60 protein-coding genes (2 of these 60 cut by a window edge) are annotated in these 115,343 nt (G+C 69.1%); 35 read left to right on the top strand and 25 right to left on the bottom strand.

Translation table 11 applies throughout. The features are described from left to right. The 7 genes from LGM56_RS13880 to LGM56_RS13850 all read left to right on the top strand — a co-directional run. A protein-coding gene (locus tag LGM56_RS13880) for an ABC transporter permease (RefSeq protein ID WP_089498942.1) crosses the window boundary here: on the top strand, window positions 1-463 show its 3' portion. It extends 272 nt beyond the left edge of the window; the window shows 463 of its 735 coding nt (coding positions 273-735); its start codon lies beyond the left edge, outside the window; the stop codon is at window positions 461-463. Then, complete coding sequence (locus tag LGM56_RS13875) at window positions 460-1,227, top strand: ABC transporter permease (RefSeq protein WP_226205180.1); 768 nt, start codon at window positions 460-462, stop codon at window positions 1,225-1,227. Before LGM56_RS13880 ends, LGM56_RS13875 begins: the two co-directional genes overlap by 4 nt. Window positions 1,228-1,253: 26 nt before the next feature. Beyond that, window positions 1,254-2,636: an LLM class flavin-dependent oxidoreductase gene (locus LGM56_RS13870; protein WP_226205177.1), complete on the top strand. Its 1,383-nt coding sequence runs from the start codon at window positions 1,254-1,256 to the stop codon at window positions 2,634-2,636. A 101-nt stretch (window positions 2,637-2,737) separates the two neighbouring features. Then, a complete protein-coding gene (locus LGM56_RS13865; protein ID WP_226205174.1) occupies window positions 2,738-4,309 on the top strand; it encodes a sugar ABC transporter ATP-binding protein in 1,572 nt (523 codons plus the stop codon). Continuing rightward, window positions 4,306-5,364, top strand: coding sequence for an ABC transporter permease (locus LGM56_RS13860; RefSeq protein ID WP_226205172.1), 1,059 nt, complete (start codon window positions 4,306-4,308; stop codon window positions 5,362-5,364). The genes LGM56_RS13865 and LGM56_RS13860 overlap by 4 nt, the downstream gene beginning before the upstream one ends. A gap of 167 nt (window positions 5,365-5,531) precedes the next feature. Further along, window positions 5,532-6,602, top strand: coding sequence for a substrate-binding domain-containing protein (locus LGM56_RS13855; protein WP_226205169.1), 1,071 nt, complete (start codon window positions 5,532-5,534; stop codon window positions 6,600-6,602). A gap of 447 nt (window positions 6,603-7,049) precedes the next feature. Next, window positions 7,050-7,931, top strand: a complete 882-nt coding sequence (locus LGM56_RS13850; protein WP_226205167.1) for a hypothetical protein — start codon at window positions 7,050-7,052, stop codon at window positions 7,929-7,931. Between the two features lie 355 nt (window positions 7,932-8,286). Here the strand turns inward: LGM56_RS13850 and LGM56_RS13845 are convergent, their stop codons facing one another. Beyond that, entirely contained in the window at window positions 8,287-9,267 is a 981-nt protein-coding gene (locus tag LGM56_RS13845; RefSeq protein ID WP_226205165.1) for a helix-turn-helix domain-containing GNAT family N-acetyltransferase, read from the bottom strand. A gap of 269 nt (window positions 9,268-9,536) precedes the next feature. Between LGM56_RS13845 and LGM56_RS13840 the strand changes: the two genes are divergently transcribed. After that, window positions 9,537-9,911, top strand: coding sequence for a S26 family signal peptidase (locus LGM56_RS13840; RefSeq protein WP_226205164.1), 375 nt, complete (start codon window positions 9,537-9,539; stop codon window positions 9,909-9,911). 44 nt (window positions 9,912-9,955) lie between these two features. Here LGM56_RS13840 and LGM56_RS13835 read toward each other — a convergent pair whose 3' ends face one another. After that, the gene (locus tag LGM56_RS13835) at window positions 9,956-12,391 is read right to left on the bottom strand and encodes a PEP-utilizing enzyme (RefSeq protein ID WP_226205163.1); all 2,436 of its coding nucleotides are present in this window, start codon (window positions 12,389-12,391) and stop codon (window positions 9,956-9,958) included. Window positions 12,392-12,749: 358 nt separating this feature from the next. Here LGM56_RS13835 and LGM56_RS13830 point away from each other — a divergent pair, with 358 nt between their 5' ends. Next, the gene (locus LGM56_RS13830) at window positions 12,750-13,148 is read left to right on the top strand and encodes a surface-adhesin E family protein (RefSeq protein ID WP_226205162.1); all 399 of its coding nucleotides are present in this window, start codon (window positions 12,750-12,752) and stop codon (window positions 13,146-13,148) included. Between the two features lie 162 nt (window positions 13,149-13,310). Here the strand turns inward: LGM56_RS13830 and LGM56_RS13825 are convergent, their stop codons facing one another. The 5 genes from LGM56_RS13825 to LGM56_RS13805 all read right to left on the bottom strand — a co-directional run bounded on the left by LGM56_RS13825 (window position 13,311) and on the right by LGM56_RS13805 (window position 18,479). Then, entirely contained in the window at window positions 13,311-14,486 is a 1,176-nt protein-coding gene (locus LGM56_RS13825) for an ABC transporter ATP-binding protein (protein ID WP_226205161.1), read from the bottom strand. Next, entirely contained in the window at window positions 14,483-15,136 is a 654-nt protein-coding gene (locus LGM56_RS13820) for an ABC transporter permease (RefSeq protein WP_226205160.1), read from the bottom strand. The genes LGM56_RS13825 and LGM56_RS13820 overlap by 4 nt, the downstream gene beginning before the upstream one ends. 10 nt (window positions 15,137-15,146) lie before the next feature. After that, window positions 15,147-16,058, bottom strand: coding sequence for a glycine betaine ABC transporter substrate-binding protein (locus LGM56_RS13815; protein ID WP_226205159.1), 912 nt, complete (start codon window positions 16,056-16,058; stop codon window positions 15,147-15,149). Then, window positions 16,055-16,771 (bottom strand): ABC transporter permease, encoded by a 717-nt coding sequence (locus tag LGM56_RS13810; protein WP_089498929.1) that lies wholly within the window; start codon window positions 16,769-16,771, stop codon window positions 16,055-16,057. Before LGM56_RS13810 ends, LGM56_RS13815 begins: the two co-directional genes overlap by 4 nt. Before the next feature lie 613 nt (window positions 16,772-17,384). Then, window positions 17,385-18,479 (bottom strand): AraC family transcriptional regulator, encoded by a 1,095-nt coding sequence (locus LGM56_RS13805; RefSeq protein ID WP_226205158.1) that lies wholly within the window; start codon window positions 18,477-18,479, stop codon window positions 17,385-17,387. A 251-nt stretch (window positions 18,480-18,730) separates the two neighbouring features. Here LGM56_RS13805 and LGM56_RS13800 point away from each other — a divergent pair, with 251 nt between their 5' ends. The 5 genes from LGM56_RS13800 (at window position 18,731) to LGM56_RS13780 (ending at window position 26,010) form a co-directional block, all read left to right on the top strand. Next, entirely contained in the window at window positions 18,731-20,122 is a 1,392-nt protein-coding gene (locus LGM56_RS13800; protein ID WP_226205156.1) for an APC family permease, read from the top strand. A 57-nt stretch (window positions 20,123-20,179) separates the two neighbouring features. Further along, on the top strand, window positions 20,180-21,577 hold the full coding sequence (locus LGM56_RS13795; protein WP_226205154.1) for an aspartate aminotransferase family protein: 1,398 nt from the start codon (window positions 20,180-20,182) through the stop codon (window positions 21,575-21,577). Window positions 21,578-21,607: 30 nt separating this feature from the next. Beyond that, entirely contained in the window at window positions 21,608-23,032 is a 1,425-nt protein-coding gene (locus LGM56_RS13790) for an aldehyde dehydrogenase family protein (RefSeq protein WP_226205152.1), read from the top strand. 156 nt (window positions 23,033-23,188) lie between these two features. After that, window positions 23,189-24,694, top strand: coding sequence for a M81 family metallopeptidase (locus LGM56_RS13785; protein WP_226205150.1), 1,506 nt, complete (start codon window positions 23,189-23,191; stop codon window positions 24,692-24,694). A gap of 128 nt (window positions 24,695-24,822) precedes the next feature. Then, window positions 24,823-26,010 carry a YncE family protein gene (locus tag LGM56_RS13780; RefSeq protein ID WP_226205148.1) on the top strand — a complete coding sequence of 396 codons (1,188 nt, stop codon included), beginning with the start codon at window positions 24,823-24,825 and terminating at the stop codon, window positions 26,008-26,010. Between the two features lie 73 nt (window positions 26,011-26,083). Here the strand turns inward: LGM56_RS13780 and LGM56_RS13775 are convergent, their stop codons facing one another. Further along, window positions 26,084-26,479: a hypothetical protein gene (locus LGM56_RS13775; RefSeq protein ID WP_144023186.1), complete on the bottom strand. Its 396-nt coding sequence runs from the start codon at window positions 26,477-26,479 to the stop codon at window positions 26,084-26,086. Between LGM56_RS13775 and LGM56_RS13770 the strand changes: the two genes are divergently transcribed. Both LGM56_RS13770 and LGM56_RS13765 read left to right on the top strand, forming a co-directional pair. Further along, window positions 26,467-29,151, top strand: coding sequence for a glycoside hydrolase domain-containing protein (locus tag LGM56_RS13770; RefSeq protein ID WP_226205146.1), 2,685 nt, complete (start codon window positions 26,467-26,469; stop codon window positions 29,149-29,151). The two genes, LGM56_RS13775 and LGM56_RS13770, sit on opposite strands and share 13 nt — an antisense overlap. Window positions 29,152-29,224: 73 nt before the next feature. Beyond that, window positions 29,225-32,113 (top strand): glycoside hydrolase family 2 protein, encoded by a 2,889-nt coding sequence (locus LGM56_RS13765; RefSeq protein WP_226205143.1) that lies wholly within the window; start codon window positions 29,225-29,227, stop codon window positions 32,111-32,113. A 129-nt stretch (window positions 32,114-32,242) separates the two neighbouring features. Here LGM56_RS13765 and LGM56_RS36760 read toward each other — a convergent pair whose 3' ends face one another. Continuing rightward, a complete protein-coding gene (locus LGM56_RS36760) occupies window positions 32,243-32,377 on the bottom strand; it encodes a hypothetical protein (RefSeq protein ID WP_006767081.1) in 135 nt (44 codons plus the stop codon). Between the two features lie 398 nt (window positions 32,378-32,775). Here LGM56_RS36760 and LGM56_RS13760 point away from each other — a divergent pair, with 398 nt between their 5' ends. Beyond that, complete coding sequence (locus LGM56_RS13760) at window positions 32,776-33,240, top strand: hypothetical protein (protein ID WP_226205141.1); 465 nt, start codon at window positions 32,776-32,778, stop codon at window positions 33,238-33,240. Between the two features lie 70 nt (window positions 33,241-33,310). Beyond that, entirely contained in the window at window positions 33,311-34,123 is an 813-nt protein-coding gene (locus LGM56_RS13755) for an alpha/beta fold hydrolase (protein ID WP_226205139.1), read from the top strand. A gap of 75 nt (window positions 34,124-34,198) precedes the next feature. On the opposite strand, the gene LGM56_RS13750 is transcribed toward LGM56_RS13755, so the two are convergent. From LGM56_RS13750 to LGM56_RS13740, 3 genes are read right to left on the bottom strand one after another with little or no spacing between them, the layout of a single operon-like run. Continuing rightward, on the bottom strand, window positions 34,199-36,187 hold the full coding sequence (locus tag LGM56_RS13750; protein ID WP_226205137.1) for a DUF4034 domain-containing protein: 1,989 nt from the start codon (window positions 36,185-36,187) through the stop codon (window positions 34,199-34,201). Window positions 36,188-36,201: 14 nt separating this feature from the next. Next, window positions 36,202-36,984, bottom strand: a complete 783-nt coding sequence (locus LGM56_RS13745; protein WP_089498912.1) for a DUF1266 domain-containing protein — start codon at window positions 36,982-36,984, stop codon at window positions 36,202-36,204. After that, window positions 36,978-38,270, bottom strand: coding sequence for a hypothetical protein (locus LGM56_RS13740; RefSeq protein ID WP_089498911.1), 1,293 nt, complete (start codon window positions 38,268-38,270; stop codon window positions 36,978-36,980). The genes LGM56_RS13745 and LGM56_RS13740 overlap by 7 nt, the downstream gene beginning before the upstream one ends. A gap of 141 nt (window positions 38,271-38,411) precedes the next feature. On the opposite strand from LGM56_RS13740, the gene LGM56_RS13735 reads away from it, so the two are divergent. Then, the gene (locus LGM56_RS13735) at window positions 38,412-38,729 is read left to right on the top strand and encodes a hypothetical protein (RefSeq protein ID WP_226205135.1); all 318 of its coding nucleotides are present in this window, start codon (window positions 38,412-38,414) and stop codon (window positions 38,727-38,729) included. Window positions 38,730-38,882: 153 nt separating this feature from the next. Next, complete coding sequence (gene ampC, locus LGM56_RS13730) at window positions 38,883-40,052, top strand: class C beta-lactamase (protein ID WP_226205133.1); 1,170 nt, start codon at window positions 38,883-38,885, stop codon at window positions 40,050-40,052. Window positions 40,053-40,079: 27 nt separating this feature from the next. Here the strand turns inward: ampC and LGM56_RS13725 are convergent, their stop codons facing one another. Next, window positions 40,080-40,451, bottom strand: coding sequence for a cupin domain-containing protein (locus LGM56_RS13725; RefSeq protein ID WP_413226773.1), 372 nt, complete (start codon window positions 40,449-40,451; stop codon window positions 40,080-40,082). 186 nt (window positions 40,452-40,637) lie between these two features. Between LGM56_RS13725 and LGM56_RS13720 the strand changes: the two genes are divergently transcribed. Next, the gene (locus LGM56_RS13720) at window positions 40,638-41,300 is read left to right on the top strand and encodes an ankyrin repeat domain-containing protein (protein WP_226205129.1); all 663 of its coding nucleotides are present in this window, start codon (window positions 40,638-40,640) and stop codon (window positions 41,298-41,300) included. 25 nt (window positions 41,301-41,325) lie between these two features. On the opposite strand, the gene shc is transcribed toward LGM56_RS13720, so the two are convergent. Beyond that, window positions 41,326-43,380 carry a squalene--hopene cyclase gene (shc, locus tag LGM56_RS13715; RefSeq protein WP_226205126.1) on the bottom strand — a complete coding sequence of 685 codons (2,055 nt, stop codon included), beginning with the start codon at window positions 43,378-43,380 and terminating at the stop codon, window positions 41,326-41,328. 52 nt (window positions 43,381-43,432) lie between these two features. Between shc and LGM56_RS13710 the strand changes: the two genes are divergently transcribed. Then, window positions 43,433-44,134: a TetR/AcrR family transcriptional regulator gene (locus LGM56_RS13710; RefSeq protein WP_089498906.1), complete on the top strand. Its 702-nt coding sequence runs from the start codon at window positions 43,433-43,435 to the stop codon at window positions 44,132-44,134. Window positions 44,135-44,210: 76 nt separating this feature from the next. On the opposite strand, the gene LGM56_RS13705 is transcribed toward LGM56_RS13710, so the two are convergent. Continuing rightward, on the bottom strand, window positions 44,211-45,011 hold the full coding sequence (locus tag LGM56_RS13705) for a thioesterase II family protein (RefSeq protein WP_226205124.1): 801 nt from the start codon (window positions 45,009-45,011) through the stop codon (window positions 44,211-44,213). 330 nt (window positions 45,012-45,341) lie between these two features. Between LGM56_RS13705 and LGM56_RS13700 the strand changes: the two genes are divergently transcribed. The 11 genes from LGM56_RS13700 (at window position 45,342) to LGM56_RS13650 (ending at window position 72,602) form a co-directional block, all read left to right on the top strand. Further along, a complete protein-coding gene (locus LGM56_RS13700) occupies window positions 45,342-45,551 on the top strand; it encodes an MbtH family protein (protein ID WP_089476361.1) in 210 nt (69 codons plus the stop codon). Window positions 45,552-45,680: 129 nt separating this feature from the next. After that, the gene (locus LGM56_RS13695; RefSeq protein WP_089498904.1) at window positions 45,681-47,108 is read left to right on the top strand and encodes an MBL fold metallo-hydrolase; all 1,428 of its coding nucleotides are present in this window, start codon (window positions 45,681-45,683) and stop codon (window positions 47,106-47,108) included. Window positions 47,109-47,136: 28 nt separating this feature from the next. Further along, window positions 47,137-48,027 carry a cupin-like domain-containing protein gene (locus LGM56_RS13690; protein ID WP_089476359.1) on the top strand — a complete coding sequence of 297 codons (891 nt, stop codon included), beginning with the start codon at window positions 47,137-47,139 and terminating at the stop codon, window positions 48,025-48,027. 70 nt (window positions 48,028-48,097) lie between these two features. Continuing rightward, complete coding sequence (locus LGM56_RS13685; RefSeq protein ID WP_226205122.1) at window positions 48,098-49,507, top strand: hypothetical protein; 1,410 nt, start codon at window positions 48,098-48,100, stop codon at window positions 49,505-49,507. A 79-nt stretch (window positions 49,508-49,586) separates the two neighbouring features. Then, window positions 49,587-52,859 (top strand): non-ribosomal peptide synthetase, encoded by a 3,273-nt coding sequence (locus LGM56_RS13680; RefSeq protein ID WP_226205120.1) that lies wholly within the window; start codon window positions 49,587-49,589, stop codon window positions 52,857-52,859. After that, window positions 52,859-66,874 (top strand): non-ribosomal peptide synthetase/type I polyketide synthase, encoded by a 14,016-nt coding sequence (locus LGM56_RS13675; RefSeq protein ID WP_226205118.1) that lies wholly within the window; start codon window positions 52,859-52,861, stop codon window positions 66,872-66,874. The genes LGM56_RS13680 and LGM56_RS13675 overlap by 1 nt, the downstream gene beginning before the upstream one ends. A gap of 1 nt (window position 66,875) precedes the next feature. Next, window positions 66,876-68,471: an MBL fold metallo-hydrolase gene (locus LGM56_RS13670; protein WP_226205116.1), complete on the top strand. Its 1,596-nt coding sequence runs from the start codon at window positions 66,876-66,878 to the stop codon at window positions 68,469-68,471. 79 nt (window positions 68,472-68,550) lie between these two features. Continuing rightward, entirely contained in the window at window positions 68,551-69,996 is a 1,446-nt protein-coding gene (locus LGM56_RS13665; protein ID WP_226205114.1) for a serine hydrolase domain-containing protein, read from the top strand. A gap of 7 nt (window positions 69,997-70,003) precedes the next feature. Continuing rightward, a complete protein-coding gene (locus LGM56_RS13660) occupies window positions 70,004-70,447 on the top strand; it encodes a GNAT family N-acetyltransferase (protein WP_226205112.1) in 444 nt (147 codons plus the stop codon). Next, complete coding sequence (locus LGM56_RS13655; protein WP_226205110.1) at window positions 70,444-71,691, top strand: MFS transporter; 1,248 nt, start codon at window positions 70,444-70,446, stop codon at window positions 71,689-71,691. Before LGM56_RS13660 ends, LGM56_RS13655 begins: the two co-directional genes overlap by 4 nt. Window positions 71,692-71,783: 92 nt before the next feature. Beyond that, window positions 71,784-72,602 carry an aspartyl/asparaginyl beta-hydroxylase domain-containing protein gene (locus tag LGM56_RS13650; protein ID WP_226205108.1) on the top strand — a complete coding sequence of 273 codons (819 nt, stop codon included), beginning with the start codon at window positions 71,784-71,786 and terminating at the stop codon, window positions 72,600-72,602. 349 nt (window positions 72,603-72,951) lie between these two features. Here the strand turns inward: LGM56_RS13650 and LGM56_RS13645 are convergent, their stop codons facing one another. Then, window positions 72,952-74,700, bottom strand: coding sequence for a cholesterol oxidase substrate-binding domain-containing protein (locus LGM56_RS13645; protein WP_226205106.1), 1,749 nt, complete (start codon window positions 74,698-74,700; stop codon window positions 72,952-72,954). A 1,164-nt stretch (window positions 74,701-75,864) separates the two neighbouring features. Between LGM56_RS13645 and LGM56_RS36755 the strand changes: the two genes are divergently transcribed. Together LGM56_RS36755 and LGM56_RS13640 are read left to right on the top strand one after the other, a co-directional pair. Beyond that, a complete protein-coding gene (locus LGM56_RS36755) occupies window positions 75,865-75,996 on the top strand; it encodes a hypothetical protein (protein WP_256990202.1) in 132 nt (43 codons plus the stop codon). Window positions 75,997-76,103: 107 nt separating this feature from the next. Continuing rightward, a complete protein-coding gene (locus LGM56_RS13640) occupies window positions 76,104-76,925 on the top strand; it encodes a helix-turn-helix domain-containing protein (protein ID WP_226205104.1) in 822 nt (273 codons plus the stop codon). A 326-nt stretch (window positions 76,926-77,251) separates the two neighbouring features. On the opposite strand, the gene LGM56_RS13635 is transcribed toward LGM56_RS13640, so the two are convergent. The 9 genes from LGM56_RS13635 to LGM56_RS13595 form a co-directional block, all read right to left on the bottom strand. Continuing rightward, window positions 77,252-78,346, bottom strand: a complete 1,095-nt coding sequence (locus LGM56_RS13635; RefSeq protein ID WP_226205102.1) for a helix-turn-helix transcriptional regulator — start codon at window positions 78,344-78,346, stop codon at window positions 77,252-77,254. Further along, window positions 78,343-80,046 (bottom strand): cyclic peptide export ABC transporter, encoded by a 1,704-nt coding sequence (locus LGM56_RS13630; protein ID WP_226205100.1) that lies wholly within the window; start codon window positions 80,044-80,046, stop codon window positions 78,343-78,345. The genes LGM56_RS13635 and LGM56_RS13630 overlap by 4 nt, the downstream gene beginning before the upstream one ends. A 16-nt stretch (window positions 80,047-80,062) precedes the next feature. Further along, window positions 80,063-80,545: a hypothetical protein gene (locus LGM56_RS13625; protein ID WP_226205098.1), complete on the bottom strand. Its 483-nt coding sequence runs from the start codon at window positions 80,543-80,545 to the stop codon at window positions 80,063-80,065. Between the two features lie 54 nt (window positions 80,546-80,599). After that, window positions 80,600-81,262 carry a glycosyltransferase family 25 protein gene (locus LGM56_RS13620; RefSeq protein ID WP_226205096.1) on the bottom strand — a complete coding sequence of 221 codons (663 nt, stop codon included), beginning with the start codon at window positions 81,260-81,262 and terminating at the stop codon, window positions 80,600-80,602. Continuing rightward, a complete protein-coding gene (locus tag LGM56_RS13615) occupies window positions 81,259-90,768 on the bottom strand; it encodes an amino acid adenylation domain-containing protein (protein ID WP_226205093.1) in 9,510 nt (3,169 codons plus the stop codon). The genes LGM56_RS13620 and LGM56_RS13615 overlap by 4 nt, the downstream gene beginning before the upstream one ends. Window positions 90,769-90,855: 87 nt before the next feature. After that, window positions 90,856-99,945, bottom strand: coding sequence for a non-ribosomal peptide synthetase (locus LGM56_RS13610; protein WP_226205091.1), 9,090 nt, complete (start codon window positions 99,943-99,945; stop codon window positions 90,856-90,858). Then, window positions 99,942-103,862 (bottom strand): non-ribosomal peptide synthetase, encoded by a 3,921-nt coding sequence (locus tag LGM56_RS13605; protein ID WP_226205088.1) that lies wholly within the window; start codon window positions 103,860-103,862, stop codon window positions 99,942-99,944. The genes LGM56_RS13610 and LGM56_RS13605 overlap by 4 nt, the downstream gene beginning before the upstream one ends. Then, window positions 103,850-105,466, bottom strand: a complete 1,617-nt coding sequence (locus tag LGM56_RS13600; RefSeq protein WP_226205086.1) for an MBL fold metallo-hydrolase — start codon at window positions 105,464-105,466, stop codon at window positions 103,850-103,852. Before LGM56_RS13600 ends, LGM56_RS13605 begins: the two co-directional genes overlap by 13 nt. A gap of 10 nt (window positions 105,467-105,476) precedes the next feature. Further along, window positions 105,477-115,343: the 3' portion of a non-ribosomal peptide synthetase/type I polyketide synthase gene (locus LGM56_RS13595; RefSeq protein ID WP_226205084.1), read on the bottom strand. The gene runs 3,561 nt beyond the window's last position; the window shows 9,867 of its 13,428 coding nt (coding positions 3,562-13,428); the start codon falls outside the window, past its right edge; the stop codon is at window positions 105,477-105,479.

Below are 115,343 nucleotides of genomic sequence, written 5' to 3'. Positions count from 1 at the left end.
CGCGTTGCACGGCAGCGGCCTGGTGCCCGACGGCTTCGCATTCGATCCGTTCATCGTGGCCGCGTTGTCGCTCGGCTTCATCCAGGGCGCCTATCTGACCGACATCTTCCGCGCGGCGCTCGTCAACGTGCCGGTCGGGCAGATCGAGGCCGCGCACGCGTACGGAATGAGCCCGTGGCAAACGTTGACCCGCATCCGGCTTCCGGTTGCGGCGCGGCTCGCGCTGCCGGGCGTCGGCAACGTGTGGCTGAACGCGACCAAGGATGCGTCGTTCATCAGCGTGCTCGGGTCTTTCACGGATCTGCTGAAGGCGAGCCAGCTCGCCGCCGGTGCGACGCGGCATTACGTTTTCTTTTACCTGGTCACGGCCGCGCTGTTCCTGTTGTTGAGCGTCGCGTCGACGGGCCTTTTCGCGATGCTCGAACGTTACGTGAATCGTGGTACGAGGCGCGCCTGCGCATGAGTTTTTCGCTGACGTTCCTGCTCGACACGGTGATGCCGAAGCTGCTCGCCGCGGTGCCGACGACCCTGGCGTTGCTGCTGTTGTCGGGTATCGCCAGCGTGGCGATCGGCATTCCGCTCGCGCTGGCGGCGGGTTCGCGTCACGCACCCTGCCGCTGGCCCGCGCGCGGCTGGATCATGCTGGTTCGCGGTACACCGCTGCTGGTGCAGCTTTATCTGCTGTATTACGGCTTCGGCCAGATCGTCCCGCGCGAATGGATGCGCGACAGCTGGGCGTCGCCGCTGTTGCGCGACGCGTTCTGGTATGCGGTCGTCGCGTTGAGCGTGAACGAGGGCGCCTATGTCGCGACGATCCTGCGCGGCGCGATTGCCGGGGTGCCGGCCGGCGAGATCGAGGCCGGCTTGGCATACGGAATGACGCGGGCGGGTGTACTGCGCCGGATCGTCGGTCCGCGTGCGTGGCGACTCGCGCTGCCGGCGCTCACCGGCGAAGCGATCCTGCTGCTGAAGTCGACCGTTCTCGCGTCGACCGTCACGGTGTTCGACGTGATGGGGACGGCCAATACGCTTCGTTTTGAAACCTTGCGCGTTTATGAGCCGCTCGCGGGCGCGGCGATCGTCTATGTCGTGCTGGTCGCGCTGCTGACGATTCCCGCCGCCCGTCTCGAGAAACACCTCAACCGCTACCTGACGCGCGAGCCCGACGATCGCCCGCCCGCACGGCGCCGCCGCGCATCGTCCGGCGCGTGGGCGGCACCCAACTGATGCCTGCTTTTGCACTGAACACGACGATGTCCGATCCTCGCCCCTTGCTGTTTTCCCTTTACGAACAGGCCAGCGTCGGCTGCGGCGGTGCGCCGAGCCTGTGGACCCATCCCGCCGACGAACGGCTGCGCGCGAACACGCTCGCGTTCTGGTCGAACCTCGCGCGTACGGCCGAACAGGCCGATCTCGACATGCTGTTCTTCGCGGACGTGCTCGGCCTGTATGACGTCCATGGCGGGTCGGCCGACGCGGCGGTCCAGTGGGCGGTCGAGGCGCCCGCGAACGATCCGATGATGCTGATTCCGGCGCTCGTCGCGCAGACCGAGCGGATCGCGTTCGGGGTGACCGCGAGCACGACGTATGAACATCCATTCGCGCTCGCGCGGCGCTTCAGCACGCTCGACCACCTGAGCAACGGCCGGATCGGCTGGAACATCGTGACGTCCTATCTGACGAGCGCGGCGCGCAACTTCGGGCTCGACCGGATGATCGGCCACGACGAACGCTACGCACGTGCGGAGGAGTTTCTCGACGTGGCCTACAAGCTGTGGGAAGGGAGCTGGGCGGACGACGCGGTCGTCGCCGACAAGCGCGAGCCGCGCTACGCGCGCGGCGACCGTGTGCGGCCGATCGCGCACGAAGGCGCGCATTATCGCGTGCGTGGCCCGCACGTCTGTGCGCCGTCGCCGCAGCGCTCGCCGGTGCTGATCCAGGCCGGCTGGTCCGGGCGCGGGCGTGAGTTCGCGGCGAAGCACGCTGAGGTGGTGTTCGTCGCGAAGTCGAATCCGCACGAGATTCGCACCGGCCTCGATGAAATCCGGCGGCTGGCGGTCGGAAACGGCCGGGCAGCGGAGGATGTGAAGGCGCTCACGGTGCTGCGGATCGTGACGGCGCGTTCGTCGGCCGACGCGAAGGAGAAGTACCACGCGCTGCAGCAGCACTATCACCTGCAGGCTCAACTCGTCAGCTATGCGGGCGATACCGGCATCGACATCGATCGCTATGCGGACGACGAGCCGTTGACGACGCAAACGGAAGGGCTCACGTCCTACGTGGTGCGGCCGGACGGCAGCGGCAAGCCGCTCACTGCCGGCGACGTGCGGCGCAAGTTCGCGAATGTCACGCGCGGCACCGACCTGATCCTCGTCGGCTCGCCCGACGAAGTCGCCGACCAGCTCGCCGAGCATGCGCGGCAATCGACGACGAGCGGCTACATGCTCAATCCGCTCATCAGCCCGGGTACGCTCGACGATTTCGCCGAACTGATCGTGCCGGAACTGAAAAAGCGCGGTCTTTACCGAGCGACGCCGGCGAGCGGCACCTTCCGTTCACGGCTGAGCGGAAGGGACCGCCTGCCCGACACCGCCTATGGCGCTTCGTTCCGGTTTCCGGTGCCGGAAGCGGGCTGACGAGCCGATCAATACCGGACGACCCTCAGTGGAGTTGCGTGACATGACCCACGACGACCTGTTTCTCCTGCAACCGCATCGCGCCGTCCGGAATCTTCGGTATGAATAGCGCGACGAACGAGACGATGGACGTGACGCGCGACGATCGGCCCCATCGATCGACGTTACCGCCTGTCCTGAGCGCCACGGGCGTCGCGAAGCGCTTCGACGCGACCGTCGCGCTGGCGGCGCTCGACCTGTCGATCGGCGCCGGCGAAGTCGTCGCGTTGATGGGCGCGAACGGCGCGGGCAAGTCGACCTTCGTCAAGATCCTGAGCGGCGCGCTGCAAGCGGACGGCGGCACGCTGACGCTGCGCGGCGAACCCTATCGGCCGGCGTCGCCGCACGCGGCCAAGCGACTCGGCGTCGCGACCGTGCACCAGTCGGTGGCCGACGCCGTCGTGCCGACGCTGTCGATCGCCGACAACCTGCTGCTCGACCGGCTGTGCGACCCGGCCTCGCCGTGGCGTGCGCCGCCGGCCGCACGGCGCGCGGCGGCGCGATCGCTCGCCGCGCGGGTCGGGCTCGACGTCGACCTGGCCGCACCGCTCGCCTCGCTGTCGCTGGCCGACCAGCAGCGCGTGACCCTGGCGCGTGCGCTGGCCGGGCAGCCATCATTGCTGATTCTCGACGAGCCGACCGCCAGCCTGTCGGCGGCGGAGGCCGAGCGGCTGTTCGTGCTGGTGGACGCGTTGCGCCGCGACGGCGTCGCCATCCTGCTGGTGTCGCATCGGCTCGGCGATTTGCGCCGCATCGCCGATCGCGCGGCGATCGTCCGCGACGGGCGGATCGTCGCCGACCTGGCCGCGCCGATCGATTTCGACGCCGCGGTGGAAACGATGATCGGCCGGCCGTTGCCGCGTACGCGTGCACCGGTGCCGGAGCGTGCCGGGCTGGCCGGAGCCGGGGTAGGCTCAGGCTCAGGCCCAGGTTTCAGCGTGCGGCAGATGCGGCTGACGCCGACCAGTACTCCGTTCGATCTCGATGTGCAGCGCGGCGAGATCGTCGCGATCGCGGGCCCCGTCGGCGGCGGCAAGTCGCGCTTCGCGCGGACGATCTTCGGCGCGGTGCGGGCGGCGGCCGGCGAGATGACGCTCGACGGCCGGACATGGCGGCCACGTTCGCCGGCCGACGCGATTCGCGCCGGCGTATTCCTGGCCGGCGAGGACCGCTGGCGTACGTCGTTGTTTCCCGACAGCGTTCCGTTCGCGTCGATCGCGGGCACGATCGGCTTTCCGTTCCTGTCGCGCTGGTTCGCGAGCGGCGCGGTGCGCCGGGCGCGCGAACGCACGGCGGCCGCGACGGCGATCGCGCGGTTCGGCATTCGCTGCGACGGGCCCGACGATCGCGTCGCGCACCTGTCCGGCGGCAACCAGCAGAAGGTCGTGCTCGCGCGCTGGCACGCCGAGCCGGCGCGGCTGTTGCTGCTCGACGAGCCGTTCCAGGGCATCGATGCAGGCGCGCGCGCCGATATCGTCGATACGCTGCGGCGTCATGCGCATGAGCGCACGACGATCGTGTTCGTCAGCGATCTCGAGGAAGCGGCCGAGATCGCCGATCGTATCGTGCGGTTCGATCGCGCGACGCTCGATTGCCCGCCTCCCCCTTCTTCCATCGTGCGTGCCTGCTCATGAAACCCGTGACTTCTTCCGCTGTCCGCCATGCCGCATCCGTCGAACGGTCGTCGCGCCCCGGGCCGGCGCGCATCCGCGATGTGCTTGAACGGACGGGCATCCTGCTCGTGCTGGGCGTCCTCGTGGTCGTGTTCGCGCTCAGGGAGCCCGCGTTCCTGAACGTCGACAATCTGTTCAGCATCCTGCAGGCGGTGTCGATCGTCGCGTTGCTCGGCATCGGCGTGACGGTCACGCTCGCGGCCGGCGGCTTCGACCTGTCGGTCGGCAGCGTGGCCGCGACCGCGCAAATGGTCGCGAGCTACGTGCTGGTGGTCTGGCACGGCAGCGCATGGGCGGCCGTGCTCGCCTGCGTCGTGCTTGGCGTGGCCGCCGGCTTGTTCAACGGCTTGCTGATCACGCGGCTGCGCGTACCCGACCAGCTCGCGACGCTCGGCACGCTGTTCCTGCTGGCCGGCCTGCAGTTGATCCCGACCGGCGGCCGTTCGCTCGCGACCGGCTCCGTGCTGCCCGACGGCACGGACGCGACGGGCGTGTTCCCCGATGCGTTTCTTGCGCTCGGCCGGTTGCGCGTGTTCGACGTCGTACCGTTGCCGGTGCTGCTGCTCGCGGCGGTGACGGTGCTGGCCTGCATCACGATGGAAGCGACGCGCTGGGGCCGCGTGATCTATGCGATCGGCGGCAACGAAACGGCCGCGCGGCTGGCCGGCGCGCCGGCCGCGCGCTACCGCGTCGCCGCGTATGTCGTGTCGGGCGCGATCGCGTCGCTGGGCGGCGTGCTGATCGCCGCGCGGGTCGGCCGCGGCGACGTGAGCGCGGGCCACTCGCTGCTGCTCGATGCGGTGGCGGCGGCGCTGATCGGTTACGCGGTGTGGGGCGCGAAGCGGCCCAACGTATTCGGCACGGTCGTCGGGGCGGTGTTCGTCGGCGTGCTGCTCAACGGGCTCACGATGCTGAACGCACCCTACTACATGCAGGATTTCATCAAGGGCGTCCTGCTCGTGCTGGCCCTTGCATTTACGTTCGGCATCGGCCGCCGTACCGATGCCCGGGCGTGACGCGTGAGCTCGACGAGACTCAGCTCGGGCACCCACGGTCCGGAGAATCTTCAAGCAGGACGGTTTGTTATCCAAAGTAATATCCATTGCCGAATCGGTCGGTTTGAATTCGCGTGGCGCGCTGATAGATTGAGCCGATATCGTCCTTGTTTGGAGACAGACACGCCATGCGCTCGTTGCTTCGCCGAAAGTCGCGTATCGAACTGAAACTCGGTGCACTCGTGCTGGGCACCGCGCTCGTGTTCGGTGTGCCCAAGGCCCACGCCGGTCCGCTCAAGGGGGCGCCTGCGCCGTTCGACAAGGGCGGCGTGAAGATCGCGCTCGTCAACTACCTGTCGACCGGCGATTTCTTCCAGGCCTACGAAGCCGGCGCGCAGAAGCAGGCACGGGCGCTCGGCGTCGACCTGCGCATCTACGAAGGCCGGCAGGACGCAGCCGAGCAGCGCGAGCAGATTCAGCAGGCGATCAGCATCGGCGTGTCCGCGATCATCGTCAATCACGGTTTGCCGGAATCGCTGAAGGACGTCGTTCAGCGCGCGCTGGACAAAGGCATCAAGGTTGTCGCGTTCGACGTCGATCTCGCCAATCCGAAGGTGCCGCAGATCGAGCAGAACGATCGCGACCTGGCGAACCTGCTGCTGGATCAGGCGGTGAAGGACAACGGCGACGCGTTCGCGGCCGGGTACGTGTACGTGGCCGGATTCGCGCCGCTCGACCGGCGCGATGCCGCGTGGCGCGATTTCAAGCATGCGCACCCGAAGGTGCGGGAAAAGGCGCGCTGGGGCACCGTCGACAATCCGATCGCGCAATCGGTCGCGAACCAGGCGGCGGCCGTGTATCGCGCGAATCCCGACATTCGCGTCGTGTTCGCGCCGTACGACGAGTTCGCGCGCGGCGCGAAGCTCGCGGCGGACGAGGCCCGGCTCTCGTCGAAAATCCGCATCTACAGCGCGGACGTGTCGACGGCCGACATCGAGGCCATCCGCGCGCCGAACAGCGCGTGGGTCGCGACGGCCGCGACCAATCCGGCGGTCGTCGGCGCGGTGTCGGTGCGGGCCGCCGCGCTGCTGGTCGCAGGGCAGGACCCGGGCGCGCGCATCGCAGTGAAGCCGACGCTGATCACGCGTGACGATCTCGTGAAGAACGACATTCATACCGTGGCCGAACTCGCCGCGAAGTTTCCGGCGTTCCGCGCGAGCGGCGCGGCGACCGCCGCATGGATTCCGGCGGTCGACTGAGCGCCTCGGCGCGTAGCGCGCGACGATCACATTCTCGAGACGCGGACGCTGAAGTTGACCGCGCACGCGCCCGGTCGCGGCGGCGTGCGCGAGATCCGGCTACCTGGTGAGGTCGAGTGCCAACTTTCTGCGACATCTGCGGACGATTGCGGAACTGCTGTGCCTGTCGTGGCTGGCAACGGACGAACGGACATTTTTGTATATCCAGATGATGACGGGAAAATCGCGCAAGCAGGGCTGCTTGTGCCGGCCATGACGTACGCGAAGTGATGGGACTATTCGACGGTTTGCCGCCCGGATCGCCATGAACGATCATCGGAAGGCCAGTCGAAAGACCGGGATGACAAGGTTTGTAAAGTCGGACAGAATGCGTCGGCCTGTCGTGCGTTGGTGAAAGTCGTTCCGAAAAAGACAACCATCCGATCATCCCGACTGGGGGCCCGCGTTATGTCCCATCCCGTGTTTCTCGAGAGCCCGCCGTGGCCGCGCATGCCTGAAGGGCGCCAAGGCGAATTGAACGCCTATTTCGCGGCGGGCGGCCCGTCGCTCGAAGCGAATGCGTTCATTCCGCTGTTCTGGCGCGTGCTGTTCGGGCCCGACGACGTGCGCTTCGCGTATCGCATCGACGATTTCGACCCGGAAGACCAGGCTGACGAGCTCGACGAATATCTGGAAGGTGCGACGCCCGAGGAGCGCGACGCGCGCTATCCGTATCTGGTCACGACGAAGGCGAGCGCGCTGGCGCGCGCAGCCGCGCGCCGGGGCAACCTCGTCGATCTGCTCGGCGAGCGCTACCGTTCGATCTACGATGCATTCGTCGACTACGTCGCCACCGCGTTCGGTGAATTCGTGCTGATTCGCACGAGCGGATTGCCGGACGTGAGTGATACCACGGACGCATTTGCAACCGAACTTGCGCAGGTCGCGTTGCTGGAGCGGCAGAAGGATCCCGATGCCGGCCTGGCCCGCGAGATCCAGGAACTGCGCCGCGCGCCGGATGCCGACGCCGTCTGGCGAGTGACGGGATCGGGCGACGCGCATGCCGATACGCACCCGTGGCCGAGCCGTGCGCTGGTCGAAGCGTTTCCCGCTTGCGCGCCGCGCGCGCGGCGGGCGGCACCGATCCCGCGCGATCCGTCCGGCAAGCCACGCTATCGATCGAGAAACCGGCTGGACAATGTGCTCGAATGGGGCGCGGCCTGCCTCTTTGCCGCCGCATTCATCGGGACGTGGGTCACGACCAAGTCGATCTGGCTCGCGATCGGCGTGACCGCCGTCGTTACCGCGATACTCGTCTGGGGCATCGTGCGCGTGCAGCGCATCAAGTGATGCGCCGGCCGCGTGCCGTGTGGTCGCTCGCGTCCAGTTATCCTGCACGTTCGTCTTTTACATCGAGAGTGAGGCGTTCATCCGGTTGCGACGACGTGGTCTGCCGCAAATCCCGATGTAATCCCGGCAGGTCGTCCTGATTGCAACCGATCGGCTCGTACGATTTTAATGAGCACATTTTCATTTTTTAGCGTATGCGTCGCCCTGGCCTTGGCCGTCGCGTGGTCGATCGTGTTTCTGACAAGCATGCTCAGGAAGAAAGCAGTCGCCTGGGGTGACGTCAAGACGTGGATCAGGAACGTCTTCGATTCGCTCGTCGGGATGGGGTAGCGCGACGGAGCCGTCCCGTCGCCCCTCAATCGCCCGATGGCCCCGGCCGGCTGAAGCGCTGCTCGACCACCTCGGTTCCCCAATGCGTGCCCGCGGATTCGTCGGTCAGCGTGAAGCCGAACGACTCGTACAGATGGCGCGCCGAGTCCAGCCCCTTGAACGTCCACAGGTAAGTTTCGCGAAACCGCTGCGCGTCGACGAAGCGCATGGCTTCCGTCATGAGCCGGCGGCCGATGCCCGACCCGCGCAGCGCGTCGTTCACGATGAACCAGCGCAGATGCGCGATGCCGGTTGCCGGATCGCCGTCGATCGCGAGCGACGCGAGTGTCCGCCCGTCTTCCTGGCATAGCCAAAGCGCCTTGCCGTCGGCCGGTAGCGCACCGGCGAACTCGGCCAGCTCGGTCGCCACGCGTTTTTCGAAAAAGGCACCGAAGCCCCAGTGTTCCGAATAAAAGCGGGCGTGAAGGCTCGTTATATCGCCGATGCAGCCCGGTTGGTAACCTTCTCGGATCGCTGGCGCATCGAGCGCGGCGGCGGGCGCTTTCGCGGCGTTGTCCTGTGCGAGCGCATCGGCATACAGCGCGAGCGAGCGCAGCAGCGCCTGCTGGTCGGCGGGCACCATGCGGCGCAACGCATTCGATACCTGGTCCGTCGCGAACGTGTCGATTCTCTTCTGGAGCTTTTTCCCTTCGGCGGTCAGGTACAGCTCGATCGCGCGCGCATCGTCGCTCGACACGCGCCGCTCGACGACCCCGGCCGCCTCGAGCCGCGCGAGTTGCCGGCTCGTGTTCGATTTGTCCAGCCGCAGGATGTTGCCGAGATCGCGGGCGTTGATGCCGGGCGCCATCCCGATCTCGAGGATCGCGTGGACGGCCGACGGCGCCCAGTCGCTGTCGGCCAGCGTCGCGCGCATGAAGCCGAGCTCGCGAACCAGTTTGCGGGAGAAGTCGCGCAGCTCGAGGATCGTGGCTTCGCGAGGCTTGGCGGGCGCGTCGATGAGGTCCATGGGTGGCCTGGAAAGGTTGCGGATCGCAATCAATAATAGTTGCGGGTCGCAACTTGATCAAGGCGGATTTTCATGGGGACGGGTCGCACTGCGGGAGGTGTTTCCGGGGGGGCCGGTGTCGGAGCGAACCGGGGCGGCGACGAGTGGTACTGACGCGGATGGCGGCGTGCCGCGAACCGGACGCATACTGGGTGCATCCGGCCTGCCTGCCATGCGCGCACGGGCGTCGGCTGGCCATCGATCCGCGGCGGCGGACAACGGAGCTCACCATGAACCCTCTGAAGCCGATGACGATTGCATTGCTTGCCGGATGCGGCATCAGCGCGGGCGTGGCCCACGCGGCCGGCAGCATGGATGCGCCGCCGTGCAGCGCGGCGCATGCGGCGGACCCGGGCGGTGTCGCCGCGATGCCGGGCACGTCGGTACGCAGCTTTTCGACCGCCGGCTGCTCGGGCGCCGTGCTGCAGGGCGAGCGGGCCACCGCGACGGTCAACGGCGACCGGGTCGAGCTGCGGGACGGCACCGTCTATGTGAACGGCCGTTCGTACGGCGCCGTCGCGCCCGCGCAGACGGTCGAATACGAAGCCGCGCACGACCGGCGCACGCTGAAGGTCGACGGAGTCGTCCGCACGCCGGTGCGCTGACCCGCACGCAGGTCAGGCTCGGGCGTACGGCAACCGCATCCTGTTTATTCGACCAGCGTCAGCCGGCCGTCGCTGAGCCGCACCTCGCGCCCGATCCACGCCGCATCGACGCGCGGCAGCACGGCCGACGGCTTGCGCAGTTCGCGCAGCAGTGTCGCGCCGTGCGACAGCCGGCCCCCCATGCGCGCGATCACGGCGCGCGCGGCCTGGTACTGCGCGTGCCGGCCCGGATCGAGCGTGTCTTCCAGCAGGATGTCGTGGCCGAGCACGCCTTGCGTGTGACCCGGATAGATCATGAAGCCGGCCGCCTCGTCGGTGCCTTCGCCGCCGTCCTGCCAGAAGCTGCCGTTGCGTTCGCGGCGCTCGGGATGCGGCGCGAACCACGTGCCGCGATCGGCGGCCGGCATCGCATGATGCAGCCGGAAGAACACGCGCATCAGATTGTCGCGATACCACTCGCGCACCTGCAGATACCAGCCGCGCATGCCGGGCGCGCCGAGCGTGTGGAGCACGCGAACCGGCAGCGGCCAGTCGGGAAACGCCTGCAGCGGGAGGTCGGTAGGCATGGGCCGCGTGGTGCCCGGATCGGTTTCCCACGGCAGGCGATGCGGGCTGTCGTCGAGCTGGCCGTATGCGGTCGGCGGACGGCCCCACAGTGCGCCGCCGCTGCTGGCCAGCGATGACGCGATGCACAGGTTGCCCTGCACGACGAACACGTAGAAGCGCGTGAACCAGTCGGCCAGTTGCTGGCCGTCGGCGTGCTGCTCGACGAGCGTCGCGAGTTCCTGGTCGAAGCGCTGCAAGCCGCGTTCGAGCGTCGGCAGATGTCCGCGCGCGACGCGCAGCATGCGCCAGAACACCGGCAGCGAACCCAGCAGCCGCAGCGGGCGCCAGCGCAGCGGCGGTGTCGCGCCGCCGATCTCGCCGCTGTAGTTGCCGGCCGACACGCCCCAGTCGGCGAGGCGGGCGAGGAACAGGTCGTTGTTGATGTACGACGCGCCGCCATAGAGCGCGGTGAATGGTTCGTTGTCCTGGAGTACGCGGGCATCCCAGCGCGCCATGATCGCCGGGATGCTGCCGGCCGCGCGTCGTTGCGCGTACTCGACCAGCCGGCTCGGCTGCGGCGGCAGGATCTCGGCGATGTTCGCGGCGGTCAGGTGGCGATGCCAGCCGTAGCTGCTGATCGGACGGTACTGCAGCAGCCACAGCTGCCGGCCGTCCCACGCCCATTCGACGTCGCCCGGCACGTAGTGGAACGCGTGCAGCACGCGTTGCAGGAAGGTCCACAGCTGCGGCGCGCTCAGGCCGTGCGCGGTGGGGAACGTACCGCGCTGCCAGGGCTCGCCGAGCCGCGACAGGATCGCGCGTTGCGGGCTGGCCTGCCCGTCGGCGAGCGTTTCGAGGTGGCCTTCCACCCATTCGACTTCGACCGCCAGATGCCGCACGAACGCGATGCCCGACAGCACGGGCGTGATGAAGCGCTGCACGACCGCTTCCTCGAGGCCGCCATCGAGCAACTCGGCCACGCGCGCGGCCGCCTGCGCGGCCGGTACGCGCAGGAACGTCGTATGCAGGCCGGCGTTGGCCACATCGGCCTGGTCTTCACCGTGGCTCGACGAGCGGACCGCCCACTCGGCATCGGGCTGGCTCGCGAGAAAGCCGGGCAGGCGCGGATCGTCGGCGCGGGTCAGCGACAGCGCGGGCGGCACGGGCAGGCCAGCCATCGTGGCCAGCGCCAGGCGCCCGCCCTTGGTATGCGCGACGAAGCCGGCATCGCCCGCTTCGAGCCAGTGCACGAATGCCGCCGGCGCGTCGATCCACGGATAGTGTCCCCAGCCGGCCTGCAGCGTGACGGTGAGGTCGGCGCGCGCGAGGATCGCCGACCATGCGGCGGCCTGGCGCACGCCGAGCACGTTGTCCTGGTCGCCCCACACGAGTTCGATGCGATCGGCGACCCACTCGAGCAGCGGCAGCGCGGTATCGGCACGCACGAGATCCCAGTGCGGCAGGAACGCACGGCAGCGCGCATAGCCGGCGCCCATGCGGCGGTACTGTGCGCGTGTCCACGTCAGGTTCGAGAACTTGCGGGCGAACAGCGTCGGGTAGTGCGCGAGCAACCAGTGGATGGTCTTGCGCAGCGGCTTCGGCGCCATCAGTTTCGGCAGGCGCCGTTCCCACAGAAATGCGCCAACGGGCGCGAGCAGCACGCTGCGGCTGAAGTGGCCGGGGCGTCGCTGCAACGCGTGCAGCACCAGCAGCGCGTTCACGCCGACCGCCATGATCGCGTGGCCCGGCTCGGTCATGTCGAGCAGCGCTTGCGCATAGGCGGCGAGATCCTCGCAGGGCGGCGCGGGGTTGTCGCCGAAGCCCGGCAGTTCCAGCGGCACAGGGTGGTAATGCCGGAAGTGGGGCAGCGCATCGTCCCACCAGTCGGCCGCGCTGCCGTTACCGGCGAGGAGGTACAGGATCGGTTTGCTCATGGAGGCTTCGTCGGCGGGCGATCGTCGCAAGGGCGCGCGGTCGGGGCGGCGCCGTTTACGGATGCCACGGGTCGTGTCCGTGTTGTCTTGTTCGCGTTGCGCCGGTGCGAGTGGAATGGAAGGGCGGCCCGCTCGGCTTGATGTTCGATTATTGCGGGCATTCTACGCGAGTCGAATTCATGCAATTCGCGATGTATTCGGCGCTCGGATTTTTCTATACGCGCTCGATAGGTGTGACCGGATGGCGATTGGGCGAAATGATTTGAAGTCGGTGAATGATCCGGTTCGAATCGCGCACGTCACGCAACCGGAGAAAGTAGAATCAGGCCGCCGGAATTCACCGAGCCGGATTCGAGGAATGAAAATGAAAAGACGCTGGATTGCAGGTGCATCCCTTGCGCTCGTCGCAAGCGGGGCATGGGCCGAGAGCTGGATCACGCTTGGCCCCGGCCCGGCTATCGCGCTCTATGTGGATCCCGCTTCCGTCGAGCGTCATCCGCTCAATTCGTGGGTGACGGTCAAGATCGTTTATGCCGCGCCGCGCCGTTACTCGGCGCCGTTTCCGGTGAAGCGCGTCGTTTCCGATTGGTCGTTCGACTGCGAGAACAAGACCTGGGCGATGGGCAAGACCAGCATGGCCGGAGCGCAGCCGGGCGAGGTCTACATATCTCGCGAAAATTCGGATGATTACCGGTATGTCGAGCGCGACTCCATTCAGACGCTGGTCATGGATTACGTCTGCGGGAAACACGGATGATGGAAATGGCGTCCGCTCGCCGGTGCCGGTTTGACGGTTTTCAGTTGAAGGCGGGTCAGGCGGCGTTCGATCGCCGGGCCTGACCGCACGCTTTTTTCCCTCGCGCACGGTATCGATTCGCTTGCCCGTGCCGATGCGACGCCGCACCGGCACGGAGACGAATCAGTGCGTGGCGCTTGCCGCGACCGCATCGGCCGGGCTGCCGGGCGGCTGGCCCGTCTGCCGGCGCGAGCGGCCCGAGCTGAGGTACGCGGCGATCGAGTCCTGCGTGATCTCGCCGAGCCACGCGCCGTCGGGGTCGAGCACCGGCATCCACGACGCGCTGTACTGGTACATCTTCGACAGCACGATGCGCAGGTTGTCGTCCGCCGCGACACCGGCCGGGAAGGGCGTCACGCGCTCGCCGCACACGCCGCCGCCGGTGCGCGCCGCGCGGCGCGTCACGTAGCCGAGCGCGCGGCCCGCGTCGTCGAGCACGGTCAGGTAGCGGCAGTCGGTTTCGTCCATCACGGCGAGCGCGTGTGCGAGCGGCGTATCGATCCGGGCCGTTTCGGGCTGCGTGGCGGCGTCGCCGGCCTTCACGAGCAGCAGGCGCTTGAGCGTGCTGTCCTGGCCCACGAACTGCGCGACGAATTCGTCGCGCGGCCGGGCGAGCAGCGTGTCGGGGTGATCGTATTGCACGAGCTGGCCGCGCCGGAACACGGCGATGCGATCGCCCAGCTTGATCGCTTCGTCGATATCGTGGCTCACCATGATCACGGTCTTGTTCAGTTGCCGCTGCATCTGGAAAAACTCGTTCTGGATCGATTCGCGATTGATCGGATCGACCGCGCCGAACGGTTCGTCCATCAGCAGCACGGGCGGATCGGCGGCCAGCGCGCGAATCACGCCGATCCGCTGCTGCTGCCCGCCCGACAGCTCGCGCGGATAGCGTTTCAGGTACAGCTTCGGATCGAGCGCGACCATCGCCATCAGGTCGCGCGCGCGCTCGGCGCAGCGCTTCTTGTCCCAGCCCAGCAGGCGCGGCACGACGGTGATGTTTTCCTCGATCGTCATGTTCGGGAACAACCCGATCTGCTGGATCACGTAACCGATGTGGCGCCGCAGGTCGACCTCGTTCAGCTGCGCCGTATCCTCGCCGTTGATCAGCACGCGGCCGGACGTGGGGGCGATGAGCCGGTTGATCATCTTCAGCGTGGTGGTCTTGCCGCAGCCCGACGGGCCGAGGAACACGCAGATTTCCCCCTCGGCCACCGAGAGGCTCACGGCGTCGACGGCGCGCACGGCCTGGCCGTCCTTGCGCGTGAAGGTCTTGGTCAGTTTGTCGAGTTCGATCATGTCTTCTGGACTCCCTTCGGTGTCAATGCTCGCTGCAGCCTCTGCAGGAGCCGGTCGGCGACGATCGCGAGCAGGCTCACGAGCACCGCGCCCACCAGCAGTTTCATCATGCTGCTCTGGCCGATGGCGCGCAGGATCAGCGTGCCGAGCCCGCCCGCGCCGACCACGGCGGCGATCGTCATCACGCCGATGTTCATCACGACGGCGGTGCGCACGCCCGCGAGAATCACGGGCACCGCGAGCGGCAGGTCGACGAGCCGCAGGCGCTGCCACGACGTCATGCCGATGCCGGTGCCGGCTTCCTTGATGCCCGCATCGACGTTGTGCAACGCGAGGTACGTGTTGCGCATGATCGGCAGCAGCGAGTACAGGAACACGGCGGTGATCGCGGGGGCGGCGCCGATCCCCTGGCCGAAGCGCGAGAAGAGCGGGATCATCAGGCCGAACAGCGCGATGGACGGCAGCGTGAGCACGACGGTCGCGACGCCGAGCAGCGGCCCGGCAAGCCAGTCATGGCGATTGATCAGGATGCCGAGCGGTACGCCGGCCACGATCGCGCAGCCTACGGCGATACCGACCAGCCAGATGTGCTGCAACGTGAGCTGCAGCAGTTCGGGCCAGCTCGATGCGAGATAGTCGAATACGTTCATCGGTTCTCCGTCAGGGCAGCTTGTGCGTGCGCAGGAACGCGTCGGCGACGTCGCGCGGCGACTTGCCGTCGAGGTCGACCTCCTTGGCCATCGCCTGCATCACGTCGTTGTCGAGCGCGGCCGACAGCGCGTTGAGCTGCGTCGCAAGTTTCGGATTGCGATCGAGCGTGCCCTTGCGCACCACGGGCGTCGCGTTGTACGGCGGGAAGAAGTGCTTGTCGTCCTCGAGCGGCACGATGCCGAACCCCTTCACGCGCCCGTCGGTCGTATAGACGAGGCCGATCTTCAGCTGGTTGTTGTGCAGCGCCGTGTAGACGAGCCCCGGGTCCATCTGCTTGAGCTGCGCGCGGCTGAACTGCATGCCGTAGGCGGCGAGCAGCGGCTTCAGCCCGTCGGGGCGATTCGCGAATTCGGCGTCCATCCCGAACACGTAGTGCTTCGCGTCGGGGTCGGTCTTCAGGTGCTCGGCGAGCTGCGAGACGGTCCGGATGCCGGTGGCCTGCGCGAGCGGGCTGGGCAGGCCGATCGCGTAGGTGTCGTTGAGCGGCGACGCGTCGAGCCAGACGAGCCCGCGCGGCACGTCGAGCGCCTTGACGCGCCGGTACATTTCGTCGGGCGACAGCTTGTCGTCGATCTTGTTGTAGACGAGCGCGGCGGTGCCCGTGTAATCCCACATGAGATCGAACTGGCCGTTCTCCAGCGCGCTGCGCACGAGCGTGCTGCCGAGGCCCGAACGGACTTCCACGTCGTAGCCGCGCGCACGCAGGTATTGCGCGGTGAGTTCCGCCAGCACGTATTGCTCGGTGAAGTTCTTCGCGCCCAGCACGAGCTTCGCCGCGCAGGCCGGTGCGCTCGCCGCCACGCACAACGCGGCGACGGCGCACAGGCGCGCGAACGATCGAATGGTGCGGTGGAGCGTCATGCGGCACCTCCGTGGCGGGCGAGCCAATGGCGGCTGCCGGCCGCGACGAGGCCGTCCAGCACGAGCGCGAGGATCGCGGTGAGCGACGCGCCGAGCAGCAGCAGCGGCTGGTTGTCGAGATAGATGCCGGGGAAAATCAGCGAGCCGAGACTGTCCGCGCCGATCAGGTAGGCGAGCGGGGCCGTGCCGACGTTGATCGCCAGCGCGGTGCGCACGCCGCCGACGATGATCGGCAGCGCATTGGGCAACTCCACGCGCACGAGCGATTGCCAGCCCGTCATGCCGATGCCCTTGGCGGCTTCGCGCAGTGCGGCCGGCACGTTCTTCATGCCTTCGTAGGCATTGCGCGTGATGGGCAGCAGCGATGCGAGGAACAGCGCGACGATCGCGGGCACGTTGCCTATGCCGAAGATGCCGAGCGCGATGGCGAGCACGGCGAGCGACGGGATCGTGTTGCCGATGTTGAAGACCTGCATGAAGCGCTCGGCCTGATGCTGGAAGCGCGGCCGGCTCAGCAGCACGCCGGCCGGCACGCCCACGGCGATCGCGAGCGCCATCGAATAGACGACCAGCAGCATGTGCTGGCCCGCGTAGTACGCGAGATCGTCCGCGCGCTGGCTGAATGTGTCGGCGCCGATGCCGCGGGCGAGCGCCCAGGCGATGGCGACGATGGCGATCAGGCTGCCCACCAGCTGGACAGTGCGTCGAGTCATGAAGATACACCCCCTCAATCTCGGTGCGACACACGCACGGGCGCGCGCCGCGTGGACGCCGGATGGCGCCGCGATGGAAGTTCGTGATCCCGGCATGGCCGCGATTTGAACTGACGGAAACAGTCATGCCGGCCGCAACGAGGTGCGACTGGCGGTCGAGTGAACGCAATGCCGCGTTCGTCTGATTGTCATGTTCAGCCCGGCGGCGCCGTCATGGCGAGGCGCGCTCGAGCAGGGCACCGTCCCGTGAGGACGGCATGGATGCGGCGGGCGTGAAACCTGCCGCTGGAGCCGGAGGCCCCCTTGACGTGGCGAAACGGATGCATGCGCAACGAATTGCGAAATGACATCACGTTGCACACGAGATCATGCATTTTGTGATGAAGTTGGGCCGAGTATAGAGTAATCGAATGATCGCGTCTACCTTGGGGAGCGATCGGGATTGCGTGCCGACGATCGCGCAGTGGCGATGAAGCGGGGAAGGATCACGCGTACGGAAAATGATTCGAATTCCGAATCGATGAGTGGGGCCGTCGACTTGAAGCGGGTTTCGCGTGCGCCCCGGCGTCGTGCCCGACTGTCACGCACCACCATGTCTCCACGCGCGCCGGGCCTATTCGCTGCCGTCCTGATCGGCGCGCGGCGCCCTGCCGGTCCAGCGTCGATACGCATGACGGAAACTGCGCGGCTCGCTGTAGCCGAGCCGTTCCGCGATGGCCGCGACCGTCAGCTCGGGATCGTCGAGCATCCGCACTGCTTCGTCGCGGCGCACGTCGTCGAGCAGCGACTGGAACGTGAGGCCGTCCTTGTCGAGCCGCCGGCGCAGCGTGCGCTCCGTCAGGTGCAGGGCATCCGCGAGCGACGTCATCGACTTGAAGCGCGCGAGGTCGCGCGCCATCAGCTCCCTCGCACGATCGGCGAAGCGCGTGCCGACCGACGCGGCCCACTGCCGTTCGAGCGCCTCGCACTGGCCATGCAGCGCATTGAAGCTGACTTCGTTCGCGAGCAGTGGCATCTCGGTGCCGTTCACCGACGTGAACACGAGACGGTTGTCGCCCGCATTGAACACGACCTTGCAGCCGAAGTGGCGCGTGTAGTCGGCCGCATTGCGCGGCGTGCGGCGCGCGAGCTGCACCTGCTCGGGCCAGACCGGCTTGCCGACGAGATCGGACACGATCAGCCGCAGGCTCGACAGGCACATGTCTACCTGGAACACCTCGAGATCGGGCTCGCCGTTGTAACGGCCGATCGTCACGCTCATGCCGTCCGCGTGCGTATCGATACGCACATCGAAATACAGCCCCATGAACAGCGGAAACTGGCCCATGCACCGGAATGCCTGCATCACCGAGCCGCTGATCAGCATCGCGTAGCCGGCGAGGCCGAGCGTCGATACGTGCAGCCGCGCGCCGATCGACAGCCCGATCGACGGCACGCCGCTGCACTGCAGCAGGTTGTGGAAGCAGCGCTGCTCCTGGCCGCGATTCACGTGCAGGTTCGGCGACGCGACTTCGTCCGCGCCGAGCCCCGTGCCGTCGAGCAGCGCGGCGCCGTCGATATGCCGCACGCGGCACTCGTCCAGCGCGACCGCGATCGCGTGGACGGTGGCGGGAATGTCCTCCTGGCGCCCGGCCGGGCGTGCGAGGCCGAGCGACGAGCGCAGGCTGCGCTCGGCCCGGCTCTGGTCTGGATGGGGGCGGCTGTTCATGGTGCTGAAGAGGCGACGGGGTCGCGTAGAACATAGCCGGAATGTCCGCAAAACGCCAGTGCCGCACAGCAGCATGCATGGCTCGCGGGCGCGCCGCACGGCGGCGTGTCCGGAAATATCCCCTGATTACGTCCGCTTTTCTCATTCGTGGCCGATTTTTTGGCGCACCACACTTTCTCCCAGCCGTACGCCGCCGGCCGTGCCGGGCGAACGAGTGTTGAAGCCGTGAACGCCACCCACGTGAGGACAGCATGGACAACGACAGCCCAGGTCGATACGCATCAGCCGCCGCGACGCATGACGTCGGCGCGCACGCGATGCGAGGCGACGCGGACCCGCACCGCAAGCCGCACCTGCTCGGGCTCGCGACGCTGGTGATCTTCGGCCTCGCGTACATGCTGCCGATGACGGTGTTCACGACTTACGGGATCGTCACGAGCGAGACCAACGGGCACCTGACCGCCGCGTATGCGGTCACGCTGGTCGCGATGCTGTTTACCGCGCGCAGCTACGGCCACATGGCGCGGCTGATGCCGAGCGCCGGGTCGGCCTATACGTTCGCGAGCCGCAACTTCGGCACGTCGGCCGGCTTCATGGTCGGCTGGGCGTTGCTGATGGACTACCTGTTCATCCCGATGATCAGCTACCTCGCGATCGGCATCTACATGAAGCAGATCTTCCCGGGCGTGCCGGCCAGCGTGTGGATCGTCGGCAGCATCGTGCTGATCACCGGGCTGAACATCGTCGGCATCCGGCTCGTCAATCGCGTGAACCTGATCCTGATCGCGAGCCAGCTCGTGTTCATCGCGATCTTCTTCATCGCTTCCGCGCGGGTCGCGTCGGGCGAAGGGTTGTCGATGGCCGTCGCGCTGCCGTCGTCGGGCGATGCGCGCGCGATCTTCGCCGGCTCCGCGATCCTGTGCCTGTCGTTCCTCGGCTTCGATGCGGTCACCACGCTGTCGGAGGAGACACGCGAGCCGAAGCGCACGGTGCCGCGCGCGATCCTGCTCTGCACGCTGGCGAGCGGCGTGCTGTTCATGCTGGTCGCGTACGTCGGGCAAGTGGTGTTTCCCGACTGGCACGCATTCAAGGATCTCGATTCGGCCAGCCTCGAACTGATGCGGCGCATCGGCGGCGGCACGCTGTCGGCGTTCTTCGTCGCGGTGTACGTGGCCGGCTGCTTCGCGAGCGCGATGGCGGGCCAGGCGAGCGTGACGCGCGTGCTGTTCGCGATGGGCCGCGACCGGGTGCTGCCCGAACGCGTATTCGGCCACCTGCATGCACGGTTGCGCACGCCGGTGCGCGCGACGCTCGCGGTCGGCATCGTGTCGCTGTCCGCGTTGTTCATCACGCTCGATCTCGCGTCGACGATGATCAGCTTCGGTGCGCTCGTCGCGTTCGCGGTGGTGAACCTGTGCGTGATGCGCTGCTATCTGTGCCGGCCCGAGCATCGCCGCCTCGGTGGCTGGATCACGTTCGGCGCGATGCCGGCGATCGGTTTCGCGATGAACGTGTGGCTCTGGTCGGGCCTGTCGCGCCAGACGTTCTACGTCGGCACCGGCTGGCTCGTGCTCGGACTCTGCCAGCTCGTGTGGCTCACGCGCGGCTTCACGCGCCCGGCGCCGACGCTGTCGATGAATTGAATGACCGGTGGCCGACTGCCGGCCGCCGGCTCTGAAACCCTGAAGGAGGAATCATCCATGAACGCTGTTGACGTCAATCTCGATGCGGACCTGCAGGCCATCGGCAAACGCCACCTGCTGATGCATTTCACGCACGCCGATGCGTATCGCGACCACGCGCTGACCGTGTTCGACCGCGGCGAGGGCTGCTGGCTCGTCGACCGCAATGGCAAGCGCTACTTCGACGGGCTGGCCGGGCTGTACTGCGTGCAGGTCGGCTACAGCCACGGCGCGGAAATCGGCGACGCGATCCGCGAGCAGATGGTGCGGCTGCCGTTCGCGACCAACTGGGGGGTGGGCCACGAGCCGGCGATCAAGCTTGCGCACAAGCTCGCGGCGCTCGCGCCGGACGGGCTGAACCGCGTGTTCTTCACGTCGAGCGGCTCGGAGTCGAACGAATCGGCGATCAAGCTGATGCGCCAGTATCACCAGTCGCGCGGCGAGCCGCAGCGGCGCAAGTTCATCGCGCGCCGTGTCGCGTATCACGGCACGTCGTTCGGCGCGCTCGCGCTGAACGGGATGACGAATTTCCGCAAGCATTTCGAGCCGCTGATGTCGGGGGTGCGGCACGTGGGCAACACGAAGCGCTACGGCCGACCGGCGGGCGAGACGGAAGCGCAGTTCACGCGCCACCTGCTCGACGAGATCGAATCGCTGATCGTGCAGGAAGGGCCGGATACCGTCGCCGCGATCGTCGTCGAGCCGCTGCAGAACGCGGGCGGCAGCCTGACGCCGCCGGCCGGCTATGCGGCCGGGCTGCGCGACATCTGCGACCGGCACGGCGTGCTGCTCGTCGCCGACGAAGTGATCTGCGGGTTCGGCCGGCTCGGCGAATATTTCGGCTCCGCGCGCTACGGGCTGAAGCCGGACATCATCACGTTCGCGAAAGGCATCGCGTCGGGCTACGTGCCGCTCGGCGGCGTGATCGCGAGCGATGCGGTGGTCGACACGGTGCTCGACGGCCCGCAGCAGATGTTCCTGCACGGCGCGACCTACGGCGGCCACCCGGTCGCGTGCACGGCCGCGCTCGCGAACCTCGCGATCATGGAGCGCGAAGGCGTGCTCGAGAACGTCCGCAGCAATGAAGCAGTGTTCCGCCAGACGCTCGATGGCCTGCTCGAACTGCCGTGCGTCGGCGACGTGCGCGGCGACGGCTATCACTATTCGCTCGAACTCGTGACCGACAAGGCCGCGCGCCGCTGGGCGGCCGGCATCAGCGCGCAGGCGTTCGTGTCGACGCTGCTCGCCCCCGCGATCTTCGACGCGGGGCTGCTGTGCCGCGCGGGCGTCGATCACGAAGGCACGCCGATCGTACAGTTCTCGCCGCCGCTCGTGATGTCGCGCGACGAGATCGTGTGGTTCGTCGCGAAGATCCGCGATATCCTCGTCGACAGCTTTGCGCGGGCGACGCGCTGAGCGGGGCGGCCTTCATTTCAGGAGCACTCGATGAGAACGTCACAACAGTCCTATATCGACGGCCAGTGGCTCGATCCGGCCGACGCACGATCGATCGACGTGATCGACCCGGCCACTGCACGGCCATATGCGCAGCTCAGGATCGGCGGCGCGGCCGACGTCGACCGCGCGGTCGGCGCGGCGAAGCAGGCTTTCGACACGTATTCGCGCTGGCCGGTGGACGAGCGCGTCGCGCTGCTGCGGCGCGTGCTCGAGATCTATCAGCGCCGCTACGAGGAGGTGGCGCAGACGATCAGCCAGGAGATGGGTGCGCCGATCGCCTTCGCGCGCGCGGCGCAGGCCGCGGTCGGCACCGCGCACCTCGAACAGACGATCCGCGCGCTGCAGTCGTTCCGTTTCAGCACGCAGACCGATTCGCTGCTGGTGTCGCACGAGCCGATCGGCGTGTGCGCGCTGATCACGCCGTGGAACTGGCCGATCAACCAGATCGTGTGCAAGGTCGCGCCGGCGCTCGCGGCCGGCTGCACGATGGTGCTCAAGCCGAGCGAGATCGCGCCGTTCAGCGCGATCCTGTTCGCGGAGATCCTGCACGAAGCCGGCGTGCCGCCCGGCGTGTTCAACCTCGTGCACGGCTACGGGCACGAAGTGGGCGACGCGCTGTCGCGGCATCCGGATGTCGACATGGTGTCGTTCACGGGTTCGACGCGCGCGGGCGTCGAGGTCGCGAAGGCCGCCGCCGATACCGTGAAGCGCGTGCACCAGGAACTCGGCAGCAAGAGCCCGAACCTGATCCTGCCCGATGCCGATATCGAGGATGCGGTCACAGGCGGCGCGCGCAGCTGCTTCGGCAACAGCGGCCAGTCGTGCAATGCGCCGACGCGCATGCTCGTGCATGCCGATCATCTGGCGCTGGCCGAGCAGGCCGCGCGGCGGGAGGCGGAGCGCACGGTCGTCGGCGATCCGCGTTCGGCGGAAACCGGTATCGGGCCGGTGGTCAGCCGCACGCAGTTCGACCGTATCCAGCACTTCATCCGGCTCGGGATCGAGGAGGGCGCGACGCTCGTCGCCGGCGGGCCGGGGCGTCCGGACGGGCTTGGTGACGGGTTCTACGTGCGGCCGACGGTTTTCTCGAACGTCACGCCGGACATGACGATCGCGCGTGAGGAAATCTTCGGGCCGGTGCTGGCGATCATGACCTACCGCACCGAAGAAGAAGCCATCGCGCTCGCGAACGATTCGGTCTACGGGCTCGCGGCCTACGTGCAGACGAAGGATATCGAGCGTGCGCGCAGAGTGGCGGCGCGGTTGCGGGTCGGCAACGTCCACATCAACTACCCGGCATGGAATCCGGCCGCGCCGTTCGGCGGCTACAAGCGCTCCGGCAACGGCCGCGAGTATGCGGAGTTCGGCCTCGTCGAGTATCTGGAGACGAAGGGCACGACGGGGTACGCGTGAGCGTACGCGCGGATGCGCTGACCGGGCGGCGGCATCCTGATGGGCGCCGCCACGCCTTTTCATCGATGGATCGATCGGGAGGATGTCGACGATGCAGGTGATGGAGATGACCGAAGGCATGCGCAGCGCGGCGACACGCGCGGAGGGCCGCGCACGATGAAGATCCTGATCGCGCGGATGAACCACGAGACCAACACGTTCTCGCCGGTGCCGACGCCGCTCGCCGCGTTCGGCCGCGACGGCCCCGACTGGGGCGACGACGCGTATCGCGCGAATCGCGGGATGCGTACCGCGATGGCTGCGTTCCTCGACGCGGCCGAACGCGAAGGCGCCGAGATCGTGACGCCCGTATCGGCGGCCGCGAACCCGAGCGGGCCGGTCGCGGCCGACGCGTATGCGGCGATCTGCGACGCGATCGTCGCGGCCGCGCCCGGCTGCGACGCGGTGATGCTCGACCTGCACGGCGCGATGGTCGCCGAGCAGAGCGCGGACGGCGAGGGCGATCTGCTCGAGCGCGTGCGCGCGGCACTGCCCAACGCGCCGATCGCGGTCGCGCTCGACCTGCATGCGAACGTCACGCAGAAGATGATCGATCACGCGGATGTGATCGTCAGTTTCAAGACTTACCCGCACGTCGATATGGTCGAGACGGGCGAGCATGCGGCGCGCGTGCTGCTCGACCGGCTCCATGGCCGCGCGCGGCCGGTACTCGCGTGGCGGCAGCCGCCGCTGATGACGTCGACGCTGCGCAGCGCGAGCGCGGAAGGCGCGATGCGGCGTGCGGTGGAGGCCGCGCGCGCGGCCGAGGCCGACGGGATGCTCGCGGTTTCGGTGCTGCCCGGCTTCTCGCTCGCGGACATTCCCGCGCCGTGCATCAGCGTGGTGGTGGTGGCCGATGGCGACCGGGCCGCCGCCGACGCGGTGGCCGAGCGCATCGCGCGGCAGATCTGGGACGCGCGCGACGACTTCGTCTATCGCAGCGCGCCGCTCGCCGAATCGGTGGCGCAGGCCGCAGCGCTCGCGCGCGGCGCGGATCGCCCCGTGCTGATGCTCGATCACGGCGACAACTGCATGTCGGGCGGCCCGTGCGACACGATGGACCTGCTCGAGGCCGCGCTCGCGCGCGGGCTCGACGGGATCGTCAGTGGGCCGCTGTGCGACCCGCAGGCCGTAGCAGCGCTGATCGACGCGGGTGTCGGCGCGACCGTCACGGTATCGATCGGCAACCGCCTGCCGTCACACGGCGGCGTGCGGCGCGAGCCGTTTCGCGCGACCGGCGTCGTGCGCGCGCTCACCGACGGCGAATACGTGATCACGGGGCCCACTTACACGGGCCAGCGCGCATACATGGGCCGCACGGCCGTGCTCGACATCGGCGCGGCCACGCTCGTCATCACCGAGCGCACGCAGGAGCCGTGGGATCTCGGCGTGTTCGAGAGCGTCGGCGTCGATCCGCGCCGCGCGCGCTTCCTGCTGCTGAAGTCGCGGATGTATTGCCGGCCGGTGTTCGTGCCGATCGCGTCCGCGCTGGTCGAGTGCGACAGCCGCGGCGTGACGGGTTCGGACTACGGGCTGTTCCGTTACGAGCGGCTGGCGCGGCCCGTGTATCCGCTCGACGAGGTGGGCGAATGGCCGTCGTCCGGCGCGCGACGGATGGCGTGACGGAAACGGACCGGGCGCGAGACGCCGGATTTGCCGGCTTTCGGGCATCATGCGATGGCACCGACCCGTCGAGCAGCAGGGTCGATGCCATCCATTGTGTCCGCAACCGATCCGGAGAATCGACCGACATGCATTCGAATCCTTTTCGTCCGCGCAGTGCGCGCCTGCTTGCCGCGCTGACCCTCGCCACGACGGCCGTTGCTGCCCACGCCGCCGACTGGATCGTGTCCGGCAACGACGGCAAGTACCAGCGCGTCGAGGGCCGCGACACCTATCTGGCCTCGCCGCCCGCCGACACGCTGACGCTGCTCGACGCCAGCACGTTCCCGCCGAAGGTCGCATTGCAGGTCGACGTCGAGAACGGCATCCAGGGGCCGCCGCAGGCCGTCGCGATCGCGCCGGACGCGAAGCTCGCGCTCGTCGGCGCGCCGACGCGCTACGACACGGCCGCGAAGCAGCTCGTGTTCGACACGTTCCTGCAGGTCGTGAATCTCGACGCCGCGCCGCCGTCGATCACGCGCATCGAGCTCGGCACGCATCCGCAAGGGATCGCGATCGACCGCTCGGGCAAGCTCGCGCTGGTCGCGAACGTCGACGGCAGCGTGTCGATCCTGCGCATCGACGGCACGAACGTGGCGCTCGACGGCAACCTGAAGATCGGCAAGAAGCGGCTGGCCGGGATCAGCTTCACTCATGACGGCACGCATGCGCTCGTGTCGTTGCGCGACGAGCAGGGCATCGCGGTGCTGAACGTCGACGACGGCAAGGTGACCGACAGCGGGTCGCGCCTGAGCACCGGCGTCGCGCCTTACACGATCGACGTGTCGAGCGACAACCGCTGGGCGGTCGTCAGCAACGTCGGGCTCGCGGGGCTGCCGGGCTATACGGGCACACTGGCGGGCGACGCCGATACCGTCGCGCTGATCGACGTGTCGCGCGTGCCGTTCCGCACGGTCCAGTACCTGACGGTGCCGTCGTTGCCGGAAGGCGTCGCGATCTCGCCGAACGGCAAGTGGATCGCCGTGCAGGCGATGGACGGCTCGAACCTGACGGCCGACAACCCGGGCCGTCACAAGATCGGCAAGGTGCTGCTGTTCGAGATCCGCGACGGGCAGGCCGTGAAGGTGAGCGAGTTGCCCGGCGGCGAAGCCGCGCAAGGCATCGTGTTCACCGCCGACAGCCGGCACGTGATCGTGCAGTTCAACGTCGAACGGCAACTGGCGCTTTATTCGGTCGAAGGCGGCAAGCTGCACGATACGGGCAAGCGGATCGCATTGACAGGCGGGCCTTCTTCGTTGAGGACGTTGCCGCGCTGACGCGCACGGCGTTCATTCATTCATTCGTTCCGTTCCGCCGGTTCATGCGGCGCCCGGATTCGCCGGGCGCCCGTCAAAGCACACCTCCTGTGCGCCGCCGTTGCAACGCAACAATGGCGGAACTTTGTACCCAAAGCCACTTAACGCCGGATTGTTTAGTTAAACAAACTGAAAATTCGGGAAACTTCTTGTAGTGAATAAACAGTCGTTGCGGCACTGTAAGCCCCTGGGAAGCCTGTGACGTTCCAGAAGGCAGGGCGGTGGAGGCGACGGTTGCGGCGGCAACGACCGTCGCCGGGTGTTCGCATCTGAAAGTCAGCGTGACGTCGTTTGGGGGGGTAGCCGACGCCACGCCGCGCGGCATCGATGTGCCGCGCCGGGCCGCAAGCCGGGCGGCGTGCCGGATGATCATCGGCGCCGGATCAATCGTTTTAATTAACGGTACTAAACGAAACAATGAAAAATCCACGACTCTTGCTCGTCGCCGCACTGGCTTGCGCGGCATTGGCCGCGTGCGGCGGCGACGACGTGAACAGTGTCCAGACGGCCAGCAACGGCGCAGGCGACACGCCGTCGACCGTCCCGCCGACGGCGGGGCCGTCGCAACCGTCCCAGCCGGATCAACCGGCCCCGCCGAAGCGCACCGACATGGCGTTGACGCAGTTCGTCAATCCGTTGATCGGCACGCAGGTCAATGCGGATTCCGGCTACGCGGGCAACGTGAGCCCGGGCGCGATGGTGCCGTTCGGGATGGTGAATTTCGGGCCGAACACGCCGCGCTACGACTTCAACGGCTCGGGCGGCTACCTGTCGTCGGGCGGGGCGGGCGGCACCATCGACTTCTTCAGCGTGACGCACCTGAGCGGCGTCGGGTGTCCGGGGCAGGGCGCGGTCGCGATGCTGCCGACCGACGCGGCGACGGCCGTGGCATCGGGCGGCCGGCCGATCGGCATCGGGTACCGCTATGCGGATGAAACGGCCGAACCCGGGTACTACAAGGTGCGTCTCTCGAACGGCATCGTGACGGAGCTGAGCGCGACCGCGCGCGCCGGGTTCGCGCGCTTCACGTACACGAACAAGGACAAGGGCTTCTTCTCGATCGACGCGAAGCTGAACGGCAACAGCGATGCGGGCAGCACGAAGGTCACCGCGAACCACGTCGCGCTGGCGCTCGCGAGCGACGGCAAGTCGATGAGCGGGCAGGCCGTGGCGCCGGCGTTCTGCACGCCGTACGGCACCGTATGGAATGCGCCCGTGTATTTCTACGCGACCTTCGACAAACCGCTGCGCAAGCAGGCGGGCACCTCCGCGGTGAATACCGCCAGCAACGGCGCGGCGACGCTGCAGTTCGACCTGACCGACGCGGACCGAACCGTCACCGTGAAAGTCGGGGTGTCGTCCGTCAGCGTCCAGAACGCGCAGGCGAACCTGAAAGCGGAAGGTGAGAAGGTCGCGTTCGACGACGCACGCAAGAACGCGTCCGGCCTGTGGAACGACCGGCTCAACACGATCCAGATCGACCAGGCCGCGACGCCCGCATCGCTGAATGCGACGCAGAAGGCGAACCTGACGAAGTTCTACACCGCGCTCTATCGCGTGTTCGGCACGCCGACGCTCTACAGCGACACGAACGGCGAATTCCGCAGCATGCGCCAGCCCAGGAACGCGGATGGCAGCTATCCGAAGTCGGTCGACCAGACCGGCACCATCCCGGCGCGTGCGACGGCGAAGGTCAGTGACTACGCATTCCGGCGTGCCGACGGATCGCAGGGCGGTGCGGGCAACCACTACACGGGCTTTTCGCTGTGGGACACGTACCGGTCGCAGGCGCAGCTGCTGGCGCTGCTCGCCCCGAAGGAATCGAGCGACATGATGCAGTCGCTCGTCGTCGACGGGTTGCAGTGCGGCGCGTTCCCGCACTGGGTCGACGGCAGCGACGACTCGACGCCGATGGCGGGCGACAACGCGCTGAACGTGATTGCCGGCGCGTACAAGTTCGGCGCGACCGATTTCGACCTGGTGTCGGCCGCCCGCCTGACGAAGCAGTCGGTGTTCGATCCGTCCAGCGCGTGCAACGATCGCACGAGCGCGGCGGGCCTGGCCAATTTCCTGACGGCCCACTACCTGTCGCAGAGCGATGACGGTCACTCGTCGTCGGCGACCATCGAGCGCGTGCTGAGCGACCGCTCCGCGGCCGCGTTCCTGCAGGCGCTGCCCGCCAGCGTGCTGAACGCGCCGTCGGTCGGCGTCACGCCGGACACCATCGGCACGCTGTACACGCGGGCCGGGTGGTGGCGCAACATCTTCGACTACACGAACAAGGTGATCGCCGCGCGCAACGCGCCGCCGGCCGGCTCGGCGCCCGGCACGCTGGGCACGCTGGTGCAGGGCGCGTTCCACGAATCGACGGAGCCGAACTACTTCTGGACCTTCGCACAGGACTGGAGCGCGCTGATCGACGCGATCGGCGGCAAGCAGGCGGCCGTCACGCGGCTGAACAACCTGTTTGCGATCACGACGCCGTTCTCGACCGTGCCGTCCTCCGGCAGCCTGAACGGCGGCGAATCGTCGAACACCCTGTACATCGGCAACGAACCGTCGTTCCAGTCGCCGTGGGGGTACAACTGGGCCGGGCAGCCGAGCGGCGCACAGTACGTTCTCCCGATCATCATGTCGAAGGCGTTCACGACGGCCCGCGACGGGCTGCCGGGCAACGACGACATGGGCGCGACGTCGAGCTGGTACGTGTGGGCGGCGCTCGGCATGTTCCCGGTCATTCCGTCGGAAGCGGGGCTGGCACTGTCCACGCCGCAGTTCAGCGGGATCACGGTGTGGTTCGGCAACGGCAAGACGCTGCGGCTCGAAAGCGACAAGCAGGTCACGATGGACAGCGCGGGGCGCCCGTCGTTTGCGTATGTCCAGTCGCTGAAGGTCAATGGCGCGGACTACGCGGGGTCATGGCTGCCGCTGGGCAAGATCGCCAATGGCGGCACGATGAACTACGCGCTGTCCGCGACGCCGACGCAATGGGCGGCCGCCGATAACCTGACGCCGCCGTCCGGGCCGAACGCGGACTACACGCAGATGACGGCCGGCGGGTCGGCAGCGGCGATGCGCATGCGCCAGGCCGGCGCGCGGTAAACCCAAGCGGGCACGACGCGCAGAGGCCACCCTGTGCGACCGTCGAGACGACGCCATCCGGGAGCACGACACCATGCAATCGAAATCGCGCCGGAAATTCCTGTCTTACAGCGCAGCACTCGCCGGTACGAGCTGGCTCGCCGGTTGCAACGGCGATATCGATCCGGCAGCGGGCGCCGCCGGCACGCCGGGCGCCGACGGTCCCGCGACGGTCACACCGACCGTGCCGGGCGTGCCGACCGACCCGGCGCGCAGCCTGCTGGCCACGCAGGAACTCGCGACGAACTGGACGTTCGCATCGGCGAGCAGCCTGCCGGGCGTGAGCGGGGCGCAACTGTCGGGCGCGGCCGGCGTGACGGGCATGGCGCCGGCAACGGTGCCCGGCACCGTGCTGAACAGCATGATCGTCAACGGCAGGTATCCCGATCCGTTCTACGGCCGCATCGTCACCGACACCCTTCCCGATACGCTGAAAGACACCGACTACTGGTACCGGACGACCTTCGCGGCGCCGGCGCGGCAGCCGGGGCAGCGCCTGTGGCTGCGCTTCGGCGGCGTCAACTACTGCGCCGAGGTCTGGCTGAACGGCGCGCTCGTCGGCCGGCTGGAAGGCGCGTTCACGCAGCGCGCGTTCGACGTCTCGCGGCTCGTGCCGCAGGCGGGTGGCGCGGCCCATCTCGCGGTGCGCGTGGTCAAGCTGGAGTTCTCCGAAGGGCCGCTGCTGCCGAGCTACCAGAGCGGCGTCACGCGTGGCGGGCGCAACGGCGGCCCGACCGGCGTCACGCTGAAGAACGGGCCGACGTTCTTCTGCTCGGCGGGCTGGGACTGGCTGCCGACGATCCCCGATCGCGAGCTCGGCATCTGGCAGCCGGTGACCTGGTTCACGACCGGCGCGGTGCGCATCGCGGCGATCCACGTCGCGCATACGCTGTCCGCCGACCTGTCGCGCGCCGAGCTGCGGCTCGATCTCGAACTGGACAATGGCTCGGGCGCCGATCTCGTCGCGACGCTCGTCGGCACGATCGGCAACGGCGCGCCGTTCAGCCACGACATCGCGATTCCCGCGTCGGGCACGACGACGAAGGTGTCGCTCACGTCGTCGGAGATCGCGGCGTTGTCGATCAGGCAACCGCGCCTGTGGTGGCCGAACGGGTACGGCGAACCGACGCTTCATGCGGTGACGGTCGGCGTCAAGGTCGGGCGCCTGCTGTCGGACGAGCGCACGCTGAACATCGGCCTGCGCCGCATCGACTATGCGCGCGACATCGGCATGGGCAAGCAGTTGAGCATCACGGTCAACGGCCTGCCGATCCTTGTAATGGGCGGCAACTGGGGGCTCGACGAAGCGCTGAAACGCATTCCGCGCGCGCGGCTGTTCCACCAGGTTCGGCTCCATCGCGATGCGAACCTCAACCTGATTCGCAACTGGAACGGGCAGAGCACGAGCGACGATTTCTTCGACGCATGCGACCGCTACGGGATCCTCGTCTGGCAGGATTTCTTTTTCTCGACCGAAGGAGACGGGTCGGGCCCGGCCAACGTGCCGCGCGATCTCGACAATATCCGCGACTTGATCGCACGCCACCGTCATCGACCGTCGATCCTGCTCTGGTGCGGCGGCAACGAAGGTGCGCCGCCGCCGGCACTCGTCAAGGGGCTCGACGCGCTCGTCGCCGAGCTGGACCCGCAGCGCCTGTGCCTCACGAGTTCGGCCGGCGATACGGGCGCCGGCGCGGTGAACGGCTATTCGTCAGGCGGGCCGTACAACTGGGCCTCGCCGCAGGCCGCGTTCAGCCGCGGCTACGGCACGACGTCGGTCGCGTTTCACAACGAAGTCGGTTCGCATTCGATCCCGACGCTCGAATGTGTCGAAGCGATGCTGCCGCCCGCCTCGTACGAATGTCCCGACGACTTCTGGGCCGATCGCGACATGAACGGCAACGGCGCGTACTACCCGGCGGTCGGCAAGCAGGGCGGCGCCGGCTACATCGCGATGACGGCGCTGCGCTACGGCGCGATCCGGAATCTCGCGGATTTCGTGCGCAAGGCGCAGATGATGAACTACGAATGCATCCGCTCGATCTACGAGGCGAACGCGGCCGTGATGATCGGCCCGGTGGCCGGGAAGATCACGTCGCCGGCGACCGGCGTGATCATGTGGATGACGAACCCCGCGCAGCCGAGCTTCGTGTGGCAGATGTACAGCCACGATCTCGACGCGCACGCGTCGTTCTTCGCGGTGCGGCACGGGTGCCGTCGCGTCAATGCGATTCTCGATGCGAGCACGGCCGACGTGACGATCGCGAATCACACGGCGGCGGCCGTCACCGGCCGCGTCGAGATGCGCGTGTACAACCTCGATGGCACGCTGAGCAGCCGGACGAGCGCGGATGTCGGCGGCGTCGCGAAGGCGTCGTATCGCGTGGTGGCGAACCTCGCGTCGGCGCTGGCCGCCGCGAAGTCGGACGTGTGCATCGTCGCGCTCGCGCTGACCGATTCGGGCGGCACTATGCTGGCCGAGAACGTCTACTGGCGGCAGCGCGACGGGGGCGACGACGCATACACGTCGCTCGACACGATGCCGGGTGCGGCCGTGTCCGTCCACGCATCGTCGGCCGAGGCCGACGATGCGACGACGCGCATCACGGTCGACGTCGCGAACCTCGGCGCCGCCGTCGCGCTGATGACGCACCTGCAGGTATTCGATCCGTCGACCGGCGCGCGTGTGCTACCGGCGTTCTACAGCGACAACTACCTGAACCTGATACCCGGCGGGAAGCGGCAGATCACGATCGACCTGCCGCATGCGGGCGGCGCGCCGGTGTCGCGCGTCGCGCTGCGCGTCGACGGGTGGCGGCTCGATCGCCCGAACTGCCGGCTGGGGCTCGGCGGCGTGCCGGTCGTGTTCAACGAGCGCGCGCTGGCGGTCGCGCCGGCGGTGCCGACGTTCGCGGCCTGCTGACGGGGGTGTGGGCTGCGTGAGGGCGCGCCAAGCGGGAGCGAGCCGGGGAGGCGCCGGGTTGAAAGCCCGCGGCGTTCGCTTCAGGCAGGCTTGCCGTGACGGATCGGGAAACGTGTCGAGCCCGCGCGCTTACGGGCGCAGCAGATCGAACCCGCCGAATACGACGACACCGCTCAATACGATCATCGCGACGGAGTGCTGGCCGAAGTAGAGAATCGCGGCGGCAAGCCACGTCGTGATGCAGAAGGCGCCGATGCGGGCCATCGTGTGTTCCTCGAATACGTGATGAAGTGCGTGCGCGCCGCATGGCGCTCGCCGCTCGACAGGGCGAGCGGGGCACCGGCGGACGAAAAAGGCGACCCGCGCAGCCGCGACCGCGGCGCCGGCACGTGCCGCGTGCCGCGCCCGGAAGGGCGGGAGTCGAGGCCGGCGGCGTTGCGCGCTGGTGCCCGGAGGCGATTGGCGCACGAATCCCGCTGGCGAAGCCGCGATTTTACCAGCGCCGCCGGGCCGTCAATCTGGCCCTTTCGTGGCTAAACCGGTCGATCTTCGGCTAAATCAGTCCGGCCCCGATACTCAAGTTTCGTGTGACGAATGCCGTAAACAATCTGGAAGGCGTTTCCTCCTCCGTCACGACGCCTCCCAACACACGGACCGACACCATGCAGATCGACTTCTCCACGACGACGCGATCCCCGCTGGCCGACAGCAGCGCGAGCGCAACCAAGCCCGCCGCGACGTCGTCCACCGGCGACGCCACGAGCACCACCGGCACCACCGGCACCACCGGCACGGCCGACGCGACCGCCACCGCCGGCACGAAGGATGCGGCCGGCGCCACCGGCCAGACGCTCGGCGCATCGGGCGCGTCGTCGGACCCGGCGGTCAGCCAGTTGAAGGCGCTGATCGAGCGGCTGCAGAAGCAGCTCGCGGCACTGGAGCAGCAGATCGCGAGCGCGAGCCAGCGCGCGAAGGACGACCCGGCCGCGGCGATCGAACAGCAGTCGCTGAGCGCGCAAGCCAGCGCGATCTCGGGGGCGCTTTCGACCGCGATCTCGCAACTCGCGGCGGCGATCCAGAAATCGGGCGGCTCGCAGGCGGGCGGGCTGGTGTCGACGCAGGCCTGACCGGTCGCGGCCGCGTCGGCCGCACGCATTACAATCGCGAGCACGTCTCCCTCGACAGGATGGCTGAACGATGCATGCGGAATTCAACGACGACGACCTCGCCCGCTTCGAATCGCAAGGTGGCACGCCGCTGCCGGCGGCCGATGAGCAAGGATGGCTGGAACACGACGGCGCGCGCATCTGGCACGCGTCGTTCGGCCATGGCCCGGCGGTCGTGCTGCTGCACGGCGGCCTCGGCCACGGCGGCAACTGGGGCAACCAGGTGCCGGCGCTGCTCGCGGCCGGCTACCGCGCGATCGTGATCGACAGCCGCGGCCACGGCCGCAGCACGCGCGACGCGCAACCCTATTCCTACGAACGCATGGCCTCGGACGTGCTGGCGGTCCTCGACGCGCTGCACGTCGACCGCGCGCGCTTCGTCGGCTGGAGCGACGGCGCGTGCATCGCGCTCGTGCTGGCCGATCGCGCGCCGGAACGGGCGGCCGGCGTGTTCTTCTTCGCGTGCAACATGGACCCGAGCGGGACGAAGGAGATCGTGCCGAGCCCGCTGCTCGACCGCTGCTTCGCGCGGCACCGCAAGGACTACGCAGCATTGTCCGCGACGCCGGACCAGTTCGACGCGTTCGTCGCGGCGGTCAGCGAAATGATGCGCACGCAACCGGATTACCGCGCGCAGGATCTCGCGGCGATCGCCGTGCCGGTGACGATCGTGCTGGGCGAGCACGACGAATTCATCCGGCCCGAGCACGCGGCGTACCTGGCGCGCACGATTCCGGGCGCGACGCTGACGACCCTGCCCGGCGTGAGCCATTTCGCGCCGCTGCAGCGGCCCGAGCGGTTCAACGCGGCGATGCTGGCGTTTCTCGACCGGCTGCCGGGGTAATGCGCGGGACGACCACGGGCTGACCGTCCGGTCGAGATTCGGACGGCGCGCGCGGCCCGGCTTGCCGCCCGGGGTTCAGACCATCGCGTTGTCGGCGCCGGGAATCTCGTGCGCCTTGATCTGCTTGCGCTGCATCTTGAACCGCAGCCTCGAGAGCATGCCGTCCTCGTAGCTGATGCGCGTGATGGTGCGCACGAACTCGTCGTCCGGTGCGATCGCCTGGGCGCCCATGATCCAGCGCACGCCTTCGCGATAGTCGTAGAGCGACTTGTCGCCGATGTCGGCGAGGCAGAACGACAGCGTGGCCATCGCGGCGGGATGGCCGGCTTCGGCATGCTGGCGCAGTTCGTCGACATAGCGATGGCGCGACGCGTGATCCTCGATGTCGCTGATGAACATCAGCATGCTCTCGAGCGCGTCCGTATGCCCCATCTCGTGCGCCTTGCGCGCGGCCTCGACGGCCTCGACCTGCATGCGCGCACGCTCGGCCCGATCCGTGCTGGTCTGGCCGATGTGGTGGTACGTGTATCCCAGTTTATAAGCGGCCACGTTGCCGCCGGCCTCCATCGACTCGCGGAAGAAGTGGGCGGCGCGGTACGGGTCGGCCTCGACATGCGTGCCGTCCCTGTAGAAGCAGCCGAGCAGGTAGCCGCATGAATTGCCGCCCGCCTCGTAGCCGAGCTGGCAGATTGCAAAGGCATCGGCCGGGCGCCGGTTTTCATCCTCCATCGCGGTGGCGAGCTGGTTCCACGCGAGCGAGCCGGGTTCGTTCAGGCGCGCGGCTTCCAGCCATGCAGCGCCGCGCGCGTCGTCCTGGGCGAAGCCGAACGTGCCGGTGCGATGCGCGTAGCCGCGCAGGATCATCGCCGCCGTGCAGGCGCGTGCGTCCGACGCACGCTCGATCGCGCCGGTCAGCCAGTCGCCATGCGGATCGAGGGCGAGCATCAGCCGCAAACCCATCGCCATCGCGCGGTTGTCGTCGATCGGTCCGTGGCGCTCGGCTTCCTGGAGCCGCACGTATGCCTGTTCGTCTTCGTTGCGCATGAAGTGACTGCGCGCGAGCCAGTGCAGTGTCTCCCAGCGGTGATACGGATGCAGCGCGGCGTTCGCGCGGGCGAGCGTCGCGGTCATCGCGCGGCGTACGGTGTCGTCGTCGTCATCCGAATCCAGCGTCTCGCCGTAGTACTCGTCGCGCCAGATCTCGTGGCGCAGCCGGTCCTTCTCGACCGCGTCGAGATGCGCGCACGCGTCGGAATCGATGAAGGCGCGGACGTGGTCGTGCGAGCCGCCCCAGCGCGGCTGCATGTACCAGATGAACGTGCGCATCGAGAAGTACTGGGTCGGGTGGATATGCAGCGTCGCCTCCATCCAGTACCACTTTTCCTTGCGCAGCTTCTTGCCCTGGACGGGGCCGGGCAGCGCGTCGGGAAATTCCGCCGGGCAGGCGACCGGCTGGTCGGGATTCAATCCCGAGCGCGCGAGCATGCGCTGCAGTTCGGCGCGCGTGGCTTCGTCTTCGGCGCCGACGTTCAGGTGCAGTTCGGTGACGGGCCAGCGGCGCTCGCGCACGAGTTGCGTGAGCCACTCGGGCTCGCCGAACGACGACACGCTCGTGAAGATCACCTTCGGCGCGCTCCACATCGTCGGCGCGAGCACCAGCGCGCGCAGCGCCGCGACGATCGTCAGCGCCGCGCACGCATGCGCGCCGATCCAGCCGGCTTCGGTCACCGTCTCGGCCCAGCCGCCGCCGCGATACTCGTACGCCCAGTGGTGCCAGTAGTGCGCTTCGCACAGCCACGCATGCGCGGAGCGCGGATTCGCGGCCTGCCATGCGCGCAGGCGCGCGAGGCCTTCGGCGCCGGCTTCGATGCAGGGTTGCACGTCGGCCGGCAGTGCGTCGACGTACCGCGCTTCGGCGGTGCGGTCGGCGAAGCTGGCGGCGAGCGCGGTATCGAGCTGCGTGTCGAGCGCGGCAAACTCGCCTGCGCGCAGCAGCGCGTCGACGTCGCAGATGAACCAGCGGGATTTCGCGGGCGGAATCAGGTCGGCGGAAACGGAGGACATGTCGGTGTCGGCGGTCATGACGAAACGGGTTGGGGATCGAAGATGCGGTAGCGCTTCCACGGCAGTGAAAGCCAGTTTCCGGACGGATTGCGCAGGTGCTCGCGCACTTCCTGGGTCGCACGCGACGACGCGGGGCCGTCCTGGCCGCTGCCGCGCAGCCAGTGCTGGCGCGCGCGTGCATATGCGAGCCCGAAGTCTTCCCAGCTGTCGAAGCTGTCCTGCGCGCGCTGGGCATTGAGCAGCAATACCACCCACGCATGCTGTTCGGACGCCCAGCCGAGCAATGCGATGCAGCGCACGAGAAACGCGGTGCGCGCGCAATCGAACGCCAGCGCATCGCGCACGCGGCCTTCGGCCGCGAGCTGTTCGTAGAAGCCTTCGTGCGAGCGGCCGACGCCGCGTATCCAGCCGGCGAGGATGGCCGGCACGCGCTGCACGACCTGCCACTCGGGCAGGTCGGCCGGCAGGTCGAGTTCGCGTCGCAGCTGGGCGGCGAGCTTGTTGCGCTGCGCGTCGGGCAGTGCGTACACGAGCGCGTCGCAATCGCAGCGCAACCCGTTGCGGATCAGCAGGATGTCGGCCAGCGCGAGCGACCAGCGGCGGCGGTTCGGCGGCGCCTGCTCGGCCAGCGATTGGGCGAGCTTGACGGCGGCGGTCTGCCGGACCGTGACCGCGGCGTCGGCGCCCGCGACCTGGTCGGCATCGACTTCGCGCACCATCCGCGCGGCGACCCGGACCGACCGCCACACGTACCACACGACCCACAGCACGGCTGCGCCGATCAGCCATTTCAGCATGGCGCGCTCCCGTCTGCCGGCGCAGGCAACGCGAACGTCGCGCACAGCGCGGGATCGATCGCGATGCCTTCGATCTCGAACGCGGTGGCTGCCGGCGGTGCGCCGCCGGGCGCTCGCGCGGCCGGCAGCGCATCGGCCGGCAATGCGTGGCGCGCGGCCGCTGCTACGGCCGGGTCGATTTGCCGAAGCTGGCCGAGCGCATGGGGCGCGTTGCGCAGCAGCAGCCATTGCAGCACGGCCGGCGGCTGCGGGAAGTGCTCGATCAGGTGGAAGTTCTCGCTCATCACGCTCAGCAGATGGTCGGGCGAGCGCACGTCGGTGACGAAGGTCCATTCGCCGGTGCCCGCGCCCGGCGTGTCCGGTTCGAACACGAGCCCCATGCCTTCGCAATCGGGATGCCGCTCGCCGCGCGGCGCGAGCGCGCGCAGGAACTGGCGGACGTCGTCGGCGTAGCGGCGCACCGGATGGCGATTCTGCTTGCCCTTGATCTGGTCGATGCGCAGGCCGTTGCCGGTCACCTGCAGGCTGATCGTCACGTGCGGCTGGTTGCCCGCGCCGCGCAGCGTGAACAGGCGCAGCCGGCCCTCCTGCGCGGCTTGCGCGTACTGTTCGCCGTAGCCGCCGCGCAGCCGGCGGCGATCCGCGAACTGGCCCAGGCAGTGCTGCATGTAGTACGACTCGTAGGCGAGTTCCTCGCGCAGCGCCGCATGATCGCCCGCGAATTCGAACACGATCCCGTTCGGCGTGCGCAGCACCTCACGCAGCGCGAGGCCGCTGCTCGGCACCCAACCCTTGTCGCGACGCGCCTGCATGCGCTGGTGCTCGCGCTCCCACATGTCGAGCGCCATGGCGCACGTGATGCGCTGCAGCTTCTGCGCGAGCCGCGTGCCGGCGCGCGAGCGCAGGAATTCGACCAGCACGCGCTCGCGGTCGGTCAGCAGCATGTGCTCGGGATCGATGAAGTAGAGCGGCTTGGGCTCGACGGCCGGCAGCGGCGCCGAGTCGGCCGCCGCGCCGGAGGCCGGTTGCGGACGGAACCGGCGCACGAGCCAGTCGGGCGCCGGCCGGTCGGCGCCGGCGAGCGCGCGATAGTCGGCAATCGAATCGAGCGGCTGCGCCTGCTCGAACGCGCCGACGACCCAGCGGAAGAAGTGGTTGCCGAGCCACGCGCGGATGTCGGCCGGATCGCCGCGCTCGGCGCTGCGGCGGGCGATGGCCGCCTTGATGTCGGGCGCATTGACGACATCGCGCGGCCGATAGGCGGACGCGGCCACGGTTTCGGTCACGGGGTTGCTCTCCGGTCAGGCAGGGCGTGCGCGGGCCATGCGCGGGGGACCCTGGCGGTTCTTTAGGCTGGCGGGCGATGCGGCGAACGGGCGCGCGAGTGGCGCGCGGCGGCGTGGCGTGTACCCGCTGCGGAGCGGTCGATGCGTGAAAATCACGCGACCGGGCGACAACCCATGACGCGGGAGCAGGCGATCAGCGAATGGCGATTCATTGTTTCTCTCAGGATGGATCTTATTTTTTGCTTCCGCGAGTCTACTGCGATCCGCGCGGGCGAATCAATCGCGCGATGCGCCAGCGCATGGGGATCTGACAAGACTTATCTCTTTTTCACCGATTTTCGATGCGGTGCGATTCGGCCGCCGGATTGCATGCTGTTAAAACCGACAGGTTTTTCCGGCAAAACGACGAGCGGTTCGGGAATGGCATCAGGTCAAAGCAGTCCTTCGCGTATCTCATAAGTTTTTCTTTCGGCTCGCGCAACATATCGTCGATTGTTGGCGGCGGATCGACAGCGGATAGTCCTGCTTCGGCAGGCCGGCCACTGCGACTACCGCACGGCATGGCCGGATCCGTTGTCCACGCAACCATCAGAACTCGAAGGAACCGCCACCATGCGATTCAACGCGACACGCTTCGCCGCGACCCTGTTCGTCGCCGCGTGTGCCACCGCCACGGCCGGCCGCGCGGCCGCCGTCACCCAGGACGAACTCCGCGACACCGTCACCCGCCACATCGCGCCGCTGATGAAGCAGTACGCGATTCCCGGCATGGCGATCGGCATCGTCGCCGACGGCAAGCCTTACGTGTTCGACTACGGCGTGATGTCGACGCAATCGGGCAAGCCTGTCACCGGCGATACGCTGTTCGAAATCGGCTCCGTCAGCAAGACGCTGACCGCGACACTCGCGGCCGATGCGCAGGAGGGCGGCGAACTGTCGCTGGCCGACCCGGTGGGCAAGTATCTGCCCGCGCTGCAGGGCAAGCCGTTCGGTGTCGTGACGCTGCGCGATCTCGGCACGCACACGTCCGGCGGCCTGCCCGTGCAGGTGCCGGACAGCATCCGCGACGACGCGGGCCTGATCCGCTATCTCGGCGCGTGGCGGCCCGCGCACGCGCCGGGTACGTATCGTACGTATTCGAACGTGTCGGTCGGCATGCTCGGGTGGCTCACCGCGAAGGCGATGCACAAGGATTTCGCGGTGCTGATGGAGCAGCGGCTCTTTCCCGCGCTCGGCATGACGCACACGTACATCAACGTGCCGGAAGTACGCCAGGCCGACTATGCGCAGGGCTATACGCAGGACGGCAAGCCGATCCGGATGACGGGCGGCATGCTGTGGCAGCCGGCCTACGGCGTGCGGACCACGGCGGCCGACCTGCTGCGCTTCGTCCAGGCGAACATGGGGCTGATCGAAACCGCGCCGCGCCTGCAGCGCGCGCTCGAACGCACGCACACCGGCTATTTCCGCGCGGGGCCGCTGACGCAGGACCTGATCTGGGAGCAGTACCCGTATCCGGTCGCGCTGCCGACGCTGCTCGAAGGCAACTCGATGAAGATGTTGCGCGACGGGTTGCCGGCCGCCGCGATCAAGCCGCCGCTGGCGCCGAGCGCGGATACGTGGATCAACAAGACGGGCTCGACCAACGGCTTCAGCACCTATGTCGCGTTCGTCCCGTCGAAGCGGATCGCGATCGTGATGCTCGCGAACCGCAGCTATCCGAACGAGGACCGCGTGAAGGCCGCGTACGGGATCCTCGGCGCGCTCGACGGCCGGCGGTAACGTTTCCGACGCCGGGGCCGGTGCGGCTCATTCCGTCGGCTGCGCTTCGTACGCGACGAAGATCTTTCGCGTGCGCTCGACGACTTCCCACGTGCCGCGAAAGCCCGGCGGAATGACGAAGCGATGGCCGGCGCGCAGGGTTTTCGCGTTGCCGTCCTCATCGGTGATCACCGACGTGCCTGCCAGGATCTCGCAGTATTCCGCTTCGGTGTATGCGACCCGCCAGCGGCCAGGCGTGCTTTCCCAGATGCCGGTCGAGAAGCGGCCGCACGGGCTCGTGAAGCCGGGCGTGAGCGTCTGCAGCGGGTCGCCTGCCAGCAGCTTCTCGGGCGGCACGCGGTATTGCACGGGTTCGCCATTCGGGGCGAAGGCATCGGTGATGGTGGAAATGTCGAGCACGGCTGGCATCCTGAGTCGAAGTGAAATGAACGCGCCGACGGCGCGTTCGCATGATTCCATACTTGCGGGCGGGTTGGGCGGTTGCCGGCGCCGCCTCTCGTGTCGCGCGCGCACGGCCGTGGCGAACGCTTATGATGAGCGGACGACGCGCCGGCTGGATGCGCGAGAGGCGAAAGGAGAAAACGGTTGGGCATCACATGGGATGGAATCACGGGCGCCGATGTGCTCGACGACGCGCAGGTCGCGAGCCGGCACGCGTTGGCCGATGCGGCGCGCAACGGCGACTGGGCAACGATGCTCGACTGCATTGCAAAGGAGCACAAGCTCGTCAACGCGACACGGCTTGGCGGGACGTCGCTTTATACGCCGCTGCACCAGGCTGCCTACGGCGGCGCGCCGCAAGCGGTCGTCGTCGAACTGTTGCAGCTCGGCGCGTGGCGCATGCTGCGCGATGCAGACGGCGCGCGCCCGGTCGATATCGCCGCGCAGCGCGGGCATCGGCACCTGCTCGATCTGCTGACGCCGCAGCCGCGACGCTTCGTGCCCGCCGAAACGCTGCGCGACATCCAGCGCCACTTCCACGCGATGATGCTCGGCCGCATCGCACACCTGCGCGTCGATGCGCTGCGCCTGCCCGAACTCGAACCGCTGCTTGAACTCGACACGCAAGCCGGACGCGTATGGTTCGCGGTGCCGGGCATGTATGGCGGCTTCGGCTATGCGCTGCACGCCGACGGCGCCGCGGCCATGCTCGTATCCGAAAGCTGGAGCCGCGTGGTCGGCGGCTCGGGCCAGCGGCACGAGATCACGGCGCATGGCTGCACGCTGGTCGAAGAGGGCTTCGTGTGACGGCGTTGCGCCGTCACGTTACCGCTCAGGCGAGAACCGTGACCGCTGACTTGACGGCCGTCGCACCGTGCGCGGCCGACGCTCGCGCGGCCGCCGCGCCCGCCAGCCGCCGATAGCGCGCGAGCGCCCACAGCGGGAAGTACGCGGTATAGCCGTGATACTTCAGGTAGAAGATGCGCGGAAAGCCCGGCGCGTTGTGCGAGCGGTGCCACCAGAAGCCGTCTTCCTGCTGGACCGACAGCAGATACGCGATGCCGCGCTTCACCGAATCGGATTCGCAGTCGCCGAACGCCATCTGCGCGAGCAGCGCCCACGCGGTGAAGTTCGACGTGCTCTCGCCGCCATTGGTGCCGCCCAGCTTCGGGTCGATGTAGCTGTCGTTCGTCTCGCCCCAGCCGCCGTCCGCATGCTGCCGTGAGCGCAGCCATTCGATCGCGCGTGCGATATACGGCTGCGACTTGTCCTCGCCGGCGAGCGCGAGGCCGGCCAACACGCTCCACGTCCCGTAGATGTAGTTCGTGCCCCAGCGGCCCCACCAGCTCCCGTCGGGTTGCTGCGTGCGCTTCACGTAGTCGATGCAGCGCGCGACCGACGCGCGTTCGTCCGCCCGTTTCGTCACGCCGAAGCACAGCAGCACGCGGCCCGACACGTCCTCGGTCGGCGGATCGAGCAGCGCGCCGTGGTCGGCGAACGGGATCGCGTTCAGGTACAGGCGGTCGCAGTCGGCGTCGAATGCCGCGAAGCCGCCGTTGCGCGACTGCAGCCCGCGCATCCAGTCGAGCGCGCGCGCGACGCGCGGCGCATACGGGTTCGTGCCGTCCGCGTTCGCATGCGTGCGGCCGCGGCGATCGAGCATCGCGGTGACGACCGCCGTATCGTCGATGTCGGGGTAGTACGGGTTCGCGTACTGGAACGCCCATCCGCCCGGCTGGACCTCGGCCGGCGCGTTCTCGATCCAGTCGCCGCGCAGGTCGTTCACCTGGCGTTCGGCCAGCCAGTCGTACGCGCGTGCGATGCGTTCGTCGAGTGCGCGCCGTGCGTCGCCCGGCTCGCCGTCTTCCGCCGCCGCCACGCCGCGCGCCTGCTCGAGCGCCATCGTGCTCCACGCGGTATCCCACACCGGCGACAGGCACGGCTGGCAATACATGCTGCCGTCCGGCCGCGTGACCAGCAGCTTCTCCAGCGCGTTGTCGCAATCGCGCCGCAGCGGATGGTCGTCCGGGTAGCCGAGCACCTGCATCATCTGGTTGGCATACACGATCGGCGGGAAAATGCCGCCGAGCCCGTCCTCGCCGTTCATGCGCTCCGCGCACCACGCCTCGGCATGACGGATCGCGCGCTGCCGCAGGCTCTTCGGCATCAGCGGTTCGACGTGGCGCACCGTGCGGTCGAGCGCGAGGAACAGCCGGCGCATGCCGCGCGCGGGCGGGAAGTACCGGCGTTCCTCGTCCGGCGGCGTGACGAACAGCTCGCGGATCGAGACGTTGCGCGGATTGCGCGCGCGCGCCTTCAGCGAGCACAGCACCAGCAGCGGCACCATCGTCGTGCGCGCCCAGTACGCGACCTTGTACATCGAGATCGGCACCCACTTCGGGAACAGCACGAATTCGATCGGCATGAACGGCGTCGCGCGCCACGGCACCTGGCCGAACGTCGCGAGCAGGATGCGCGTGAACACGTTCGCGCGGGCCGCACCGCCGAGCTTCAGGATCGCGTCGCGCGCGCGGACCATGTGCGGCGCATGTTCGCTGTCGCCGGCCGCCTTCAGCGCGAAGTACGCCTTCACGCTGCACGACACGTCCGGATCGCCGTCGACGTACAGCGCCCAGCCGCCATGCGTGTCGAGCCGCTGGTTCGCGCGCAGGTAGCGCGCCATCTTCTCCTGGCGGATGTCGTCGATCTTGTCCATGAAATGCATCATCAGGATGTATTCCGCGGTGATCGTCGCGTCGGATTCGAGTTCGAAACACCAGCTGCCGTCAGGCTGCTGGAGACGCACCAGGGCGTCGCGTCCACGGGCGATGGCGGTGTCGAGCGCGGACCAGGGGGAGGAGGTCGGTGTAGTCATGCGGCGGATCATACCATCCGGCCGGAATGTTTATATCGAGACGCCGGGTGCTACCATCCGCACCATGAAAAAACACCTCGAACCCGCGCCGCACGATGCGTCCGCGCCCGTCGAACCGGCTGGAACGGCCGGTGCGCGGGCGCCTGAAGCCGCAGCGGCGCCGGCCGTCCCCACCGCCGGCGTGCGTCGTAAAAAAGCGCCGGATCAGGTGCGTGCGCAGTTGCTGGCGGCTGCATCGGAAATCGCGACACATCACGGCGTGGCCGCGTTGACGCTCGATGCGGTGGCCGAGCGGGCCGGCGTGACGAAAGGCGCGCTGCAGTATCACTTCGCGAACAAGCAGGGGCTGCTGGATGCGCTGTTCGGCCAGGCGACCGAGCGGTTCGCCGCGCAGATGGCCGCGCGGGTGGCGGCGGATGCCGAAGGCGCCGGCGCGGTGGCGCGGGCCTACATGCACGCGGTGCTCGACGAGTCGCATTCGGTCGCGAGCACCGACGTGCTGCGCGTGCTGGTCGCGTCGATGATTACCGACCAGGACACGCGCGCGCGCTGGTCGGTGCCGATGCGGGAATGGACGCGGCCGGACCCCGTGCCGCTCGAGCAGGCCGCGACGCTGATGATCTGCCGGCTCGCCGCCGACGGGCTGTGGATTTCGAAACTGCTCGACAGCCTCGAGATCTCCGCCGAATTGCGCGCGGAGATCGGCCGGCAGCTCGACGCGATGAGCCGCGGCGTGTTCCCGAAGGGGCAAGACGGTGCCGCGTGATGCATGCGTCGCGGCGTATGGCCGACCGCGCGCCCGGGCGCCCGCGCGACTGCCGGCATCACCGCACGCGTCGACGTCAGCGGCACGGGCCGGCCGACGCCTCGGCGGTGTCGCATCGCACCGCATCGGCCAGCGCCTCGCCGATCGCGTGCTGAACGACGGCGGGGTTTTCCAACAGATAGAAGTGCCCGCCATCGAACGCGCGAAAGGTGACCGTGTGCCGTGATGCGCGCAACCAGTCGCGCTGCCCGGCGGGGCTCAGCAACGTGTCGTCGCGGCCCGAGAAGACCGTGACGGGGCAGGGCAGCGCCGTTGCGGACGGCAGCGGGAAGCATGCCTCGATCACGCGGAAATCCGCCTTGGCCAGCTTCAGCAGCATCGCCCGGAGCGCGTCGTGCTCGGCCACTTCGCGCGGCGTGCCGCCGAGCGACACGACATAGTCGACGATGTCCGCGTCGTTGCGCCGGTGCACCGGCGCGCCATCAAGCGGCGCGTGGCGATGCGGGTAGAACGGCGCGTCCGTGCCGGACGCACCGAGCCAGACGGGCGGATGCCCCAGTTGCGCCATGTCGCGCGCGAAGCAGTACGCGATCAGCGCCCCCATGCTGTGGCCGAACACCGCGTAGTCGCGCGGCAGCAGCGGGCGGAGGGCCCGCAGGAAGTCGATCAGTTCGGACAACGTATCGATCGCGCGCGTGCCCAGGCTTTTGCCGCGACCGGGAAGTTCGATCAGCCAGACCTCGATATCGTCCGGGAAGGACGCCGCCCACCGGTAGTAATTGGCCGCCGCGCCGCACGCGTGATGGAACACCAGCAGCCGGTGCCGGGCCGTCGGGCGCTCGCGCGGGATGGTGAGGGTACTGGGTAGCAAGGCCATGCGTCGGGACTCCGCTTTAAAAACGCACCATACAAAATATTCAAACAATTAAGTCGATTATCGATTTAATCGAAAGGACAGATTGTTTGCCATCAATTCACATATTTATAAACAATTGGCGGGATTATTTGCCGGCGCCGCTTATGATTTACTTTGTTTTTATTCAATAGAAATGTAATTGTTTTCGGATGGCTTATGGTAAAGTCTGCTCGCTTCGATTTCAAAGTGCTTGCATCGTTGCCTGGCATGGCTGGGCATGCTGTTTTTATAGAAATATCGAATCATGTTATGCGTGTGACACGCTTGATCGATTATTGAAACGAGAGAGACATGGAAGCCGAAATGCCGAACCACGACACCATTTTCAAGGTGGTCGTCAATCACGAGGAACAATACGCGATCTGGCCGGACGACAAGCTCGTGCCGGACGGCTGGCGGGCGGCGGGCCCGTCGGGAACCCGGGACGCCTGTCTCGAATGGATCAACGCCAACTGGACCGACATGCGGCCATTGAGCGTCCGGGTCGCGCTGTCGGCCTGACGGTCGATGCGTCGCGCCACGCACGGCGCAATAAAAGATAAAGGAACGATGCGGCCTCTCGCGACCCGGTGACGGGACGCGCGGGCGCATGCAGCGTTTCGCCGAGAGAATCCGAGGGCAAAACACACCATGTCTGTCGATGATCGCCTGGGGGTCTTCCTCAATACAGGCATTCTGGCTTCGCGCGCGCATGACCTGGGCCGGCTGATCGAGCAGCAGGACGCGCTCATGCAGCAATTCATGGCAGCGAAATTCGAGCCGGCCGCCTGCGCCGCGCTGTTGCGCGACGCGATTGCGCGCTATCCGTTCCTGGAGGAGCTGTTCGATCCGGATTCGGTGGCGGCCGGCGGCTGTATCGCGAGCCGCGCGCTGCTCTACGATCTGCATCAGCAGCGCGACCGCTGGACGCTCGCGCTCGCGCCGCGGCACGGCGAGCCGATCGTGCTCGACACTGCCGCCGGCGACGTGCCGCAACTCGCGAACGCGCTGCGCGACGCGCTGCAGCGCAACCACTGGCAGCCGCTGTCCGCGCTGTACGCCGATCCCCGCCTGCTCGGCTGCGAACGGCCCGAGGGCGACGCGGCGCTGGCGTGGCCGGCGTTCGACGGCCCGGGCATCCAGCGGCTCGAACACGCGTCGCTGCTGATCGCCTCCGACACCACCCGCCTGTTGACCGACCCGATCAGCCTCGCGATCGGCGGCAACGTCGGCCTGCCCGATCTCGATCGCGCGCCGTCCAACCTGGGCCTGCGGATCGACGGCATGCTCGTCACGCATGGCCATCTCGACCACTGGCATGTCCCGACGATCCTGCGGCACGGCGGCGACGGATCGGTGCCCGTCATCGTGCCGCGCATCCCGGTCGCATCGCTGCTGGCGCAGGACGACATGCAGCAGTCGCTACGCGATGTCGGGCAAACGGTGCTCGCGCCCGGCTGGGGCGAGACGGTGCGGATCGGCGACATCGAGATCGACATCCTGCCGTTCTACGGCGAGCAGCCGACCATCGGCGCGGCCGTGCCGCCGCACGACGTGCGCAACTGGGGCAATTGCTACCGGGTCACGACGCCGCAGTTCTCGGTGATCCTGCTCGTCGACAGCGGCGAGGATGCGAAGGGCTCGGTGATGGACGTGATCGACCAGTCGGTCGCCCGTCGCGGCCGGCCCGACCTGGTCCTGAGCTGCTGCCGCGAACTGCGCAAGGCGCCGTTCTGGCAGGGCCTGTTCACGTTCTGGATGGTGCTGCCGATGACCGAGCTGCAACGCCTGCCGCGCATCGCGGAGGCGGGCGACGGCCCGTCCATCACGCTCGGCCCGGACGGCATCGGCGAGCTCTGCGCACGCGCCGGCGCGCGCGCGTTCGCGCCGTATGCGAACGGGTTCTGCGGCATCGCCACCGAGATCGGCGACATCGGCTGGATCAACGGCGAGCCCGCGGAAGCCGACACGCTCGACCAGATCGACGCGCGCATCGGCGCACTCGGCGGCGCCACCCGCGTGATTCGCTGGCTGCCCGGCGACGTGCTGCGTCACCACGGCGACTGGCAGGTGTCCTGATTTTCTTCCCGTCGACAGGAGCCCCACGATGACTGGCAGCAAGATTGTGCCGATGCCGCGGATTCGCTATGACGGCAGCCGCAGCATGCGCGACGTTCTGGCCGGACTGAAGCATCCGGCCGTGCTGGAAGGCTTCATCGAAGCCTGGCCCGCGCGCACGCGCTGGACGCCGGATTTCTTCGTCGAGCGCTACGGCGAGCACGAGATCACGGTGGAGACCTCGCAGCTGTCGCCGACGCCGACGCAGCCGGACCTGTACCTGGGCGCGCGCCGCTACGAGACCGCACGCCTGGGCGCAACGATCCGGGCGATGCAGGCGCAGGGCAGCGCCCGCACGGCGTACATCACCTACGCGGCGATCTATTCGACGGCGCCGGCGTTGAAGGACGACATCGCGCCGCTGCACGAGCAGCACGGCTTTCCCGGCTGGATGCCGCACTGGCTGCGGCGCAGGCTGGTGTTGCGGCCGGGCTTCTGGCTCGGCCCCGCCGGGATCTCGTCGCCGATGCATTTCGACCGGCACGAGAACCTGAACGTGCAGGTGTACGGCCGCAAGCGCTGGGTGCTGTTCGCGCCGGGGCAGTCCGCCAACGTGTATTACCGGCAGCGCCGCGACCTGCCGGTGATCTTCAGCCCGGTGGACATGAGCGATCCGGACCCGGTGCGGTTTCCGCGCGTGCAGTCGGCGCCGCGCCACGACTTCGTGCTGGAGGCGGGCGAGGTGCTGTACCTGCCGCCCGGCTGGTGGCACTACGTGGAATCGCTGAGCGATTCGATCAACGTGAATTACTGGTGGTGGTCGCCCCGCGCCGTGCGGACCTTCTGCCGGGTCGAGCTCGCGAGCCTGTGGCAGGCGCTCGCGCGCCGGTGGGGCCGCGCGGCTGGCACGGCCGGCAAGCCGATGTCGATGCCGCGCTGACGCGCCGGCGCCACGCCGTTCGTTCTATCGGGCCGCCGCGCCGGCGGCCGTGTCTCTCCAGGAAGCCATGATGCAGAACGAGTTTGATTTCACCGTCATCGATGCGCTGTACGCGACCGGCTATCACGGGCCGCGCGCGCTCGACAAACCGGAGTTCTACTGGCGCTCGATGCTGGGCTCGATGGTCGCGTATCGCGACAGCTTCTTTCGCCCGCTCGGCGAGGAGATCGCGCCGGCCGACGCGCGCGACGGCATCGAGATCGAAGCCGCGCGCTGCGAGTACGAGGGCAGCCGGTTTCATCACGCGCTGCCGATGAACATCTCGTCGCTGCGGCAGTTCGCGAACCACTGGCACCTGGTGCTGCCGACCATCTCGACGCTGCGCGAAGGGTATTGCCGCCTGCGCGGCCACGACGGCGCGGTGTCGATGCTCGACCTGTGGTTCATCAGCAAGCTGTGCCAGCTGCTGCCCGCGTACCTGATCCGCCGGCGCGAGCAGCCGGCCGACCCGGATGCCATTCCGGTCGTGCCGTCGATCATCTACCGGATCTCGCTCGGCATGCACCGGATCGTGCATATCTCGCTGATCAAGCGGATGGCGTCGGGCGGCGATCCGGCCGCGCCGTGTCTCGCCAGCGACGCGTATTACCTGGTCGCCGAGGCGGCGGGCCTGCTCGTCGGCCGCAACTCGGTGTGCGCGGGGCCGCAGACGATGGTCGAGCAGGCCTATCGCGCGATGATCGAGCCGGCGCCGCTGGCGGGCGCCGAAGCGAGCGCGGCCGAGCCGGGCTTCTACCGCTACGCGGCGGCGTTCCTGAAGCTCGAAGCCGAAAAATACCTGTTCGCGGTGCGCGCGGCGCAGCAGTTGCGCGCGCTGATCGTCGCGCTCGACGCGGTGCCCGGGCACGCGCGCACGCACGCGTTCCGCGACGCGCTGGCGCGCTTCGAGGACTGGTCCACCGAACACACGAGCCCGCTCGCGCACGAAATCGCCCGCGAGGATCTGGCGATGCTGCTGCAGGGCGACGAGGCCGAGATCGCGCGTGCGCGGCAATGGCCGGCGGGGACGGTGCTGCGCCAGATGACGGCCGGGCTGAACCAGCTCGTCGCCGCGGCGGACCGGATGTGCGTGGCCACGCTCGGCGCGCACGGGCCGGCGCTGCTGGCGGAGATCGACGCGATGCGCGATGCGCCGCGCGACGCTGGCGCATGGTCGGCCGACGCGTTCGCGGCGCACGGGCTCGACGCGGCGGCGGCGCGGGCGACGGCGGACGCGCTCAATACGTACCTGCACGACGAGCGCGCCGCGCAGCGGATCTTCACGCGGCTCCAGCAGGAGGTGGATCGCACGCTCGGCATCGACGACGCCATCGCGCCGTACTCGGCCGACGACATCGCCGCCGTGTTCGGGCCGCGGCTGCGCCACTGCATCGCCGAACACTTCGCGGCACCGGACGTCGCGGGCCACGCGGTCCGTTGACGCGCGGCGCGCCGGGCGCGACCCGCCGCGCCGTCCTTCGTGTCCTTCACGTCCTTCATGCATCCAGACAGGGGCTACCATGCGTACCACTTCGCTTTCAGCCTATCAGTACCGCTTCTGGCTCGAGTGGCAGCTCAATCCGCACTCGTCGGCCTACACGACCGCGCTCGTCTACCGCCTGTCGGGTCCGCTGGATCGCGACGCGCTGCGGCGCGCGCTGGATGCGTTCGTCCACGAGCATGACGAAGGATGCCGCAGCACGTTCCGGATGGGCGATGCCGGCGTGGTGCGGGACGTGCACGACCGCATGACGGTCGCGCTCGACTACCGCGACGCGCGGGCGGCGCCGGCGCTGGACGCCGCCGAGGCCGACGCATGGATCGCCGCGCGCGCGGCGCACGTGTTCGCGCTCGACGACGCGCCGCTGTTTCGCTTCGCGCTGTTGCGCGAGGAGGCCGACGTGCACCGGCTCGTGCTCAGCTTTCCGCACATCATCTCCGATGCGTTTTCGGCGGTGTACATCAACCAGCGGCTGACGGCGCTGTACAACCACGCGCTCGGCGTGGGCCCGGCGCCCGCCCGCACGTTGCGCGGTCTCGGCGAGCAGCTCGCGTTCGAAGCCGCGTACCGCGCGTCGCCGCGCTACGACGACGACCTCGCCTATTGGCTCGGTGCGCTGGCGCACGCGCCGCTCGGGTTCGAGTTCGAGGCGGCGGCAGCGGCAGCGGCATCGGCAGCGGCATCGGCCGCTCCGGGCGAGGGGCGCATCCACCGGCTGCGCTTCGACGCGGACATCACGCGCCGGCTGCGCGCGCGTGCCCGCGCGAGCCGCTCGACACCGTTTCTCGTGCTGTCGAGCCTGTTCGCGATCGCGCTGGCCCGCTGGCAGGACGTGCGCGAGCTGGTCGTGACCTATCCCGTCAACATGCGCTCGCCGGGTTTTCGCGATGCCAGCGGATGCTTCGTGAACAACCTGCCGATGATCTTTTCGCTGCGGCAGGGCGACACGTTCATCGACATCGTCGCGCGCACCACCGCCCAGCGTGCGGAGGCCAAGTGCCATCAGCAGCTGTCGCTGACCGACCTCGTCACGGCGCTGCGGCGCACGCGCTCGCTGGCCGATGCGCCCGTCTTCAACGTCGGCGTGACGGAAGCGTTCTTCGTGCAGGACGCCCCGCTCACCTTCCACGGCGTGCAAGCGGAATTGCTGCCGGCGGTCGCCGCCGAGCGGCCGTTCGACCTGAACTTCGCGTATCAGCTGACGCCCGACGGCCTGCACGTGAATCTCGAATACGACACGGGCCGCGTGCCGGCGGCGCGGATCGGCGAGTTCGCCGCGTCCTTCGGCCGGCTGCTGCGCGCGTACCTGGACGACGATGCGCAGCCCGCGCTCGCGGTCGACCTGCTGGCGCCGGAGCAGCGCGCGCGGCTCGCGCGCTACTGGCACGGGCCCGCGCGCCCGCTCGACGCGACGGACTGGCCGGCCCGCTTCGCCGCGCAGTGCGCCGCGACGCCGGATGCGCCGGCCGTCCAGTTCGGCGCGGAGCAACTGACCTATCGCGAACTGGATGCGCTGTCGGCCCGGCTTGCGGGTTTTCTCGCGGCGCGCGGCGTGACGCCGGGGGCTCTCGTCGGGCTGTGCTGCGAGCGCTCGACGGAAATGGTGCTGGCGATCGTCGCGGTGCTGCGCGCGGGCGCGGCCTACGTGCCGCTCGATCCCGCCGCGCCGCCGGAGCGGCTGCGGCGCATCGTCGACGATGCCGGGCTCGCGCTGCTTCTCACGCAGCGGCACCTGCTGGCGCGCCTGCCTGCCGGGCCGGCCGCGCGGCATGCGCTGGACGACCGGGCGGCGTGGCTCGCCGCCGAGCCGCTGCCGGCGCGGCGCCTGCACCCGGACGGGATCGCTTACGTGATCTACACGTCCGGCTCCACCGGCGCGCCGAAGGGCGTCGCCAACACGCATCGCGCGCTGGTCAACCGGCTCGACTGGCACGGCTCGCTGCTCGCCGACGCCGCGCCGGTGCGCGTGCTGCAGAAGACGCCGTACTTTTTCGACGTGTCGGTCTGGGAATTCCTGTGGACGCTGCAGAGCGGGCATGCGCTGGTGATCGCGCCGCCGGAGCTGCACAAGGACCCGGCCGGGCTGGCGGCGCTGCTGCGCCACGCGCGCATCGCGGTCGCGCACTTCGTGCCGTCGATGCTGAACGCGTTCCTGGACGCGGTGCCCGGGCAGCGCTTCCCGGATCTCGCGCTGGTCGTCTGCAGCGGCGAGGCGCTGCTCGCCGAGCAGGCCGAGCGCTTCCACCGGCTGTTGCCGGGCGTGCGGCTCGCCAACTTGTACGGGCCGACCGAGGCGGCGATCGACGTGAGCGTGTGGCATTGCGCGCCGGGCGAGGCTTACGCGCGCGCCGGCGTGCCGATCGGCCGGCCGATCGACAACGTGTCGCTGTACGTGCTGGACGCGGGCCTCGAGCCCTGCGCGCCCGGCCGCGCGGGCGAGCTGTACATCGGCGGCGCGGGGCTCGCGCAAGGGTATGTCGGCCGCCCGGATCTCACCGCGGCGAGCTTCGTGCCCGATCCGTACGCGGGCCGTGCGGGCGCGCGCATGTACCGCACCGGCGACATCGCGATGTTCGGCGAGCACGGTGAACTGCATTACCTCGGCCGGCGCGACGAGCAGGTCAAGCTCAACGGCAACCGGATCGAACTGCGCGAGATCGAGGCGTGCCTGCTGGCGCTGCCGGGCATCGCGCAGTGCGCGGTGGTGCCGGTGCGAGTGCACGGGCGCGTGCGGCTGCTGCATGCGTTCGTCGAGCCGGCCGCGGGGTGGGACAGCTGGCCGGTGGACGCGCTGCACACGGAGCTGGCCGCGCGGCTGCCCGAATCGATGCGTCCGGCGCGCATCGACGTGGTGGAGCGCATCGCGCTGCTGCCGGCCGGCAAGATCGACCGCAAGCGCCTGGCCCAGCTCGCCGACGCGGCGCTCGAGACGCGCGCGCGCGGCGCCGAGGTGCGTGCGAAGACACCGTTCCAGGCCGAGGTCGCCGCCGAGTGGTCGGCCGTGCTCGACGTCGCCGACATCGGGCCGGACGATCACTTCTTCATGCTCGGCGGCAGCTCCGTGCAGGCGATCCAGCTGATCGCGCGTCTGAATGGGCGCTACGGGCTGCTGCTGTCGCCGCCGCTGCTGTTCGGCGCACCGCAGCTCGACCGGTTCAGCGCCCAGGTGCTGGTCGCGCTCGGCCAGAAGGCCCAGCGGGAGGACCGCCTCGACGCGCTGCTCGATCGCCTCGCGCCGGACGACATGGACGAACTACTCACACTGTTTTCATCGTCGGGAGAGCTGGTTTGATGTCGCATAACGATTCCACCGAAAACAAGCGTCGCCAATTGCTCGAAGCGTTCGGCAGGCAGCGCGGCGCGGGCAGCCGCGACGCGATTACCCGCCAGGCGCGGCCGGCGGACCTGCCCGCGTCGGCGGAACAGGTGCGGATGTGGGTGCAGATGGCGATCAGCGGCGGCGCTGGCCATTTCCACGTGCCGCACGTGCTGGAGATCGCGGGCACGCTCGACGAAGCGGCGTTGCGGGCGGCGCTGTGCGACGTGGTCGCGCGGCACGAGGCGCTGCGCACGACGTTCGACGCGCGCGACGGCGGCTTGTACCAGCGTGTGCACCCCGAGCTCGATCCGGCGCTGCCCGTCCATCATCATGCGGCGGGCGCGACCGACGCGGACATCGCCCGCGCGATCACCGCCGAAATCGCGCAGCCGTTCGACCTGGCGCACGGGCCGCTGCTGCGCGTGTCGCTGCATCGTGTCGGCGACGCCCGGCAGATTCTCGTGCTGACCGCCCATCACCTGATCGTCGACGGGTGGTCGCTGGAACTGATGCTGGCCGACTGGTGGCGGGCCTACGCGGCGCGGCTGGCGGGCCGCGAGCTCGAGCCGCCGGCCGACGACGAGCCGCACTATGCGGACTATGCGCTGTGGCAGCAGGCGCGCGGCGCCGCGGACAGCGCGCCGAGCCTCGCCTACTGGCAGGGCCGGCTGGCCGGCGCGACGACGCTCGAATTGCCGTTCGCGCTGCCGCGCCCGCCGCGGCGCGCGCACGACGGCGAACTGGTGTTCTTCACGATTCCCGCCGCCGTGCGCGCGCGGGCCGAGGCGCTGGCGCGCCGGCAGGGCGGCACGCTGTTCACCGTGATGCTGGCCGCATGGCGGTGCCTGCTCGGCGACTACGCCGGCCAGGACGACTTCTGCATCGGCACGACCGCGTCGAACCGCGTGCATCCGGGCAGCGAGCGCATCGTCGGCTTCTTCGCGAACCTGCTCGCGTTGCGCACCGCGCGGCAAGGCTGCGCCACGTTCGCCGCGCTGGTCGAGCGCGAGCGCGACACCGTCGCCGACGCGCTGCGGCATCAGGCGGTGTCGTTCGACCAGGTGGTCGAGCAGGTCGGCGTCGCGCGCGATGCCGCGCGCAGCCCGCTGTTCCAGGTCAACTTCGTGCTGCAGGACACGAAAGGCGCGGTGCCCGGCGCCGCCGAGCCGGCGACGCCGGCCGGGATGCCGGCGATGACGGTGCGCGACGACCTGTACCGCTACGCGCAGTTCGACCTGACGCTGTTCGCCGAGCTGACGCCCGACGGCGTGCGCTGCTGCACGGTGTTCCGCACCGATCTGTTCGAGGCCGCCGATATCGAGCGGCTGTCGCGCACCTACGCGCAGTACCTCGACGCGCTGACCGCGCAGCCGGACGCGCCGTTCGGCACGCTCGCGCGCGGCGACGCGGCCACGCTCGACGCGCTGCGCGGCTGGCAGAGCCGGCCGCTCGGCCAGCCGCTGCCCGACTCGATCGGCGCGGTGATCGACGCGCTCGCGCGGCAGCATCCGGGCCGCACGGCGATCCGCCACGGCGACGCGACGCTCGACTACCACGCACTGAACATCCGCGCGAACCGGCTGGCGGATCACTTGCGCGATCTCGGCGTGTCGCCGGGCTCGACCGTCGGCCTGTGCCTCGAGCCGGGCGCGGAGCTGATCGTCGCGATGCTGGCGGTGCTCAACGCGGGCTGCGCGTATGTGCCGCTCGACAGCCGCTATCCGGCGGAGCGGCTGCGATTCCTGATCGACGACAGCCAGGCGAGCGTGATCGTCACGCGCGAGGACGTGGTGGCGCGCACCGATGCGCTGCGCGACGGCTATCTGAACCTGATCGTCCTCGAGGACCACGACGACGAGATCGCCGCGCGCGACGGCGCGTTCGTCGCGAGCGGGCTGCCGGCGCACATGCCGGCGTACCTGATGTACACGTCGGGCACCACCGATCGTCCGAAGGGCGTCATCGTGCCGCAACAGGCGATCCTGCGGCTCGCCTACCGGCCGGCCTATCTCGACGTGACGCCGGACGACGTGTTCCTCCAGTTCGCGCCGACGGCATTCGACGCGTCGACGTTCGAGATCTGGACCGCGCTCCTGAACGGCGCGTCGCTCGTCGTGCCGGTCGGGCGCGACGCGTCGCTCGACCAGCTCGGGCCGTTGCTGGTCGACGCGGGCGTGACGATCCTGTGGCTGACGAGCGGCCTGTTCGCGGCGATGGTCGATCACGCGCCGGACGCGCTGCGGCAGCTGCGCTACCTGGTCTGCGGCGGCGACGTGCTGTCGCTGCCGCACGTGGCGCGCGCCCGCGCGCTGCTGGAACACGGCCAGGTGGTCAACGGCTACGGGCCGACCGAGACCACGACCTTCGCCACCGCGTACCCGGTGCGCGGCGCGCTGGCGGCCGGGCGCACGGTGCCGATCGGCATGCCGATCCAGGGCACGTCGGTGTATGTGCTCGACGACGACCTGAATCCGCTGCCGGCCGGCGCGGCGGGCGACCTCTACATCGCGGGGCCCGGCGTCGCGCACGGCTACGCGAACCGGCCGGATCTGACTGCTGCCGCGTTCGTGCCCGATCCACATGGCGGCGAGCCGGGCGCCCGCATGTACCGCAGCGGCGACGTCGGCTACTGGGCGCATGACGGCGCGCTGCATTACCTCGGCCGGCGCGACCGGCAGGTGAAGCTGCGCGGCTACCGGATCGAGCCTGCGGAAATCGAGGCGGCGCTGGCCGCGTGCCGCGGCGTGCAAGCCGCCGTCGTGACGGTCGATGCGACGCCGCAGGGCGACAAGCAGCTCGTCGCGTACTGGACCGCAAGCCCGGGCACGGGCGCGGACGTGCCGGACGAAGCCGGCCTGCGCGCGCAGTTGCGGGCGTCGCTGCCGGATCATCTGGTGCCGGCGCGCTTCCACGCGGTGCCGCACATTCCGCTGACGGCGAACGGCAAGGTGGACCGGGCCGCGCTCGCGCGGCTCACGCCGGCCGAAGCGCCCGTCGACGCGGCGCCCGAGACGCTGACGGACACGCAGCGCGTGCTGCGCACGCTGTGGGAAGACGTGCTCGGCCGCAGCGGGTTCGGCCTCGACGACGGCTTCTTCGATCTCGGCGGCGATTCGCTGCTGGCGATCCGGCTGAAGGCGCAGGCGCAGCGCCACGGGCTCGAATTCGAGATCCAGGACCTGTTCGTCCACCAGAGCGTGCGGACGCTGGGCGAGCACATCGAGCGGCAGCGCGGCGCGGGGGCAGGCGCCGTTGCAGTTGCGCCGGCCGAGGCCGCGGTCGCCCGGGCGCCGCTGACGAGCGAAGCGGACCGCGCGCGGCTGCCGGCCGGCGTCGTCGACGCGTATCCGCTCAGCCGCCTGCAACTGGGGATGCTCTATCACGGCCTGCGCCACGAGCGCTCGAGCGTGTACCACGACGTGATCGGCTACGAGGTCGCGTATGCGTACGACGAAGCGTGCCTTACCCATGCGCTCGACCGGCTGTCGGCCCGCCATCCGGCGTTGCGCACCGCGCTGCGGATGGAGGGGTTCAGCGTGCCGCTGCAGCTCGTGTTCGACACGGCGCGCATTCCGCTGACGGTCACCGACCTGACCGCGCTCGACGCGACGGCGCAGGCCGCCCGGATCGCCGCGTTCATGGACGGCGAGCGGTTCGCCGCGTTCGACATCGCCGCCGCGCCGCTGTTTCGCTGCTTCGTGTTCAAGCTGGCGGCGCAGCGCTTCAAGCTGGTGTGGAGCTTCCATCACGCGATGCTCGACGGCTGGAGCGAGGCCGCGCTGACCGCCGAATTCATCCGGCTCTACACGGCGGGCCTGACGGGCGCGCGGAACCCGCGGGACGACGAGCCGGTGCAGGCCGGTTACCGGGATTTCATCGAACTGGAACAGGCCGCGCTCGCCGATCCGGCCCAGCGCGATTTCTGGCGCGGCCAGCTCGACGGCGCGCAGGCGCTGTCGCTGCGCCGCGCGCCGCTGCCGGGCGACGCGGCGGACGAACGGGTGGATTACCTGGAGGTCGAGGTCTCCGCCGAGCTGGAGGCGGCGCTGCGCGCGCTCGCGCGCGACGCGAACGTGCCGCTCAAGAGCGTGCTGCTCGCTGCCCACCTGCGCGCGTTGCAGGCGCTGAGCGGGCGGCGCGACGTGCTGACGTCGATGGTGACGCACGTGCGGCCCGAGACCGAGCATGCGGCGCGTGCGGTCGGGCTGTTCCTGAATTCGGTGCCGGTGCGCGCGGCGCTCGACGGCGCGGCATCGCCCGTCGCGCAGGTGCGGCAGGTGTTCGAGATCGAGTCGGGCATTTTCCGGCACCGCTTTTATCCGTCGCAGCAGATCCGGCAGGACAACGGCGGGATCGAGCTGGGTGAGGTGCTGTTCAATTTCACGAGCTTCCACGTGCTGCGCGAGCTGGACGACGCGGACGTGCGGATGCTCGCGGGCCGCGACGGCCATGCGGTCAACAGCTTTCCGGTGCAGGTCGATTTTTCCGTCTCCGCGAGCGACCAGCGGCTGCGTTGCATCGTCGGCTACCGGGCCGACAGCCTGCGGCGCGCCGACGCGGAAGACATCGCGCACGCGCAGCACGAAGCGCTGCGGCGGCTTGCCGGCGCACCCGCGGCGGCGTGGCTGCTGGCTGCCACGCTCGCGCGGCTCGACGACTGGGCGGCGCCGAAGCCGGGGCGGCCGGCCGGCGCGAGCGTCGGCGAGCGCCTCGCCGCGTGCGCGGCCGCCGCGCCGGACGCCGTCGCGCTGATCGACGACGCGGGCGAAACGACCTATGCGGCGCTGCTCGAACAGTGCGACCGGCACGCCGCCGCGCTCGTCGCGCTGGGCGTGCGGCAGGGCGACGTCGTGGCGGTGTGCGCGGGCCGCACGGCGGCGACGCTGCGGACCGTGCTCGCGCTGTTCCGGATCGGCGCCGTGTATCTGCCGCTCGATCCCGCGTTGCCGGAAGCGCGCCATCGCTTCATGGTGGATGACGCGCGTCCGGTGGCGATCGTCGGCGATGCCGCCGCGCCCGCCTGCCTGCGCGCGTGCGGCGTGCGCTTCGTCGAGCAGGCGGCGCTCGCGGAAGCGGGCCCGGCCGCGTTGGCCGCCGCGCGGCGCGTCAGCCCCGGCGACCCGGCCTACATTCTCTATACGTCCGGCTCGACCGGTACGCCGAAGGGCGTGCTGTGCCGCCAGGAGGGCATCCTCGCGCTGTTCGACGCGCTCGCCCGCACGTATCCGCTGGCCGCGGGCGACCGCGTGCTGTGGAAGACCGCGCAATCGTTCGACGTTTCGCTTACCGAAATGCTGTGGCCGTTGATGAAGGGCGCGGCGATCGTGATTGCGCGGCCGGACGGCCAGTACGATCCGCGCTACCTGCAGCGCGCGATCGAGCAGCATCGCGTGACGGTGGTCAATTTCGTGCCGTCGATGCTGCACCTGTTCCTGCAGTCGCTCGACGCCGGCGCGGCGAGCCCGCTGCGCGCGGTGTTCGCCGCCGGCGAGCCGCTGCTGCCGGCGACCGTCGAGCTGGCGGCGCGCGTGCTGCCGCATGCGCCGCTGTTCAACGCCTACGGCCCGACCGAGGCCAGCATCTACGCAACCGTATGGCGCTGCGCGAGCGGTCCCGTGTTGATCGGCCGCGCGGTGGGCGACGTCGGCACGCATATCCTCGCGCCCGATCTCGCACGGCTGCCGATCGGCGTGACCGGCGAGCTTTACCTGTCCGGGCGCGCGCTGGCGTCGGGCTACCTGAACCGGCCCGAGCTGAGCGCGGAGCGCTTCGTGCCGAATCCGTACGCGACCGGCGATGCGGATCGCGTGCTGTATCGCACCGGCGACCTGGCCCGCTTCGATCGGCACGGCGACCTCGAATTCGTGGGCCGCGACGATCAGCAGGTCAAGGTGCGCGGCTTCCGCATCGAGACGGGCGAAGTCGAATCGGTGCTGGGCCGCCATCCGGGGGTCGCCAAGGTCGCGGTGCTCGCGCGTTCGGGGAGCGCGGGCGCCGTGCTCTGCGCGTTCGTGCAGGCGGCGGGCGCGCTGCCGGATGGCGCGCTGAAGGCGCATGCGCAACAGGCGCTGCCGCCGTACATGGTGCCCGACCGGATCGTCGTGCTCGACGCGATGCCGATGACCGGCAGCGGCAAGATCGATCGTCTCCGGCTGGCCGACTGGCCGCTCGACGCGGCGGGCGCTACCGATTCCGCCGGCCCCGCACCCCGCACGCCCGGCGATGCCGAGGGCGCGGTCGCGGCAATCTGGCGCGACGTGCTCGGCGTCGCCGAGATCGATCGGGACACCAACTTCTTCGACGCCGGCGGCCACTCGCTCGCGTTGATCCAGTGCCAGGCGCGGCTGCGTCGCGCATTCGGCCGCGATGTCGACATCGATCACCTGTTCCGCTACACGACGATTCGCACGCTGGCCGGCTGGCTGTCCGCGTCCGGCACGTCGTCGTCCGATGCCGATGCCGACGGCGCGGCCGCGGTCGCGAGCGCATCGCCCGTCGACAGCCGCGACGTCGCGATCATCGGGATGAGCGCGGCCGTGTCGGGCGCGGACGACGTCGAGCAGTTCTGGCGCATGCTGCTCGCGGGCGAGGACGGCGTCACGCGGCTCGACGACGCGCGGCTGCGCGCGCTCGGCGTGCCGGACGACCTGCTCGGCAATCCGCGCTTCGTCGCCGCGCGCGGGTTGATTCGTGATCCGGACTGTTTCGACGCCGCGTTCTTCGGCTATACGCCGCGCGAAGCCGAGATCATGGATCCGCAGCAACGCAAGCTGATGGAGGAAAGCTACCGCGCGCTCGAGGACGCCGGTTATGCGGGGCCCGGGCTCGCGCGCGACGTGGGCGTCTACGTCGGCGTGGGCGCGAGCCAGTACCTCGCGAACCACGTGCTCGGCAATCGCGACGCGGTCGACGCGCTCGGCTTGTACCAGATCAACGTGCTGAACCAGCCCGCGACGCAGATCGCCTACCGGCTGAACCTCACCGGCCCCGCGGTCACGCTGAACACCGCGTGCTCGACGTCGCTGGTCGCGCTGCACATGGCCGCGCGCGCGGTCGCGCAGGGCGACTGCGAACTCGCGCTCGCGGGCGCGGCGTCGATCGGCGTCGACGGCGTGCCGGGCTACCTGCACCGCACCGGCGGGATCTTTTCCGCGGACGGCTATTGCCGCGCGTTCGACGCGGCCGCGAGCGGCACCGTCGAGGGCAGCGGCGCGGGTGCGGTGGTGCTGAAGCGGCTCGATCTTGCGCGCCGCGACGGCGATCACGTGTATGCGATCGTCAAGGGCTCCGCGATCAACAACGACGGCCACGACAAGGCCGGCTACACCGCGCCGAGCCCCGCGGGCCAGGCACGGGTGATCCGCGCCGCGCTGGCGGACGCGGGCGTGGACGCCGCGTCGGTCGGCTATGTCGAGACGCACGGCACCGGCACGCTGCTCGGCGATCCGATCGAAATGGCCGCGCTGAAGGCGACCTACGGCCAGCACCCGGCACGCGCCCCGCGCCTGCTCGGCGCGGTCAAGACGAGCGTCGGGCACCTGGACAGCGCGGCGGGGCTCGCGGGCGTGATCAAGGCGGCGCTCGCGCTCGAACGCGGCACGGTGCCGGGCACGCTGCACTTCGACACGCCCAACCCGCTGCTCGAACTCGACGACGCGGCCTTCCGCCTCACGGCGCAAGCGGCCGACTGGCCGGACGGCGGCACGCCGCGCCGCGCGGCCGTCAGCTCGTTCGGCATCGGCGGGACCAATGCGCACGTGATCCTGGAAGCCGCGCCGCCCGAGGCGGATGCGCCGACGGCCGCCGCCGCGCATTGCCTGCGGCTGTCGGCCGCCACGCCGGACGGGCTGCGGCGCGCGGCGGACCGCCTCGCCGCCGCGTGGCGCCGCCACCCGGAATGGGCGCTGGCCGACGTCGCGCATACGCTGCAGGCCGCCCGACAGGATCACGCGTGCCGTGCGTTCGTGATTGCCGAGTCGCGCGACACGGCGCTCGACGCGCTGGCCGCGGGCGAGTGGCCGGCCACCGGCGACGCGCCGCACGCGCGCCCGGTGATTTTCCTGTTCACCGGGCAGGGCGCGCAGGCCGCCGGGATGGCGCGCGACCTGCATCGCGAGCACCCGGTGTTCCGCGCCGCGCTCGACGAAGTGTGCGGGCGGTTCGCGGGGGCGGCCGGGCTGGCGCTCGAACCGTACCTGCTGGGCGATGCGAGCACCACCGACACGGCGCTGGTCCAGCCGCTGCTGTTCGCGTACGAGTACGCGCTGTATCAGGCGTGGGCTGCGCTGGGGGTGACGCCGGACTACCTGATCGGCCACAGCCTCGGCGAACTGGTCGCCGCGTGCTGCGCGGGCGTGTTCTCGCTCGACGACGCGGTCGGCCTCGTGGCGGCACGCGCGGCGGCGATGCAGGCGCAGCCGGCCGGCGCGATGCTGTCGGTATCGATCGCGGAGGACGAACTGGCCGCGCAGCTGCCGCCGACGCTCGCCATCGCGGCGGTCAACGGGCCGCTGCAGTGCGTGGTGTCCGGCCCGGTGGACGCGGTTGACGCGTTCGCGGCGCACCTGCACGACGCGGGGGTCGCGCATGCGCCGCTCGCGTCGTCGCATGCGTTCCATTCGCCGATGATGGCCGACGCGGCCGCGCGCGTGCACGCGCATGCCGCGACGATGACGCTGCGCGCGCCGCGCATCCCGATGATCTCCAACCTCGACGGCACGCTGCTGGATGCGCAGCGCGCCACCGATCCCGCGTACTGGGCCGCGCACGTGCTCGGCACCGTGCGTTTTTCGGCGGGCGTGCGGACGCTGGCGGCGCTGGGCGACGCGCTGTGGGTCGAGATCGGCCCGCGCGACGTGCTGGCGGCGCTGGTGCGCGCGCATCGCTGCGCGCCGGCCGACGCGGTGCTGGCCAGCTTCACGGAGCGCGCGCCGCGCACGATGGCGACCCTGCTCGCCGGCTACGGCCGGCTGTGGGCGAAGGGCGCGCGACTGACGAGCCGCGACGCGTACGCGGGCGAGCGCCGCAAGCGGCTGCCGTTGCCGGGCTATCCGTTCGAGCGCACGCGCCACTGGCTGCCGGCCCAGCAGGGCGGCCCCATCGAGCGCGCGCAGCCGCAGGCGCCGGCCGTTGCACCGGTTGCTGCACCGGTTGCGGTCGACACCCCGCGCGCCGCAGCGGTCGAAACCGACGACGTGCGGCATGCGCTGACGCGCATCTGGACGGAATGCCTCGGCCATGAGCGGATCACGCCGACCGACGATTTCTTCGCGCTGGGCGGCGATTCGCTGCTGGCCGGGCGCGTGCTCGCGCGGATTCACGAGCGGCTGAATGCGGAGCTGACGCTCGAGGCGTTCTTCAGTGCGCCGACGATCGACGGGCTGGCCTGCGCGATTCGCATGCAGGCGGAACCCGCGCCGCGCGCCGAGCGGGCGGCAACGACGCCGGATGGCCCGCCGGCCGCCGGGCCGCGCCGCGCGCCGATGTCGTTCCAGCAGCGCCGGCTGTGGACGCTCGAACGGCTCGGCATGGGCGGTTCGGTCTTCCACCTGCCGCAATGCCTGCATCTGCACGGCGACGTCGACCGCGCCGCGCTGCACGCGGCGCTCGACGGGCTGGTCGCGCGCCATCCGGTGCTGCGCACGTCGTTCCACGAGGGGCCGGACGGCGGCGGCGAGCAGCACGTGCATGCCGATGCGGCGGTCGCGCTGTCGATCCATGCGTACACCGGCGACACGGACGACACGGACGACGCGCTGCGCGCGTTCATCGCGCAGCATCGCGACGCGCTGCGGGCGGAGCCGTTCGATCTCGCGCGGCCGCCGCTGTTCCGCGCGCGGCTACTCGAACTCGGGCCGCGCCGCGCGTGCCTGTTGATGTCGTTCCATCACATCGTCGTCGATGGCTGGTCGTTCCGGCTGATCGCGCAGGATCTCGCGTCGCTGTACGGCGCGGCGAGCCAGGGGCGCGCGCCGGAGGCCGCGCCGCCCGCGTGGGACTACGCGGACTACAGCGAGGAGCAGGCGGCGCGGTTCGCCGCCGGGCACGACGCGGCGCACGAGGCGTTCTGGGCGCACCTGGACGGCGCGCCGGTGCTCGACCTCGGCGGCGACCGACGCCGCGCGCGCACGCCCGGGCGTCTCGCGCACAGCGGCCGCGTCGCGGTGGACGCCGGGCGCGCCGCGCAGGTCGACGCGCTGGCGCGGCGCTTGCGGACGACGCCGTACGTCGTGTTCCTGTCCGCGTTCCTGCTGATGCTGTCGCGGCGCACGGGGCAGCGCGACCTGGTGGTCGGCTCGCCGGTCGCCAACCGCGCGTCGAGCCGCACCGAAGGGCTCGTCGGCTTTTTCGTCAACCTGCTCGCATTGCGCGTGGCGTTCCCGGCGGCCAGCAGCACGCGCGCATGGATCGAACGGGTGCGCGACTGCGTGATGGCCGCGCACGCGCATCAGGACTATCCGTTCGAAAAGCTGGTCGAGCGTTTCGCCGGCCCGCGCGACGCGTCGCTGACGCCGCTGTTCCAGGTGGTGTTCTCGATGCAGGAGGCGCCGGTTCGCCAGGTGCGGATCGGTGCGCTGGACGTCGCGTTCGAGGACACGCCGGAAACGGAAACCGAATACGACCTGACGATGAACCTGCATCGCGACGGCGCAGGCTACGGCGGCGTGCTGCTGACACGCGACGGCGTGCTGGAGCGGGGCGAGGCGGACGAGGTGGTCGAACAGTTCCACGCGGCGCTGGACCTGCTGCTGACGCTGCCGGACGATGCGCCGCTGGGCGACGCGGGCGTGCTGTCGGCCGCGCAGCGGCAGGCATGGCAGGCGGCGTCCGGGACCGTCGACGCGCCTGCGCGGGCGGCGTCCGACCTCGTGTCGCTGCTGTCGGGCACGCTGACGGCCGGCAACGCCGCGCCCGCGGTCGCCACCGCGCACGAGACGCTCAGCTACGGGGCGCTGCGGGCCCGGGTGGACCGGGTCGCGGGCGCGCTGCTCGCGCACGGCGTGCGCACCGGCGACCGCGTCGCGCTGTGCTTGCCGACGGGGCTCGACGCACTGGTGGCGCTGCTCGGCGTGCTGCGCGCCGGGGCGACCTACCTGCCGCTCGATCCCGCCGCGCCGGCCGCACGTCAGCACGCGATCCTGTCGCAGGCGGCGCCGGTGCTGCTGGTGCACGACGCCACGGCGGCGGCGCCGGCATGGCCCGGATGCGCGGCGATCGCGTTCGCCGCGCTGGGCGATGCGCCCGCCGGCGCGCTGCCCGCGTGCATCGATCCGCGGCAGGCCGCCTATACGCTGTTCACGTCCGGCTCGACCGGCGTGCCGAAGGGCGTCGACGTCAGTCATCGGGCCGTCGCGCACAAGGTCCAGGCGCTGTGCGCCGCGTACCGGATGACCGCCGACGATCGCGTCGTGCAGTTCTCGTCGCTCGTGTTCGACGTGTCGATCGAGGAGATTTTCACGACGCTGTCCGCCGGCGCCTGCCTGCTGTTGCTCGATCGCGCGGCATGGCCGACGCTCGGTGCGTTCAGCGACCTGCTCGATGCGCGGCGCGCGACCGTGCTCAACCTGCCCGCGTCGTTCTGGCGCGAATGGGTGCGTGCGATCCGGCTCGGCGAGGCCGCGCTGCCGGCGCGGCTGCGCCTGGTCGTGACGGGCAGCGAGACGGTGCCGCTCGCGGCGGTGCAGGCATGGCGCGCCGTGACGGGCGGCCGCGTGGCGCTCATGAACGCGTACGGGCTGACGGAAAGCGTGATCACGTCCGTCGTGCACGACGTGCCGGCCGCCGCGCGCCCGGACGAACGCGACGTGCCGATCGGCGCGCCGCTGCCGGGCACCACCGCCTATGTGCTCGACGCGCACCTGCAACCGGTGCCGCCGCTGTGCCGCGGCGAGCTCTACCTGGGCGGCAGTGCGCTCGCGAGCGGCTATCCGGGCCGGCCCGGGCAGACGGCCGCTGCCTTCCTGCCCGATCCGTTCGCCGGCCAGCCGGGCGCGCGCATGTATCGCACCGGCGACCTCGTGCGTCGCGACGCGGACGGCGCCCTGGTCTACCTCGGCCGCAGCGATCGCCAGATCAAGGTGCGCGGGATTCGCGTCGACCTGGCCGAGGTGGAGGCGCTGCTGCTCGACCAGGACGGCGTGCGCGAGGCGGCGGTGCGGCTGTCGAGCGGGCCCGATGCGCCGGCGCCGCGCGTGGAGGCGTTCATCGTCGTGGGCCCCGACGCGTCAGGGGCACCGGCCACGCCACGCGACGCGGCGCGCGCGCGGCTGCGTGCGTTGCGCCGCGTGGCGCCGGCGCACCTGGTGCCGCATGCGCTGGCCATCGTGCCGTCGCTGCCCAAGACGTCCGGTGACAAGATCGACCGCCAGTGGGTGTCGACGGCGGTGCTGCCCGACGAAGCCGCGGACGGCGACGAAGCGCCGCCGCTGCGCGCGCTGCTGGCGGTGCTGCGCGACGTGCTGCGGCTGGACCGGATCGGCCGGGACGACAACTACTTCGGGCTCGGCGGCGACTCCATCCTGGTGTTGCGCGCCGTCGCGCAACTGAACCGGGCGGGCTGGACGGTCGACCCTCAGGACTTCTTCTCGACCTCGACCCTCGCGGACCTGGCCGATTGCCTGCGACCGCTGGCGGTGCGGCCGGAGGCGGACGACGCGTCCGGGTTCCCGTTGACGCCGTATCAGCGGCGCGTGTTGCAGCGCCCGCACGCGCACCACTGGAACCGCTCGCTGCTCGTTCAGGCGGCGCAGCCGCTCGACGCCGACGCGCTGCGGGCCGCGTTCCGCTCGCTGCTCGACGCGCACCCGGGGCTGCGCTGCGTATTCGATGCCCACGCGCTGGCCGGCCGCATCGCGCCGGCGGACGCGGACGCCGTGCAGCGCTGCTTCAGCAGCCACGACCTCGGCACGGCGGACGACGCGGCCCGCTTCATCGCCGCGCACGGCGCGACGCTGCAGCAGGGCTTCGATCTCGCGCACGGGCCGCTGGTGCGGATCGCGCACTACCGATGCGGCGCGGCCGGCGACCGGCTGCTGCTCGTCGTGCACGGGCTGGTGGCGGACAGCCATGGCTGGACGGTGCTGCTGGACGACCTGGCCCACGCATATGCGGCGCATGCGAACGGCCGGACGCCGGCACTGGCCGCGCCGACGCTGGCGTACCCGGCCTATCTGCGGGCGCTGGACGCACGCGTCGCCGCCGCGCGGGCGGCGGGCGAGACCGCCGCGTACTTCGCGTCGATGGCGGCCAACGTCGCGCTGCCGCGGGATCGGCACGCGGCACCCGGCGACAACGCGGAGGCCAGCCAGCAGGTCGTGCGCGACCGGCTGACGGGCGACGCGGCGCGACGGATGCTCACCGTCGTGCCGCAGCGCCTGCGCGTGAAAGCCGCCACCGTCGCCATCGCGGCGGCCGCGCGCGCGCTGACCGAGTGGTCGGGCGGCGCGGTGGTCGCCGATCTCGGCCGGCACGGCCGCGACTGGCTCGACGACGGGCCGGCGGTCGAGCGCGCGCTCGGCTGCTTCGTCTGCGACGTGCCGCTGCTGTTGCCGCAGCACGCCGGCGCGCCGGGCGTCGCCGCGCTGCGCGCGTGGGAGGCGGCGCTCGCCGCGCTGCCGCCGGCCGCGCTGGGCGGCGCGGACGTGCCGCCGCCCGCCGGCGTCGATGCCGACGCGTGGCGGCGTTGCGTGCAGCCGCAGGTCAGCGTCGACTTCGTCTCGGCGGCCGCCGCGCGCCCTTCCGCGTGGTTCTCCGCCGCCCCCGAGGCGGTGGGCGCGGACCGCGCGGCGACCGACCAACGTTCGCACCTGCTGAACCTCGTCTGCGTCGCGGGCGACGGCGAACTCGCATTCGAGTGCCGTTACAGCGACACCGTGCACACGCGCGCCACCGCCGAACGGTTGCTGCGCCGGTGGCGCGAGCACATGGAGGCTGCGCTCGCGCTCGTCGCCGACGCCGCCGTTCCCGTAGTCGAACACGATCATTCCTGACATGACCCCGATCTACCTGAAACCGAACGTCGTCTTCGAACCGCTGGTCAATCAGTGGTATGCGTGGACGTTCCTGCTGCAGCCGGCGACCTGCGCGCTGGTGATGAAGCAGGTGCACCTGCGCATCATGGAATCCTTCATCCGCGCACCCGAGCTGCACCGGCGCTCCGCCGCGAAGATGGCCGGCGGGCCGTTCCTCAACGGCGGCCGGGAGCTCGTGCCGGCGGTCGACGCGCTGATCCGCGACACCCGCACGCGCGCCGCGCCGCTGCTGGCGCTGGCGGACGCGCTGCGCGAGCTCGACGAGCTGCTCGCGCGGGAAGGGGGCGGCGACACGCTGTCGCCGCTGTATGCGCGGGTGCCCGAGCCGTTGAAGGGTGTCGTCGAGCTGGGCTACGACCTGCGCGGCCACGCGTCGTACCGGCTGTTCGAGCGGCTGCTGTACGACAGCGCCGGCTATCTCGACGCGCTGCAGAGCGTGAACGGCTTCCTCGCGACCAGCGACGACCGGAGCTTCATGCTCAGCACGCCGCGCTTTCCCGACGAGCACATGGTGCAGATCCGCCTGCCGTTCCGCGATGCGCTGTACGACGAACTGTTCGCGGCCCGCCACGCGGGCGCCGCGCCGGACCTGATCGATCGCCTGCTGGTTCACGCGGAGGGCGGTGCCGAGCGGCGCGCGGCGCTCGAAACCTGGTTCACCGACGCGCCGCCGCCGCGCCCGCCGTCGGCGCCGGCGCGTGCGGGGCAGCCGGTGCGGGTGCGCTACTTCAACCATGCGACGGTGCTGGTCGAAACCGCGGAATTTTCGCTGCTGACCGATCCGATCGTCGGCTATCCGCTCGGCCAGGGCGACGATCCGTTCACGTTCGCGGATCTGCCCGAGCGCATCGACTACGTGCTGCTGACCCACAACCACCAGGATCACATCGTGCTCGAGAGCCTGCTGCAGCTGCGGCACCGGATCGGCACGCTGGTGGTGCCGCGCAGCCACGGCGGGTTCCTGCAGGACCCGTCGATCCGGCTCGCGCTCGAGGCGTGCGGGTTCGAGCGGGTGGTCGAGGTCGGCGAGCTGGACAGCGTGCCCGTGCCGGGCGGCGAGATCGTGGCGCTGCCGTTCCTCGGCGAGCACGGCGATCTGCATATCGCCGCGAAGATGGCGTTCGCGCTGAAGGTGGACGGCAAGAGCATGCTGTTCGCGGCCGACTCGAACAACCTGCAGCCGGAGCTGTACCAGCGTATCGCGCAGCGCATCGGCCGGATCGGCACGCTGTTCATCGGCATGGAATGCGAAGGCGCGCCGATGTCCTGGCTGTACGGCGCGCTGCTGAACGAGCCGCTCGGGCGGCAGTTCGACCAGAACCGCCGGCTGAACGGCTCCGACTGCGCGCGCGCGTGGCCGCTGGTCGAGTGCTTCGCGCCGCGCCAGGTGTTCGTCTATGCGATGGGCGCGGAGCCGTGGCTCAAGTTCATCTCCAGCATCGACTACGCGCCGACGTCGCTGCCGATCGTCGAATCGGACAAGCTGATCGCCCGCTGTCACGCGCACGACATCCAGTCCGAGCGGCTGTACCTGAAGAAGGAAATCATCCTCTGAGCGTGGGCGGCCGCGCGGCCGCCCGCATCGTTTCGTGTCGTCTCGTCTCGTCGAATCGTCGAACCAGGAAATCACTCCCATGCCGGATCGTCATCCGTCCCGTGTCGCTGCCGCCTTCAAGATGCTCGCCGCCACGGCCGTGCTGTTGCTGGTGATCGCCGCGGGCCTGCTGTATTGGGCGCTGCCCGCCGCCACCGGCTACGCGTCGCACTACCTGTGCGTGCGCGCGCTCGCCGGCGGCGACGGCGATGCACGTGCGCTGTTCGCGCGCGAAGTCAAGCCGATCAATCCGTTGTTCAACTTCGTCACGTACCGGATCGACCGTGCGCGACAGACCGTCGAGGCCGCCGGGCTCGGCGTGTTGCGTTCGACGGTCGCGCTGTACCGGCCGGGCCTCGGCTGCACGATCGCGCCGGCCGGCGCGATCGACGCATTGCGCGCGGATGGCCGCGGCCTCGCGCTGCCGCCCGCCGCGGCCGATGCCGGCTACGTCGACCACTACGGCAACGCCGACGATGTCGCGCCGGCCGATCCGCTGCCGGCGCTGAGCGCCGTGCTGGATCGCGCGATGGCGGAGCCGTCGCCCGCGTCGCTGCGCAACACGCTGGCCGTGGTCGTGCGGCAGGACGGCAAGCTCGTCGGCGAGCGGTACGCGCCGGGCGTCACGGCCGACACCCCGTTGCTCGGCTGGTCGATGACGAAAAGCGTCACCGCGTTGCTGGCGGGCGTGCTGGCCCGCGACGGCAAGCTGACGCTCACGCAGGATCACCTGCTGGACGACTGGGCGCAACCCGGCGATCCGCGCCAGGCGATCCAGTTGCGCAACCTGCTGCAATGGACGAGCGGGCTGGATTACCAGGAAGGCTATCTGCCCGGCTCGGACACGACGAAGATGCTGTACCAGTCGACCGACATGGCGCGCTTCGTCGCGAGCCGGCCGCTGAAGGTCGCGCCCGGCCGCGAGGTGGACTACCAGAGCGGCGGCAGCGTGCTGGTCGCGAAGATCGTCGCGCGCGCGATCTCGCCGCGGCCGCTCGACATCGTGCCGTTCGCGCGGGCGCGGCTGTTCGAGCCGCTCGGCATCCGCACCGCGATGATGGAGCCCGACGCGTCGGGCACGCTGGTCGGCGGCAGCTACATGCTGGCGTCGGCGCGGGACTGGTCGAAGCTCGGCCAGTTGATCCTGCAGCAAGGCGTGTGGCGCGGCACGCGCATCGTCGAGCCGGACTGGGTGCGCTTCATGGCGACGCCCCAGGCGGCGCGGCACGACGGCCGGCTCGGCGCGCATCTGTGGCTGAACGCCGGCGTCGGCGGCGCGCGCCGGTTTCCGTCGCTGCCGGCGGACCTGATGATGATGGACGGCTTCAATCACCAGCTGGTGGTGATCGTGCCGTCGTGCCGCGCGGTCATCACGCGGCTGGGCGCGACGGTGGACCACAGTTGGGATACCGAACGTTTCGTCGCCGACGTGATGGCGAGCCTGCCGGGCTGTACGGGCCCGGCAACCACGACTGCCGCGAGGTAAGCGCATCATGAAGATCATCGTACGTGACGCCGTGGCCGCCGATACGCGGGCCCTGTGCGAACTGTTCCTGCGCTCGCGCCGCGAGACCTTCGTCTGGCAGCCGGCCGGCGCGTTCCAGCTGGCCGATTTCGAGGCCCAGACGGAAGGCGAACGGCTGAGGGTCGCCGAGGACGACGACGGGCGACTCGCCGGCTTCGTGTCGGTCTGGGAGCCCGACCATTTCATCCATCACCTGCACGTGCACCGGTCGCACCACCGGAGCGGCATCGGCCGGGCGCTGCTGCGCGCGTTGCCGGGCTGGCCGGCCACGCGTTACCGGCTCAAGTGCCTGCGCGCCAACGTGCCGGCGCTGGCGTTCTATGCCGCGTGCGGCTTCGTCGAGATCGGCGCCGGCAGCTCGGAAGACGGCGAGTACCTGCTGCTCGAGTCCGGCGGCAAGGCCGGCCGATGACCGTCCACCTGCGGTACTGCCTGCAGCAGGCGGCGTTGTGGGGCACCTTCGGCCTCGTGCTGCCGGTCGTCACGTTGTTCCTGCTGCACAGCCATTTCACGCTGTTCGAGATCGGGCTTTACGCGGCGGTGTTCAGCCTGTCGACCATCGCGCTGGAACTGCCGTTCGGCGCGATGGCCGACCGCGTGGGCCGGATCCGGACCTATCGCGTCTCGCTGCTGATGAACAGCATCGGCTGCGCGCTGATGCTGTGCTTCAGCCAGAAGCCGGTGCTGTACCTCGCCGCGGCGAGCTTCGGCGTCGCGCGCGCGATGAGTTCCGGCACCGTCGACGCGTGGTATGTCGGCCTGCTGCGCGAGCACGGCGAGACGAACCGGATTCCTTATTTTCTCGGCCGCGCGGAGCTGGCCTCCGCGCTCGGGCTGGCGAGCATGTCGCTGGTCGGCGGCGTGCTCCCGGACCTGATCGGCAGCCGGCTGTTCGACAACCCGTACCGGATCGGCCTGGCGCTCGCAGGCGGCCTGTTCATCGTGCTGCTGGGCCTGACGTCGTGGTTTTTCGCCGAGGCTGAGCAGGCGCCGCCCGAGCCCGCGCCGGCCGGCCGGATGCGCGACGATCTGCGCGAACTGGTGCGCTTCGCGTGGCATGGCGGCGCGGTGCGGCCGCTGATCCTGCTCTGCATGCTGCTCGGCGGCGTCGTGTCGGTGCTGGAGAGCTACTGGCCGGTGGTGCTGAAGACGCTCGTGCCGATGCATGGCGCGACCTGGGCGTTCGGCCTGTTCCTCACGCTGATGCTGGTCGTCAAGGGCGCGGGCGGCTGGGTGTCGTATCGCGTGATGAAGCATTGCGCCGCACGGCCGGCGCTCGCCGTGTCGCTGCCGTTCGCCGGGCTCGCCGCGAGCCTCGTGCTGACGCGCTGGGCGAATCACGTGGTCGCGTTCGGCGCCGTGCTGAGCGGGGTCGCGCTGTTCCTCGGCATCGCCGGCGCGGTGGTCAACGCGGTGCTGCATCACCGGACGCCCGATGCGTTGCGATCGCGCGCCGTCTCGTTCTTTTCGCTGGTGTTCCAGCTCGGCAGCATGATCGCGTCGATCCTGCTCGGCTACCTGGTCAGCCAGTGGGGCGTGCAGGCGGTGTGGTGCGGCGTCGGCGTGCTGGTCGCGGCGGCGGCCGGGTACGGCGCGTCGATCGGCGGCTGGGCCGCCGACCCGATGGAGGAGGCGAAGACGACGGCGCGCGCATAGGCCGGGCGCACCGTTTCGATTCATGTGTGATGCGTCATGCGGAAGCGGCAATTTTTGTGTTTGTCACCCCACGATAGCCAAGGAGATCGACTTTGAAACAGGAGATGCGCATCGCGATTCACGAGACGCTGGAGGCGCTCGTGTCGCAGTACGGGACCGCGGAGATCGAACGCGTGATCGAGTTCGTCGACATCAACACGGGGCGGGTTCCGCTGCCCGCGTTGCCGAAACATCAGCGGCCGCTGCTGTTCTATTTCCCGGGGCTGGACGGCAAGCCGTGGTACGAGGCGTCCGATTATCCGGCGCTCGAGGCGTTCACGTCGACGCTCGAGGCGTCGGTCGACGTGCTGCGCGAGGAGTTTCTCGCCCAGGTGACCACGCCGATGCTGCTGCCGTACGAAGAGCAGGTGGCAGGGCGTTTCGAGTCGATCCGGCGCAACGACTGGGGGTCGTTCTATTTCAGGCGCAAGGGCGAGCCCGAGGTCGAGGAGAATTGCCGCCGCTGCCCGCGCACCGCGGCGCTGATGCGGCAGGTGCAGGACTTCCTCAGCCCGAGCGGCGCCTTCATCTTTTCGGTGATCCAGGGCGGGACGCGGATTCCGCCGCATACGGACACGACGAATCTCAAGCTGACCTGCCAGCTTCCGCTGATCGTGCCGCGCGGCTCGCGGCTGCGCGTCGGCGACGAGATTCGCGAGTGGCCGGACGGGCGCGCGATCATTTTCGACGATACGTTCGAGCACGAAAGCTGGAACGACAGCAACGAGCCGCGGGTTTGCCTGCTCGTCGACATCTGGCATCCGGGCATCACGCGTATCGAGCGGGATGCGGTGGAGCGGCTCGACGCCGCGATCAGCGAGCATCTCGGGCTGGATTTCCGGCCGCCGTGGGCGGAAGCGGCCGCGGCGTAAGGCGGGGAGGGGCGGCCGGCTGCGGGCGACCGGTCGCCTTTTGACGATCGACCGATGGCAGTGTGACAGGGGTGCCGACGCGGTTTTGCGCGGAGCCGTTGTCGAATCACGCGCCGCATCCGGCAATCACTTCGACAGTCGTGCATTGGTGCGGAGCGCTTCGCGGCCGCGCTCCCGCGGCCTGGCGATCCGCAGGCGAGCCTGTCGGGTCGTCGATTCAGCCGTGCCGCCGCTCGCCACGGTTCCAGCCTGCCGGCCGCCACATCCTGAATGACCTGGTGAACCTGCACGGTTCGCGCATCGTCATCCGTTCCGTGGCGGCCATGGCAGCCGGCTTCCGCCGGGCTCCCTACGGCATCAGCCGGTCGAGCAGCGGCGACCGGAAGATCCGGTGCGGGTCGTAGCGTTCGAGGGTCGCGCGCGCCGTATCCCAGCTGCTGGACGGCGGCTGGCCTTCACGATGCAGGTTCGGAATCGTGGTGGTGAGCATCGTGTCGTCCTGCCAGGCGGCCGTGTCGGTATAGGCCCAGCCCTTCGACCATTCGGGGCGCACCGTCGCATACGAGCCGGTGTAGTTCGCGAGCATCCATTGCTCGATCTCGCGATAGAAGCGATCGGCGCCCGGCGTGCCCGGTAACGTCAGGATGTCGAACCACACGGCGGTATCCCATTCCGGCCGGTCGGGGCGCGGCTTGAGCGCGGACAACGCGGGCACGGCCGCGCCCGCGCCGGCATCGGCCGGCTTGTCGAGACCGGTGACGCGGATCTCGACGGGACCGTTCATCGGATACGCGTTGCGCGCCTTGTACGCGTCGACGCGGTTCTGATAGAACTGCACGAATTCGCTGATCACGCGCTGCACGTCGGCGCGCCGCGCCAGTACCGCGTAGCCGTTCGCGGTGACGCGCAGCGTCGTCGGCCGGATGTACTGCAGCACGGTGCGCGACCAGCCCCAGATGTCCCCGCTGAGCGTGAGTGCGAGACCGGCCGTCGTGATGGCCAGCTGCGTCTGGCCGAACAGCGGCGTCAACGCGCCTTCGCCGCCGATCACGATCCGCTTGACGAGATCCGAGATGGTCTGCGAGATCGAATCGGAGAACGGATAGTTGTACGGCTGCGTGACGGCGCGCGACAGGAGCGGCTTGCTGGGCGTCGGCGTCCAGACCTTGAGCCACGGCTTGGTCGTGAACGGGAACCAGATGGCTTCCACCCGGCCCGAGCCTTCGAGAAACGATGCGATGGTGCGGCCCGTCGAGCCGGCCGCGCCAAACAGTTCGGATGCCGGAATATCGACGTAGCTCTGGCAGCGCAGCCGCTGGTTCGGGCCGGCCGTCAGCGTGACTTCGACGACGAACGCCCGCCCGATGTGCGCGAGGAACGCGCCGATCTCGGGATCGCCGCGCTCGAACCGGCGCAGCACGTATTGCTGCCGGGCCGGATCGAACACGACCGCGGTGAGCGCGACCACGAGATTGCTCAGCGAGCCCCAGGTATGGCCCGGCTGCAGGGTTTCACCGGCCGCCGGCACGGCGGTGCCGTGTGCATCGATCGCGAGCGCGCCGCCGAGCGTGATGTCGCCCGGTGCCGGCGCGGCAATCACGCCGAGGCCATATTGCTCGAGCGTCGCGAGCAACGACTCCAGCGAGACGCCTGTCTGGGCGGTGACGCGCGCCGGACGTGTGGACGTGTCGACGGAGACGGCCGTCAGCGACTTCGTCGTATCGAGCAGCACGAGGTTCGCGGCGCCGGCGCCCGGGTCCAGCGTCAGCGGCGACCAGTTGTGCATGTAGCCGCGCGGGCGTATCCGGTAGCCGTTCGCGCGCGCCCAGTTGACGGTCGCGACGACGTCGTCGGCGGAGCGCGGCGCGGCGGTCCATACGTCCTGCACGGCGATCTCGCCGCTCCAGTTCTGGAACGCCTGCTTGTAAAGCGGGATGTCGGCCGGGAAGCCGGGCGGTGTGTCGCCGGCTGTCCGCGCATGCGCCGCGATCTGGTAGAGCGGTGTCCAGCCGGTGACGATGCCGGCCGCCGCGAGCTTCGCCATGTCGGCCAGGAAGGCGCGACGCGGCGCAGGTTCGTCTCGGAAGTCGTGACTCATGGTGTGCTCCAATTTTTCGGCATTGTTTTGAAGATTGGAAAGACGACAAATGACGCGTTGAGACTGGTGTGGCAATCGATGCAGGCGTGACGCTCGGGAAGCGTCGCGCTCGGGTCGGGCAGGATTGAAAAATAACGATGCGTTCGGCAATGCGCGGTCGCGCATCACCACGGGCGTCTAAAAGGAAATCGAAAAGCCGTCGGGAGATTGCTGCAATTGGCCGTCGGCCTGTTCTGTCGACAAGCGGATAGGGAAATTCGACGAAATCGCGTGCGGCGAAGCGCTAGCCGTGGCGATCGATAAAAGATGACTTCACGTGAATATTAATCGCCATGTTTCGATTTTTTAAATAAACCCGGCCGCAGTTCAAGGTTGATTGAAGGTGTGTCGTATATTTCGGTCGAAAGCGTAACAATTTATCTATCGGGTGACAAGCCGCGGAGTTGACGAATTTCGAGTCATTTAATATGGAAATTTTATGACGGAAAATGGCTTCGTCCTTTGTGGGTATTTTGCAACGCCGGTCTCGGAGGCCCGCAACCGTGGGCTTGGAGCGGAAATTATGCTTCGCCGCCGCGCATATTGAATCGATTGTTGAGCGAATCGAAATAACGTCCGGAAGATATGACTTGAAACCATATCGATAAGCAGGGTACGGGTGAAATCCGACAATTCCTCTCTCGAATGGCGCTTCCGGATGAAAATTCGTGGTATGCGTCGCCGGGGCGATTATTACCAAAGTTCGTGGTAAACGGAGGTTGATTTATTCGTGCGTTGATAATAATGCCGATGAGTGGCTTGCGGATTGATCGATTTCCGGTTAGCGGGCGATGTGGTTTTAAAAAATGGATGTCGGGTTAACTGCAAATGTCTTAAATCATCGTTATCATACGCGGCTGGGATATACATGGATCAAATTCAATGGAAAGAATCGTTTCGCTTTTTGATCGCGATTTTTCGTTGAATTCGCCGGGAACGCGCCTGCGTCGAGCCGGCGCCGGGTTGTCCGATTCAGGTCTTCAGCACGTCCGGCGGCGGCGCGTTTTCGTCCCGCCACGCGCATCGACCGAAATGGACGTTTCGGCTGCTGGCAGCGTCGCCCGTCATGAACGTCCATCGATGCGACGCCCATCGCCGCGCGCGGTCCGATACGGAGGAAACATCGTGCCGGTTTCCCGTTCGTCATCGGTCGGTTCGATCGTCGGTGACGCGGCGGCGCTCGCCGTGCCTGACGATCGTTCGTACGCGCATGGCGTGTTCCGGATCGCGCGCCGGCGGCGCGCGTTGCCCGCCTGATAACGCGTGCGACACAGCGCGACCCGACGCGCGCCGCGCCAACCGTGCCGGCTCGCGCGCGCCGGCGTGGCGCCAGGTCCTCAAGCACGCACAACAAGGAGAGTCAGATGTTCGCGAAGCTCGGGAAGGTGATTTCGAGCGCCGGCAGTGAGCGGTTCGCATCCGACATGCATGCATTGCTGGTCGAATCGATTCCGCTCGCGATCACCCGGATGACTGAATGGACGCTCGACGAGCCGGCGGGCGAAGTCGTCCGCGTGCAATCGCTCGGCGCGTTCGGCGCGCCGGGCGGCGACGGGCGCGGCGCGCCGGCCGCGCACGGCGAGCGGGAACCGGCCGCGCATCCGCCGTTGAACCGGATCCTGGCGGCCTGCGACCGGCAGCTCATTCACATCAATCCGCTGTTGCGGCGTGGCAATGGCGGCGACGTCGCGCCGCCGCGTGGGCCGGGCGGCGGATTTCAATGCCATCTCGTGTCGGGCAAGGCGAATCGCCGCTACGTGATCTCGCTGCATCGCACGGCATCGCATCGCGACTTCTCGTTGCAGGAAATGTCGTTCCTGAAGAATTTCGCCGATACGCTGCTGCCGCTCGTCGAGTGGCATGCGTCGACGCGTCGGCACGGCACGCTCGAATGCGTGACGGCGCCCGGTGCGACGGCAGGCTTGCCCGGCGTCGACGCGCTGCGCCATGAGTTCGAATCGCGGCTCGCGCGCGCGCGGGTCGTGCTGTCGGCGCGTGAAAACGAAGTGTGCCTCGGCCTGCTAGCGGGCAAGATGCTGCGCGAAATGGCCGGCGAGCTTGGTGTGAAGGAGAGCACGATCGAGACGTACATCAAGCGCGCCGCGGTGAAGCTCGGCATCAGCGGCCGGCACGGGCTCACGAAATGGATGATCGACGATTCCGTCCCGTGCGCGTCGGCGGCGTGACGCCGACATGCCGCCGACGTGCGACGCACGCCGCCGGCCGACTGGCCGGGATGGCTGCCGCACGTGCCCGCGCCGATGCGCGTCGGCGCGGGCGATGACGACGATGTCACCGGGTGCGGCAGCGCGGTTTGCGGCGTCGGCTAGATTGCCGACGTCCGATGCGAGATGGAACCAGCGGCAGTCTTCCCATGGAGTTTCGCGCGTCGCCTGCGCCTGCGCCTGAGTCTGCGTCTGCGTCTGCGTCTGCGTCGCGCGCGCTGAAGTGCCTGGCGTGCCGCGCCTGACGCACGCGCGCCGCCTGATGGGTGTGTACGGGCCGCGTGCCCTCAGGTTCCGATGCGCGGCGACGCGTAGTCGCGCCGCACGCTTCGCATGCCGTCCCCGCCCGCTTCCGTCGCGGCCCCGGCCGTCTCGTCGAGCATCCAGCGCGTCAGGCCATGACGCCCGCTGAAGCCCAACTTGACGGCGGCCCGCTTCAGGTAGGTCTCGACGGTGCTTTCGCGCAGCGCGAAACGCATGGCGATGGCGGGCACCGTGTCGCCGGCCAGCAGTGCCGTGCACGCCTCGATCTCGCGCGTCGACAGCTTGACGCCCGCTTGCCGCAGACGCTCGGCGAACCGCCGCGCCACGCGCTCCCGGCCCGATTGCGTCGCCGGCGGCGCGGCGAGCGTCACATGGGCGGCCGGCGGCGTCGAATCGAGCGCCGCGACATGGCTCTCGACGATCGGAAACAGCACGTGCGAGAGTTCCTTGAGGAAGGTCCGCTCCTGCGGCGAGAAATCGTCGAACGTACACGTGCGATACAACGAGATCACGTAACAGTGGCCCCGCTTGCGGGTCACGAGGTGGAATTGCGCGTAACGCGGCGACACGACCGCCGCCTGCATGACGATGAAGCGGTCGAGCTGCGCGTGGATCGGGCCGTGGCCGGCGAGCGTGTCGTCGACGTGCAGGGGGCTCGCCCCCGGGCGCGGCGGCATCTGCGGCCCGCAACAGGCGGCGGCCACGCCGGCCTTCGCGAGCGCCGCGCCGACCGCGCCGAGGCTGCGCACCGCGGGATGGCCGTCAGGTGAGTCGTCGACCGCCAGCTCCGCAATGCGGATCTCGTCGACGGGAACCGCCGCGGCGATCAGGTTGTACATCATTCGGGGGAAACGTCGGCTCCCGCTGCTCGAGATCGCTTCGCCGACGTGTGCGAACAATCTGCTGAACTCCATGAAAGGATTCCTGATGAGACGTTGAAGCTGCGCGTGCGCGCATGGATGCCGACGTGATTTAAACACCCGCGTGCGAATGCGTCTGTAACGGTTTGCCGGGACAGACGCATCGCCGGTCGTCGAATCCGGTACGGCGCACGGCGAGCGTTCCGCCCGTTTGCGACGGACGGCGCGCATCGTGTCCCCATCAGGATCGCGGCTCATCCGGCGGCTTCGGCCGGGACGGCGCACACGGCCGTATCGGAGAAGATGCGGCCGCTATCGAGGCGAATGACCCGGTCCGCCAGCTTGAAGTACTGATCGTCGTGGGTAATGATGACGACGCATTTCCCGCGGGATTTCAGGTCGGGAACCAGCACTTCATAGAAGAATCGCTTGAAGACCGGATCCTGATCGGCGGCCCATTCGTCCAGGATGTAAATCGGACGATCCTCGATGTACGCGCAAAGCAGCGCCAGGCGCTTGCGTTGCCCGGTCGATAGCGCCCGGGTGGTCGAGTAGGTCCGGCCGGAAATCTTGATCTTGTCCGCCAGCTTCAGGGTGTCGAGGTACTTCCGGGCAAGCTCGATGCTGTCATTGCCCCGATCCGGCCCGATGATGCGATTGAACAAATGGAAATCGGTGAAGACGGCGGAAAACAGGTTTCGGTAGCGTTCCCGGGCATCGTCGTCGATGACTTTTCCATCGAGGGAAATGGTGCCGCCGGTCGGCGCATAGAGGCCGCTGAGGACCTTGCCCAACGTGCTCTTGCCGCTGCCGTTGCCGCCGATCACATAGACGAGTTCTCCGGCATGAATCGTCATGTTGATGGGGCCGAGCACGAAGTCGGCCGACGATTCATTGTCGCGGTAGTTCATCGTCACCTCGTTCAACTCGATGACCTTCCATGACTTCGGCGATGGGGATGCCACGGTGCCCGGAACGGGCGGCTCATTGCGTGCGTCCTGCGTGTCGTCGATCAGGAAACCGAATTCCGCCAGCCGGGCGAGCGCGGTCTTGCCTTCGGCCACCACCGGCAGGATATTGATCAGCATGGTCAAGGGCCCCATCATGTAGAGCACGGCCAGGATGCTCGCCGTGAGGACGGACGGATCCACGACGCCGAGCGAAGGCACGCCGAACAGCAGGAATCCGAGCAGCACCGCGACGGTGATCTGGCCGATGCTGTCGCCGCTCATGAACCAGAAGCGTTCGATGTAGTTGAATCCCGCCACGCGCTTCGATGACAATTCGATCGCGGCCCGGGTGAACCAGCGGCGCCTCGCCCGGTTGAGCTTGAGTTCCTTGATGCCGAACACGAGGCCATGCGTGTATTCGTTGAACTGGACGAATTCATCGCGAACCCGCTCCGTGAAATTGACCGCCTTCCGATAGAAGAACAGGTAAAGCACGAGGCCGACGAGGGTCAGGATCATCGTCGACGCGAAAACGATCCACGAGAGATAGGCGAGATAGACGATGCTGCAGATCAGCACGACGGATTGAACGATGATCGTCGGGATGGTGAGCAGCGTCTGGCTCAGTTGCGGAATGTCCTGCGTCAGCATGGTCAGCACATGGGGGGCGCCGCGTCGATCGATTTCATCGAGCGGGGTCGCCAGGATCCTTTTGCACAGGTTGACGCGCAATCTCGTCATGACTTTCATGCACGCATAGGACGGCATCACGGCCGCGCCGCTCCTGCAGACCACCGCGATGACGTTCACCGCAATGAACATCAGCAGCAGCGTCCGTCGATCGGACGGGTCGTGCAGCACGGTGCTGATCAACCCGACGCCCACGATCGACGCGATGCCGCTGACGAGGCCCGTCAGGACCGTGCCCAGCGTCAGCCAGGGATGACTGCGCCACATCAGGGTGACGGCGGAATGCCAGGGCGGCGATTTGCTTTGAGCGGAATCCATGAATGGCCAATAGGTCTCAGTTGATCAGGTGGCTGAGTTCGACATTGCTTGCCGCTGATCTCAACCTCGACGAGGTTTCGTGCCGGCCCAGGAACGTGATGCATTCCACGATGCCCAGCGGCGAATCGGAAAACAGGATGCAGCACTTCAGCAGGCGCTGCGCACGCGCCCAGCCGACGCTGTCCGTCGAATCGGCCACGCTCCGCAACGCGGCCTCGACCGACGCGGCCGTCCAGTTTTCGCTCCGAGCCAGCCGCGACTCGACCTGCCGAAGAAATTGCAGGAGCGTGCGCGGATTGCTTTCGATGCTGTACATGAGGATGTAGTCGATCCGCAGTTTCTTCGTGATCAACGGAAAAATCAGGTCGATCACGCCGGCAGTCGATTCGCATTTCCCGTAAGCCAGTGAAATCGCGTCGCCGAGCTTGCAGTCCCGGTGGAGCGCATCCAACGCGGCCTGTACGAACGCCGCTTCGAGGTCAACGGTGGTGGTTTGCATGAGGTTCAATGGCCTGTCGAGTGAGGGTTCGCGGCGAGCACGGGGCGGCAGGCGTCACCAGCCGTCCGGAATGGGCATCGAATAGGTCAGCGGCTTCTCCGGCATCACTTCGTCCATGATGTCGGAGTAGCCGGACTCCTGTCCGACCAGGTTCGGCTCGAAGCAGTAGCAATTGAACGTCTGCTGCAGCACGAGGTTGTTGCGGTCGTTGATCGCCGGCGGGTTTTCGTTGATCGCGATGAACGCGTCGTAGAGCGAGTCCCTGACGACGTACGCGTGCGCGGTGAGCGTCTCCACGGCCTTGACGATGTTCGGCGCGACGGGAATGGGCGGCGTGAAGTGATACGCGCCCAGGAACAGCATGTGCCAGTCGTCCGGCACTTGCGCGATGAACTCGGGGAAGCGCGCGGCGAACTCGGCGTCGAAGAACGCGTCGTCCTCGAAGATCAGGACTTCGCTCGCGCCGGCGGCCTTCGCCTGTTTCACCGCGGCGAGATGGCTCATCGTGCAGCCGTAGTCCTGCGGACGCATGTGGCTCAACGATTCCGGCACGCTCACCTGTTTTGCATCGACGGCGGACAGCCGTTCCACCGTGAGGATGTTCTGCTCTGCGAATTTTCGTTGCATCGCTTCCCAGCGGTCGGGACGCCGGTCCAGGTTGATGCAGACCTTGCGGGCGAAAGTGTTGTCGATCGTCGGCGTTGATTTCAGTTTCATGAGGGTTGTTTTTCCAGGAACGAATTGACATGGGCGGCGAGGGCGCCGGCATGCGGATCGAGCAGCATGGTCAGGTGGTCGCCGGGGACGTCCGTCACCGCGACGGGGAGCGTCGAGAAGCGGGACCATCCCCAGGCCGGGTCCAGGCGAAGCTGCGCGATCTCGGGCGACGGCGCGTAGTCGTCGGGATCGTGCTCGGTGCTGCGGAACAACGCGATCGGCACGGGCAGCGGCGTGGCGTGCGGCGCGTAGTGCGACTTGAAGTTGGCCTGATAGACGCGCAGGTACGCGCGCAGGCGGTCGGGCCCGGCGTCCGCGAACCAGCTGCCGCGGTCGCCGATCCGCGCGAGGATCAAGTCGGCCTGGCCGTCGGGATCGAGCGGGACGAGGTCGGCTCGCGTCACCTGGAGGTCGGCGCCGAGGAAGGTGCCGATTTCGTGGGCGATCGCGACCAGCCATTCGGTGTCGTCCCAGTCCTGCCAGTACGTGGCGGCCGGGCTGTCGATGGGCGCGGACGCGTCGAGGATCGCCAGCAGCTTCACGTCGGCGCCCTTGGCGACCAGTTGCCGGCTCATCTCCAGCGCCACGTGCGCGCCGAACGAATGGCCCGCGAGGTAGTACGGACCCGCGCCCACCAGCGGCCAGATGCGTTCGACATGACGGGTCGCGATGTCTTCCACGCGGGTGAGCGGCTCGCATGCGCCGTCGAGGCCCAGCGCCTCCAGCCCGTGAATCGCGTGGGCGCCGCTCAGGTGGTGCGCGAGCGGGTGGAAGTAGACCACGTTCCCGCCGGCGCCCGGCAGGAGGAAGAGCGGCGCGGCGGGGCCGCCGTCGCGAATCGGCACGAGTCCGCCGGCGGGCGCGGGCGGCGCCTTCGTGGCGAGCGCCGCCGCCAGTTTCTCGATCGTCGGATTCTCGAAGAGACAGGAAATCGGCAGCCGGCGATCGAACGCCTTCTCGACATGGGCCATCAACTGGATCGCGATGATCGAGTGGCCGCCGAGGTCGAAATAGTTGTCGGTGACCGCGATGCCGTCCCGTTTGAAGATCCGCTGCCAGATCTCCAGCAACGTGCGTTCGTCCGCGGTGGGCGCGACGGCGCGTGCCGTCGTGGCCGCACCGGCGGCGGCTTCGATCGTCGGCCCGGCCGCATCGCGCGGCGCGCCCGGCTGGCCGTCGGCGGCCGGCGGATCGGCGAGCTGGCCGGTCAGCCGGGTCGGGTCGTCGGCGAATCGTTCCAGCAACGCGCGCAGGGTGTCGAGCATCTGCCGCACGATATCCGGCGCGACGCGGTGCGCATCGTGCGAAATATGGAAGCCGATGCGCGCGTCCGGGTGCACGGTGAGGGTCAGCGGGTAGTTCGATTCCGCGAACGCGCGGGTGTCGAGGATCTCGATGTCGTCCGGCCCGAGATCGGGGGCGGCGGCAACCGGGAAGTTCTCGAAGACCAGCAGGCTGTCGAACAGGCTGTCTCGGGCGGGCACTTCGCTCCACGACTGGATGTCGACCAGCGAGCTGTACGAGTGCGGCTCCATCGCCGTTTGGGCAGCGTGAACCTCTGCCAGCCATTCGGTGAAGGGCCGCTCCGGCGCGATACGCAGGCGCAGCGGCAGCGTGTTGATGAACAGCCCCACGATCGACTCGACGCCGTCGAGCAGCGGCGGCCGACCGGACACGGTGACGCCGAAGACGACGTCGTCCGTTCCGGCGTGGCGCCGCAGCACCAACGCCCAGACCGCGCGGATCAGCACGTTGAGGGTGACGCGATGCGTGCGCGTGAGCGCGTGCAGCCGCGCGGTCAGCGCCTCGTCCAGCAGGAATTGCTGGGTCCGGCGCTTGTCCTGCCGCGCGGCGTCGCCGGTCGTCTGCCGGGCCGGGCTGGCCGCGATCGGCGTGGCGGCACGGAAGCCGGCCAGCTCGGCGCGCCACCAGGCTTCGTCGGCGGCGCGCGGATGGCGCGCGAGCCAGTCGATGTACGCGCGGTATCCCGGCGCCGACGCCGTGACCGCGGGCGTGCCGGTGCGGGCGAGCGACAGGTAGTCGTCGAACACCTCCTTCATCAGGGTCGCGGTGCTCCAGCCGTCGAGGATGATGTGGTGCGCGCTCCAGCAGAAGCGATGGCGCGTGTCCGTTTCCTGGATCAGCGTGCAGCGGAACAGCGGCGCCCGCTGCAGATCGAAGCCGCGCTTCCGGTCGTCGGCGAGGAACGCATCGAAGTCCTGCGCGCGGCGGGACGCATCGCGGTGCCGCCAGTCAAGCACTGTCCACGGCAGCTCGACCGTGTGCAGCACGGTCTGGACGGGCTGCTCGCGATCGGCCCACGCGAACGCGGTGCGCAGCACGGCATGGCGCGCGAGCGCATGGGCCCACGCCTGCCGGAGCGCCGGCACCTGGAGCGGGCCGCTGACGACGAAGCTGAACTGCTGGAAATAGGCGGCAGGATCCAGGTCGTACAGCGAATGGAACAGGATGCCCTGCTGCAGCGACGAGAGCGGGTAGCTGTCGTCGATGTCGTCCGCCGCGGTGTCGGGGACCGACGCCGCGAAGTCGAGCAACCGGTCCCTGAAGTGCGCGGCCAGGTTCTCGACCGTCTGCCGCCGGTGGAGCCGCTCGCCGTAGCGCCAGTCCACCTGAAGCTTGCCGTCGACCACGGCGGCGACGATCTCGAACGCGTGCGTGCGCTGCGACCGCCCGGCGCGCAGCGAACCGAGGTCTTCGGCCGCCGGGCGCCAGCCGTCGGATTGCTGCAACACGGTATCGAGCTGCCCGTGATAGTTGAAGAGGATATCGGCCTGCGGCAACGCGGCGAGATTGTCGCGCACGGCGGCGTCGGGGCTCAGGTAGCGGAGCAGCGCATAACCGAGACCGTCGGCCGGAATCCGGCGCAGCTGCTGCCGCGCGGCGCGCAGCGCCTGCTCCGGCGTGTGCATCGCGTCGGCGTCGAGCACGACGGGGTAGATGGACGTGAACCAGCCCACCGTCCGGGTGAGGTCGAGCGGCGCGTCCGACACGTGACGGCCGTGACTCTCGAGATCGATCCGCGTGCGGGCGTTGCCGGTGACCATGCTGCAGGCTTGCGCGAGCGCGACGAGCAGGACATCGTTGATGCGGGTGTCGTAGGCCCGTGGCAGCCGGCGCAGCAACGCGGTGGTGTCGGCTTCGTCCAGCTCGAATGAAATGGATGACGCGTCGCCGACCGCGTTGTTGGGCGCACCTGCGGCCGGATAGTCAAGCGGGATCGGCTCGACGGGCTGCGCGAGGAGCGCTTGCCACAGTCGTGCTTCGTCGCCGATGGCCGGCGACCGGGCCCGTTGCTGCAGATGCAGCGCCCATTCGCGGAACGACGTCGTCTTCGCGGGCAACGGCTGGCCGTGGTACGCGGCGTGCAAGTCCTCGAGCAGCACGCGCCACGACACGCCGTCCACCGCCAGGTGATGGATCGACACGAACAGGCGGGCGAGCGGCTCGCCGGCCACGCAGAAGAGCCGCGCCGCCAGCAACGGGCCATGCGTGATGTCGATGCCGCGCTCCGCGTCAGCGGCGGCGGCGCGCATCGCCGCCAGGCGCTCGCCGGCGTCGCCGGCAATCACCTGTTTTGCAAAGAGCGCCGGCATCTCGCCGCCGGCGACGACATGCTGGGTCCAGCGGCCCGCATCGTGCGAGAAACGCAGTCGCAACGCGTCGTGATGTTCGTAGACTTGCCGGAACGCGTCGGCCAGCCGCGACGCGTCGAGATCCGCCGGTACCTGGATCAGGACCGTTTGATTGAAGTGCGACGGCGCGTCGATCTCCTGCTCGAAGAACCAGTGCTGCACCGGCGTGAGCGGCGCATCGCCCAGCGGGCTCAGGGTCGGCACGTAGGCTGCCCGCTCCTCGGGCGCGGCGGCCAGCTGCGCGATCGTCTGATGCTGGAACAGCTGCTTCGCCGTCACGCGCAGCCCCGCCTGATTGGCGCGCGCGATCACCTGGATGCTCAGGATGGAGTCGCCGCCGAGTTCGAAGAAATTGTCGTGGATGCCGACGGCAGGCAGCTGCAGCACGTCTTGCCAGATCGACGCCAGCAGGATTTCCCGGGGCGTGACGGCGGGCGCGTGCGGCTGGGCCGCATCGGCGACGTCGGCCGGTGCGGGCAGCGCCTTGCGGTTGATCTTGCCGTTGGGCAGCATCGGCAACGATGCAAGGACGACGAACTGCGACGGCACCATGTAGTCGGCGAGCTTGCCGCCCAGATAATCGCGCAGACCGGCGATGTCCCGCGCGGCGGTCGCGACATAGGCGATCAGGAACGTTCGGGCTCCTGCGGTTTTCGCGATCACGACGCAGTCGTCGACCGACGGATGCGTGCGCAGTGCCGCCTCGATTTCACCGGGTTCGATGCGCAGGCCACGCAACTTGATCTGGTGATCGATGCGGCCGAGGAACTCGATGTTGCCGTCGGGCCGGTAGCGCGCGAGATCGCCGGTGCGGTAGAGGCGCGCGAGCGGGTCGGCGGAGAACGGGTCGGCGATGAACTTTTCGGCGCTCAGCTCGGGTTCGCCGTGGTAGCCGCGCCCGACCGGCGTGCCGCCGATCAGCAATTCTCCGGGCACACCGATCGGCGTGGGCTGCATCTGCGCATCGACGATGTAGAGGCGGGTGTTGGCGATCGGCCGGCCGATCGGGACGATGCGGTGCGGGTCGTCGCGGCGGCACTCCCACGCGGTCACGTCGACGGCGGCCTCGGTCGGGCCGTAGAGGTTGTACAGCTTGACGTCCAGGCGCTCGAGGCAACGCTGCTGCAGGTCGTGGGGCAACGCCTCGCCGCTGCACACGACGCGGCGCAGCGATGCGCAGTGCGCGTCGAGGTCGGGATGGTCGAGGAACGCACGCAGCATCGACGGCACGAAATGGAGCGTGGTGATGCGTTCGCGCTCGATGAGCTCGACCAGATAATCGGTCTCGCGCTGGCCGCCGGGGCGGGCGAACACGAGGCGCGCACCGGTGACGAGCGGCCAGAAGAGTTCCCAGACCGAGACGTCGAAGCTGAACGGGGTCTTCTGCAGCACCGCATCGTCGGCGTCGAGCGCGTAGGCGTGCTGCATCCAGAGGAGGCGGTTGGTGATCGCGCGATGGGTGTTGAGCGCGCCCTTGGGCCGGCCGGTCGAGCCGGACGTGTAGATCATGTAGGCGAGGTTGTCGCCGTTCAGCGCGGGCGCGGGGTTGGACGTCGCCGCGGCATCGAGGTCGAGCGAGTCGGTATCGACGACGATCACGTGTGCGTCGGTCTCGGGCAGCGCGTCGCGCAGATGCTGCTGAGTGAGGAGCCAGCGCAACTGCGTGTGGTCGATCATGAAGCGCACGCGCTCGGCGGGGTAGTCGGGATCGACGGGGACGTAGGCGCCGCCGGCCTTGAGGATCGCGAGCAGCGCGACGCTCATGTCGAGCGAGCGCTCCATGGCGACGCCGACGAGTGCATCGGGGCCGACGCCGAGCGCGACGAGGTGGTGGGCGAGGCGGTTGGCGCGCAGGTTGAGTTCGGCGTAGGTGAGCGAGACGTCATCGAAGACGGCGGCGATGGCATCCGGCGTGCGCTCGACCTGCTGTTCGAACAACCGATGCAGCGGTTGCGCGGCGGCCGCGCCGAAATCCGTGTCGGTGCGGTTCCACTCGACGGTCAGCAGGTTCCGCTCCGCGTCGCTCGTCAACGGCAGCGCGCCGAGCGGCGCGTCCGGATCGGCGATCACGGCATCGACGAGCGTGCGGAAGTGCTCCGCCATGCGATCGATCGTGGCGGCGTCGAACAGGTCGAGGTTGTATTCCAGCGAGCCCGCGAGGCCGTCGTCGCCATCCTGCACATGCAGCGTGAGGTCGAACTTCGCGGTGTGGGTCTCGACCGACACCGGCGTGGCCACGAGACCGGGGAAGCTCACCGCCTCGGACGGCGTTTTCTCGTACGCGAACACGACCTGGAACACCGGCGTGCGGCTCAGGTTTCGCTCGAGCGCGAGCGAATCCACCACCTGCTCGAACGGAATTTCCTGGCGGCTGTAGCCGTCCAGCGCGACGCGCTTCACGCGCGCCAGCAGTTCGCCGAAGGTCGGATTGCCGGACAGGTCCACGCGCAGCGCGAGCATGTTCGCGAAGAAGCCGATCAGCGGCTCGGTCATGCTGGAACGCCGGTTGGCGATCGGGGAGCCGATGACGAGGTCCTGCTGGTTGCTGTATCGCGACAGGAGCAGCGCATACGCGGCGAGCACGACCATGAACGTGCTGGTGCCGGACGCGCGGGCAATCGCGCGCAGGCCGTCGGCGCGTTCGCCGCTCAGCCGGAACGGCAGCACCGCGCCGCGGAACTGCTGGATGGCGGGCCGCGGGCGGTCGGTGGGCAGCTCGATCAGGTCCGGCGCATCCGCCAGCGCGGCGCTCAGGAGCGCCAGTTCCCGATGCGTGTCGGCGGACGCGAGGCGTTCGTGCTGCCACACCGCGTAGTCCGCGTACTGGACCGCCAGTTCCGGCAGCGACTCGCCGGCATAGAGCGCGGCCAGTTCGCCGATGAGGATGCCTGACGACCATGCATCGGAAACGATGTGATGCATCACGATGCCGAAGACGTGCAGGCGCTCATGGACGCGATACAGCACGACGCGATAGAGCGGCCCGACGGCGAGATCGAACGGGCGGTCGGCTTCCTCCGCGAGCCGCGCGAGCGTGTCGGATTCGCTGGCGACGTCGACGACGTCGAGCGCGACCGGCGCCGGCGGCGCGATGCGTTGAACGCCGCGGCCGTCGACGGCGGGAAACGTCGTGCGCAGGATCTCGTGACGCCGGCTGATCTCGGACACGGCTGCCTGCAGGCGCGCGATGTCCAGTTCGCCGTCGAAGCGCAGCGCGCTCGAGATGTTGTAGGTGGCAGACGGGCCTTCCAGTTGCGCGAGGAACCACAGCCGCTGCTGCGGAAAGGACAGCGGCAGGTCGTTCGCGCGCGAGCGGGGCACGATGGCGCCGGCCGTCGAACCGGCGTGCGGCGACGACGCTTCGATCAGGTCGGACACCGCGCTGATGGTCTGGAGTTCGAAGATCGCGTCGATGCCGATCTCGACGGAGAAGCTGCTCCAGATCCGCGAGACCAGCTGCATGGCTTGCAGCGAATCGCCGCCGTAGTCGAAGAAGCGGCCGGTGAGATCGACGGCCGGATTGTCGAGCACGTCGCGCCAGATACGCACCAGCTCGAGCTGAATCGGCGTGGCGTCGAGCGCAGCGGCGTCGAGACGGGCGGCGTCGGACGCGGCGTTGGGCTCCAGCGCCAGCAGGGCCGGGCGATCCAGCTTGCCGTTGGCGTTGAGCGGAAATTCGGCGATCGGGATGATGTCGGACGGGACCATGTAGTCCGGCAGCTTCCCGGCCAGATAGGCCCGCAGGTCCGGCACGTTCAGGCTCGGCGCGCCCTTGACGTAGGCCGCCAGCTTGCGCACCCCGTGGGCGGATTCGCGCAGCATGACCGCCGCGCCGACGACATCCTCGTGCGCGGCGATCGCGGCCTCGATCTCGCCGAGTTCGACACGGTGCCCGCGGATCTTGACCTGGTGGTCGACGCGTCCGTAACACTGGATACGTCCGTCGGGCAGCCACCGGCCGATGTCGCCGGTGCGATAGATGCGCGCTTCGCCGGGGAACGGATGCTCGACGAATTTCGCGGCGGTGACGTCGGGCCGCTGGTGGTAGCCGCGCGCGAGGCCCGCGCCGGCAAGGCAGATTTCCCCGGGCACGCCGAGCGGAACCGGCCGCAGCGCGTCGTCGAGCATGTACACGCGGGTGTCGGCGATGGGCCGGCCGATCAGCACCGTCGACGGCGCGTCCTCGACGCGCTCGACGATGCAGCCGACCGTCGCCTCGGTGGGGCCGTACTCGTTGTAGATCTCGATCGCGGGATCGATCTTGCGCAGCGTGGCGATGTGCTGGGGCGTCAGTTCCTCGCCGCCCACGATCACCTTGCGCACGCCGGAGCGTGCCAGGTTCATGTACTCCAGCAGGTGAATGTGGGTGGGCGTGAGCTTGAGGGTGTCGACGCCGCTGCCGGGCTGGAACATCCGGGCCAGGATGGTGTCGATGCTCTCCGACTGCGGATAGATGCGCAGCGTCTTGCCGCGCACCAGCGGGCAGAAGATATTGGTGAGCGTGAAATCGAAGCAGAGCGAGCTGTACAGGCCGAAACTGCCGGTCGTGCTTTCCGGAAAATAGTACGCGGCGGCCCACGCGATGTAGTGGGCCAGGTTCCGGTGTTCGAGCAGGCAGCCTTTGGGTTTCCCGGTCGAGCCGGACGTGTAGAGCACGTAGGCGAGGTGCGCCGGCTCGGCACGGTACGGCGGGTTGTCCGGCAGCGGCGTCCAGCCGGGGAGTTCCTGGTCCAGCAGCAGCGTCACGCCGGAGAACTCATACCACTGCGCGAGCTGATTCGATTGGGTCACCAGCAGCGACAGGCCGGTGTCGCCGAGGATGTGATTGATCCGTTCGGCCGGATACGCCGGGTCCAGCGGAACGAATGCCGCGCCCGCCTTCAGGATGCCGAGAATCGCGACGATCATCCATTCGGAACGGTCGAGCATGATGCCGACCAGCGATTCCGGCCCGACGCCGTGGTGCTCGCGCAATTGATGCGCGAGGCTGTTGGCCCGCGCGTTCAGGTCGGCGTAGGTCATCAGCGCACTGTCGGTGACCAGGGCCGGCGCCGTCGGCGTGCGGGCGACCTGCGCTTCGAACATGGCGACGACCGTCGGGTGGCTGGGGCCGGCCGTCGCGGTTTCGTTGAAGGCGCTCAGCAGCGGGCCCTCTTCCGGCGGGGCCGATGCGATGTCGCCGACGGGCGTGTCGAGGTGTTCGAATGCCGCCAGCACCGCGCCGAGGCTGCCGGCGAAGCCGTCAATGATGAAAGGCTCGATGGCTGCGCTGTAACGAAGCTCGATTTCGCCGCGCGCGAGCCGCAGATGCAACTGCAGGTCGTCGTCGCGACCGGTCGGTGCGTGGTGCACCCGGTCGTCCGCCAGCGCGACTTTCGTGAGCTGCGCGAGCGCCATGTCCTTTTCGTTGCGCACGAGCGTTTCCAGCGGGAAGTGAGGCTCGGCGTAGCTGTCTTCCACGATCGCGGCCACGCGCGACAGGTAGTCCTCGACGCGCTCGTCGGGACGGACCTCGATGATCAGCGGCACGGTGGCAGCCTGGGCCGACGGATGCGCGGCCAGCGCCGGCGTGCCGAGCACCGTGACCGGAATCCGGAAGTATTTCCAGAGCAGGAACGCAATGCCCGCCGCCGTGACGGCGAACTCGGCAAGCTCGCCGTCGCCGATGCGCCGCAACAGGTCGAGCGACGCGGGCGTGAGCCGCACCGTGCGGGACAGCGGGCGACCCGGTTGCTGATTCGGGGCGTACGCCGCGATCCGGTAGACGCCGGCGACCCGGGAAAGGCTTTCGCGCCAGAAACGCGCGGTGGAGGCATAGCGATGGTCGGTGACCAGCACGTTATGGTCTTGCACAGGACACTCCTTGAAACGTTTTGTTCACCTGAAACAACCCGAAGCGGCGCGCACGGCGGCCGCCGCTCGAACTCCGGACGATCCGCATCACGTCTTCTCCTCGAGCGCGTCGTCGGCCGTGACCTCGGGCGCGCGCTTCAGGCGCAGGCCGACGCGGGCCCGTGGGCCGGCGGCGGGGGCCTCGCCGGAGAGCGGGATGCGATCGACCGGCGTGGCCGGGTCGCGGCGGAAGACGTCGTGGATCGCGAGCAGTCGATCGCGCATCGCGGCGATGGTCGACGGGCGGAACAGGTGGGTGTTGTAGATGAACTGGATCAGGTGCCGGCCTTCGCTTTCCACGACCTGGAAGGACAGGTCGAACTTGGCCGTCGTGTCCGCCGGCGAGAGGTCCGTGATGCGCAGGCCGGGCTGCGGCGCCGGCATCGACACGTGGTTCACCTGAATGTCGAAGATCGGAAAATGGCCCGCCGGGGTGCGGATCTTCAGGTCTTCCAGCAACACGTCGAACGGATAGGACGCATGCTCCAGCGCTTGCGCGGAGGCGGTCGCCACGCCGTCGATCACCTCCGCGACGGTCGCGGAGGTCCGCACCGGCACGCGCAGCACGACGGTGTTGAGGTACACGCCGATCTGCGATTCGAGCGGCTCGCTGTCGCGCCCGGCCGACACGCTGCCGATGACGATGTCCTCGCGCCCCGTATAGCGGTGCATCAGCACGCAGAACGACGCCAGCAGCACCGCGTAAAGCGACGTATGGTGCGCGCGGGCCAGCGCGGCGAGTTCCGCCGCGTGCGGCGCCGGCAGTTCGACTTCGAGCGTCTGCCCGGCATGGCCGAGCCGCTCGGGACGCGGGAAGTCGGATGCCAGTTGCAGGCGGGGCAGCGGCGCCGCCAGTTGCGCGAGCCAGTACGCGCGATGCGCGGCGGCACGCGGACCCGCGAGGCTCGCGTTGTGCCACGCGGCGTAGTCGCGATACTGGATCGACAGCGGCGGCAGGTCGTGTCCGGCATACAGCGCATGCAGGTCGTCGGTCAGCACGCGGATCGACCACGCATCCGAGATCACGTGATGCATGTTCAGCAGCAGCAGGTGCTTCACCGGCGAGAGCCGCACCAGCGTGACGCGAAACAGCGGCCCCGACGCGAGATCGAACGGCTGCTCGCCTGCCGTGCGAATCAGCGCATCGATCGCCTGCGGCCCGGCATCGTCCGCGAGATCGCGCTGCTCGACCCGGAAGCCGGAGGCTTCGCGGCTGAGGATGCGTTGCCGCAACTCGCCTTCGATCATCGCGAACACGGTGCGCAGGCTCTCGTGGCGATCGACCAGCAGGTCGAACGCACGGACGAGGCGCGCCGTGTCGACGGCGCCGTCCAGCTGCAGCGCGCCCGCCATGATGTACGTGGACGGATCCGCGCCGCGGCTGGCGAGCCAGATCCGCTTCTGTGCGCGGGACACCGCGTAGGACGGTTGCGCGGCCAGCGCCGGGATGAACGCGTCGTCGTCGGCGGCGCCGTCGGCGGGCATGGCAGCCAGCTTCCGCGCGAGCGCGCGCGGCGTCGGCGCATGGAAGATGTCGGCGACCGTGACGTCCCGTTTCAGTTCGCGCCGGATCCGGCTGACCAGCTGGATCGCCTTGAGGCTTTGGCCGCCCTGCTCGAAGAAATCGGCGTCGACGCCGTTCGGCCGGCGGCCGAGCACCTCGGCGAAGAGGCGCAGCAGCGCCGCTTCGACCGGCGTGCGCGGTTCGGCCGGCACGCCGTCGGGTACCGACGCGGCATCGGGGAGCGGCAGCGCGGCGCGGTTGACCTTGCCGTTCGGCATGACGGGCAGCGCCGGCAGCAGCATCACGGTGTCGGGCACCATATGCGCCGGCAGCGTGTCGCGCAGTGCGTCGCGCACGCGTGAGGGCGTCCAGCCGGTTCCCGACGCGTAGGCGCACAGGGTCATTTCGGCATCCGACGTTTCCCGGGCGACCACGACGGCGTGGGAGATGCCCGCGAGACCGGTCAGCGCGGCTTCGATTTCCCCGAGCTCGATGCGATAGCCACGGATCTTGACCTGGAAGTCGCGGCGGCCGAAGAAATGGAGCGTGCCATCCGCGTCGAAGCAGCCGACGTCGCCGGTGCGATACAGGCGCGCGCCCGGTTCCGGACTGAACGGATCGTCGCGGAACACCGCCCGGGTGCGGGCTTCGTCGAACAGGTAGCCGCGCCCGACGCCGACGCCGCCGATGCAGATCTCGCCCTTGACGCCGGCCGGGCACGGATTCATGTCGGCGTCCACGACGTAGAGGCGCAGGTTCTCGATTGGCCGGCCGATCGGAATCGCCGGCCGATCCGGCGCGCGCGTCATGCCGTAATGCGCGACCGAGTCCGACGCTTCGGTCGGCCCGTACGCGTTGATGAGCCGGACCGCCGGATTCAGGCGGAACCACGCTTGCGCGGTGGCGGGCTGCAGCGTTTCGCCGATCGTCAGCAGCGTGTCGAGGTGCGGGAAGGCCGGTGCCGCGTGCCGTTCCAGTTCGCCGAGGAAGGTCGCGAGATAGGACGGCACGAATTGCATCGCCGTGATGCGGTCGCGGTGCAGGCTGTCGATCAGGCGTGCGGGCTCGAGGATCACGGCATCGGGGTAGATCACCGTCGTGCCGCCCGATGCCAGCGCCGCGAAGCACTGCCAGACCGAAATATCGGAGCAGTGCGAAGCGGTCTGGGCGACCGCGCTCCGCGCGTCGAGCCCGACCCGGCGCGCCATCGCGAGCACGTGATTGAGCATGCCGCGATGTTCGACCATCGCGCCCTTCGGCTGGCCGGTCGAACCCGACGTGAAGATCACGTAGGCGAGGTCCGCGGGCCGGCAGCGCGGCGTCGTTGCTTCGTCATCCTGATGGGCGGGCAGACGGGCCGGATCGACCAGCGGGATCGACGCCAGCGCCGGCGGCGGCTGGCAGTCAGTACCGACGATGATGGCCGGCCGGGCCAGCGTCAGCAGGGTCTCGACTCGCTGGGCCGGATAGGCCGGATCGACCGGAACGTACGCCGCGCCGCACTTCCAGATCGCCAGGATCGTTTCCAGCATCAGCGGCGAGCGCGGCATCCAGACGGCGATCCGGTCGTCCGTCTGCAGCGTCGCCGTGTGCAGAAGCTGCGCGGCGATCCGGTTCGCGCCTTCGACGAGCGCCCGATAGGTGCGAACCTCCGTGCCGCAGCGCACCGCGATGCGCTCCGGATGCGCGGCGGCGACGGCCTCGATCAGTTCGGGCAGCGTCCGGTCGGCCGGAACCGGCGCGAACGTGTCGTTCCAGCCGAGCAGGATCGCGTCCCGCTCGGCGGCCGTGAGCAGCGCAACGCTGCGGTTCTGGCGATCTTCCGCGCCGGCCAGGCCGGTGAGCAGGGTCTCGACATGGCGCAGCAGGCGGACGATCGTGTCGCGATCGAACCGGCCGTCGTCGTACAGCACCTGCAGCGACAGGCGCTTGCCCGGCGTCACGACCAGCGTCAGCGGGTAATTGTTCGGATCGGACACCTGGAAGGCGCCGATCCGCAGGCCGGGCAGCGCATCGGCCAGCGCTTCTTCCACCGGATAGTTCTGGAAGATGAGCAGGCTGTCGAAGAGCGGCACGCCGGGCGGCAGGCCGGCGAATTTCTGGAGGTCGGCCAGCGGATAGTGCGCATAGTCCTCCTGTTGCGCGAGATCCAGCTGCAATTGCGCCAGCCACGCGGACGTCGGGCGCGCGTCGATGCGCACCCGCACCGGCAGCGTGTTGATGAACAGCCCGACCATTTCGTCCGACGCCGGCAGCGACGCCGGACGACCGGACACGATCGTGCCGAACACGACGTCCGATTCGCCGCTGTAGCGGCTCAGCAATTGCGCCCACGCGCCCTGCGCGAGTGTATTCAGGGTGAGGCGGCGGGTTTGCGCGAACGCGACGAGTCGTTGCGTGGCGCTTTCGGAGAGCAGCAGCGCCTCTTCCACGTACGCGCCCGGCGCGGCCGTGCCGTCGAGTTCGGGGCGGCCCAGTACGAGCGGCGTCGTCGCCGGGAAATCGGCGAGCTTCGTCTTCCAGAAACGTTCCGCGGCGGCGGCGTCCTGGCGCGCCAGCCAGCGCACGTAATCGGCGAAGGCGGGCGGCGCGTCCCGCTGCGGCGCGCCTTCGGCCGGCGGCGCCTGATAGGCGGCGGCCACTTCGCTCAGGAGGCGGGCGGAGCTCCATCCGTCGAGCAGGATGTGGTGATGGCTCCAGTGGAAGCGCCACGCGTGCTCGCCCACGCGGAACAGCGCGAGCCGCGTCAGCGGCGCGCGGGCAAAGTCGAAGGCGCGCGCCCGGTCCTGCGCCACGTAGGCGTCCCAGCGCTGCTCGGCCTCCGCGGCGGACGCCGCGCGCAGATCCTCTTCATGCCACGGCAAGTCGACACGGCGATGCACGACCTGCACGGGGCTTTCGATGTCTTCCCAGTGAAACGCGGTGCGCAGGATGTCGTGCCGGTGCGCCACGGTATCCCACGCGCGGCGGAACCGTTCGACGTCGAGCGCCCCGTCGATCCGGAAATTCAGGCTGCTGAAGTACGCATCCGACGCGGGTGCGTACAGGCTGTGGAACAGCATGCCCTGCTGGGTCGGTGTCAGCGGGTAGACGTCGGCGACCTCGTCCGGCCGCACCGACGCCGGCGCCTGCGGCAAGCCGGTCGCGGGCCGGGACGAGGCGGACGGGACGGCATGGCCGGCGACCAGGGATTCGAGCGCCGCGATGTAGGCGTGCGCGACGCGCAGGATGGTGTCCGCGTCGTGGCAGGCCCGGCTGAATTCCCACGCCACGTGCAGGCGGTTGCCGGTCACGTACGCGTTGATGTCGAGCAGGTGCTCGCGCCGCTGGGTCGTGTGGCGGCCGTCCCCGCTCGGCTCCGCGGCCTGTTTCCAGTCGCGTGCGGCGGCGAACAACTGGTCGGTCTGCCCCAGGTAGTTGAACTGCAGTCGCGGCTGCGGAAGCGGGCCGTCGAGCCGGTCTTGCAGCAGGCCGCAGGTGATGCCCGCATTCGGCACCGCGCGCAGTCGCGCCTTGACCGATGCGACCAGGCGAGCCGGATCGTGCGAACCGGCATCGACCGTCAGCACGACCGGGAACACCGACGTGAACCAGCCCACCGTGCGCGAGATGTCGAGGTCGTCGATCAGTTCCTCGCGCCCGTGCGCTTCGAGATCCAGCAGGACGTCGGCGCATCCGCTCCAGTCGCTGACGGCCCGCGCGAGCGCGGCCAGCAGCACGTCGTTGATCTGCGCGTCGTATGCGCGGGGCGCGGCGCCCAGCAACGCCGTCGTCGCGGCTTCGCCGAGCTCGACCACGATCGTTTCGGCGGACGCCACGGTATTGGCGTCGGCAGGCGCATCGCGATCGAGCGGCAGGCCCGGCAGCGCGGAACGCGCCAGCGCCTGCCAGTGAGCGAGGTCGGCGTCGGCGGCGCCGGAGCCGGCCCAGGTCGAGATCGCCCGGGTCCAGGCGGTCCAGGTGGCGCTGCCGCCCGCGAATTCGGGCGCCTTGCCGTGGCGCAGGCGGGTATAGGCGTCGTACACGGTTTCGAGCAGCGCGCCCCACGACACGCCGTCGACCACCAGATGATGGGCGACCAGCAGCAGGCGGAGCGAACGGCCTGAGTCCAGGCGGAACAGGTCGGCGCGCACGACGGGGCCGTCCGCGAGATTCAGGCTCGCATGCGCTTGCGCGACGTGCTGCGCGAGCTGATCGCGCGCGATGTCGGACACGACGACGGGGACTTCCGGATCGTCGACGACTTCCTGGCTCCAGCCGGACGCGCCTGCGCGAAAGCGCAGCCGCAGCGCGTCATGCCATTTGACCGCGTGCCGCAGCGCCTGGCGCAGCAGGACCGGATCGACATCCGCCGGCACGTCGAGCAGGACCGCCTGGTTGTACTGGTTCGGGTCGTCCTGGTGCTGCGCGAAGAAACGCTTCTGGATGGGCGTCAGCGGCAGCGGGCCGGACGACGCGACGAACGCCGCCGCGCCGACCGTGCCGCGCGTGGCCACGGCGGCGAGTTCGGCCACCGTCGGATGCTGGAAGATGAGCCGGGTGGTGAGCTTCAGGCCCGCCTTCGCGGCCAGCGACACGATGCGCATGCTCAGGATCGAATCGCCGCCCAGCGCGAACAGGTTGTCGTGGATGCCGGGCGACGGAATGCCCAGCGCCTCGCCCCAGATGCGGCACAGCAGCGTCTCGGTGGGCGTGCGCGGCGGCGTCGGCGCGTGCGCGGTGGCGGCGAGTCGCGCGCGGTCCAGCGGCGGCAGCGCCTTGCGGTCGATCTTGCCGTTGCCGCTCAGCGGCAGCGCGTCGAGCACCACGTAGATGCCGGGCACCATGTAGTCCGGCAGCGTGGCGGACAGCGCGGCGGCGATCGCGGCGTCGCTCAGCGACGCGCCGTCGCGGAACGCGACATACGCGCACAGCGCGGCGCGGCCGGCCTCGTCGCGATAGTCGAGCGCGGCCGCCTGGCGGATTTCCGGAATGGCGGCCAGCGCGTTGTCGATCTCCCCGAGCTCGATACGGTAGCCGCGGATCTTCAACTGGTGGTCCTGGCGGCCGTGGAGCACGATCGTTCCATCGGGCAGGTAGCAGCCGATGTCGCGGGTGCGGTACAGGCGGGCCCCGCGCGCCGGATGGAACGGATCCTCGATGAACGCGTCCCGCGTGGCGGCCTCGTCGTTCAGATAGCCGCGGCCGACGGCGACGCCGGACACGCACAGCTCGCCGGGAATCCCGATCGGGCACAGGTTCATCTGCGGGTCGACGACGTAGAGGCGCACGTTGCGGATCGGCTTGCCGACCGGTACGTAAGGCGTGGTTGGCGCGCACGTCATGCGGTGCTGCGCGACGTCGTCGGACGCTTCGGCCGGGCCGTACGCGTTCACCAGCGGAATCGCCGGGAACACGTCGAACCACTGTTTCACCAGGGCCGGGCTGACCATCTCGCCGGTGACGAGCAGGTGTCGCAGGTGCCGCAGCAGCGCCGGCTGTTCCGACGCGCGGTCGAGCACGGCGGACAGATAGGACGGCACCAGTTCGAGGATGCTGATCCGCGTGGTGTCCAGGTACGCGATGAAACGCGCGGGATCGCGAATGCAGTCGTCGTCGACGATCACGGTCTTGCCGCCGACGAGCGGCGCCGTGAAAAATTGCCAGACCGAAATATCGAAGCAATGCGGCGCGGTTTGCGCGATCACCGAATGCGCCGAGATCGAGAACTCGTCGATCTCGGCGAGCATGTGATTCAGCATGCCGGCGTGCTCGACCATCGCCCCTTTGGGCTTGCCGGTGGAGCCGGACGTGTAGATCACGTACGCGAGGCTGTCGGGCGACACGGGGCGGCCGGGATTGGTGTCGTTGTCGATATCGGTGACGGCGTCGAGCGACACGACCGGCGCGATCGCGGCCAGCTCCGGAGGGAGGAGCCCATCGCAGGTGATCACGAGGGCGGCGCCGGAATCCTCGAGGATGGTGCGGATGCGCGCCGCCGGATAGTCGGGGTCGATCGGAATATAGGCGGCGCCGCACTTCCAGACGGCGAGGATCGCCTCCATCAGCCGTGCGGACCGGTGCATGCAGATCGCGACCAGCGCGTCCGGCCCCAGCTCGGCCGCGGCCAGCAGGCGGTGCGCGATGCGGTTGGCGCGCGCGTTCAGTTCGCCCGCGCTCAGGACGCTATCGCGGTACTCGAGCGCCGGCCGCTCGGGGTGGTCCGCGGCGGCCTGCTCCAGGCGATGCACCACGGTAAGCGCGGCGTCGAACGGCACGGCGGTGTCGTTGAAGGTCTCCAGCAACTGCCGGCGTTCGGCCTCGGGCAAGATCGGCACGCGGCCGAGCAGCCGGTTCGGCTCGGCCGCGAACGCGTCGAGCGTCGCCGCCACGTGGCCCAGCATCCGCTGCATCGTGTCTTCGTCGAAGCGCCGCGGGTCGAAAGACAGTTCCATCTTCCAGTCGTCGCGCGCCGTCACCACGAATTCGAGCGGAATGTCGGCGCGGTTGTAGAGCTGCACCTCGTCGACCGCCAGCCCGTGCGCGCCATGCGTGAGCGACGCGTCGAGCGGGTAATTCATGAACGTGATGTTGCTCTCGAACAGCGGCGTCGACGGCGGCACTTCGCTGCAGCGCTGAATGTCGGGCAACGGGGTGTGCTCGAACGGCGCACGGGCGGCCACGCGCGCCTGGATCATCTTCAGCCACGGCACCAGCGGCTGCCTCGGGTCGACCCGCACCCGCACCGGCACCGTATTGATGAACAGGCCGAGCATGGTTTCGATCCCCGGCAGAGGGGCGCCGCGCCCGGACACGACGGCGCCGAACACCACGTCGGTCTCCCCGCTGTAACGCGACAGCACGAGCGCCCAGGCCGCTTGCGCGAGCGTATTGAGGGTGACGTGATGGCGGGCCGCGAATTGCCGCAGGCGCGCGCTCAGGTCGGCCGACAGGTCGGCCTGCACTTGCGCGAGGCCCTGGCCGAAGCGCTCGCCCGCGTCCGCGCGTGCGGCCGTGGGCAGCGGGGTCGGCGAGCGGAACCCTTCGAGATAGCGCGTCCAGTATTGCTGCGCGGCTTGCGGCTCGTGCTGCTGCAGCCACTGGATGTAGTCGCGATAGGGGCGCACCGGCGGGAGCGCCGGCGGCACGCCGCGCGCGAGCGCGCCGTACACCTGGAAAATCTCGTCGATGACGAGCGACAGGCACCAGCCATCGGCCAGGATGTGATGGTGGCTCCAACTGAACAGGTAGGCGTCGGCGGCCACGCGCACCAGGCGACAGCGCACGAGCGGCGCGCGATCGAGCGCGAAGCCCTCGGCCAGGTCGCTTTCGAGGTGCGCTTGCCACCGCGTGCGCTGCTCGTGTTCCGGCAGGTCGCGCCAGTCGTCCTGCACCCACGGCAGCGTGGCGTGCGCGTGCACGACCTGCATGGGCGTGTCGAACTCCTCCCAATGGAACGACGTACGCATCACCGGATGCCGATCGATGAGCTGCTGCCATGCGGCATGAAACCGCGCGGTGTCGAGGCTGCCGGTGATCCGGCAACTGAGCTGGTTGAAGCTGCTTCTCGCGCCGGGCTCGTGCACGGCATGAAAGAGCATCCCCGCCTGCATCGGGGAGAGCGCGTAGATATCGGCAATGGTCGGGGATGTCACGATTTGATCCTTGAGACGAGGGCGTCCAGCGCTGCCTGGCTGATGCGCGCGGCCGGAAAATCCGACGGGCTCAGCGCGCGCGGGCCGTCGCCGCTGGCCGCGACGATCGACAGCAGACGGCTGCGGTAGCACTGCGCCAGCTGCTCGATGACATCGGGTGCGCAGGCCTCGCGGTTGTAGTGCCAGGTCAGGCGCAGGCGGCCGTCGAACACCATCCCGTCGATCTCGAACAGATGGCCGCGACGTGCGCGCGGGCTGTGCTCGGGGCTCTGGAAGTCGAGCACCGGCTTCCAGCCCGTGTCGTCGGCCAGCACGCGATCGACCTGGCCGAGATAGTTGAAGCGCACCGGCGCCGGCGGCTGCCGTTCCAGCGCGGCCGCGATGCCGGCGTCGCGGCCGAGGTAGCGGGCGATGCCGTAGCCGAGCCCGCGCATCGGGACCGCGCGCAGTTGCTCCTTGACGTGGCGCAGCGCGTCGACCGCCACGGTGGCGTCGCCGGCGTTGAGGAACACCGGATAGTGGGTGGTGAACCAGCCGATCGTGCGCGACGTATCGACGCCGTCGAAGAGGGCCTCGCGGCCGTGGCCTTCGAGATCGACGACCAGCGATGCGTTGCCGGTCCAGTCGCCGAACGCGAGCAGCAGGGCCGTCAGCAGGACTTCGTTGATCTGCGTGTTGAACGCACGCGGCACGTCCTGCAACAGCGCGAGCGTCTGCTGGGCGTCGAACTCGACGACCGTCGAGCCGGCTTCGGCGCGGGTGCCGACCGGCATGTCGTCGAAGCACGCCGGCTCGCCGGTGTTTGCCTGAAGCCAGTAGTCGAGCCCCAGTCCGTCGAGCGCGGTCGCGCCGAGTTCGGACAGGCGCGTCGACCAGTCGCGCCACGCCGTCGTCCTGGCCGGGAGCTGCACCGCTTCGCCCGCTTCGAGCTGGCGGCACGCGGTGTACAGGTCTTCGAACAGGATGCGCCACGAGACGCCGTCGATCACCAGGTGATGCGCGACCACGAGCAGGCGCTGCGGCGCGTCGGGGCCGAACTGGAACAGGTGCGCGCGCAGCAGCGGCGGCGCCGACAGCGTGAAGCTTTCCTGCATGCCGGTGGCGGTCGCGAGCATCGCGGCCCCACGCGCGGCAGGCGCCGCGTCCGCCAGCGACGTGACGCCGAGCGCAATGGCCAGCGGCGGCGCCGCATGCGCTTGCTGCCACGCACCGGCGACGCGCTCGAAACTCAGCCGCAGCGCGTCGTGATGCGTCGTGACGGCCGCGAGCGCGCGCTCGATCGTGTCCGGCCGCAGCGACGCGGGCACCTCGATCATCGTCGACTGGTTGTAGTGGTGCGGATCGGCGACGTCCTGCGCGAAGAACCAGTGCTGGATCGGCGTCAGCGGGGCGGGGCCGACCACCGGCTCCTGCGCGATCCGCAGCGACGGCGCGTCCGTCGCGACCCGGGCAAGCTCGGCGATGGTCGGATGCGCGAAGAACTGGTCGGCGGTGAACTTGAGCCCGACCTGCTGGGCCAGCGACATCACCTGGATGATCAGGATCGAGTCGCCGCCCAGTTCGAAGAAATTGTCGTGCACGCCGATCGGCTCGCGGCCCAGCACGTCGGACCAGATCCTGCCCAGGCGCGCCTCGACGTCATTGGCCGGTGCGACGTACGCGGCTTCGCTCGGCACGGGCGCCAGTTCCAGCGCGGCGAGCGCGTTGCGGTCGGGCTTGCCGTTCGGCGTCAGCGGCAGGCGCTCGAGCGTCACGATCGACGCCGGCACCATGAACTCGGGCAGACGCTCCTTCAGGTGTTCCCGCAGGCTGGCGACGCTGGCCGCAGCCGTCGCGACGCAGGCCACCAGCTGCCTGTGCTGCGGCGCGTCCTCGCGCACGAACACGATCGCATCGGCGACGCCGGCGTGCTGCCTCAGCGCCGCCTCGATCTCGCCCGTTTCGATCCGGTAGCCGCGAATTTTCACTTGCGTGTCGCGCCGGCCGGTGACTTCCAGGTTGCCGTCCGGCAGCCAGACGCCGAGGTCGCCGGTGCGATAGAGGCGCGCGCCTGCCTCGAACGGGTGGTCGACGAACGCGGCGGCCGTCAGGTCGTCCCGGCCGACATAGCCGCGCGCCAGTGCGATGCCGGACACGCAGATCTCGCCCGTGCAGCCCTCGGGGGCCAGCCCGCCGTGTTCGTCGAGCAGGTACAGGTGCGTATTCTGGATCGGGCGGCCCACCGGCAGGCGGGCCCCGTAGGTGACGGCCGGGTCGACCACGTAGTCCGCGATGCACACGGTTGTCTCGGTCGGGCCGTACGAGTTGTGGCATGTGCGGGTCCGGGCCAGCTCGCGCAGATCCGCCACGCGGGCGTTGTCGCCCGCGCTGATGACGCGGGTCACGGTGCCGAGCGCTTGCCAGTCGAGCGCGGCGAGATAGGCCGGCGTCGCGTTGATCGTGGTGACGCCCTGCTGCGCGAGGTAGTCGACGAAACGCGGGACGTCCCGGATCATGGCGGGCTTTGCCAGCACCAGGCGCGCGCCCGCGAGCAGCGTGACGAAGATCTCCATGATCGAGCCGTCGAAGCCCGGGGAGTAGAACTGCACGAAGCGGTCGGTGGCATCGAAACCGAATGCGTCCACATGGTACCGAGCCATGTTCAGGAGCCCTGCGTGTTCGAGCACGACGCCCTTGGGCACGCCCGTGGAGCCGGACGTGTAGATGATGTACGCCGCATCGTCCGGCCGGACCTCGACTGGCGCCGATGCCGGCGCGGGTGCCAGCGTGTCGAGCTGGAAGTCGAGCGCGAACATCGGGATCGCCCAGAAATCGGCGAGCAACGGCAGGTGTTCCGAGTGCGTCAGCAGCGCCTTGACCTTCGCATCCTCGATCATGAAGCGCAGGCGCTCCCGCGGAAACTCCGGGTCGAGCGGCAGATACACCGCGCCCGCCTTGAGCGCGCCGAGCAGGCCGACGATCCAGCGCTCGGAGCGATCGGCCACCACGCCCACCACGTCGCCGCGCTCGATCGCGTATTCCGCGAGCAGGAAGCTCGCCAGCCGGGACGCCTGATCGTCGAGTTCGGCGTAGGTCAGCGATGCGTCGGCGGTCACCACGGCGACGCTGTCCGGCGCGGCCGCGACCCGTTGCGCGAACTGTTCCAGGAAGGTGCCCTCTACAGCGACGGGCGCCGCCTGCGAACGCAGGCGCGCGCGCTCGTCGTCGTCGAGCAGCGAGACGGTGTCGAGCGGCGCGTCCAGTGCGCCGAAGCCGGCCACGACGTTGTGCAGGTGCCGCGCGAGATGCTGCAGATAATGCAGCGTGAACACCGTCGGCCGGCCCGTCAACACGATCTCGTAGCGCTCGCGATGGCGGATCTCGATCGACAGGTCGTGGTCGGCCGATGCCCAGGCTTCGTGAAGGCCGTCGAAGCGCACGCCGACGTTGGTCGCGCGCCGTTCGCCATGCAGCTTGTGCGCGAGGGCGGCGATCGGGAAATCCTGGTACGAATAGCTGCGCTGTACCGCGTCGCGCAACTGGTTCAGGTACGCGCGAACCGTCGGGCCGGGCGCGCCGGTGTCGAGCAGCGGGACCGGCTCGGCGGCGCCGCTCGCGGGTCCGGCGATCAGGCGCGGCGATGCCACGAACAGGCCGGCCGCGCCGTTGTAGCGCCCCAGCACGCGGAACAGCGCGGCCAGCAGCACGACGAACGCGCCCAGCTCATTGCCGGCGGCGAGCTTCTCCAGCACCGGCGCCGCGTCGCCGTCGAGCGCGAACGTCAGGGCCGGCTCGGGGCCGAGCGGCAGCGCGTACGCCTGCCACGCCTGCTGAAGGCGGAAATCTTCGTCGAGGCGGCCGAGCGCGTCGGTCCAGAACGCCACGTGTTCCTGGTATTGCCCGCTCGTCGAGAGCGCGTTGAGATTCAGTTCTGACAAAGCACGATCTCCCTCTTCGCGTACAGGATTTCGGACGCGATGCCCTTGGCCCGGCAGTGCGCGACGAACTGGGTGGACTGGATGTGGCTGGGCGAGTTTTCGTCGAAGGTGTTGTCGAGGAGGTGGTTCAGCCACGGCTCCTGACCCATCGCATAGACATACGCCGCGTTGAACGCGAAATCGTCCACCAGCGCGGCGGCCTCGCCGAACTGGCAGCCGCGCGCCCGGCGTGATTGATCGATGTCGCGCGGCAGCGCCTTCGGAAACAGCGGGCCGTAGACCCACGACGGCGGCGCGCCCTCGGTTTCCATCCCGACGAACAGCGTGTCCGGCTTGCCGGCGAGGCGGAATACATGCTCGTAGAGGCGCGGGTCCAGGTTGCACGAATCGGCGATGCACAGCACCGAGCGCGAGCCGAAGCGGATCATGAAACTCTGCTTGCTGTGGATCGCCAGGTCGTTGTGTTCGCCCAGGAACGGAATGGCGGTGATGGCGCCGCCGGGCAGCTTGATTTCCTGGGCATCCCGAACTTCCAGCACGTCGTCGAAGCCGAGCTTGCGCAACGCCAGTTCCATCGACGGATCTTGCGGAAAGCCGTCGAGATTGCGGCCGACCACCACGGTCTTGACCTTGTGGCGAAGCTGCAGCAGCGTCTCGAGGACGATGTGATCGTGATGGCTGTGCGTGATCAGCACGTAGTCGATCTGGTCCGGCAGGTCGGCGAACGTGTAGCGCGGCAGCGCGGTGTCGTAGCCGTAGCTGATCACCGGATCGATCAGGATGCTCACGCCGCGGCTCTGGATCAGCACGCACGCGTGGCCGTAGTAGCGGATGCGGATGTCGTCGCCGTCGAACGAACGATCCGGTTTCGGCGCGGGCGCCTCCTCGGTGAAGAACGAGCGGAACAGCGGCTCGTCCTGCTCCGCCACGCGCATCAGGTCGACGATCTTCGCGTAGCTGCCGGGCGTGTCGCGCATGCGGAACAGCGTGTCGAGCGCGCGGTCGTCGAACGCCATGTTGCAGAACACCGTGCGATCGTCGCGGAGCCGGGGCGTGCTGAGGATGAACGGCCGCGGCGTGTGCTCCTCGATCGCCGACAGCGCGATGCTCTGCGCATCGCGCGCATAGAACGGGCTCGCGTACAGCAGGCTTTCGAACACCCGGAAGGACGGGTTGTGGTTCAGGTCGTAGTAGATCTCGACATAGCCCTTCAACACCTCCGGAATCTCGGGGTAGAGCGGGTCCGACGCCATCCCCGTGGCCTGTTCCAGCAGCAGCGTGGAGAACGCCTTGTAGGCCTTCGCCAGTTCCAGTTGCCGGGCCGCGCGCTGGGTGGTCTGCTCGATCAGCGCGCGGATTTCATCGACGCGCTGGCCGCCCAGGTCGAGGAACGGCCCGCCGCGCATCGCGGGGTCCTTGCAGGCCGCCGCATGCATCATCGGCGATGCGGCATAGGACTTCAGCAGCGGCAGGAACCGCTCCGCCACGTTGAGGGCGGCGGTCAACGGCGGCAGCGTGTGATACCACGCGTACCAGCTGTTGATCAGCGGTTCGAACTGGATGTTGTGTCGCAGGTAGACCTGCGTGCTGGACGAAATGGTCAACGAAGGCTCCTTAGAATGCGCTGAGTTCGACGGTGGGCTGGCGGGCGTCGGCGTGCAGCGCGCGGTGTCCCAGGGTCAGGTTCCGGATGCGAACGCCCGGATTGGCCAGCACTTCGCCGATCACGGACGTCAGCTCGTTGGCGAGGCCTTGCACCAGCGCTTCGCTGAACCGCCCCGCGTGATAGACGACGCGGATCGCGAGGCCCTCGGCGCGCGGCTCGGCCAGGAACCAGAAGTCCGTCGCGGCTTCGGTGTCCGCGCCCTGCGGGTCGTGATCCGGCAGCTCGGCGATATGCACTTGTCCCGCATAGCGATCGACGGGGCCGTGCCGCTGGTTCTGCAGCGTCAGGCCGATGTCGAAGAGCGGATTGCGTCCCGCCACGCGTTTGACGTGCAGCTCGTCGAGCAAGCGATCCAGCGGATACAGCGGGTGCGAGAACGCTTCGAGGGTGGTGTCCCGCACGCGGGTGAGCAGCGTGTCGAACCGGTCGTCGCCCGCGACGCGATCGCGCAGCGCCAGCACGTTCAGGTAGGGGCCGACCTGCGACTCGAGTTCGGGCAGCTCGCGGCCCGCGACCGGCGTGCCGACGACGATGTCCTCCTGGCCGGAACGGCGGTAGAACAGCGCCTTGATCGCGGACAGCAGCGCGATGAACAAGGTCGCGCCGTGGCGCTTGCCGAGCGACTCCAGCGCCGTCGTCTCGGCGGCGGGCAGCTCGAAACGCCAGGATTTCCAGCTCGGCGCGGCCGGCTGCGCGACGTCGCCCGGCAGGTCCAGCGCGCGCAGGCCGCCGCCCAGCTTGGTCAGCCAGTAGTCCTTCATGCGCGCGCCGTCCGGCCCGGCGAGCAGGCGATTCAGCCAGCCGGCGTAATCCTTGTACTGGATCGGGAGGGCGGGCAGCGGATCGTCGCGATGCTGGACGAATGCGTCGTAGAGCGCCGACAGGTCGTCAAGCAGGACCTCCGTGGACCAGCCGTCGCTCACGATGTGATGCATCGTGCAGATGCAGACGTGACGGACTTCGGAGAGCCTGAGCAGCTTGACGCGGAACAGCGGGCCGGCGGCGAGATCCATCGGCGCGAGCCGTTCGCTCGCCTGGATCGACGCGGCCTGGGCATCGCGGTCCTCGGCCTCCTGCAGATCCACGACCTCGACCGGGAACGCGGCTTCGCCGGGCGGCAGGACTTGCTGGACCGGCTGGTTGTCTTCCAGCACGAAACGCGTGCGCAGGATCTCGTGACGCTCGCTCAACGCGCGGAACGCCCGCACGAGCGCGTCCACGTCCAGCACGCCCTCGAACAGCAGCGACGTGGGCAGCGGGCCGCCGGCTTGCGCCGCATGGAGGCGATCCTGCACCCACAGCCGCGTCTGGGCCGGAGAGAGTGCGTAGCTTGCCTGCGCCGGCAGCGGCGTCACCGGCGCGTAATCGATCGGCTGCGTATCGGCGATGCGCTTCGCGAGGCTCGAGATGGTGGGGAATGCGAACAGGCTGCGGATTTCCAGCTTCGCATGCAGGTCGCGACGGATGCGCGCGACGACCTTCGTCGCCAGCAGCGAATTGCCGCCCAGCTCGAAGAAATTGGCGGTCGTGCTGATCCGAACCTTGCCGAGCACTTCCTGCCAGATCGCCGTCAACTGCGCTTCGAGCGCGTTGACGGGCGCGACGTGGTCCAGGCCGTCGCCGGGTTCGGGCAGCCTGGCGCGATCGAGCTTGCCGTTGGGCAACTGCTCGAACGCGCTCACGACGACGAACGCGGCGGGCACCATGTAATCCGGCAGCCGCTGCCGCAGGTGGCCACGCACCGCGTCGACCAGTTCGGCTTCGGGGTGCGACGCGCACAGCCATGCGACCAGTCTCGCGCCGTCGTCCACGCCGCGCAGCGCCACGACGGCGGCATCGACCAGCGGGTGCGAAGTCAGCGCGGCCTCGATTTCACCGGGTTCGATGCGCAGGCCGCGCAGCTTGATCTGATGATCGATGCGGCCGAGGAACTCGATGTTGCCGTCGGGCCGGTAGCGCGCGAGATCGCCAGTGCGGTAGAGGCGCGCGAGCGGGTCGGCGGAGAACGGGTCGGCGATGAACTTCGCGGCGCTCAGTTCGGGTTCGCCGTGGTAGCCGCGCCCGACCGGCGTGCCGCCGATCAGCAGTTCGCCTGGCACGCCGACCGGCGTGGGCTGCATCTGCGTGTCCACGATGTAGAGGCGGGTGTTGGCGATCGGCCGGCCGATCGGGACGATGCGGTGCGGATCGTCGCGGCGGCATTCCCACGCGGTCACGTCGACAGCGGCCTCGGTCGGGCCGTAGAGGTTGTACAGCCTGACGTCGAGGCGCTCGAGGCAACGTTGCTGCAGGTCATGGGGCAACGCCTCGCCGCTGCACACGACGCGGCGCAGCGATGCGCAGTGCGCGTCGAGATCCGGATGATCGAGGAACGCACGCAGCATCGACGGCACGAAATGGAGCGTGGTGATGCGTTCGCGCTCGATGAGCTCGACCAGATAATCGGTCTCGCGCTGGCCGCCGGGGCGGGCGAACACGAGGCGCGCGCCGGTGACGAGCGGCCAGAAGAGTTCCCAGACCGAGACGTCGAAGCTGAACGGGGTCTTCTGCAGCACCGTATCGTCAGCACCGAGCGCGTAGGCGTGTTGCATCCACAGGATGCGGTTGGTGATCGCGCGATGGGTGTTGAGCGCGCCCTTGGGCCGGCCGGTCGAGCCGGACGTGTAGATCATGTAGGCGAGGTTGTCGCCGTTCAGCGCGGGCGCGGGGTTGGACGTAGCAGTGGCATCGAGGTCGAGCGAGTCGGTATCGACGACGATCACGTGTGCGTCGGTCTCGGGCAGCGCGTCGCGCAGATGCTGCTGGGTGAGGAGCCAGCGCAACTGCGCGTGGTCGATCATGAAGCGCACGCGCTCGGCGGGGTAGTCGGGGTCGACGGGGACGTAGGCGCCGCCGGCCTTGAGGATCGCGAGCAGGGCGACGCTCATGTCGAGGGAGCGCTCCATGGCGACGCCGACGAGGGCATCGGGGCCGACGCCGAGCGCGACGAGGCGGTGGGCGAGGCGGTTGGCGCGCAGGTTGAGTTCGGCGTAGGTGAGCGTCTGGTCATCGAAGACGGCGGCGACGGCATCGGGCGTGCGCTCGACCTGCTGTTCGAACAACCGATGCAGCGGTTGCGCGGCGGCTTCACCGAAATCCGTGTCGGTGCGGGTCCACTCGACCGTCACCCGGTTCCGCTCCGCGTCGCTCGTCAACGGCAGCTTGGCAACGGCGGCCGACGCATCGTCCGCGAGATGCGTCAGCAGGGTCCGGTAGATGTCGAGGAAACGCTGCACCGTGCTCGCGTCGAACAGATCGGTGTTGTAGTCGCAATCGATCAGGAGTGCCTGCCCCGCGTCGAGCACGTTGACGTTCAGGTCGAACGCGGTATGGCGGATCAGCGGCGCCACGAGGCCGACCGTCAGGCCCGGCAGTTCGGGCAGCGCCGACACGGGTTCGAGGTTGAAGACCGCCGACACCAGCGGCGCGGCGTTGAGATCGCGCTGTGCGCCGATTTCGCGAACCAGTTCGGCGAACGGATAATCCTGGTGTTCGAGCGCATCGAGCAGGTTCTGCCGGGTGCCGGCCAGGAAGCTGGCCACGGTGGCCTGCTCCGGCAGCGTCGAGCGCAGCGGCAGCAGATGCGTGCAGTAGCCGGCGAGGCGGTCGCTGCCGGCCACGGAGCGGCCGGTCACCGGGATGCCGGTGACGATCGCTTGCTGGCCGGCGACGCGGTGCAGGAACAGATTGAAGCCCGCGAGCAGCACCATGTAGAGCGTGCAGCCGTTCTGACGGGCCGCGGTGCGCAGCGTCGCGGCCGCCGCCGCGTCGAGATGCAGCGACACGCGCCCGCCGTGAAACGTCTTCACCGCGGGCCGCGGGTAGTCCACCGGAAGATTCAGCGGGCCGGCCTGATGCGCGCATTGCGCCAGCCAGTACTCGCGATTCGCCTTCGTTTCCGGGCTGTGGCGCTGGCCGTCGAGCTGCTTCAGGTACGCGCGAAACTGCAGCGGCGCGTCGGCCGGCGCGGCACCGGCATACGCGCGGGCCAGGTCCTCGAGCAGGACACCGAACGTCGAGCCGTCACAGATGATGTGATGGGCCGTCATCACCAGCAGGTGACGCTCGCTGCCCAGGCGCACGAGCGCGGCCCGAAAGAGCGGGCCGTTCACGAGATCGAACGGCTGGCGGCTTTCCTGCTCCCGCCATGCGTCCTGCTCCGTGTCGATCAGCGGGATCTCGAGTGTCAGCGACGGATGCACGATCTGGCCCGACCCGTCCGCCATCACCGTGGTGCGCAGCGCCTCGTGCCGATCGACCAGGCTCTGGACGGCCGCGCGCATCGCGGCTTCGTCGAGCCGGCCGTTCAGTTCGAGCGTGGTGTTGACGTTGTACGCGAGCGACCCTTCGGGATCGATTTCCGACAGCACCCACAGCTGGCGTTGCGCTTCGCTCAGCGCGGCCACCGTGCCGTGTTTCGAGTGCGGCCGGATGAAACCGCCCCGGCGCAGGTCGGCGACGCTGTCCTTCACCGCGCGGATGAAGCGGTCGATATCCTCGTCCGTATGCGCGGTGGACAGGAAACAGGTGCGCCATTCCCAGATGTAGATGCCCTTTTCGAGCATGTGATAGAAGAACAGGTCGAGGTTCTCGGTGAATTCGAAGCGGAACATCGAGCCGAACCACGTGACCTTGATCGGCGCCTCGGCCTCTACGAAGAACGCATTCAACGTGTCGGCGATCCGCGCGGTGCGTTCGTTGAGCGCGGCCTGCAGCGCCGGGCCTTCCTGTTCGATCTTCTCCAGCACGGCCAGTGCGGCCGCCATCGCGAGCGGATACTGGCAGAAGGTGCCGCCGAACGCGGTGCGGTCCGCGGCGGGGAACGAGTGGTCGCCGTAGGTCCACATGCCGCCGTCGATCGCATCCATGAAGCGGCTGGTGCCGGCGATCACGCCCAGCGGCAGGCCGCCGCCGATGATCTTGCCGTACGTCGCGAGATCGGCCCTGACGCCGAACATCGCTTGCGAGCCGCCCGGATGGACGCGGAAGCCGGTGATCATTTCGTCGAAGATCAGGGCGACGCCGGCCTCCTCGGTGATGCGGCGCAGTTCCTTCAGGAATGCGACGGGCTGCAGCGAAGGGTTGCGGCTTTGCACCGGCTCCACCATCACGGCGGCGAGCGTCGACGCCATCCCGCGAATGGCGTCGAGCGCGGCATCGCTGCCGTAGTCGAGCAGGATCATGTTCTCGACCGAGCCGAACGGCACGCCGGGGGCGATGGTTTCCGTGACGCCGTCCGCGTTCGCCGCGGCGAGCGTGCCGTCGGCATGGCCGTGATACGAATGCGTGAACATCACGATCTTGTCGCGCCCGGTCACGGCACGCGCGAGCCGCATCGCGGTCATGACGGCCTCGGTGCCGGTGTTCGAGAACGCCACGCGATCGAGGCCGGTCACGCGGGCAAAGCGCGCGGCGACTTCGCCGACGAGGCTGGAGCGCGCGCCCAGTTCGAGCGGGCGCTGCCATTCGCGGGTGACCTGCTGCTGGATGAAATCCGGCGTGTGGCCGAACAGATGCACGCCGAAGCCCATCGTGAAATCGATGTACTCGTTGCCGTCGATGTCCCACAGCCGCGAACCGGCCGCGCGATCGCCGACGATCGGATACAGCATCTCCTTGGTCGAAAAGCGGAAGCCGACCGTGGCGCGGCTGTCGGCCAGCACCGGGCGCGACGCCTGCACCGAGTCCTTCGATTTCCGGGTGCGCGTCGTGTAGCGCACGATCAGCGCTTCGAGATGCTCCTGCTGCGCGGCGGACAAGCCGCGCGCCCGCTGCTGGACCGGACTGCCCCACGGCATCATCGGCTTGGGCGGCGCATTGTCGGCGGCGGGCGCCGCGGCAGTTGCCGGCGCGGGCTTCGCTGCAGCCGCGGCGGCCGGGGCCGCGATCGCCGCCTTGGGAGCGACGCTCGCCGTGCTCGCGACGGCTTGCGTGGCGACCGTCGCCGGCCGGACGCCGGCCTGCCCGGTCAGCGACGTGCGCAGCAGTTCCATCTGCTGGCTCATCACATGGGACAGCAGCTGATTCTGCTCCCGCAACACGCGCTCGACCGTGGAGCCGCCTTCGGCCGCCACCCATTCCACCGGCGCGGCAGCGAGCGGCGCAAGCGCCTGCGCGGACGGTGCGGCCGCGTCCGCGACCGCCGCCGTGGACGGCTCTGCCACGGCCATGGACTCGGCCGCGGTCGACGTAGCGGCCGCCGGCAGGTGGTCCGCGACATACTCGGCGAGCGCCTGCACCGTCGCCAGGTCTTCGAAGAAGCGGCGCATGGCCAGCTTCACGCCGTACTCCGCCTCGATGTGCCGGATGGCCTCGATCAGCACGATCGAGTCGGCGCCCATCTCCAGGAAGGGCAGTTCGATGTTGATGGTGTCGGGATCGGCCTGGATCAATTCGCCGATCTTGCCGCGAAGCCATTCGAGCACCTCGCCGCTGCGATGGTGCGTCGGTGCGGTGGCGAGGGGTGATGCGCTTGTCTGAGTCATGGACGTGTCCGCTTTCTGGAACCAGGTACGGCTGCGTTGGAAGGGATAGGACGGCAATGCGATACGCGCGGGCGCGGGTGTTTCGGTCGGGGCCCAGTCGACCTCGACGCCGCGGGCATACAGGCTCGACAGCGTTTCGATCAGCGCTTGCTGCTCGACTTGCGGCCGCTGCAGGGCAAGGAACTGGATCCCGGCATCCGGCGCACAGCACGCGCGGGCCAGGTTGACGAGCACCGGCTTGGGGCCGATTTCGACCAGCACGTCGAAACCGGCTTCGGCGAGGCGCTCGACGCTGCGCGCGAACTGCACCGGCTCCCGGCAGTGCCGGCGCCAGTACAGGTCGGTGGGCGCCTCGTCCATCACGGCGCCCGTGAGATTCGAATAGAACGGGATCGCCGGGCGCGCGACGGGCACGGCTTTCGCCGCGGCCTGGAAGCGGTCCAGCATCGGCTCGAGCAGCGGCGAGTGAAACGCGTGCGACGTATTGAGCGGCACGGACCGGATGTCTTGCGCGGCGAACGCGTCGACCAGCATCGCGATGCGTTCGCGCTTGCCGGAGATCACGATGCTCGCCGGGCCGTTGACGGCCGCTACCGCGACCTCGTGCGGCCACGCTTCGATCGCGCGCTCGACGGTGGCGAGGTCGGTGAAAATCGCCGCCATCTCGCCGTCGCGGGGCAACGCCTGCATCAGCCGGCCGCGTTCGGCGATCAGCCTAAGGCCGTCTTCCGGCGAGAAGACGCCGGCCGCGCACGCCGCCGCGTACTCGCCGACGCTGTGGCCCATCACGGCGTCGGGCACCACGCCGAACGACGCCAGCAACGTGGTGAGCGCGTACTGCAGCGAGAACAGGGCCGGCTGGCTGTAGCCGGTCTGGTGGATGTCCTCGCCCGCGGCCGACAGCACGTCGAGCAACGGCTTGTCGAGCAGCGGATCGGCCACCGCGCGGCAGCGGTCGATGGCGTCGCGGAACACCGGATACGCGTCGTACAGGCGGCGGCCCATGCCGGCGTATTGCGAGCCCTGGCCGGTGAACAGGAAGGCCATCTTCACGCGGGGCGCGGGCTGCGTCGTACCGGCGGGTTCCTTCGCGTGGAAGGCGCGCAGCTTGTCGAGGGCGTCGTCGAGCGACGTCACCGGCCACGCCAGCCGATGCGCGAAATGCGAGCGGCCGGTCGCCGCCGAAAAGGCCACGGCCGCGATGTCGAGACCGGGTTCGGCTTCGAGCCGCCGCTGATAGCGCCCGGCAAGCTCGCGCAACGCCGCCGGGGTCTTGGCCGACAGCACCAGCGGATGCACCTTGTGTCTCGACGGTGTCACCGGCCGCGCCGGCGCGGGCGCTTCTTCGAGCACCAGGTGAGCATTGGTGCCGCTCGCGCCGAACGCGCTGACGCCGGCTCGCCGCGGCCGCTCGCCGCGCGGCCACGCGCTCGCCTCGGCGCAGATCTCGAGGGGCAGCGTGTCCCACTGCACCAGCGGGCTCGGCTGGCGGAAATGCAGGTGGGCGGGCAGGCGGTCGTGGTTCAGCGACAGCACGACCTTGATGACGCCCGCGATGCCGGCGGCGGACTCCGTGTGGCCGATGTTGGTTTTCACCGAGCCGACGCGCAGCCGCCGGTCCGCGTCGCGGCCCGCGCCGAACACCGTCGCCAGCGCCTGCAACTCGACCGGATCGCCAAGCGGGGTGCCGGTGCCGTGCGCTTCCACGTAATCGATGGACGCGGCGGGCAGCCCGCCCAGTGCCTGGCGGATCACGGCTTCCTGCGCCCGTCCGTTGGGCGCGGTAAAGCCGCTCGACGCGCCGTCGTGGTTGACGGCCGAACCCCGCAGCACGGCCAGCACGCGATCGCCCGCGGCGAGCGCATCGGACAGGCGCTTGAGCACCAGCGCGCCGCAGCCTTCGCTGCGCACGAAGCCGTCCGCCGCCGCGTCGAAGGTCTTGCAGCGGCCGTCCGGCGCCAGCGCCCGCGTGCGCGAGACGGCGATGGAGTTGTCCGGCGACAGGATCAGGTTGACGCCGCCCGCGATGGCGAGATCGCACTCGCCGCTGCGCAGGTTCTGGCTGGCGGTATGGATCGCGGTGAGCGACGACGAGCACGCGGTATCGATCGCCATGCTCGGCCCTTGCAGGCCCAGTCCGTAGGAGATGCGGCCGGCCGCGGTGTTCAGCGGATTGCCGGTGAAGAAATAGCCGTCGATGCCGGCGCCGCCGCCGTTGCGAAGCTGCAGGTTCGCGTAATCGTTGGTGGTGATGCCGACGAACACGCCGGTGCGGCTGCCCTTGAGACTGTCGACCGGAATGCCGGCATGCTCCAGCGCTTCGTGACTGACTTCGAGCAACAGGCGCTGCTGCGGATCCATCGCGTTCGCTTCGCGCGGCGTGATGCGGAAAAACGCCGGATCGAACTGGTCGACGTCGTCGAGAAAACCGCCGAAGCGGCAAACCATCCGCCCCGGCTTTTCAGGATCGGGATCGTAGTACGCGTCGACATCCCAGCGCTCGCGCGGCACTTCGGAGATCGCATCCACCCCGTCGTTCAGCAAGTTCCAGTAGGCGTCGAGATCGTGCGCGGCGCCCGGAAACCGGCAACTCATGCCGACGATCGCGATCGGCTCCGGCGTGCCGGCGTCGCGGGACTCGATGGCCGGCGCGATCGGTTGCGGCTGCTGCTGCGGTGGCACGGCCTGTGCCGGCGCCGGCGCCGCATGCGCGTCCGCCGCCGTGCCGGACGCCTGCTCCGCCAGGAAATCCGCGAGGGCGTTGACCGTCGGATGATCGAACAGCAGCGCGACCGACAACGGGATGCCCAGCGCATTTTCGAGCTGCGTGCGCACGTCGAGCGCCATCAGCGAATCCATGCCCATCTCGAAGAAGCCGAGATCGCGATCCAGCGTCCCCGCGCCGTAGCCGAGCACCTGGGCCACCGCGCGATCGATGCTGTCCGCCAGCAGGCGCTTGCGCTCGCGCGGCGACGCGTCGCTCAACGCCGGCATCGACGGCGCGCTTGACGGGCTTTGGGCCACTCGCACGCGGTCGAGGAACGGCCTGGGTCCGCGCGCCTCGTAGGAGCCCTGGAACAGCGCCAGGTCGATATCGACGACCGCGACCTGGGGCACGGCGGGGAGGCGATTCAGCACGTCGAGCGCGCGATCCGCCGCCAGCGACCGGATGCCGACCCGCCGCAGCAGCGCTTCCGCCTCGGGGAACGTCATGCCGCCTTGCGCCCACGGCCCCCAGTTCACGCTCAGCGCCGGCAGGCCCTGGCCGCGGCGATGATGGGCGAGCGCGTC

It is taken from the genome of Burkholderia sp. AU38729, from assembly GCF_020419725.1.
In the GTDB taxonomy this organism is placed as follows: domain Bacteria; phylum Pseudomonadota; class Gammaproteobacteria; order Burkholderiales; family Burkholderiaceae; genus Burkholderia.
This window is presented reverse-complemented; position numbering and strand designations above follow the sequence as displayed.

Excerpts from the sequence above, each read along its gene's own strand:
- LGM56_RS13875 (WP_226205180.1), top strand. The coding sequence starts at position 460 with ATGAGTTTTTCGCTGACGTTCCTGCTCGACACGGTGATGCCGAAGCTG.
- LGM56_RS13870 (WP_226205177.1), top strand. The coding sequence starts at position 1,254 with ATGTCCGATCCTCGCCCCTTGCTGTTTTCCCTTTACGAACAGGCCAGC.
- LGM56_RS13865 (WP_226205174.1), top strand. The coding sequence starts at position 2,738 with ATGAATAGCGCGACGAACGAGACGATGGACGTGACGCGCGACGATCGG.
- LGM56_RS13860 (WP_226205172.1), top strand. The coding sequence starts at position 4,306 with ATGAAACCCGTGACTTCTTCCGCTGTCCGCCATGCCGCATCCGTCGAA.
- LGM56_RS13855 (WP_226205169.1), top strand. The coding sequence starts at position 5,532 with ATGCGCTCGTTGCTTCGCCGAAAGTCGCGTATCGAACTGAAACTCGGT.
- LGM56_RS13850 (WP_226205167.1), top strand. The coding sequence starts at position 7,050 with ATGTCCCATCCCGTGTTTCTCGAGAGCCCGCCGTGGCCGCGCATGCCT.
- LGM56_RS13845 (WP_226205165.1), bottom strand. The coding sequence starts at position 9,267 with ATGGACCTCATCGACGCGCCCGCCAAGCCTCGCGAAGCCACGATCCTC.
- LGM56_RS13840 (WP_226205164.1), top strand. The coding sequence starts at position 9,537 with ATGAACCCTCTGAAGCCGATGACGATTGCATTGCTTGCCGGATGCGGC.
- LGM56_RS13835 (WP_226205163.1), bottom strand. The coding sequence starts at position 12,391 with ATGAGCAAACCGATCCTGTACCTCCTCGCCGGTAACGGCAGCGCGGCC.
- LGM56_RS13830 (WP_226205162.1), top strand. The coding sequence starts at position 12,750 with ATGAAAATGAAAAGACGCTGGATTGCAGGTGCATCCCTTGCGCTCGTC.
- LGM56_RS13825 (WP_226205161.1), bottom strand. The coding sequence starts at position 14,486 with ATGATCGAACTCGACAAACTGACCAAGACCTTCACGCGCAAGGACGGC.
- LGM56_RS13820 (WP_226205160.1), bottom strand. The coding sequence starts at position 15,136 with ATGAACGTATTCGACTATCTCGCATCGAGCTGGCCCGAACTGCTGCAG.
- LGM56_RS13815 (WP_226205159.1), bottom strand. The coding sequence starts at position 16,058 with ATGACGCTCCACCGCACCATTCGATCGTTCGCGCGCCTGTGCGCCGTC.
- LGM56_RS13810 (WP_089498929.1), bottom strand. The coding sequence starts at position 16,771 with ATGACTCGACGCACTGTCCAGCTGGTGGGCAGCCTGATCGCCATCGTC.
- LGM56_RS13805 (WP_226205158.1), bottom strand. The coding sequence starts at position 18,479 with ATGAACAGCCGCCCCCATCCAGACCAGAGCCGGGCCGAGCGCAGCCTG.
- LGM56_RS13800 (WP_226205156.1), top strand. The coding sequence starts at position 18,731 with ATGGACAACGACAGCCCAGGTCGATACGCATCAGCCGCCGCGACGCAT.
- LGM56_RS13795 (WP_226205154.1), top strand. The coding sequence starts at position 20,180 with ATGAACGCTGTTGACGTCAATCTCGATGCGGACCTGCAGGCCATCGGC.
- LGM56_RS13790 (WP_226205152.1), top strand. The coding sequence starts at position 21,608 with ATGAGAACGTCACAACAGTCCTATATCGACGGCCAGTGGCTCGATCCG.
- LGM56_RS13785 (WP_226205150.1), top strand. The coding sequence starts at position 23,189 with ATGAAGATCCTGATCGCGCGGATGAACCACGAGACCAACACGTTCTCG.
- LGM56_RS13780 (WP_226205148.1), top strand. The coding sequence starts at position 24,823 with ATGCATTCGAATCCTTTTCGTCCGCGCAGTGCGCGCCTGCTTGCCGCG.
- LGM56_RS13770 (WP_226205146.1), top strand. The coding sequence starts at position 26,467 with ATGAAAAATCCACGACTCTTGCTCGTCGCCGCACTGGCTTGCGCGGCA.
- LGM56_RS13765 (WP_226205143.1), top strand. The coding sequence starts at position 29,225 with ATGCAATCGAAATCGCGCCGGAAATTCCTGTCTTACAGCGCAGCACTC.
- LGM56_RS36760 (WP_006767081.1), bottom strand. The coding sequence starts at position 32,377 with ATGGCCCGCATCGGCGCCTTCTGCATCACGACGTGGCTTGCCGCCGCG.
- LGM56_RS13760 (WP_226205141.1), top strand. The coding sequence starts at position 32,776 with ATGCAGATCGACTTCTCCACGACGACGCGATCCCCGCTGGCCGACAGC.
- LGM56_RS13755 (WP_226205139.1), top strand. The coding sequence starts at position 33,311 with ATGCATGCGGAATTCAACGACGACGACCTCGCCCGCTTCGAATCGCAA.
- LGM56_RS13750 (WP_226205137.1), bottom strand. The coding sequence starts at position 36,187 with ATGTCCTCCGTTTCCGCCGACCTGATTCCGCCCGCGAAATCCCGCTGG.
- LGM56_RS13745 (WP_089498912.1), bottom strand. The coding sequence starts at position 36,984 with ATGCTGAAATGGCTGATCGGCGCAGCCGTGCTGTGGGTCGTGTGGTAC.
- LGM56_RS13735 (WP_226205135.1), top strand. The coding sequence starts at position 38,412 with ATGCGTGAAAATCACGCGACCGGGCGACAACCCATGACGCGGGAGCAG.
- ampC (WP_226205133.1), top strand. The coding sequence starts at position 38,883 with ATGCGATTCAACGCGACACGCTTCGCCGCGACCCTGTTCGTCGCCGCG.
- shc (WP_226205126.1), bottom strand. The coding sequence starts at position 43,380 with ATGATCCGCCGCATGACTACACCGACCTCCTCCCCCTGGTCCGCGCTC.
- LGM56_RS13710 (WP_089498906.1), top strand. The coding sequence starts at position 43,433 with ATGAAAAAACACCTCGAACCCGCGCCGCACGATGCGTCCGCGCCCGTC.
- LGM56_RS13705 (WP_226205124.1), bottom strand. The coding sequence starts at position 45,011 with ATGGCCTTGCTACCCAGTACCCTCACCATCCCGCGCGAGCGCCCGACG.
- LGM56_RS13700 (WP_089476361.1), top strand. The coding sequence starts at position 45,342 with ATGGAAGCCGAAATGCCGAACCACGACACCATTTTCAAGGTGGTCGTC.
- LGM56_RS13695 (WP_089498904.1), top strand. The coding sequence starts at position 45,681 with ATGTCTGTCGATGATCGCCTGGGGGTCTTCCTCAATACAGGCATTCTG.
- LGM56_RS13690 (WP_089476359.1), top strand. The coding sequence starts at position 47,137 with ATGACTGGCAGCAAGATTGTGCCGATGCCGCGGATTCGCTATGACGGC.
- LGM56_RS13685 (WP_226205122.1), top strand. The coding sequence starts at position 48,098 with ATGCAGAACGAGTTTGATTTCACCGTCATCGATGCGCTGTACGCGACC.
- LGM56_RS13680 (WP_226205120.1), top strand. The coding sequence starts at position 49,587 with ATGCGTACCACTTCGCTTTCAGCCTATCAGTACCGCTTCTGGCTCGAG.
- LGM56_RS13675 (WP_226205118.1), top strand. The coding sequence starts at position 52,859 with ATGTCGCATAACGATTCCACCGAAAACAAGCGTCGCCAATTGCTCGAA.
- LGM56_RS13670 (WP_226205116.1), top strand. The coding sequence starts at position 66,876 with ATGACCCCGATCTACCTGAAACCGAACGTCGTCTTCGAACCGCTGGTC.
- LGM56_RS13665 (WP_226205114.1), top strand. The coding sequence starts at position 68,551 with ATGCCGGATCGTCATCCGTCCCGTGTCGCTGCCGCCTTCAAGATGCTC.
- LGM56_RS13660 (WP_226205112.1), top strand. The coding sequence starts at position 70,004 with ATGAAGATCATCGTACGTGACGCCGTGGCCGCCGATACGCGGGCCCTG.
- LGM56_RS13655 (WP_226205110.1), top strand. The coding sequence starts at position 70,444 with ATGACCGTCCACCTGCGGTACTGCCTGCAGCAGGCGGCGTTGTGGGGC.
- LGM56_RS13645 (WP_226205106.1), bottom strand. The coding sequence starts at position 74,700 with ATGAGTCACGACTTCCGAGACGAACCTGCGCCGCGTCGCGCCTTCCTG.
- LGM56_RS13640 (WP_226205104.1), top strand. The coding sequence starts at position 76,104 with ATGTTCGCGAAGCTCGGGAAGGTGATTTCGAGCGCCGGCAGTGAGCGG.
- LGM56_RS13635 (WP_226205102.1), bottom strand. The coding sequence starts at position 78,346 with ATGAGCCGCGATCCTGATGGGGACACGATGCGCGCCGTCCGTCGCAAA.
- LGM56_RS13630 (WP_226205100.1), bottom strand. The coding sequence starts at position 80,046 with ATGGATTCCGCTCAAAGCAAATCGCCGCCCTGGCATTCCGCCGTCACC.
- LGM56_RS13625 (WP_226205098.1), bottom strand. The coding sequence starts at position 80,545 with ATGCAAACCACCACCGTTGACCTCGAAGCGGCGTTCGTACAGGCCGCG.
- LGM56_RS13620 (WP_226205096.1), bottom strand. The coding sequence starts at position 81,262 with ATGAAACTGAAATCAACGCCGACGATCGACAACACTTTCGCCCGCAAG.